Origin of the sequence: Candidatus Clostridium helianthi (assembly GCF_045310795.1) — a bacterium.
In the GTDB taxonomy this organism is placed as follows: Bacteria; Bacillota; Clostridia; order Clostridiales; family Clostridiaceae; genus Clostridium; species Clostridium helianthi.
Genome location: NZ_JBJIAB010000015.1, coordinates 1 through 114631 on the forward strand (window position 1 = coordinate 1; position 114631 = coordinate 114631).

At 29.4% G+C, this 114631-nt stretch carries 95 protein-coding genes, 1 tRNA gene and 1 riboswitch; of the genes, 24 read left to right on the top strand and 72 right to left on the bottom strand.

Annotated elements, in window-relative coordinates; translation table 11 throughout:
* Window positions 1-301 precede the first annotated feature (301 nt).
* The 5 genes from ftsH to ACJDTP_RS12855 all read right to left on the bottom strand — a co-directional run bounded on the left by ftsH (window position 302) and on the right by ACJDTP_RS12855 (window position 6120).
* Window positions 302-2185: an ATP-dependent zinc metalloprotease FtsH gene (ftsH, locus tag ACJDTP_RS12835; protein WP_023975483.1), complete on the bottom strand. Its 1884-nt coding sequence runs from the start codon at window positions 2183-2185 to the stop codon at window positions 302-304.
* A gap of 90 nt (window positions 2186-2275) precedes the next feature.
* On the bottom strand, window positions 2276-2959 hold the full coding sequence (locus ACJDTP_RS12840; RefSeq protein ID WP_023975484.1) for a zinc metallopeptidase: 684 nt from the start codon (window positions 2957-2959) through the stop codon (window positions 2276-2278).
* Between the two features lie 370 nt (window positions 2960-3329).
* Complete coding sequence (locus tag ACJDTP_RS12845; RefSeq protein ID WP_023975485.1) at window positions 3330-4217, bottom strand: fructose bisphosphate aldolase; 888 nt, start codon at window positions 4215-4217, stop codon at window positions 3330-3332.
* Between the two features lie 147 nt (window positions 4218-4364).
* The gene (locus tag ACJDTP_RS12850) at window positions 4365-5195 is read right to left on the bottom strand and encodes a formylglycine-generating enzyme family protein (protein WP_023975486.1); all 831 of its coding nucleotides are present in this window, start codon (window positions 5193-5195) and stop codon (window positions 4365-4367) included.
* A 283-nt stretch (window positions 5196-5478) separates the two neighbouring features.
* A complete protein-coding gene (locus ACJDTP_RS12855) occupies window positions 5479-6120 on the bottom strand; it encodes a glycoside hydrolase family 11 protein (RefSeq protein WP_406761424.1) in 642 nt (213 codons plus the stop codon).
* Between the two features lie 699 nt (window positions 6121-6819).
* On the opposite strand from ACJDTP_RS12855, the gene ACJDTP_RS12860 reads away from it, so the two are divergent.
* The 3 genes from ACJDTP_RS12860 to zupT all read left to right on the top strand — a co-directional run bounded on the left by ACJDTP_RS12860 (window position 6820) and on the right by zupT (window position 10284).
* The gene (locus tag ACJDTP_RS12860) at window positions 6820-7047 is read left to right on the top strand and encodes a FeoA family protein (protein ID WP_023975488.1); all 228 of its coding nucleotides are present in this window, start codon (window positions 6820-6822) and stop codon (window positions 7045-7047) included.
* A gap of 80 nt (window positions 7048-7127) precedes the next feature.
* Window positions 7128-9245 (top strand): ferrous iron transport protein B, encoded by a 2118-nt coding sequence (feoB, locus tag ACJDTP_RS12865; RefSeq protein WP_023975490.1) that lies wholly within the window; start codon window positions 7128-7130, stop codon window positions 9243-9245.
* A 235-nt stretch (window positions 9246-9480) separates the two neighbouring features.
* Window positions 9481-10284, top strand: coding sequence for a zinc transporter ZupT (zupT, locus tag ACJDTP_RS12870; protein ID WP_023975491.1), 804 nt, complete (start codon window positions 9481-9483; stop codon window positions 10282-10284).
* A 62-nt stretch (window positions 10285-10346) separates the two neighbouring features.
* On the opposite strand, the gene mntR is transcribed toward zupT, so the two are convergent.
* Complete coding sequence (mntR, locus tag ACJDTP_RS12875; protein ID WP_023975492.1) at window positions 10347-10820, bottom strand: transcriptional regulator MntR; 474 nt, start codon at window positions 10818-10820, stop codon at window positions 10347-10349.
* Window positions 10821-11138: 318 nt separating this feature from the next.
* Between mntR and ACJDTP_RS12880 the strand changes: the two genes are divergently transcribed.
* The gene (locus ACJDTP_RS12880) at window positions 11139-11456 is read left to right on the top strand and encodes a hypothetical protein (protein ID WP_023975493.1); all 318 of its coding nucleotides are present in this window, start codon (window positions 11139-11141) and stop codon (window positions 11454-11456) included.
* Window positions 11457-12018: 562 nt separating this feature from the next.
* On the opposite strand, the gene ACJDTP_RS12885 is transcribed toward ACJDTP_RS12880, so the two are convergent.
* From ACJDTP_RS12885 to ACJDTP_RS12895, 3 genes are all read right to left on the bottom strand, one after another.
* Complete coding sequence (locus ACJDTP_RS12885) at window positions 12019-12333, bottom strand: hypothetical protein (protein ID WP_406761425.1); 315 nt, start codon at window positions 12331-12333, stop codon at window positions 12019-12021.
* A 114-nt stretch (window positions 12334-12447) separates the two neighbouring features.
* Window positions 12448-12532, bottom strand: a tRNA-Ser gene (locus ACJDTP_RS12890).
* Between the two features lie 13 nt (window positions 12533-12545).
* The gene (locus tag ACJDTP_RS12895) at window positions 12546-12716 is read right to left on the bottom strand and encodes a Spo0E family sporulation regulatory protein-aspartic acid phosphatase (RefSeq protein WP_023975495.1); all 171 of its coding nucleotides are present in this window, start codon (window positions 12714-12716) and stop codon (window positions 12546-12548) included.
* A 291-nt stretch (window positions 12717-13007) separates the two neighbouring features.
* Between ACJDTP_RS12895 and ACJDTP_RS12900 the strand changes: the two genes are divergently transcribed.
* On the top strand, window positions 13008-13148 hold the full coding sequence (locus ACJDTP_RS12900; protein WP_155715502.1) for a hypothetical protein: 141 nt from the start codon (window positions 13008-13010) through the stop codon (window positions 13146-13148).
* Between the two features lie 206 nt (window positions 13149-13354).
* Here the strand turns inward: ACJDTP_RS12900 and ACJDTP_RS12905 are convergent, their stop codons facing one another.
* The 10 genes from ACJDTP_RS12905 to ACJDTP_RS12950 form a co-directional block, all read right to left on the bottom strand.
* Window positions 13355-13522, bottom strand: coding sequence for a hypothetical protein (locus tag ACJDTP_RS12905; protein ID WP_017209243.1), 168 nt, complete (start codon window positions 13520-13522; stop codon window positions 13355-13357).
* 278 nt (window positions 13523-13800) lie between these two features.
* On the bottom strand, window positions 13801-15522 hold the full coding sequence (locus ACJDTP_RS12910) for a methyl-accepting chemotaxis protein (protein WP_406761426.1): 1722 nt from the start codon (window positions 15520-15522) through the stop codon (window positions 13801-13803).
* 125 nt (window positions 15523-15647) lie between these two features.
* Window positions 15648-15731, bottom strand: a riboswitch (cyclic di-GMP riboswitch).
* Window positions 15732-16107: 376 nt separating this feature from the next.
* Window positions 16108-17709: an ABC-F family ATP-binding cassette domain-containing protein gene (locus tag ACJDTP_RS12915; RefSeq protein ID WP_406761427.1), complete on the bottom strand. Its 1602-nt coding sequence runs from the start codon at window positions 17707-17709 to the stop codon at window positions 16108-16110.
* 153 nt (window positions 17710-17862) lie between these two features.
* Window positions 17863-18138 carry a CD3324 family protein gene (locus tag ACJDTP_RS12920; protein ID WP_017209248.1) on the bottom strand — a complete coding sequence of 92 codons (276 nt, stop codon included), beginning with the start codon at window positions 18136-18138 and terminating at the stop codon, window positions 17863-17865.
* Window positions 18139-18412: 274 nt separating this feature from the next.
* Window positions 18413-19630 (bottom strand): HD-GYP domain-containing protein, encoded by a 1218-nt coding sequence (locus ACJDTP_RS12925; protein WP_406761428.1) that lies wholly within the window; start codon window positions 19628-19630, stop codon window positions 18413-18415.
* A 251-nt stretch (window positions 19631-19881) separates the two neighbouring features.
* On the bottom strand, window positions 19882-20061 hold the full coding sequence (locus ACJDTP_RS12930; protein WP_077840550.1) for a (2Fe-2S)-binding protein: 180 nt from the start codon (window positions 20059-20061) through the stop codon (window positions 19882-19884).
* A 157-nt stretch (window positions 20062-20218) separates the two neighbouring features.
* Window positions 20219-20839 (bottom strand): nitroreductase family protein, encoded by a 621-nt coding sequence (locus ACJDTP_RS12935; RefSeq protein WP_168980978.1) that lies wholly within the window; start codon window positions 20837-20839, stop codon window positions 20219-20221.
* Window positions 20840-20920: 81 nt separating this feature from the next.
* Window positions 20921-21622, bottom strand: a complete 702-nt coding sequence (locus ACJDTP_RS12940; RefSeq protein ID WP_077840548.1) for a pirin family protein — start codon at window positions 21620-21622, stop codon at window positions 20921-20923.
* Between the two features lie 255 nt (window positions 21623-21877).
* The gene (locus tag ACJDTP_RS12945) at window positions 21878-22324 is read right to left on the bottom strand and encodes a MarR family winged helix-turn-helix transcriptional regulator (RefSeq protein ID WP_168980980.1); all 447 of its coding nucleotides are present in this window, start codon (window positions 22322-22324) and stop codon (window positions 21878-21880) included.
* Window positions 22325-22563: 239 nt separating this feature from the next.
* Window positions 22564-24009, bottom strand: a complete 1446-nt coding sequence (locus ACJDTP_RS12950) for an FAD-dependent oxidoreductase (protein ID WP_406761429.1) — start codon at window positions 24007-24009, stop codon at window positions 22564-22566.
* 263 nt (window positions 24010-24272) lie between these two features.
* Between ACJDTP_RS12950 and ACJDTP_RS12955 the strand changes: the two genes are divergently transcribed.
* The gene (locus ACJDTP_RS12955) at window positions 24273-25451 is read left to right on the top strand and encodes an IS110 family RNA-guided transposase (protein WP_406761430.1); all 1179 of its coding nucleotides are present in this window, start codon (window positions 24273-24275) and stop codon (window positions 25449-25451) included.
* Between the two features lie 265 nt (window positions 25452-25716).
* On the opposite strand, the gene ACJDTP_RS12960 is transcribed toward ACJDTP_RS12955, so the two are convergent.
* Complete coding sequence (locus ACJDTP_RS12960) at window positions 25717-26220, bottom strand: GNAT family N-acetyltransferase (protein WP_168980982.1); 504 nt, start codon at window positions 26218-26220, stop codon at window positions 25717-25719.
* 350 nt (window positions 26221-26570) lie between these two features.
* Window positions 26571-27821, bottom strand: coding sequence for a DUF2334 domain-containing protein (locus ACJDTP_RS12965; RefSeq protein ID WP_406761431.1), 1251 nt, complete (start codon window positions 27819-27821; stop codon window positions 26571-26573).
* 184 nt (window positions 27822-28005) lie between these two features.
* Here ACJDTP_RS12965 and ACJDTP_RS12970 point away from each other — a divergent pair, with 184 nt between their 5' ends.
* Window positions 28006-28326 (top strand): hypothetical protein, encoded by a 321-nt coding sequence (locus tag ACJDTP_RS12970; protein WP_077840543.1) that lies wholly within the window; start codon window positions 28006-28008, stop codon window positions 28324-28326.
* A 341-nt stretch (window positions 28327-28667) separates the two neighbouring features.
* Here the strand turns inward: ACJDTP_RS12970 and ACJDTP_RS12975 are convergent, their stop codons facing one another.
* A complete protein-coding gene (locus ACJDTP_RS12975; protein ID WP_406761432.1) occupies window positions 28668-30005 on the bottom strand; it encodes an ATP-binding protein in 1338 nt (445 codons plus the stop codon).
* 352 nt (window positions 30006-30357) lie between these two features.
* Between ACJDTP_RS12975 and ACJDTP_RS12980 the strand changes: the two genes are divergently transcribed.
* Both ACJDTP_RS12980 and ACJDTP_RS12985 read left to right on the top strand, forming a co-directional pair.
* Window positions 30358-30759: a ferritin-like domain-containing protein gene (locus ACJDTP_RS12980; RefSeq protein ID WP_406761433.1), complete on the top strand. Its 402-nt coding sequence runs from the start codon at window positions 30358-30360 to the stop codon at window positions 30757-30759.
* A 515-nt stretch (window positions 30760-31274) separates the two neighbouring features.
* Window positions 31275-32321, top strand: coding sequence for a galactose ABC transporter substrate-binding protein (locus ACJDTP_RS12985; RefSeq protein WP_406761434.1), 1047 nt, complete (start codon window positions 31275-31277; stop codon window positions 32319-32321).
* Window positions 32322-32441: 120 nt separating this feature from the next.
* Here ACJDTP_RS12985 and ACJDTP_RS12990 read toward each other — a convergent pair whose 3' ends face one another.
* Window positions 32442-33716, bottom strand: a complete 1275-nt coding sequence (locus ACJDTP_RS12990) for a condensation domain-containing protein (protein WP_077841075.1) — start codon at window positions 33714-33716, stop codon at window positions 32442-32444.
* 196 nt (window positions 33717-33912) lie between these two features.
* Here ACJDTP_RS12990 and ACJDTP_RS12995 point away from each other — a divergent pair, with 196 nt between their 5' ends.
* Window positions 33913-34980 (top strand): galactose ABC transporter substrate-binding protein, encoded by a 1068-nt coding sequence (locus ACJDTP_RS12995; RefSeq protein WP_077841076.1) that lies wholly within the window; start codon window positions 33913-33915, stop codon window positions 34978-34980.
* A 97-nt stretch (window positions 34981-35077) separates the two neighbouring features.
* On the opposite strand, the gene ACJDTP_RS13000 is transcribed toward ACJDTP_RS12995, so the two are convergent.
* From ACJDTP_RS13000 to ACJDTP_RS13030, 7 genes are all read right to left on the bottom strand, one after another.
* Window positions 35078-37087 (bottom strand): PAS domain S-box protein, encoded by a 2010-nt coding sequence (locus tag ACJDTP_RS13000; RefSeq protein ID WP_406761435.1) that lies wholly within the window; start codon window positions 37085-37087, stop codon window positions 35078-35080.
* Between the two features lie 102 nt (window positions 37088-37189).
* Window positions 37190-38944, bottom strand: a complete 1755-nt coding sequence (locus ACJDTP_RS13005; protein WP_406761436.1) for a sensor domain-containing protein — start codon at window positions 38942-38944, stop codon at window positions 37190-37192.
* A complete protein-coding gene (locus ACJDTP_RS13010; RefSeq protein WP_406761437.1) occupies window positions 38934-40052 on the bottom strand; it encodes a GGDEF domain-containing protein in 1119 nt (372 codons plus the stop codon). The genes ACJDTP_RS13005 and ACJDTP_RS13010 overlap by 11 nt, the downstream gene beginning before the upstream one ends.
* Before the next feature lie 104 nt (window positions 40053-40156).
* Window positions 40157-40738 carry a TetR/AcrR family transcriptional regulator gene (locus tag ACJDTP_RS13015; protein WP_406761438.1) on the bottom strand — a complete coding sequence of 194 codons (582 nt, stop codon included), beginning with the start codon at window positions 40736-40738 and terminating at the stop codon, window positions 40157-40159.
* Window positions 40739-41099: 361 nt separating this feature from the next.
* Window positions 41100-43064 carry a PAS domain-containing hybrid sensor histidine kinase/response regulator gene (locus ACJDTP_RS13020; protein ID WP_406761439.1) on the bottom strand — a complete coding sequence of 655 codons (1965 nt, stop codon included), beginning with the start codon at window positions 43062-43064 and terminating at the stop codon, window positions 41100-41102.
* 46 nt (window positions 43065-43110) lie between these two features.
* Window positions 43111-46185, bottom strand: coding sequence for a PAS domain-containing hybrid sensor histidine kinase/response regulator (locus ACJDTP_RS13025; RefSeq protein WP_406761440.1), 3075 nt, complete (start codon window positions 46183-46185; stop codon window positions 43111-43113).
* Between the two features lie 274 nt (window positions 46186-46459).
* Window positions 46460-46669 carry an alpha/beta-type small acid-soluble spore protein gene (locus ACJDTP_RS13030; RefSeq protein WP_077842644.1) on the bottom strand — a complete coding sequence of 70 codons (210 nt, stop codon included), beginning with the start codon at window positions 46667-46669 and terminating at the stop codon, window positions 46460-46462.
* 562 nt (window positions 46670-47231) lie between these two features.
* On the opposite strand from ACJDTP_RS13030, the gene ACJDTP_RS13035 reads away from it, so the two are divergent.
* A complete protein-coding gene (locus ACJDTP_RS13035) occupies window positions 47232-48830 on the top strand; it encodes a ClC family H(+)/Cl(-) exchange transporter (protein WP_406761441.1) in 1599 nt (532 codons plus the stop codon).
* Window positions 48831-49000: 170 nt separating this feature from the next.
* On the opposite strand, the gene ACJDTP_RS13040 is transcribed toward ACJDTP_RS13035, so the two are convergent.
* The 3 genes from ACJDTP_RS13040 to ACJDTP_RS13050 all read right to left on the bottom strand — a co-directional run bounded on the left by ACJDTP_RS13040 (window position 49001) and on the right by ACJDTP_RS13050 (window position 51115).
* Window positions 49001-49717, bottom strand: coding sequence for a YetF domain-containing protein (locus ACJDTP_RS13040; RefSeq protein ID WP_161223262.1), 717 nt, complete (start codon window positions 49715-49717; stop codon window positions 49001-49003).
* A gap of 418 nt (window positions 49718-50135) precedes the next feature.
* Window positions 50136-50651, bottom strand: a complete 516-nt coding sequence (idi, locus tag ACJDTP_RS13045; RefSeq protein ID WP_406761442.1) for an isopentenyl-diphosphate Delta-isomerase — start codon at window positions 50649-50651, stop codon at window positions 50136-50138.
* A 110-nt stretch (window positions 50652-50761) separates the two neighbouring features.
* Window positions 50762-51115 carry a winged helix-turn-helix transcriptional regulator gene (locus ACJDTP_RS13050; protein ID WP_078116195.1) on the bottom strand — a complete coding sequence of 118 codons (354 nt, stop codon included), beginning with the start codon at window positions 51113-51115 and terminating at the stop codon, window positions 50762-50764.
* A gap of 158 nt (window positions 51116-51273) precedes the next feature.
* Between ACJDTP_RS13050 and ACJDTP_RS13055 the strand changes: the two genes are divergently transcribed.
* Window positions 51274-51828, top strand: a complete 555-nt coding sequence (locus ACJDTP_RS13055) for a nitroreductase family protein (protein WP_406761443.1) — start codon at window positions 51274-51276, stop codon at window positions 51826-51828.
* Between the two features lie 603 nt (window positions 51829-52431).
* Here the strand turns inward: ACJDTP_RS13055 and ACJDTP_RS13060 are convergent.
* The 7 genes from ACJDTP_RS13060 to ACJDTP_RS13090 all read right to left on the bottom strand — a co-directional run bounded on the left by ACJDTP_RS13060 (window position 52432) and on the right by ACJDTP_RS13090 (window position 59542).
* Window positions 52432-53001 (bottom strand): RBBP9/YdeN family alpha/beta hydrolase, encoded by a 570-nt coding sequence (locus tag ACJDTP_RS13060; RefSeq protein WP_406761444.1) that lies wholly within the window; start codon window positions 52999-53001, stop codon window positions 52432-52434.
* A 38-nt stretch (window positions 53002-53039) separates the two neighbouring features.
* Window positions 53040-53561, bottom strand: a complete 522-nt coding sequence (locus tag ACJDTP_RS13065; protein WP_406761445.1) for a cysteine hydrolase family protein — start codon at window positions 53559-53561, stop codon at window positions 53040-53042.
* Between the two features lie 25 nt (window positions 53562-53586).
* Window positions 53587-53847 carry a TfoX/Sxy family protein gene (locus ACJDTP_RS13070; protein ID WP_406761446.1) on the bottom strand — a complete coding sequence of 87 codons (261 nt, stop codon included), beginning with the start codon at window positions 53845-53847 and terminating at the stop codon, window positions 53587-53589.
* Between the two features lie 501 nt (window positions 53848-54348).
* Window positions 54349-56100: an ABC transporter ATP-binding protein gene (locus ACJDTP_RS13075; protein ID WP_406761447.1), complete on the bottom strand. Its 1752-nt coding sequence runs from the start codon at window positions 56098-56100 to the stop codon at window positions 54349-54351.
* Window positions 56097-57947 (bottom strand): ABC transporter ATP-binding protein, encoded by a 1851-nt coding sequence (locus tag ACJDTP_RS13080; protein WP_406761448.1) that lies wholly within the window; start codon window positions 57945-57947, stop codon window positions 56097-56099. Before ACJDTP_RS13080 ends, ACJDTP_RS13075 begins: the two co-directional genes overlap by 4 nt.
* 134 nt (window positions 57948-58081) lie before the next feature.
* Window positions 58082-59032, bottom strand: coding sequence for a helix-turn-helix domain-containing protein (locus ACJDTP_RS13085; protein ID WP_406761449.1), 951 nt, complete (start codon window positions 59030-59032; stop codon window positions 58082-58084).
* A 216-nt stretch (window positions 59033-59248) separates the two neighbouring features.
* Window positions 59249-59542 carry a DUF2325 domain-containing protein gene (locus ACJDTP_RS13090; RefSeq protein WP_077840804.1) on the bottom strand — a complete coding sequence of 98 codons (294 nt, stop codon included), beginning with the start codon at window positions 59540-59542 and terminating at the stop codon, window positions 59249-59251.
* A gap of 674 nt (window positions 59543-60216) precedes the next feature.
* Between ACJDTP_RS13090 and ACJDTP_RS13095 the strand changes: the two genes are divergently transcribed.
* Window positions 60217-60585 (top strand): metal-dependent transcriptional regulator, encoded by a 369-nt coding sequence (locus ACJDTP_RS13095; RefSeq protein WP_041897547.1) that lies wholly within the window; start codon window positions 60217-60219, stop codon window positions 60583-60585.
* 64 nt (window positions 60586-60649) lie between these two features.
* Here ACJDTP_RS13095 and ACJDTP_RS13100 read toward each other — a convergent pair whose 3' ends face one another.
* From ACJDTP_RS13100 to hisS, 3 genes are all read right to left on the bottom strand, one after another.
* Window positions 60650-62128 (bottom strand): Lsa family ABC-F type ribosomal protection protein, encoded by a 1479-nt coding sequence (locus ACJDTP_RS13100; protein WP_406761450.1) that lies wholly within the window; start codon window positions 62126-62128, stop codon window positions 60650-60652.
* Window positions 62129-63206: 1078 nt separating this feature from the next.
* On the bottom strand, window positions 63207-63362 hold the full coding sequence (locus ACJDTP_RS13105) for a zinc-ribbon domain-containing protein (protein WP_008425645.1): 156 nt from the start codon (window positions 63360-63362) through the stop codon (window positions 63207-63209).
* 419 nt (window positions 63363-63781) lie between these two features.
* Window positions 63782-65077: a histidine--tRNA ligase gene (gene hisS / locus ACJDTP_RS13110; RefSeq protein ID WP_406761451.1), complete on the bottom strand. Its 1296-nt coding sequence runs from the start codon at window positions 65075-65077 to the stop codon at window positions 63782-63784.
* Between the two features lie 474 nt (window positions 65078-65551).
* On the opposite strand from hisS, the gene ACJDTP_RS13115 reads away from it, so the two are divergent.
* A complete protein-coding gene (locus tag ACJDTP_RS13115) occupies window positions 65552-65713 on the top strand; it encodes a hypothetical protein (RefSeq protein ID WP_168981005.1) in 162 nt (53 codons plus the stop codon).
* Between the two features lie 459 nt (window positions 65714-66172).
* Here ACJDTP_RS13115 and ACJDTP_RS13120 read toward each other — a convergent pair.
* The 8 genes from ACJDTP_RS13120 to ACJDTP_RS13155 form a co-directional block, all read right to left on the bottom strand.
* A protein-coding gene (locus ACJDTP_RS13120; protein WP_406761452.1) for an IS3 family transposase occupies window positions 66173-67509 on the bottom strand; the annotation gives its coding sequence in 2 pieces (ribosomal slippage) (window positions 66173-67125 and window positions 67125-67509; 1338 coding nt in all).
* Between the two features lie 134 nt (window positions 67510-67643).
* Complete coding sequence (gene metH / locus ACJDTP_RS13125) at window positions 67644-71285, bottom strand: methionine synthase (protein ID WP_406761453.1); 3642 nt, start codon at window positions 71283-71285, stop codon at window positions 67644-67646.
* A 391-nt stretch (window positions 71286-71676) separates the two neighbouring features.
* Window positions 71677-73083 carry a DUF4179 domain-containing protein gene (locus ACJDTP_RS13130; RefSeq protein WP_406761454.1) on the bottom strand — a complete coding sequence of 469 codons (1407 nt, stop codon included), beginning with the start codon at window positions 73081-73083 and terminating at the stop codon, window positions 71677-71679.
* The gene (locus ACJDTP_RS13135) at window positions 73080-73613 is read right to left on the bottom strand and encodes an RNA polymerase sigma factor (RefSeq protein WP_271811464.1); all 534 of its coding nucleotides are present in this window, start codon (window positions 73611-73613) and stop codon (window positions 73080-73082) included. The genes ACJDTP_RS13130 and ACJDTP_RS13135 overlap by 4 nt, the downstream gene beginning before the upstream one ends.
* A 267-nt stretch (window positions 73614-73880) precedes the next feature.
* Complete coding sequence (locus tag ACJDTP_RS13140; RefSeq protein ID WP_406761455.1) at window positions 73881-75725, bottom strand: M56 family metallopeptidase; 1845 nt, start codon at window positions 75723-75725, stop codon at window positions 73881-73883.
* A gap of 3 nt (window positions 75726-75728) precedes the next feature.
* Window positions 75729-76103, bottom strand: a complete 375-nt coding sequence (locus ACJDTP_RS13145; protein ID WP_009170362.1) for a CopY/TcrY family copper transport repressor — start codon at window positions 76101-76103, stop codon at window positions 75729-75731.
* 403 nt (window positions 76104-76506) lie between these two features.
* On the bottom strand, window positions 76507-77472 hold the full coding sequence (locus tag ACJDTP_RS13150) for a tRNA dihydrouridine synthase (protein WP_406761456.1): 966 nt from the start codon (window positions 77470-77472) through the stop codon (window positions 76507-76509).
* Between the two features lie 21 nt (window positions 77473-77493).
* Complete coding sequence (locus ACJDTP_RS13155) at window positions 77494-78249, bottom strand: molecular chaperone DnaJ (protein WP_406761457.1); 756 nt, start codon at window positions 78247-78249, stop codon at window positions 77494-77496.
* Between the two features lie 245 nt (window positions 78250-78494).
* Here ACJDTP_RS13155 and ACJDTP_RS13160 point away from each other — a divergent pair, with 245 nt between their 5' ends.
* Window positions 78495-79037 carry a TetR/AcrR family transcriptional regulator gene (locus ACJDTP_RS13160; protein ID WP_406761458.1) on the top strand — a complete coding sequence of 181 codons (543 nt, stop codon included), beginning with the start codon at window positions 78495-78497 and terminating at the stop codon, window positions 79035-79037.
* 162 nt (window positions 79038-79199) lie between these two features.
* On the opposite strand, the gene ACJDTP_RS13165 is transcribed toward ACJDTP_RS13160, so the two are convergent.
* Together ACJDTP_RS13165 and ACJDTP_RS13170 are read right to left on the bottom strand one after the other, a co-directional pair.
* The gene (locus ACJDTP_RS13165; protein WP_406761459.1) at window positions 79200-82334 is read right to left on the bottom strand and encodes an MMPL family transporter; all 3135 of its coding nucleotides are present in this window, start codon (window positions 82332-82334) and stop codon (window positions 79200-79202) included.
* Between the two features lie 449 nt (window positions 82335-82783).
* Window positions 82784-83737, bottom strand: a complete 954-nt coding sequence (locus tag ACJDTP_RS13170; protein ID WP_103699260.1) for a flavodoxin family protein — start codon at window positions 83735-83737, stop codon at window positions 82784-82786.
* Between the two features lie 229 nt (window positions 83738-83966).
* Between ACJDTP_RS13170 and ACJDTP_RS13175 the strand changes: the two genes are divergently transcribed.
* Complete coding sequence (locus tag ACJDTP_RS13175) at window positions 83967-85223, top strand: PucR family transcriptional regulator (RefSeq protein ID WP_406761460.1); 1257 nt, start codon at window positions 83967-83969, stop codon at window positions 85221-85223.
* A gap of 92 nt (window positions 85224-85315) precedes the next feature.
* On the top strand, window positions 85316-85558 hold the full coding sequence (locus ACJDTP_RS13180) for a hypothetical protein (protein WP_077840497.1): 243 nt from the start codon (window positions 85316-85318) through the stop codon (window positions 85556-85558).
* Between the two features lie 216 nt (window positions 85559-85774).
* Here ACJDTP_RS13180 and ACJDTP_RS13185 read toward each other — a convergent pair whose 3' ends face one another.
* Window positions 85775-85987: an alpha/beta-type small acid-soluble spore protein gene (locus tag ACJDTP_RS13185; RefSeq protein WP_168981016.1), complete on the bottom strand. Its 213-nt coding sequence runs from the start codon at window positions 85985-85987 to the stop codon at window positions 85775-85777.
* 757 nt (window positions 85988-86744) lie between these two features.
* Here ACJDTP_RS13185 and ACJDTP_RS13190 point away from each other — a divergent pair.
* Window positions 86745-87650, top strand: a complete 906-nt coding sequence (locus tag ACJDTP_RS13190; protein ID WP_406761461.1) for a YIEGIA family protein — start codon at window positions 86745-86747, stop codon at window positions 87648-87650.
* Between the two features lie 15 nt (window positions 87651-87665).
* Window positions 87666-87872, top strand: coding sequence for a capping complex subunit for YIEGIA (locus tag ACJDTP_RS13195; protein WP_012059301.1), 207 nt, complete (start codon window positions 87666-87668; stop codon window positions 87870-87872).
* A 121-nt stretch (window positions 87873-87993) separates the two neighbouring features.
* Here the strand turns inward: ACJDTP_RS13195 and ACJDTP_RS13200 are convergent, their stop codons facing one another.
* The 14 genes from ACJDTP_RS13200 to udp all read right to left on the bottom strand — a co-directional run bounded on the left by ACJDTP_RS13200 (window position 87994) and on the right by udp (window position 104173).
* Complete coding sequence (locus ACJDTP_RS13200; RefSeq protein WP_406761462.1) at window positions 87994-88764, bottom strand: hypothetical protein; 771 nt, start codon at window positions 88762-88764, stop codon at window positions 87994-87996.
* Window positions 88765-88941: 177 nt separating this feature from the next.
* Entirely contained in the window at window positions 88942-89205 is a 264-nt protein-coding gene (locus ACJDTP_RS13205) for a glutaredoxin-like protein (RefSeq protein WP_012059304.1), read from the bottom strand.
* 975 nt (window positions 89206-90180) lie between these two features.
* Complete coding sequence (locus ACJDTP_RS13210) at window positions 90181-91449, bottom strand: APC family permease (RefSeq protein WP_406761463.1); 1269 nt, start codon at window positions 91447-91449, stop codon at window positions 90181-90183.
* 171 nt (window positions 91450-91620) lie between these two features.
* Window positions 91621-93330, bottom strand: coding sequence for a methyl-accepting chemotaxis protein (locus ACJDTP_RS13215; RefSeq protein ID WP_406761464.1), 1710 nt, complete (start codon window positions 93328-93330; stop codon window positions 91621-91623).
* Window positions 93331-94499: 1169 nt separating this feature from the next.
* Complete coding sequence (deoC, locus tag ACJDTP_RS13220) at window positions 94500-95150, bottom strand: deoxyribose-phosphate aldolase (protein WP_406761465.1); 651 nt, start codon at window positions 95148-95150, stop codon at window positions 94500-94502.
* A gap of 376 nt (window positions 95151-95526) precedes the next feature.
* Window positions 95527-96411 carry an ABC transporter permease gene (locus tag ACJDTP_RS13225; protein WP_041899276.1) on the bottom strand — a complete coding sequence of 295 codons (885 nt, stop codon included), beginning with the start codon at window positions 96409-96411 and terminating at the stop codon, window positions 95527-95529.
* Window positions 96401-97528: an ABC transporter permease gene (locus ACJDTP_RS13230; protein WP_406761466.1), complete on the bottom strand. Its 1128-nt coding sequence runs from the start codon at window positions 97526-97528 to the stop codon at window positions 96401-96403. Before ACJDTP_RS13230 ends, ACJDTP_RS13225 begins: the two co-directional genes overlap by 11 nt.
* Window positions 97503-99053 carry an ABC transporter ATP-binding protein gene (locus ACJDTP_RS13235; protein WP_406761467.1) on the bottom strand — a complete coding sequence of 517 codons (1551 nt, stop codon included), beginning with the start codon at window positions 99051-99053 and terminating at the stop codon, window positions 97503-97505. Before ACJDTP_RS13235 ends, ACJDTP_RS13230 begins: the two co-directional genes overlap by 26 nt.
* A 110-nt stretch (window positions 99054-99163) precedes the next feature.
* A complete protein-coding gene (locus tag ACJDTP_RS13240; RefSeq protein ID WP_271811422.1) occupies window positions 99164-100216 on the bottom strand; it encodes a BMP family ABC transporter substrate-binding protein in 1053 nt (350 codons plus the stop codon).
* Window positions 100217-100239: 23 nt separating this feature from the next.
* The gene (deoD, locus tag ACJDTP_RS13245) at window positions 100240-100953 is read right to left on the bottom strand and encodes a purine-nucleoside phosphorylase (protein ID WP_406761468.1); all 714 of its coding nucleotides are present in this window, start codon (window positions 100951-100953) and stop codon (window positions 100240-100242) included.
* A 25-nt stretch (window positions 100954-100978) separates the two neighbouring features.
* Window positions 100979-101662: a YczE/YyaS/YitT family protein gene (locus ACJDTP_RS13250; RefSeq protein ID WP_406761469.1), complete on the bottom strand. Its 684-nt coding sequence runs from the start codon at window positions 101660-101662 to the stop codon at window positions 100979-100981.
* A 24-nt stretch (window positions 101663-101686) separates the two neighbouring features.
* Window positions 101687-102877, bottom strand: coding sequence for a phosphopentomutase (locus ACJDTP_RS13255; protein ID WP_017212348.1), 1191 nt, complete (start codon window positions 102875-102877; stop codon window positions 101687-101689).
* A gap of 75 nt (window positions 102878-102952) precedes the next feature.
* Window positions 102953-103354, bottom strand: coding sequence for a cytidine deaminase (gene cdd, locus ACJDTP_RS13260; RefSeq protein WP_012059315.1), 402 nt, complete (start codon window positions 103352-103354; stop codon window positions 102953-102955).
* Between the two features lie 33 nt (window positions 103355-103387).
* Window positions 103388-104173, bottom strand: coding sequence for a uridine phosphorylase (gene udp, locus ACJDTP_RS13265; protein ID WP_077840971.1), 786 nt, complete (start codon window positions 104171-104173; stop codon window positions 103388-103390).
* 384 nt (window positions 104174-104557) lie between these two features.
* Here udp and ACJDTP_RS13270 point away from each other — a divergent pair, with 384 nt between their 5' ends.
* The 3 genes from ACJDTP_RS13270 to ACJDTP_RS13280 all read left to right on the top strand — a co-directional run bounded on the left by ACJDTP_RS13270 (window position 104558) and on the right by ACJDTP_RS13280 (window position 108104).
* The gene (locus tag ACJDTP_RS13270) at window positions 104558-105298 is read left to right on the top strand and encodes a GntR family transcriptional regulator (RefSeq protein WP_012059317.1); all 741 of its coding nucleotides are present in this window, start codon (window positions 104558-104560) and stop codon (window positions 105296-105298) included.
* A 2051-nt stretch (window positions 105299-107349) separates the two neighbouring features.
* The gene (locus ACJDTP_RS13275; RefSeq protein WP_026888879.1) at window positions 107350-107673 is read left to right on the top strand and encodes a hypothetical protein; all 324 of its coding nucleotides are present in this window, start codon (window positions 107350-107352) and stop codon (window positions 107671-107673) included.
* Window positions 107674-107723: 50 nt separating this feature from the next.
* A complete protein-coding gene (locus ACJDTP_RS13280; protein WP_406761470.1) occupies window positions 107724-108104 on the top strand; it encodes a hypothetical protein in 381 nt (126 codons plus the stop codon).
* 91 nt (window positions 108105-108195) lie between these two features.
* Here the strand turns inward: ACJDTP_RS13280 and ACJDTP_RS13285 are convergent, their stop codons facing one another.
* On the bottom strand, window positions 108196-109227 hold the full coding sequence (locus tag ACJDTP_RS13285; RefSeq protein WP_406761471.1) for a YeiH family protein: 1032 nt from the start codon (window positions 109225-109227) through the stop codon (window positions 108196-108198).
* A 142-nt stretch (window positions 109228-109369) separates the two neighbouring features.
* On the opposite strand from ACJDTP_RS13285, the gene ACJDTP_RS13290 reads away from it, so the two are divergent.
* Window positions 109370-110257, top strand: a complete 888-nt coding sequence (locus ACJDTP_RS13290) for a LysR substrate-binding domain-containing protein (protein ID WP_039773621.1) — start codon at window positions 109370-109372, stop codon at window positions 110255-110257.
* A gap of 88 nt (window positions 110258-110345) precedes the next feature.
* On the opposite strand, the gene ACJDTP_RS13295 is transcribed toward ACJDTP_RS13290, so the two are convergent.
* From ACJDTP_RS13295 to ACJDTP_RS13305, 3 genes are all read right to left on the bottom strand, one after another.
* On the bottom strand, window positions 110346-111365 hold the full coding sequence (locus ACJDTP_RS13295) for an aldo/keto reductase (protein WP_406761472.1): 1020 nt from the start codon (window positions 111363-111365) through the stop codon (window positions 110346-110348).
* A 483-nt stretch (window positions 111366-111848) separates the two neighbouring features.
* Window positions 111849-112796, bottom strand: a complete 948-nt coding sequence (locus ACJDTP_RS13300) for a galactose ABC transporter substrate-binding protein (protein ID WP_406761473.1) — start codon at window positions 112794-112796, stop codon at window positions 111849-111851.
* Between the two features lie 501 nt (window positions 112797-113297).
* Window positions 113298-113639, bottom strand: a complete 342-nt coding sequence (locus tag ACJDTP_RS13305; RefSeq protein ID WP_406761474.1) for a winged helix-turn-helix transcriptional regulator — start codon at window positions 113637-113639, stop codon at window positions 113298-113300.
* A 117-nt stretch (window positions 113640-113756) separates the two neighbouring features.
* Here ACJDTP_RS13305 and ACJDTP_RS13310 point away from each other — a divergent pair, with 117 nt between their 5' ends.
* Window positions 113757-114302 carry a flavodoxin family protein gene (locus ACJDTP_RS13310; protein ID WP_406761475.1) on the top strand — a complete coding sequence of 182 codons (546 nt, stop codon included), beginning with the start codon at window positions 113757-113759 and terminating at the stop codon, window positions 114300-114302.
* The last annotated feature ends 329 nt before the right edge of the window (window positions 114303-114631 follow it).

The window sequence follows — 114631 nt, forward strand, 5'->3', positions numbered from 1 at the left end:
ATATCCTTGGAATCTTTGATTCCTAAGAATATTTTCTCGAATAACTATTTGTAAAAATTAGTTATTCAACAACCTATTAAGAATATATATGGTTTAGAATATATATTCTAGTATTCTTCAGAATATAAATTCTAATATTCTGAAGAATATTTATTTTTTGAGACACATATATCTGTTACAATTCACAATGCACATTTCACAATTACGGCTAAAATTCTTGCAATATTTTTAAGATTATAATAAAGAATTATTTTTGCAATGTATATATTGTAAAAATTTTTATAATAAAACTTTCTAAGCTTTAAACGTTAACCGGCTCGTCTATTTGGATTGAGTTTAGAATTTTCATAAATTCATCACCCATTATGGTTTCTTTGAAAATAAGATGCGATGATATTTTGCCCAAAGCTTCCATATTAGCCTTTAGAAGATTTTTTGCCTTTTCGTAGGATTCATTGATTATATTCATAACCTCACGATCAACTTCAGCAGATATTTCATCTGAACAATTTCTTACTGGTCTGCCGTCAAGATATCTGTTTTGAATTGATTCAAGTCCTATCATACCAAATTTTTCTGACATTCCATACATTGTTACCATTTGTCTTGCAATACTAGTAGCTCTCTCAATATCATTTGAAGCACCTGTAGTTATTTCATTAAACACAAGATCTTCAGCTGCTCTTCCTGCAAGCAAAACAACTATCTGTTCTAGCAATTCATCTTTAGACATAAGGTACTTTTCTTCCTCTGGCATCTGCATAGTATATCCAAGTGCTCCCATTGTTCTTGGAACAATTGTAATCTTATGAACTGGCTGAGTCTTTTTCTGCAGCGCTGAAGCTAACGCATGTCCAACTTCGTGAAATGCAACAAGACTTTTCTCATTCTCAGTCATTACTCTATCCTTTTTCTCTTTACCTGCAATTATAGTTTCGACTGCCTCAAATAAGTCATCCTGCCTAACCTCATCTCTTCCCATTCTTACAGCTCTTAACGCAGCTTCATTAACCATGTTTGCAAGATCAGCCCCAACAGCACCAGCAGTAGCAAGTGCTATCTCTTTTAGATTAACACTTTCATCCATTATTATATTCTTGGAATGAACCTTTAATATATTCTCTCTTCCTTTAAGATCTGGTTTATCTACTATAACTCTACGATCAAAACGTCCAGGTCTTAATAGCGCCTTATCAAGGACTTCTGGTCTATTGGTTGCTGCAAGAATAACAACTCCCTTTGAAGAATCGAAGCCATCCATTTCAGCAAGTAACTGGTTTAATGTCTGCTCTCTTTCATCATTTCCACTTATATTACCGTCTCTACTCTTACCTATTGCATCAATTTCATCAATAAAAATAATGCATGGTGCTTGCTTTTCTGCCTGAGCAAACAAATCTCTGACTCTTGAAGCTCCAACACCTACAAACATCTCTACAAAACCTGACCCAGAAAGTGAGAAAAATGGAACTTTCGCTTCTCCTGCTACAGCTTTTGCAAGTAATGTCTTTCCTGTACCTGGAGGTCCTACTAAAAGTGCACCTTTAGGAAGCTTAGCGCCTATCTTCGTATATCTTTCAGGCTTGTGAAGAAAATCAACTATCTCCTTAAGAGATTCTTTAGCTTCTTCCTGACCTGCTACGTCTTTAAAATATACTCCTGTAGTCTTTTCAACATATACCTTCGCATTACTTTTTCCGACGGACATAAATCCACCTCCGCCTCCTCCAATTTTATTACTTAAAGACTTCATGAACCAATTACCTAACATATAAAATATAGCAAAAGGTATAATCCACGAAAGTATGAAACCGATAATTGGAGACTGAGTATTTTTTACGGGTGTAGTAAACTTTACATCTGCATTATATAGTTTGTCTACAAGTTGAGGATAGTCTAAGTTGCCAGTATAATATAATTTTTTATTTACAACTGAGGCATCCTCATCACTTTTTGGTGTTATAACAAGCTTGTCACTATAAATCTCAACTGATTCTACTTGTTTATTATTTACCATTGTGAGAAATTCACTATAATCAATTTGTTTATGATTTGACTGAGAAATCAAATTTATAACTATATTTATTACTAATGTAATTATAAGCGCTGCTGTAATGTATTGGGGTAAATCCTTTTTATCAGGCAATCCCTTTTTATTAGGCGTCCCTTTTCTATTTTTAAACATTAACTTTCCTCCTTTAATATTAGAAAATTACATTCTTAACTAAATATCCTGTATTGTATGGCTTTAATACGCTCAATGCATGATAATCTATTATTCTCTATCACCGCTTCCCATGAACAAAAATACAAGGTGAAGCAAATTTGCAACAGCAGTTATTGCAGAAGCAACATAAGTCATAGCTGCTGCATTTAGCACCTTTTTTGCAGGAGCCATTTCATTGAAACTAAGTATTCCTTGAGATTCTAATTCTGATATTGCTCTTTTACTTGCATTAAATTCTACTGGTAGAGTTACAAAATAAAATGCTACCGCACCAGTAAAAAACACTATACCTAGTTGTGCAAGCAAAGGAATTTGAAATATTAATCCAAAAATCGCCATATATGGGCCTGCCATAGAACCTACATTTGCAATTGGTACAAGCCCACTTCTTATAGAAAGTGGTGCATATTGTACTTTATGTTGTATTGCATGTCCAGTTTCATGAGCTGCAACACCTATGGCTGCAACAGAATTGCTGTAATATACTGATTCAGATAATCTCACTACCTTTTTTCCAGGATCATAGTGATCAGTTAAGCTGCCTGCTGTGGGAACTACAGCTACATCATAAAGTCCATTTCTATCAAGAATTCTCCTTGCAACATCTGCACCAGTAAATCCTCTAGCATTGCCATAATTGCTATACTTGTCAAAGGTTCCTTTTACTTTAAATTGACAATAAAGCGAAAAAGCCAATGCCGGTAAAACTAAAATAATATAATAAATGTCCATGTTTATCCCTCCAATATATTGATTTTATGGTTTTAATTAGACAAAAAAGACCTTTGATCTGATTCAGTAACAACTAAATCGTATCAAAGGTCTTGCTTTCCATTCGGAGTATAGAACCAGGCAGTTTTAATTGCCGGTTGTTGGCTCTATAGCTTATAAGCTACTCCCCTAAGTTATATGAAGTATATCATACCTTATTATATGGTGTCAATACATATTAATTCACAAATTTCTATTTTGTTTTAATTTTCACTACATTCCGACATTTTATAAATGCACTACTTATTTAGGCACTAGAGAAAGTATTCAATCATAAATAAATAGGCTCATAGTTTTATAACACTAATTAATCACAATATATACTATTGAATTATTTTATTGATGCATCATAGATTTCCTTAATTGATTTTGATATTGTCCCATTAAATTCTTCTTCAGCTTGCTGAGCAGTGAGACCTTGGGATAAAGCTCTTGAAAAACTGGCGATTAATCCATGATTGCGTCCGAGTCTTTCGTTTGCTTCTGCTTGACTATAACCACCTGATAAAGCTACTACTCTGACAACATGTGGCTCATCTATTAAATCAATGTAGAAATTATCTTTAGTTGGTATTGAAAGTTTAAGCATCACTTTTGTTTCTTTATCAAGTTTTGATAGCTGCTCTAAAATTTCAAGTTTCAAAAGTTTTTCAGATTCTTCCTTATCGGTACTATGGATGTCAACTTCTGGCTCAATAATAGGAACAAGACCTGCTTCTACAATCTGTTTACCAATTTCAAATTGCTGCTCAACTAACATTTTAATTCCTTTAGCATTTGCTTCCTTAATAACTGAGCGCATTTTTGTTCCAAAAATATTTTTTTCTACTGCATGCTTTAAAAGCTCATCTAAATTACTTATTGGTTTCATAAGCTGTACACCATTGTCAATTTCAGCTAAGCCTTTATCAACCTTTAAGAAAGGTACAATATTCTTTTTCTTCCAAAGATAATCAGGTGTATATTGATCATCAATAGTACGATACATTGTGTCTTCAAATAATATAGCACCCAAAATATATTCTGAAGTAAATGCCGGACTCTTTATTATGCGTTTTCTCATTTCATGCACTAAGTCAAACATTTCTTCTTCATTAGAATAACTGTCTTCCTTAATCCCATACTCAAGTAATGCTTTTGGAGTACTGCCACCACTTTGATCTAAAGCTGCAATAAACCCTTTACCTGTATGTATTCGGTTCATTTGATTTTCATTCATCTAATTCTCCTCCTTCTCTTTATCTTAGATTAGAATCATGTCCTACTTTTTATTATAGTGTCTTTCTCTATTAATTATGCGTTTGCTAATATCATAAATTTAAGTGTTTCTCTAACAATTATGATTTTTCTCTATGTTTCTTATTTTTTACTTACTACGACATACTCTAAAACCTTGATCTGGAGCCTTTCCGCTTGCATCATACTTACCTCTAAACGCTGCTTCTCCACAAGTAACATCACCAATCCAACCTCCGCCTTTAGTTACTTTCACAGACACACTGCTAATATCCAAACCTTTATACCAGTCCCAGCACCATTCCCTTACATTACCAGACATATCATATAGCCCTAATTCGTTCGGTTTCTTCATACCGATAGATTTTGTTTTGTTATTATTATTTTGTATTTCAGGCCAATTCCAATTTCCTGTTAAATACTTATCTCCAGCATTTCTACAATACCAAGCTACTTCATCCGCATTATTGCTTCCACTGTATATATAATTCTTGCTCATCTGACCTCCGCTTGCAGCATATTCCCATTCTTCCTCTGTTGGCAAGCGATAACCATTAGCTCCTTCATTAGTCGTTACTGTCCATTTTATATCATCATTATTATTCTTATTATCAGGATCCTTTTTATCCTTTTCTATTTTGTAATACGGCTTCAATCCCTCTTTTAAACTCCTTTTATTGCAGTACTCAATAGAATCATACCAACTCACCATTTCTACAGGTAAATTATTACCTGTAAATTGTGATGGATTACTTCCCATGATTTCACTCCACTCCTTTTGAGTGACTTCATACTTACCTATATAAAAATCTGATAACTTTATATTTTTTCCATAATAGTTCGACTTTGTATTTACAAAATCTCCACCTTTGACCAATACAAGATTATCACTTATTTCTTTTGAACAAGCACTTACAAAAACCATTATTATCATTAAAAGAAATATTAATAATTTTCTCATTAATATGCCTCCCTCAAATTCATATAAAATTTATGTGAAATAATATCTCAAAGTTAATTATCCTAACTGAATGTTTAGGGCCGTTCATCTTTCGAGAAACGACCCCTGAAATATTAAGGCTTATTAAGCAAGCCTTAAAGGTAATATTTAAGCAATATACAGGTAAGTATTTTCAATCTATAAATCCGCTAACTATAATTCTAATCAGCCTTAAAAATTAGTAAAAATTTTTTAATAATTTCAAATCGTTTAAGTATAAATCATCTCTATATTTGTAGACAATCTATTCCCATACTGTTACATTAGCACTTCCACTACTTTGATATCCTTCTGTTGCTATCATCTGATAAGCCCAACTAGAACCTAAAGCCATTCCTTTACTTCCCCATGCATCAGCATGATTTTTCATAGTAATGGTATTATTAGTACCAATTGATCTCTTAGATTGTCTAACACTCCAGAACTGTTGAAAAGTTGTAACTCCATCGATAGACGGTGCATTAGTTCTAGTAGCAGTATATATATCGTATGTGCCTCCATCACTAGTTACAGTACCCTTGTAATTTCCAGTTGGTCTATAAGTTCCCCAGTCATCAACAACGTAATATTCTATAAGTGAGTTCCTTGTCCAGCCATATAATGATAAATAACCATTACCTGAAGGTGCAAATTGACCAGCATTATAGTTTATTACCCTAGTGTATGATCCAGCATTCCAGCCTTTACCAACAACAAAGTTTCCGCAGTTACTCCAATTAACGCTATAATTACCGCCAGACCCATTAACAGCGTTTACTGTTCCACCACCGTCTGTCCAATTTTGCCAATAGTCTGTTGCTGCATATGCATTTACGTTTACAACAGAAATTGCAAGAGTGCAGAACATTAATGATGCTAAAAATAATTTTAATCCTCTTTTTTTCATTTCCATTTCCCCCTTTTGATTGTAACCTTTAAGTTACATTACACCATAAAATAGTTTTATTTTTTCTACTTTCCTGTATACTACTTGAATATTACCGTTTTTTTAATCACTCACTTTCATTTTTTATAATGTGCTGACATTTTCAGTATTTACCCCAATGATATTCTGTTAATAAGTTACTTAAGATTTGATAATAATAAAATTAATTTTCTGAAAGAACTTAGAGTTATTGGAATAATTTTAGAATTAGTTTGAATCGGTTACATAATTATTTTATTCAATTTACATTTAATAGGAAATATAATAAATTATGTATTTTATATAAATTTATATACACATTTCAGTTTATGGCTTACATAAATTACCACTATATGAGAAAAATTCATTAAAATCTAATATTTTAATACAGAAATATTCACATCAAAATTGAAATGAATTAGTAATGCTCTTAAAATTTTCATGTCACATTTTTTTATATCCAATCATAAATTGTATTAAAGTTAGTTGAGGGAAACAGTTTTAGGCTAATATAAATTTTTTGCTTGTATGAAATTATCCTTTATAAATTTTTTAAGATCTTATTGCAACTTTTACTGAGCGATTTTAAGTTAATATTTAGCTTAAGGAAAACTTCTTAACTTGAACTAAAACTTTTGGATTAAATTAAAAATAAGGTTTGTATTTTAAGGAGGCAATAATATGTTAAATCTTAATAACATTTCAGTAGGAAACTTTGTTAGAATTCAAGATCTTTCTGCAACAGGTATGCTTAGAGAAAGGATGCTTGCTCTTGGACTTACAAGAGGCGCAAAGGTTGAAGTAATAAGAAAAGGTCCTTCTGGAGACCCAACTGTTTATAATATCCGTGGTGCTATGATAGCTCTTAGAAGCGAAGAAGCTTCTTTAATACATGTCAATGAATGCTAATAATTCTGATATGTTTCAAGTCAAAGCAGCAGGTATAACCTGCTTTTTATATATAAATAATATTATTTTAGGAGGCCATAATGGGTTTAACTTTTGAATCAACAAAAAACAGCTCAATGACAGACATATTCAAAATAGAAAAAAAAGAAGGTCAATACATTATTGCACTTGCTGGTAATCCTAACACCGGAAAAAGTACTGTATTCAACTCCTTGACAGGACTTCATCAACATACTGGGAATTGGCCTGGCAAGACAGTAGTAAATGCACGAGGTGAATTCACTTATAACGATAGAGAAAATATATTGGTAGATCTTCCTGGAACTTATTCATTATTCGCATCATCTGTAGAGGAAGAAGTTGCGAGGGATTTTATTTGTTTTGGTAATTCAGATGCTGTAATAGTTGTTGCTGATGCAACTTGCTTAGAGCGAAATTTGAATCTTGTCTATCAAATCATGGAATTAACACAGAATGTAATTCTGTGCATTAACCTTATTGATGAAGCCAAAAAGAAAAACATAGCAATAGATGGAAAAGGAATTGAAAAGGAACTTGGAATTCCTGTAATTTTATGTGCAGCAAGAAGCGAGCAAGGTATAAGTGAGTTAAAAGAAGCAGTATATAAAGTTACTACAGGAAAACTTAAACCATCACCAAAAACTGTAATATATGATGATTATATAGAAGAAAAAATCAAATTTATTGAACCTCTAGTTAAGAAAAATATTACAAACACAAATTCCAGATGGCTTTCTCTTAGAATTATTGATGGTGATAAAAAATTACTAGATTCCATATCTAATAGCATAGACAACAGCTCATTAGAAGAAATACTTGATATTGTAAACGAATCAAATTCTCATGACAAAAATAGAAACATTAGGGATGATATTTCCAAAGAAATTTATAAACAAGCAGAAGAAATAAGAGATAAATATGTAACAGAAGATAAAACTAAAATAAACAGAGATAGAATAATTGATAATTACATTACTTCTAAGATATTTGGTATCCCACTAATGCTTTTGATTTTAGCTATAGTATTTTGGATTACAATAACTGGGGCTAATGTGCCTTCTGATATGATTGCTAATGTACTTTTTGGCTTTGAAGATAAGCTTACACTATGGTTTAATACTATGAATGCTCCAAGCTGGCTCCATGGAATACTTATTCTTGGTCTTTATAGGACCTTAGCATGGGTTGTATCTGTAATGCTTCCTCCTATGGCAATATTCTTTCCTATATTCACAATACTTGAAGATTTAGGGTATCTACCACGAGTAGCTTTCAATTTGGACCATTTATTTAAAAAGGCTTGTGCACATGGAAAGCAATGCTTAACAATGTGTATGGGATTTGGCTGTAATGCAGCTGGAATAATTTCATGCAGAATAATAGAATCTCCAAGAGAGAGACTAATAGCAATTCTGACAAATAATTTTGTTCCTTGTAATGGAAGATTTCCAACTTTAATAACTATAGCTACAGTTTTTCTAGTTGCAAAGGGTGGAAACGAGTTTAGTTTTTTACCAGCATTATCAATTACAGGATTGGTTATTGTAGGTATATCTATAACTTTATTGGTATCTTATGTGTTATCCAAGACAATATTAAAAGGAGTTCCTTCTACTTTTACTTTGGAGCTTCCGCCTTATAGAGTTCCTAAAATTGGACGAGTTTTATATACTTCAATAATTGATAGAACTATATTTGTACTTTGGAGAGCTGCTGTTGTGGCAGCTCCAGCTGGCGCAATAACCTGGGTACTTGCAAATATATATATTGGAGACCTAAGTATTATTGGGCATGTCTCTGCTTTTCTTAATCCTTTTGCAAACCTTCTAGGTCTTGATGGATTTATATTAATGGCATTCATACTTGGATTACCTGCAAATGAAATAGTACTTCCAATACTTATGATGTGCTATTTATCAACAGGTTCTATGGTCGAATTTGATAGTATTGATTCTTTAAGGCAAATATTATTAAGTCATGACTGGACTTATCTTACAGCTCTAAACACTATGTTATTTAGCTTACTACATTGGCCATGTGCAACAACTCTTTTAACTATAAAGAAGGAAACAGGTAGCTTAAAATGGACGGCAATTGCGGCTCTGCTTCCTACTTTCATTGCAATACTTGTATGCTTTATGACAAGCACAATATTCAGATTTTTAGGATTAGCTTAATATAATTACTTATATCAAGTCTAGAATCTAAAACAATATAGAACCTATATTAATAGATTCTTTTGCAAGTCTCTATGCATATAGGTTCTGTAAAAAAACATTTCTAACCTTTTTAGATTTATTTATTAAAAATTATTAAAGTACTTATACATTATTTCATTGTTTAGTATAATTTATACTATATTTACTTTTATCTAAATAATTTATGCTATTATTACATAAGAAGGAGGTACAAATGAATACTGTTTTATTTGCTTTTGGATTAACTCTTTTTGCCGGTCTATGCACTGGTATAGGAAGTGCAATTGCTTTCTTTACCAAGAAAACAAATACTAAGTTTCTATCTATAAGTCTTGGATTTTCTGCTGGGGTAATGATTTATGTTTCTATGATAGAGATATTCTTCAAAGCCAAAGATTCCCTTACTAATGAGCTCGGGTTAAAAATGGGTTCCTGGGTTACTGTAATTTCATTTTTTGGAGGTATTATTTTAATAGCGCTTATTGATAAACTGATTCCTAGCGGGGAAAATCCACATGATATATATAAAATTGAAGATATTAATGATAATAATAGGCATTCAGATACGAAACTCTTAAGAATGGGATTATTTACTGCATTAGCTGTTGGAATTCATAATTTTCCAGAAGGGTTAGCAACTTTTATCTCTGCACTACAGGAACCTTCTATCGCAATACCTATTGCTGTAGCTATAGCAATTCATAATATACCTGAAGGAATAGCAATATCAGTACCTGTTTATTACGCTACTGGTGATAGGAAAAAAGCATTCTTTTATTCATTCTTATCTGGTCTTTCAGAACCAATTGGCGCACTTGTGGGTTATTTAATATTGATGCCTTTCATTAACGATTTAATATTTGGTATACTCTTTGCCTCTGTTGCAGGAATAATGGTATTTATATCTTTAGATGAATTACTCCCTTCAGCAAGAGAATATGGTGAACATCACCTTTCAATATATGGTCTCGTTGCTGGTATGGCAGTTATGGCAATAAGCTTGTTATTGTTTATTTAAATATATATGGAACTTTATTAAATCTAGCAAGTACAGAGTAACCTTAAGATACTCTGTACTTATCAACTCTTGTTTTTCACATCCCTATATCTATTAAATTTTTCCATCAGATCAGGATATTTATAAAAAAAATTTATTAAATCAATCATTCCATATAAAACATTAGTGCTAATAGTATGTTCAATCTTTTCTGTTTCTTCCAATATATCATCAGATATGTTTAGCAATTTTAGAAATTCTTCGATTAAATCATGGCGTTTTAGTAAGTACTTTCCTATTTTAACTCCCTTGCTTCTAAGAATAATTACTCCATACTTCTCATATTTGATTAAATTTAAGTTTGCTAATTTTTGAATCATTTTAGTAACCGAAGAAGGTTGTACATTTAATGCGGCTGCGAGATCATTAACTCTTATAAAACCAGTTTTATTTGAAAGCCTATATATCATTTCCATATAATCCTCAGCTGATGGGGATAGCAGGCTTTTATTCTTTTTCATATACTCTCTAAAAGTAAAAAATTCATCTTCCATCATCACATTTCTGCCCTTCATATATTATCTGATATTTAAATTATATTATCAAAACTGATTAAATATATTAATTATTATAATAAACATTTCCACTTATAGAATGACTTTTTGAATCTTATTTATAAATTTATATTCAGGTGACCAATTATTATCCAAACTAATGAGTAATTGAATACTTTTTTATAAATTACGCATAACTAATGTTGGAATATATTAAAATCATTAATTCTATTGAGTAAATTGCTTAATTCGGCTTCTTCAAAGGAGCTTATTTCACTAATAAATTTTGCTTTAAATATATTATAGAAGGGGAAATATCTTATGAAAAAATCTACTATAGTGTTTTTTATATTTTTATTATTGTCATTTGCTAATTTACCCCAAAATGCCAGTGCTGCTCCCATAGTTCTAAATCAAGGTATTTATAATGTACGAGATACTAATCTACCAATAGGGTCTCCTGTGACGGCTAGAATTAATGACCCTAACGGCAGAGTTATTATTTTCGTCATTGATAATAATCAATACGTGAGAGAACTTACAAGGCTAGATTCTCAATCAAACGAACAAACTCTTAAACCTTTTAACTATGGCTATTCAGTTATAATTTTTGGGAATACTCCTGTTACTTTCTCCTAAAAAACTTTCTCAATTCATATACTTTAAATTTTTTACACAATAGCATCAATATAATTTCAAAACCAAAAGCAGCAGTTAAACTTTTTAATCTACTGCTTTTAAATGTATTTACTCAACAGTGAATTTTATATTTATTTTACCTACTCTTCTTATAAGTGAAATAGAGCATAAAAAAATCGCAGGCGACTGTGGAGCTGAAGATTTTTTTACGCATCTGCCTTTTCGAACGCATGTGAGAAAAATCTGCACATAAGAAATGGCAGCTATGCTGCATATAAGAACATTTTATGCAGGCGAATATGATTTATTTTTTTATTCTTTTATAGTAATTAACCCTAGTAAAATATACTACTATAAAGTTATCCACAAATTTAATTGCATTATAATTTCCTAAAGAATAAAAAAATGCAGTCAAGTTAATGACTGCATTTAATGGGATCTAAAGTAAAAATTGAAAATAGCTCAACTTTCACAACTATATTTTATCACATTTATTTATAAATTTTAAGCAATAAATAAAGCAGTAGAAAAATTTCTTCTAACTACTGCTTTTAGTTTTACTCTATTGAGCAATTGCCTTCATTAATGTTACAACATCATCTTCACCCGGTAACCAAGCCCCGTCTTTTTTAGTTAATCCTGTAATAATATCTTTCTTAAAAGAATTTTTTATATCATCTGTTAGAATGCTTTCATCTAAACCTGAATTTCCAAGGGCCATCATCATTCCGTCACAAAAGCTACTTCTAAATTCAGTATAATCTTCTTCCTTCATCCCTATCTTGTCCATATTAGTTTTATCATCTTTTAAAAGTAGATCTAAAAATATTTTAGCACTTTCTTCTGGATTTGCTTTCGTTCCGCAACCTACTAGCATTATTGTTACCATCATAACATCTAACAATAATGTAGAAATTCTTAACTAGAGCGCCTCACTTGCTTTACTCACTTTTTGCTCTAAGGATACATTACAAACTATAATATAAGTTGTTGGAAAATACAGGACTCGAACCTGTGGAGCTTTTACACTCACTAGCTTAGTAAGCCAGCCCATTAAACCACTCTGACAATTTTCCATATAAGAGAATATTATTTAATTGTTCTCCTCAGCAATTCATTGTACTCATTCAGTGCAAAGTTTAATCTTCTACATACACTAATCACCTCCCTATCTAATGAATTTCCTTCATCTCCCATAATTTTGCATAAGGCTTGTCTCATTCTACTAATCATCATCTCTTTTTCTTTTAAATATTCCAAATTTTTACCTTCTTTACTTTTTTATTAGTATAACCCTTAAATAGTAAAATTCATGTATCACTTGTTACATAAATATGTTGTAGGTAAAATATTCATATTATTTACATATATTCTATGTATAACCTCAGAACTTCAAATGTAATTACTTAATATGATGAACGCATGAAAATTATATATTTCTGGATTAATAATTCCACATCTGTTTTATAACCTAATTTTCTATTGTTCTCTGTGTATATTGTTTAACATTTCTTAAGTGTATCTAATATATTAAAAGTAAATGAGGTGTTTATGATGCCAAATAATGAAAATGAAATATTTTATATAGTTGGCGCCATACTTACTATATTAGTAAACGTGCCAGAGATTATAAGACAAATAAATATTAATTTAAAATTCAATGAATCTATAAAGCACCATAAAATACTATGATTAGTATGCAAAAAAAGCGCTTAGAATATTTCTAAACGCTTTTTCCTTCTAAAAGTCGATCCATATATAATTAGAATCTTATCTTAGTTAATTACAGAAACATTTATTTTACTAGCTATATTTAATAATAAAAAGCATTACCTCTAATTTAATGTAATACTACAAAGGTATATTTTCTTATTTACAATTAATAGATATCCTAGCAGCTATCTCTTTCTCGATGATATTGGGTAATTGTAATCTTGAGTAAAATGATATCTGCCTGGATTTTCTGGTTGATTTCCCGAATCTTTTTCTTCTTCAAATTCTGCTGCTATATCTTGTCTTAAATGTTTTTCATAATATACTTTTTCTTTGTCGGTTAAATTCTTCATACTTGTATCACCTCCATTTTTATTGTTTTCTTTTGTATGATTAATATACTCTAGTATAAAAACTGCAATAAAATAGACACTTACAAGTTATACGTAAGTGCCTAAATTATTTAGAATTAGCATTTAGAATATTGAATTACCCTAAAAAATAAATTAACTATAATCATTAGATTATTTAAATTTTATATTTAAATTGATTCCTTATCACATGTCTAGTTTATACATCTTCGATATATATCAGCGTTATTTTTCTTATAAATAAGTAATTTTTAAATAACTTATATTTTAAATTTAGCTATAATCCTTCTTAACTCTTCAGACATTTGAGATAGAAGTTTACTAGATGAAGCTATCTCCTCAACAGATGCTAATTGTTCCTCAGCAGCTGCCGATATTGTTTGAGTCTCATCAGCTATATTACTACTTATGTTTTTAATATTATTTACTGAATCAACAGATTCTTTAGTTCCAACAGTTACTTCAGTGATAGAATCTGATATTTCATGAATCTGACTAGATATTTCTATTATCATTTGAAGGATTTCCTTAAAACTTATTCCTGCAACATCAACGACATCTGCTCCTGTTTTAACTTCTTTTGAGTTTTCATTCATAACAGCAACTGCACTATTGGTTTTATTTTGTACATCATTAATAATTCCAGCTATTTCTTTAGTTGCCTCTTGTGATTGTTCTGCTAACTTTCTAATTTCTTCCGCTACTACACTAAAACCTTTCCCGGCTTCCCCAGCCCTTGCAGATTCTATTGCCGCATTTAATGCTAGAAGATTTGTTTGCTCTGATATACCTTGGATTGTATCAAGTATTTGTCCAATTTTCACTGATTTCTCTTCAAGCTCGCTTATAATATACGATGTTTCACTAGTCTTTTTCTCTATTATTTCCATTTGGTTCATTGCCTTCACTACAGCATCTTCACCAGCATTTGCTGATATTTTTGCCTTATCTGTTAACGATGAAACAGATTTTGTATTTTCAGATACTACATTTATCTTATTAGATATGTTTTCAACCACTTTGTTTGTACTATTAGCAAAAGAAAATTGCTCATCTGCTCCATGTGCCATTGTTGTTACTGCGGATGCAACTAAATTTGATGCATCTGCTGATTGCTCAGCACTTGCTGTAAGTTCTTCAGATGATAATACTAACTGTTCAGATGTATTACCTAATTGTTTTATTAGTTCAATAATGTTTTTAGTCATCTTATCTAAAGCATTAGTTACAACACCAAATTCACTCTTATCTTTAAGATTATCTTCTTTTATCTTTATAGAAAAATCACCTTTGGATAAAGCACCTATAAATACTACAAAATCATTTAATATCTTTGTGATGCGTTTTGTTATTAATATTCCTAATAAAATTATTAAGATTGAAGCTATAATCACAATGCTTAAAAATGTTACTGTTGCAATTTTTAAATTTGTTTTATCCTGAGAGTTTATTTTTTCAGCAATTTGTCTATTATGTTCTCCAAGCTCGACTAAATCAGCTAAGAAAGTATCAGCATATGATTCAACGTTCTTCTCATAGTATTCGTACGCTTCTTGATTTTTGTTTTCACCAGCTAAATCTAGTGCGACTTTTCTCCCCTCCCTATATTTAGCTAAATTACTATCAATCTTACTGATCTTATCAGCCTCAAAATCATCTAATTTCATTTTTTTATAAAGAGCCATATAGTTGTTAAACTCTTCAGCACGAGTATTTATATCTTTTGTTAAATTACTATTTTCATTTTTATCAGTAGTTACCATAATTCTAAAAATGTCAGCTGAAATAGCCCTTTCATGTACTCTAGACTCGCTAAGCCATTCACTAGATAGCAGTCTTTCACTATACATAACCTCCATGCTTTTACTAGACGTTTGTAAAAAATAGTAACCGGTTATCCCAACTGCAAATAATCCTACTAAAGAGCAGATTATAAGCATCGCTAATTTTCTACCTACCTTTAAATTATTAAGCCACGTCATTTTATTTTCCCCCTTATCTTCATACTAGAATATTAAATATAATTTCATTATTACAATATATTTATTAGAATGATTAATTAAAAATAAAAAACCAACAAAAACTTAATATATTTATGGATTACTAAGTTTTAATTGGTCGGTTGCACAACTAGCTCCAAATTCTCAAAGTGACCAGATATAGAGAATTTTTCATCGCTTCCAATTGTTCTATTTTTTTATAAATACACTCACCTAATATATAGAAATATTATCATATTCATGTAAAAAAATCAATATTACTTAACGTAAATTGTCGAATTTTATTCCATTAATTCCCCAATATACTATTCTTACTTGTTTACCATAGAAAATTTTTTAATTATGCGAAACCTCCCTAAACAATGATATCAATTCACTAGTTCTCCTTAAATTAATGCGCCTCAACTAATAAGTACTTTTCTAGGATTCAATAATAAAAAAATCCTATGAAGAATCAAAATTAATTTGACCTAGGATTTTTTCATAATTTTATTTACTAATAAATCACAAATAAATGCTATATATAAATAGGACCAACCTTAAAAATAGATACTAAACGCTCTATTTTTAAGGTTTCTTTTTATACATTCTCATAGACTTTTTCAGTAATATTATATTATTTATTAAAGCACACCACTCTTCACAATCCCATATATCTGTAGCAATATCTTTATAAAATTCCGGCTCATGACATACTAAAATCATACTTCCTTCATATTCTTTTAACGCACGCTTTAATTCATTTTTAGCATTAATATCTAGGTGATTTGTTGGTTCATCTAATACTAATACATTTGTATATTCATTAATAAGTTTGCATAATCTGACTTTAGCCTGCTCTCCTCCGCTTAATATATTAATGGGGCTATCTATATGCTGCCTTGTTAATCCACACCTAGCCAATTCTCTCCTTACCTCCGTTTGAGTTAGGTGAGGAAAATCACGCCAAACATCATATAAAACTGAATTAGTGCTATTCCATGCAATTTCCTGCTCAAAATATCCTATTTTTCTATGCTCACTTAAAGTAATTTCACCATTTATAGGTTTTAGCATTCCAAGTAAGGTTTTTAGCAGAGTTGTCTTCCCTAATCCATTAGCTCCTGTTACTGCAATTTTTTGTCCTCTTTTCATTTTTAAGTTTAAAGGTTTGCTTAAAGGTCTGTTATATCCGATAATCAAGTTGCTTACTTCAAGGATTATACTTTCTGGCATTTTTACAGTTTTAAAATTAAAATGAGGTTTTATAATTTCTTTTTTTATTTCTATTCTTTCAATCTTATTAAGTTTCTTTTCTCTTGATTTAGCTTGCTTTGAAGTTGAGGCTCTTGCTTTATTTTTTCTTATATAATCTTCAAGCTTTTCTATTTCATTTTGTTGTTCTTTATATTCAATCAATCTCTGTTCTTTTCGTATTTCGTATAGTTTAATAAAATAGTCATAATCCCCTTCATATCTTGTTAATACTTTGTGCTCAAGATGATAAACTACGTTTACCACATTATTTAAAAAAACATTATCATGCGATATTAATATAAATGCATTTTCATAATTTACTAAGTAATTTTTTAGCCATTCAATATGCTCTTCATCTAAATGATTAGTCGGCTCATCCAGTAATAAAATATCTGGCTTTTGCAAAAGTAATTTAGCGAGTAAAATCTTAGTTCTTTGCCCGCCACTTAAAGTTGAAACATCTTTATCTAAAAGGTCCTTAATTCCAAGACCTACTGCAGTTGCCTGTATTTTTGAATTAATACTGTAAAAATCATTTTTATCTAATATTTCTTGCATTATAGCAATTTTATTTAAAGATTTCTCCATATCCTTCTCACTCATATTTTGAAGATCAATATATAGGTTATTAATTTTACTTTCTATATTAAATAAATTATCGAATGCTTCTTTTAAGAAATTTAACGCATTAATTCCTTGTTTCAAATCAACCAATTGATCCATATAACCAATACTGAATTTATTATTCCATTCAATAGTGCCTTTATCTGGTAATATTTGATCAGTAATGATTTTCATAAAAGTCGACTTTCCTTCTCCATTAGCACCAACAAGGCCAATATGCTCTCCTTTTAATAACCTAAAAGATACATCGTTAAATAAAATCCTATCGCCAAATGAATGACTCATGTTTTCAATTGTTAAAATACTCATATTCTACATCTCCTTGTGTCCTCATAATAAATGATATCATCATGTAATATGAAGACCAAGTTTAAGAATAAATCTGTAATGTTTATAATCATGCTGAAAAAAGGCATATTCTCCATAGTAATGACTGTGAAAAATATGCCTTTTCTCTTATATTTAAGTAGAATTTTTTTGTTTCCTTATTATTCTTCTAATACTACCTTCAGTTAAAAAATACTGTTCAGCTAAAATTTTAACGGACATTCCAGATGAATACTTATTAAAAATTTCTTTATCTCGTGCACTAAGATATCTTTTAGTTTCAGTATTTTCTCCCCATGATTTTTTATTTTCATTTTTTCTTGGTATATAGATATATCCACCATCTGTATATTTTTGAATTAGTTCAATTATATTATATGGCAGTATATTTTGTGCTTTTTCATATTTCATAATTTCTTCGCTCCACTCTACATTTAATATCTAAATGAAGATGCAAAGACCTATTATAATATGAAAAACTTAATGTTGATATATTGGCTCCAGGCAAAAGTTTTTCACATATTATAATCTTTGCATGGAGCTAACTACTATTACTAAAAACATAATGAATTCACTTCCTTTTCATTCTATAATATTATATCACAATAACTTGTGTCAATTTTGACGCTTTGAGCCTCAAATGTAATTCGTATTCCTAAATCATAAGAAAATACTTCATTATAATTTAACTCAACTTACTAAAAACATAATCAATATCTTTAGTTATTTTAGTATCTATAAATCCATTTTCCATCATACTTTTTAGTATTTCCATTGCCTTTTCGTGGGATAATCCCTCTCTGTAGGGTCTTTCCTCAGTAAGTGCCTGATAGATATCAAGACAAGTCATAAGGCGTGAATTAAAATCTAATTCTTTTTCTGTCATACCACGAGGATATCCTTTTCCATTTAACTTTTCATGATGATTTGAAGCCCATTCAGTAATATCCTCAAATCCTTTTATTTCTTGAAGGGCTAATCTGGTATACTCCGGATGTTTCATTATAATTTTAAATTCCTCATCAGAAAGTTTATCAGGCTTGTCTAACACATCATTTGGGACTGCTAGTTTACCGATATCATGAAGATCTGCAGCAATAATTAGCTTCATCTTTTCTTCCTTCTCTAAGTTATAGAAATCTGCCATAATAGCCGCCTTCTCTGATAAGCCCTGAGAATGCCTTTGAGTATAGCTAGATTTAGAGTCAATAATCTTTGATAACACATTAGTTATACCATGAATCTCTTCAAATGATAATTCCAGACTATGCTTTGGAATTCTTTTTTCTAATGCTATACTAATAAAACCATTTTCCAAATTCATCCAGAACATTTTATCTTCAGTAACTTTAAAAAACGCTTTTACAATTCTTGATGAAAATGATACATTTTCTTGATTCCTTACAAATTCACAAACTTTATTTTGCATATCGTGATTATTATTCTGTAAATCAAAAGTCTTTTCTAAAGCATCTGCAATTGCTATAATTTGCGACATTAACGGAATCTCTTCTCCCCTTAAGTTAAAGAATCCTGTACCATCATACCTTTCATGATGATACTTAATTATGTTTTTCACATTAGTAAGCAATGGATAATTTTTAATATTTCTTTCGCCAATTGTACAATGTTCTTTTACACCTTCTAATAATGCTACATTTTTTAATTCTTTTGTGGCCAATTTTTCATGCAGACTATACTCACTTAAACCATTGTCATGAAGCATTGCAAGTGCAGCTACATCGTGTAGCTCTTCAGAACTTAGCCTCATTTCCTTAGCGATACTAATTGAAATATATGCAGTTCTTTTTCCATGGTTAGATGCCATTCCGAGAATATCCATCTCCACAAAGTCTAAAGCAAATGAAACAGCCATTAAAAACTCATTTAACCTAAATAACATAATTCTCCTCCTTATTACACTAACTTTATCTTTTGTATAAAAATATTTTATACTATTTCCGGTACTTTTACCACAAAATTAGTTTCCTTACCAATTATGATATCTATTGTTATATTTTTGTCCCAGTTTCACTATATTTTAAAAAAATATAAGACTACCTCCATAAGTATGCATTAAACACCTTATACAAGTAGTCTCACATTATATATAGCACTTTTTATTTCTATTGTGCTGTACGTAGTTATGAATTTCTATTTTCCTAATAATTCATCAACTAAAGCTCTATTCTTTTCCACACAATGGCCGCAGCCAGTTCCTACTTCAGTTTTTTCTTGTACTTCTTCAAATGATTTTGCACCATTAGCAATGGCATTCTTTATATCTTGTACCTTAACATTTTTGCATCCGCATACTACTTTATCATTGTCCACAATATCGTCTCCTTTAACTGTTTTTAGATTTAAATTTGAAACCTTTTAACAATTATTAGTTTTAACACTTGCATCTTTATTATTTATACTAATATTGAAATTCAAGACAAATATAGCTCAAAGTGCAATACGAATATCTTTGGTGTAAAAGCTTTGATTAATAAAATTTCACAAATTCAGCAGCGGGCTTTCTATATCCTCTAATTTTATTACTACTCTTGTCCATTTTACCCATAGTAATCATTAAAACTGGGACTTCATTCTCTGGTATATTTAATAACTTGCCGATCTTCTCCTTCTCAAAATATATCATTGGGCATGTATCCCAGCCTTTATTTTTAGCTAATAACATAAATAACATTGCTGACAATGATCCATTTCTTATAGCTTCATCATGCTTAAATTCTTCTCCCCAGCCTTCATAAAGACTATTAATAGTATTAAGCATGATTTCATAATCAGTTTTATCAATCATTCCAAGCATCATTGAGCCTTCATAAATTTTATCTGCTGATAAGTATGCGTTTTTATCCCCTGTAACAATTATAGTTGCCGAAGCAGTTTTTATTTTGTACTGTTTAAATGATGCATCATAAACTTTCTCCATAATCTCTTTATCTTCTACAACATAATACTTAGCATGTTGCAAATTAAAAGCAGAAGGTGCAAGTGAAAGTTCTCTAAATATATCATTAAAATCTTCTCTAGGTATTTTAATATTTTCAATAAATTTATTAGCTGATCTTCTTTCTCTTACAATTTTTAAAAAATCATTCATTTTAATCCCTTTCTTTATTCTTATTTTGTCTATGAAGTTCAACCAATCTCCCTCTGAAGATTAGTCGAACTTATACCATTTTTAATTTTCTTTCTTCATTTCTAAAATTAAAATATGAGATGTATCTTTAGCTTTGATTAAAATATCTTCCTCAACTATTTCCATTCCATCTCTATTATTTAACTCAATATCATTTATTATAGTGCCACCTTCTATTTGAACCAAATAGGCCTGTCTCCCTTCATTGACTTGAAAATTAATTTCTTTTCCTTTATCAAGTTCTAAAGAATAAACATTTGTATCTTGATTTATTTTTATTGGTGCATTTCCATTTCTACTTGAAACCATATGAAGCCATTTATTTTGTCTATCGCTCCACTCAAATCTATAATCTCCATAATTAGGCTTATAATCTTCCTTATCTGGGAATATCCATATCTGTAAAAATCTCAACTCATCTTTTCCTAAATTATGCTCACTATGATATACTCCTGTACCAGCACTCATATATTGAACATGACCGCGAGTTATTGTATTTTTATTTCCCATGCTGTCTCCATGTGTAAGCTCCCCGTTGACTACATATGATATTATTTCCATGTTTCTATGTGGATGAGTATCAAATCCGGTGTTAGATTCAACTAAATCATCATTTATAACCCTTAGAACTCCAAACTTTATATTATGTGGATTATAGTATTCTGCAAATGAAAAATGAAATTTGCTTCTTAACCATCCTAAATTACTACTGCCCATATTTCCGCTATCAATTCTTCTTAACATTTTTTATCCTCCTCCATTTTATCTAAATCCATCAAATTTTAAATCATATTCACAAAATTTACTTTATCAATAAGTAATAGATATGAGAGAATATTAAAAAAGTATTACTAACAAACTCGAAGAGTTTTATCTAATATTCCTACTTCCTCACTATTGTCTTTTAACTCTATTATAGAATATAACTAATAATTCAATACTAATTAGTTAATTACTAATTAGTACTATTTACTTAAAAATTAAGGTGTAAGTTTTACTTTATACACCTGATAATTTCTTTAACGTATTTATTAAACTCTTCTTCTCTTCAATATTTAAAGGGCTAAAAATTTCACTTAAATTATCTACATGCTTAGGAAAGAGTTCGCTCATAAGCTTTCTTCCTTTTTCAGAGATGCTTATTAAACTCGCACGTCTATCCTTAGGATCAGGACGTCTCTCAATCAAATCATCTTTAGCTAAGTTATCTATAACAACAGTCATATTGCCACCGGTTGAAAGAGTTTTTTCTAATATTTCGCTGACTCTTAAATCACCCTTATGATACAGTACTTCAAGTACTCCAAATTGTGAATAAGTTAATCCTCCTTCTTTTATAATTCTAAGTTCTCTTTTGTTAACACTTTGTATGCATCGGCTTAATGCTATAATAGCTTTTAAATTTAAATCATTTAATTCTCCATAAGTTACTTTCTTGTTATCCATGGCATAATATTATTACTAATTAGTAATAATGTCAAGAGTAATATATATCACAATTGAATTTCTAAATCATGACCTTAATTGAGTTCTTATGGTACTAGAGCTTTAAATGCAAATTTATTATTGCAACACATATAATAACTAGAAAAATAAATAAAGCCATATTGGTTTTATACAATACGGCTATCTAGTAATAATATTGTGTTTATGTAATAGCAATCCACACTTCAATAATTATATTATTACACTTCGTGAAGACATTTATTAGTAGGGCTTTCTATCCATATTCCCTCATAATTGTATCTTGAACCATGACAAGGACAGTCCCAAGTCAAATCATCAGCATTCCATTTAAGTTCGCAGCCTAAATGAGCGCACTTTGTTGATACTGTATATACTTTGCCTTCATTATCCTTATAGACACCAGCCTTTTGACCTTTATATTCTATAATGCCTCCATGACCATTTTCAATACTATTTAAGGTTTCCTCTGGAATATTTATCCTCTCCGCGATAAAATTTTTTGCAGTTATAGCAAGATCCTTTGCAGCATTTTTCATAGATGCTGACATGTCAAATCTCCTTGGTGAGAATATTTCAGAAAAGTCATTTTCTTTTTCAAGTATCATATCACTTATTATCATTGCAGCAACCATTGAAGTTGTCATTCCCCATTTTTTAAATCCTGTTTCAACATACATATTAGGAGTTTTAGATGAGTACTGACCAATATAAGGCACATTGTCTAAAGTAATACAATCTTGAGTTGACCAATGATATTTTTCTGTTGCGTTTGGATAAAATTCTTTAGCAACTTTTCTTAATTCCTCATATGCTCCACCTTCTTCATTTTCCCCTGTTCTTCTAGCTGCACCATCAAGTATTAATAGATTCTTATAGTTTCTAAATGAATATGTATTTTTATCAATACCTTTATACATTCCATTAACATCTTGCGCATTTTCTAAAGCTATAGCATATGCTCTTTCTTGATGCATTCTCATAAAATAATAACCTGGAGTATTTAAGAATGGATAATGCGATGCTACCACTATTTTATTTGCTTTAATTTTCATATCATTCTTTGTAACTACAGTATTATCTTCCGTAATATCAAGAGCTACTGTATTTTCATAAATAGTTAATTGTTCTGAAATTGGTCTTAAGAATTTTAGTGGATGAAACTGTGCTTGATTCTTAAATTTCAATGCTTTTTTAGCTTTTACAGGAATATTTACCTCATCTACAAGTTCTGCATCAATCCCTAATCTTTTCGCTGCATTATATTCATCTTCAAGATCTTTAATGTTATCAGAAGTATACAAGTATGAATCTTTATGCTCAAAATCACAATCAATTTTTTCTGCATCAATTATTTCCTTGTATCTCCTTATAGCAAGTTCATTGGCTCTTGCATATTGACTGGCGCCATCTTCACCAAATTCTTTAATTAATTTATCGTAAATTAATTCATGCTGAGATGTTATTTTAGCAGTTGTATTTTTAGTAACTCCTCCTGCTATACTTCTAGCATCAATTACAACAACATCTCTCCCACTTTTATTTAACATATATGCAGTGAGCAGTCCTGCCATTCCAGCACCTATTACAAGAATATCGCATTGAATATCTTGATTTAAAGTTTCTCTTTTTCTAAAATTAACCTCGGAACTCCATACACTTTCCATGTAAATCACCTTGTATAATGAACATGTAGTAAAAATTCATTATACTTTTCCTTTCTTAATAATTTTTACTATACTTAACATAAGACGCTGTGGATTAGTTTTTTCACCTATAGCTAGACTATTTCAATTGAGGATATAACCACAGCTTTATGCTTATTTGTTAATTAGTTAGATAACGCATGACGTTTTATATAGAGCAAGGATACATTTAGCATGAAGCTACGTGGAGCATAGCGGACTAAATTAAAAAAGGAGTTGTTCTTATGATTTATATTGGCATTGATGTAGCTAAAGCTAAACACGATTGCTGCATTATTGATTCAGATGGTGTTATTATTAATGATTCTTTACGTATATCCAATTCACGTGAAGGTTTTGAATTACTTTATTCTTCAATACTTTCCGCCCTACCTAACAAGGATATTTCTAACGTAAAAATAGGACTTGAATCAACAGGTCATTATAGCACTAATCTCCAAAACTATTTGTATGCTAAAGGCTTTCACCTATCCATTCTCAATCCTTTAGCTACAAATCTTTTCCGTAAGACTCAAACCCTTAGGAAAACTAAAACCGATAAAACGGATGCACTAGTTATTGCTAAAATGCTTTTCTCTGATGATACAAAATCCTATTCACCTGTATCATATCAAATTCAAGAGCTAAAGTCACTAACTAGACATAGATATCGCTTAATTGGTTATAGATCTAGGCTTAAACTATCAATTACTAGACTTATAGATATAATTTTTCCCGAATTACCAAAGTATGTTTGGTCTATTCATCAAGTCTCTGTTTATGCTCTCCTATCGGAGTTACCGAGCCCGAAGGAAATATCCAATTGTCATTTAACTAAATTGACAAACCTTCTGGCTAAATCCACTAAAGGCAAATATAGTAGAGCAAAAGCTATTGAAATAAAGGAAGTAGCTAGCAATTCTATCGGAACTAGCACACGTTCTTTATCTTTTGAACTTCAGCAAATTATTAGGTTAATTCGATCTGTTCAAGCTGAAATTGATGCTTTAGATAAGCAAATAAAGGATGTTGTTATAGAAATAGACTCTCCTTTAATAAGTATTCCTGGAATCTCTTATACACTAGCCTCAATAATTCTAGCTGAAATTGGAGATATAGATAGATTCACTGATCCAGCAAAGCTTTTAGCTTTTTCAGGACTTGATCCATCAACATATCAATCCGGAAAATATAATGCTACACATACACCTATGGTTAAACGTGGTTCTACCTACTTACGTTGGGCTATATTAACAGAATCTAGAACTGTTTCTATGCGTGATTCCACTTTTGGGGATTATCTTGCAAAGAAGCAAAGTGAAGGCAAGCATTACTATATTGCTATGAGCCATGTAGCAAAAAAACTAATACGTGTTATTTTTTATCTTTTAAAAACCAATACTTCATTTGTTTCACAAATTTAATTCCTTAATTTTCCAAGCAATGTGATTGCTTTATTTGTCATGCACTTTTTTATTGACTAAAAAATATAATTTTTTTATTAACTTATATTGACTTCATATAGTTAGTCTCACGCTTAGTATTCCATTTTTTTAGATACTATACACATATTCCTATTAATTCCTGCAATTAATCTTAAAACCTCAGAATTACGGAAAAAGAAGCATCAAAAATATACAAAATTCATGATGCTTCTATTATCCTTAAGGAACAGTACTACTTTTAAGATTATATTATTCTCTCAAACGCTATTCTTTTATTTCCGTCTTCTAAATAGATTATCCCACAATACTGGAATTTGTTTTTCTTAAGCAACTTTTGCATAGATATATTTTCTTCATGTGTATCTACTTTTATGCTATGTACCCCTTTACTTAAACAAAGCTCCACTACATTTTTAATAATTTCAGATGATAATCCTAATCCTTTATAAGTGTTATCTACAGCTATCCTATGAATAACTGCATATTGATTATTAGTAATCCATTGACCTTCATAAATAGAATCATATGTTTTTTCTCCATCAAAAGAAACTGCTGCTGTAGCAACAATATTATTGTCTTTTAACAAAATATAGCTATGTTTATTAGCAATATCATTTCTTATTGTTTCAGGATTAGGATAATTATTCTGCCATTGATTAATTCCTTGTTCTTTAAAATAATCTTGTGCTTGCTTAATAATGCTCATTATATAATTTATATCTGTTTCAACTGCTTTTCTAAATTCCATTTCTATTCTCCTCGTCTTTATACGAATAAATTTATATATTTCAATAAACAATCTATACTCTAATTAAGTTTATAAGTTCTAGTCCTAATTTCGTAACTTATTGAACTTTCAATTACCACTAGTTTATACCAATTTGGTTTAAACCTCAATTACATTTTCATAAGACTTAGCTAAATACTGCGCTATTCTTAAATACCCCTATAAAATCCTGGAATAAAAAAATAAGCGTAAACATTACTAAAAATCATTTAGTAATATTTGCACTTAGATAATACAAAACTATATTAAATTATTGCTCATTTAGCACCTATTTAATTTATTTGTTTGACTTTATTTTGAATTTTAAAATATTATCTCAACTTAAAATATTTGTGTAAATTAAAAAAACTATAGAATAATTCTTTGAATTCCTCCTTCTTACTACCTAGGTTTAAATCCGTAATTTTTGTAAAGTTACAACCTTTATAGCATAGTGCTTTTACTATTTGATGAAGAGGTGAATTTTCCAAGTAATTACTCATTGGATATCTATTTACACCACTTTTAAGGGTTATATATTCAAAGTCAATATATGGATGATAAAACAAACTAGCAAGTGTAGTTTCATCTAAATTGTTTATTCTATCAATCATTTTATCAATACCATCTTTTTCCTCTACATAGCCTAACGGTGTAGGTATATACAAAGTTGTATAATTTCTAGGGCTTTTAACTATTCTCTCTCCCCAAGCGCCTACAAATGGTTCATAAATAATATCAAAATATTGTTCAAATATGCTTTGTTGAAATGCAGTAGCTGCATAGTGGGGTGTCTCAAAAAACTTAACAGGTAATTCTAATCTCTTTGCAGTATTAATAGCCGCTTCAACTCTTCTTCTTATACTCTTTTCATCATTATTTCTTCCTTCATTAAACTCGGTACCAACTGCGCTTACTTCATCACCATACTGATGAGTATAACCATGCAACCCGATTACTCCATTTCTATTTAATAAATACTCCATTGTAAATAGAAAGTTAGCATTAGGCATACTATAATCTTTTGATATATCATTATCAATTCCATTTTGAGGATCAACGAACCTTGGTATCCATGCTATATGGAATGGTATACCAGCTAAAAACATGTAATCTGCAACTACTCTAAGCTTTTCTAAGTTATCAGAATCTAAATATCTCCCCCCTGCTGTTATGTCTTCAAATCGAATTAGAGCAACTCTTCCATAAACATTTTTGCAGTTCTTATAATTGCTTTTATCCCAGTAGAGTGAAATTGTACTCCTGATATAATCCCACTTAGATCTTATACTTAATATTTTGCACATATCAAATAACGATATGTACAATACATTATCAATTATAGTAAATTTATAATCATCAATGCAATAATCTATAGATATAGATGACTTCTCTTTAAACTTTATCTCTATTTTACTCTCCTTAATATTAATTTCGCCTCCTGTCTGATCAGCAAATTCCAACAGTGGCATAAAATAGCAGTTAATATTTTTATATATAGGACTATTAAACTTTATTGATCTACCTTCAAAATTTATCTTCAAATCATCTTCAACTAAAAACATTTTTTTATCATAAAACATTTTTCTTCACTTATTACAATATTGTTCCTCAAATATACGGTATGTTTACAAACTCATAATGCCACTCATCACTCATACAATCTTTTAACGATAATATAAAGAGAATATATTTTTTCTACCTTCACATAATAAATTTGATCTATTTAAATTTTATAACATTAGACTGGCGAAAGGGGTTCTTGAATTGAAGAAATTTATTTCAATACTTTCCATTTTTTTGTTTCTATCATTTAGTATTAATACTGCTACAGTAGCGGATATAAATCAACCACGAACTTTTAAAGAAGGATTTTATAACATACGAGATTTAGGCTTTATGGAAAATGTTTCTTACAGTGTCCAGAATTTATCTGAATATAGAGGATTTATGGTTGTATTTGATTCTGAACAGAAAATACAGCAAGCTATTTCATTAGATCCACGCTCTCAAAAGTTTCCACTTAAACCCATTAGAAATAGTGATAGAATTGTAATATTGGGTCAAGGCGCGTTAACTTTTTCTTAAATAAAAGTCTATTTCTCAATTATTATTTATAATTAAGAGTATATTTTCTTTGAATACTGTAAATAATTAAAATGCAATTTCATATAACAAAAAAGAGATAGCTTTATTATTATCTACCTAGTTTAAATGCTATCTCTATTTTTATTTATTTTTTTAGTTCAAATTACTATATCCAATACAATTACTTCTTATATGTATTATTAGAAATAAGAAACCTCTAATTTCCTAATATCTCCGTCTATAATTCTAAAGCATTCATATTATTTTTCAATATAATTATATGCAGATTAATGCCTACACCCCTAAAATATTACATAAAGTTCCATTTCTAATTTTATATCTTATATGAATTTATGAGATTCAAGCATTGAATTTTCAATATTTCTAGCTATTGGCAATTTGATAAAGAATGTTGTTCCTATACCTAATTCTGTTTCAAACCATATTTGCCCCTTATGAATATTAGTAATAGTATGATATGCCATAAATAATCCTAACCCAGTACCACCACTTCTTCTAAAAGAAAAAGGTTCAAATAAAGTTTCACTTAAATCTTCTGGTATTCCTCCTGCTGTATCTTTGATCTGAATTATCATGAAATCCTCATCTTTTTCTGTTAAAATCTTAATTTCTCCACCTTCATCCATTACTTGAACTGCATTATTTATAATATTTTCAATTGCTCTCTTTAAAAGCTTTTCAGACATATTTATGTGTTCTTCTAAATTATTTTTGAGTGATAATTTAATTTTTTTATGCTCACAAATAGGATCAAAGTAACCTATAATATTTTCTATTATAGGCATGACTTTTTGAGGTATAAGTTTTTCTGGTTTAAATATACTCAAAAGTTCAATAATCATATCATTCATCTCATCAGCTTGAGTTATTATCCTGCTTAAATAGTTATCAATCCTATATTTGTCAGAAGTTATCATTCCTAATTGACCTAATCCTCTTATTACTGATAATGGGTTTTTAAGATCATGAACAGCTGTTGCAATTAATTCACTTGTCGCTTGTAAATTTATATGCTCTGATGGAGATTTATCGTTACTATTATTTATATACGTAATTGTTGATTCAATTGAATTTACACAAGCTACTAATATATGAAGTCTTTCTGGTCTTGCATATTTAACTGGTACACTTATGTCCATTGCACCAATAATTTTATTATCATACTTTATAGGAACACCAATACATGCGCATCCACCATAAGCAATACCATAATGTTCCACTCCATAAACAAGAACTGGTTCTCCTATTGCCAATGCTGTACCCGCACCATTATTTCCTATATTCTCTTCTGACCAACTTGCTCCAATGCATAGCCCTGCCTTTCTACCTCCCAGTTCTTCCGGAGTACCTCTATAATCAATAATCCACCCATCTTTATCTGATAAAGCTACAATATGAGGTATTCCAGTCAGGCTCATGGATAAAGAATCCATATATAATTTTGAAACCTCAATAAGTTGTGAGTTTTCTTTTATCCTTTTATTTAAATCTTTATCTGATAAAAACTTAAATTTTATTTTTTCAGGCTTTATTCCTAATTCACTGCATCGTTTCCATGATTCTAATGTAATCTTTCTTGCAGTAGGATTACTATTTACAATTGATATAAAACTCTCCCACTCCTCTAAGCTATCATTTGTTTCTCGTAGACATTCCATTCCTACACCACCCTAATATTTGTTTTTGAATTTTAAATAACTACATTAATAATATTCGACATTTGGTCTAATATTCCTCTTTTTCCACCTTTATACCAAATATTATAATTTTTAATTGTATATAATTTATCTAAATAATAACTGAATATGTCTTTTCATTGATATTAAAGTAAATATGCATCTAAATTATTAACTACATTTTTTAATTAAGAGTAACTTGAAATATTATGGAAATATATATTTAATAGAGATAAAACCCTATTGACATTGATTTATTAAAATGTTAATCTAGTTTTATTCAATTAAATTACATTATATATTATTTTAATCAATTTTAATACGGAGGTTTATTATGGGTTTAATAGGTCTAACTAAAGGTACAGATTTAGAAGAAAAAATTAATGAAATGTGGAAGGCAGAAGCAATAGGTGCTGCAACTTATCAAGCTTTTGCAATAGTTGCTCAGGAAAAAGGTCTATCCCAATTAGCAGATGAACTAAAAAAGATTTCTGCTGATGAAGCTCGCCATGGCGGATTATATGCAGCACTAAATGGTCATACAAATGAAAATTTACGTGATGCTTTGAGTTCAATGTCTATTGGTGAAATCTCTGCAGGAGAAAAAATAAAAGAATTATCTAAAATTCTTGATAAATTAGGTCTGATAGAAGCAGCTCAAGCTGTATATACTGCTGGCGAAGATGAGTGTAGACATGGTGAAATTTTAAAAGAGCTAGTTAAAAAATATTTATAGTTGATGAAATAACATAAATCTAACTTATAATTGATTTATCTATATCCAGCACTATAAAAATATAAGTTTAATTCAAAATGCAAAAATGTAATAGCACTAAACTTGAGATTTTGGTTCGAACCTTAAGTTTAGTGCTATTATACACAATTGTTTATTAATTTTTATTAATACTCTCTAACAAATCTTTTTAATCCCATCCTTCTATCAAATCGTTTTTTCTGAAATTAATATAAACTAGGCTTTTCATTCATGACTACCTAACATTCTTAAAAATTATTTCAAAAATCTTATTCTCATTATTAATATCTATAATTATAGTCTTATATAGTTTTCGCACTGAAAATTTAAAATTTTAATTTAATTCTTATTGTTTTTATTAAGTCACTTTAATCTTTCTAAAGTCTAACTACAAGCATAGTTATAAATTTTCTTCCATATGTACAAGTTCGAATAAATTTTATAAATAAAGAAAGCCTATTAGTATATAGTTAAATTAAAACATATGGAGGATTGAAATGAATGTATTAAAAAAGCTTAAGTTATTTATTATAATTGTTTTATTATTATCAAATATAATTCCAAATAATACATATGCTTTACAAAACGGCAACAATCAACCTCAGCTTAAGGTAGCTGTATTTATAAATAATTTCGAAGACTTATTTCTTTATGAAGTAAAGAAAAATTTAGAAGATATCCAAACTGAAAATGCAGGTAAAGTTCAATTTACTTTTTTTGATGCAAAAGAAAATCAAAGTATTCAAAATGAGAGTATTGAAAATGCACTTAATCAAGACTTTAACCTTTTTGTAATACGTCCTGTTAGTAAAAACCTAAGCGATATCGAAGGTACTTTTAATAAAATACAACAAAAGAATATTCCATTAATTATCCTATACGAAAAAACTCCATCGATAGTAAACTTACTTAGACCTTACCGCAACAGATCTATTATCATTAATACAGATCTTGCTCAATCTGGTACTCTTGAAGGTAAAATTCTGGCCAATGCTTGGAATTCAAATAAAGTGGTTTTAGATAAAAATAAAGATAATATAATGCAATATGTTCTTATAAAAGGTCCATCTGATAGCAATATAACAGCTATAAGAAACAAATATTCAATTCAGGCAATAAATGAATCTGGAATAAAGACTCAGGAAATTTCATCGGTTACCTGTGATTTTCTAGAAGAATGCGCAAGAACTTCTGTAGAATCACTATTTTTAAATTATAGTAATAAAATTGAAGCAATAATTGCTAATAGTGATTCCATGGCAATAGGTGCTGTTAAAGGCCTTCAAAAATATGGATACAATAAAGGAGACCCCTCTAAGTATATTCCAGTTGTTGGAGTTGATGCCTTGCCAGAGGCACAAGGACTGATTGCAAAAGGATTTATGACCGGTACTGTTAAGCAAGATCCACGCGAACATGGAAATGCAATTTATTCTATAGGAATGAATTTAGTTGCTGGTGTTCCTCCTGTCAGCGGTACTAATTATAAATTTGATGAAACTGGAGTCGCAATTGAGCTGCCTTATTCTGAGTATGTTAAATAATAATAACTTCTTTAATCACAAATACATAAATCTTTATCATTTATGTATATAATTTAATATTATAAAATAATATTTTTATAAGTCCCTAATCTTTAGGGACTTATTTTTCATAAAATTTTACTAGTACACACTAGCTTGTAACTCGTTAACAAACTTATCTAAAAAGATATTTACTTTATCTTTGTCTGATTGAGTTCCGTATAAATTAACGCTAAGTGTTGCCACATTGTTAAATGTTGATATAGCTAACTGAAAATACGGATCATATTTGATTGAGCCTGTCATATAAGCTTCAATAATATTAGTCTCACCAAATGTAAGATGTTTTTCATCAATTATACCTATATTAGTAAAAGCAATTGGTGGATTCACAAATTTTTTCTCAACTATTCCGCTTGCAATCTTGTAAGGAAAAATATCAAAAACTTTTTCTAGCATAGCTATACTTTTAATACACGCTATATTAGATTTCTGTTTATTCATTTCTTTTTTTACTTTATAAAGTGTTTCTTCAAAAGTTTTACCAGTCTCATTACCTATATTACAGATAAGGTTTGTACATAAATTACAGAAGCCTTCTCCTCTGTGATTTGGAAGATATTTTCTTAAATCTACAGTGCAAGGTATAGTCACGCATCTTCCAAACAATTGAAATAGAACTCGTATATATACAGTAAGCATAATATCATTTACTGTAGCCTCGTGCTTTTTAGCATAAGCTTTAAGCATATTAAATTTTTCTTTATTAATAGTGCGAATTTCGATAAATGGATTACTAAGATCTCCATCTAAGTCAAATTTCACATCATCATAGGTAAATATATCAGCTTTACTAAACATGATTTTTACTTTCTCTGTAATTGATAAATTCTTAAGTATTTGTTTAATTTTACGATTTTTTCTTGGTATCGCTTGATAGTCTTGATTATTTTCTATATTTGAATAAATATTACTAAGCATATATAGATATTCTTTAAATCCTGCTGCATCACACAACATATGACTCATTAATATACATAATGTATCCTTTTCCTTCACTCTAATTAATTTTATGCTTAATTGTGGACCATTAAATGCATCTATTTGTTGATAAAGATACTGTTTGATGCATTCTTCGTTTCCATTTTGTATTTCTACAAATTCAATTATGTCACTTGCAGTATATCCTGCTTCTTCCCAATAAGGCTGCCTTTTGGATTCATTATATCTACATCTAATCAAAGGGAAAACATTAATAGAAATATCAATAGCCTTACTCAATCGTTCTAAATCAACTTTTCCAGAAAATTTTGCTATAAAATGGAGAGTATGATCATTAATCCTTTTAACTTTAAAAAGATATTGCAAAATATCCCATGCTTCAGCTTTATAATTTTTATAAGAATTATTTAGCATTTTACGCCTCCACTAAAAAACATATTTAGTATTATTTTACTACTCATATCTAATTATAACATGTTTGCTCATTGATATATCATCTGATTTTTACTGTATTTTTATTTTATAATCTTAGAATAAATTTTATATTTATACCAAACCTAATTATGAGTATTATGATTTAAAACAGTTACATGAGTTGGAGGATGATTTAATGAAGACATTTCTAAAAACAATAGTATTTATTCAAACTGTGTTAATTATATTCATACTAATAAATATAGCTCATGTTAATACATTTGCTAGTTCAAGTATAGATGTTAGCAATGGCAAAGTAGCTAATGTTGCAGTATTACTATATAGTTTTGATGATCCCTATATGTTAGAAATTAAAAAGAGTTTAGAGGACATTGAAAATCAAAATAAAGATAAAATTCACTTTACTTTTTATGATGGAAAAAATAATATGGCTATACAAAATGAAACAATAGATTCTCTTCGTAAGAGTAATATTGATTTATTTATATTAAAGCTAGTTGATACAAAAGAAGAAACCATAAAAAATATCATGCTTAATCTAAAAAATGTTCCAATTATTTTTATGGAAGTTACTCCAGAAGTTGTATCAAAAGTTTCCAAACTTTATAGCAAAGCTGTTTTTCTGTATTCAACTTCAAGCCACGAAGGTGTTTTGCAAGGTAAGATTCTTGTGGATAAATGGAATACTGATAAGAAATTTTTAGACAAAAATAATGATAATATTTTGCAATACATTTTGCTAAAAGGTGAAGTCAATAACCCATACGCTATTGAAAGAACAAATGATGCTATTTCAACAATTAATGGAGCAGGAATACAAACAGAACAGCTTGCTCTAGTAAATGCCAATTGGTTTAGAGAATTAGCTAAAACTTCAGTTGATAATCTATTTCTCAAATATGATGGTGGAATTGAAGCAATAATTGCTAATAATGATGCTATGGCTTTAGGCTCTATTGAGGCACTACAAAAATATGGATATAACAAAGGTGATAAAAACAAGAATATAGCCGTTGTTGGAATTGATGGTCTAGAGGAAGCCAAAAATTTAATAGACAAAGGATTAATGACTGGCACCCTTATTCAGGATACAAAAATGGTAACTGAGGCCTTTTATAATATTGGAATGAATTTAATTAAAAATGAGAACCCTATAGCAAATACACCTTACAAACTAGATAACAGAGTAATAACTATTCCAGAATCTTACAAGCCATACACAGGTCCTGTTAGCAGCGAATAAGAAGTCTCAATAAATTTAAAAATAGTGAGTTTACTTATAAAGCATACTCACTATTTTCTTAAATTAAATTCGTTGGTTAAACAACATTCTGCAAATATTATATAAATCTTAAGATAACATTCTTTAATGTATTCATATCAAATGGTTTAGAAATATAATCATCCATTCCGATCTCAATGCATCTTTCTCTGTCTCCATTCATAGAATAAGCTGTCATAGCTATTATATTAACATGTTCTTTTGTCTTTATTTCTTTTTCTCTAATTATTTTAGTAGTATCGTATCCATTTAATTCTGGCATTTGAATATCCATGAGTATTAAATCAAATGTATTTTCTTTTAGCTTTTCTAACGCCTGCTTCCCATCATATACATACTCATATTCATATCCCAATCTATTTAGCATTTCACAAGTTATCTTAATATTTATTTCGTTATCCTCAACTAATAATATCCTTTTATTTTTGCTTGAGGCTATCTGATCATCTTCTGCATTTAAATTATGATTATTTATATCTTCTGCATAATTCAATAAAAATTCTGCTGTAAAATAAAAGGTGCTTCCTTTATTTTCAATACTTTCAAACCATACGTCCCCATTCATTAGCTTTGCAATATCTTTTGAAATAGCAAGCCCTAGCCCAGTTCCATCATATTTTTTAGTATAAGTCATATCTTGTTGGACAAATTTTTTAAAGATATCATTTTTAAATTCTTCTTTAATCCCAATACCTGTATCTTTCACTGAAAATTCTAATGTTAGTTTATTATTTGTATTATTTAATTTCCTTACCTTAAACATTATTTGACCCATTTCAGTGAATTTAATAGCATTATTAATAAGATTTATAAGCACTTGATTTAATCTAATTTCATCTCCTATTAAATCAAAGTTTATATATGGATCAATATAGTAAAATACTTCTAAGCTTTTTTTACTGCATGCTATAGATAACTCTTTAGTAATCCTATCTAAGGTTTTTTTCATATTAAACGGCTTTAATGTAAGTTCAAATTTCCCTGACTCTATTTTAGAAATATCTAAGATGGTATTTAATATTCCGAGTAACAATCTTGATGAATTACTGAGCATGTCTAAATATTCTTTTTGATTATTATTAAGTTCAGTTACCTTCAATAAGTCTATAATTCCTATTATTCCATTCATAGGAGTTCTTATTTCATGGCTAATATTTGCAAGAAATTCACTTTTAGCTTTGTTTGCTTTATCCGCTTCTTCCTTTGCTTTTTCTAATTCCTGATAATTACTTCTTAGCTCCTCTTCTATTGCTATAAGTTCTTCATATAGAGCTGATATCTCTTCATATTTATCTCTTAACTCTTTTTCCACTTTTTTATTTTCTGTTATATCTCTAGTGATATTAGATGCTCCAATTAAATTTCCTTCAAAATCGTAAATAGGTGAAACTGTTATTGAAACATCGATTAACTGACCATTTTTCTTTCTTCTCTTAGATTCGAATCCTCTAATTTTTTCTTTATTTTTTATCTTGTTAATTATTTCATAGAAGTCATTAATTTTCTCATCAGGAATTATGATAGATATATGTTTTCCAATCACTTCTTCTTTTTTGTATCCATAAATCTTTTCAGCACCTATATTCCAACTTGTTATAATTCCGTCTAAAGTTTTTCCTATAATTGCATCCTCAGTATTTTCAACTAAAGAAGCAAGTCCCCTAATTTCCGCTTCATTTTTCATTCGGTTTGATATATCTCTTATTATGCTTAAAACAAATCTATCATCGTTAATTTCTATTCCTATTGATTTCACTTCTACAGGAAAACTAGTTCCATCACTTTTAAAGTGCATAGTTTCAAACTCAACATCACCTGATTTAGCTTTTTCAAATTGCATGATTGCAAGTTCAATTCTTTCCCTATTTCTTAACTCAAATATATTCTTTGAAAGTAGTTCTTCTTCGGTATAACCATAGGTATCCACTGCCTTTCTATTAACTTCCAATATATTGCCTTGGTTTGAAAATAAAATTATTATATCATTGGCATTACGTATAGCAGCTTCATATATTTGTAAATAATTATATTTCTTTTTATTAATATTTTCATTGGTTTCACTACTCATCTATCACCCCTCCTTAAATTTCGTAAATTAAAATAACAAACGAATAAGATTGCATAAAATATGATTGTCATCCGTATAGCATAAGCAGGCTTAATAGTTCATTTAATCATTTTTTAACATTTTCTCAAGTTCCTCTTCACAAACTGGTTTACTGAAATAATATCCCTGAATTATATTACACCCTAAATTTACCAATACATTAAGTTGCTCTTTGACTTCAACCCCTTCAGCTATAACCTTGTACTTCAAACTTTTCGATAAGCTCAAAATACACTCTATTACTGCTCTGTTCTTATCGTTCTCAATGTTATCAATAAAAGATTTATCTATTTTCAAAGTATTTATAGGTAAGATTGTTAAATAACTTAAAGATGAATATCCAGTTCCAAAGTCATCAATTGAAATATTTATGCCTTTTTTTATTAGTTCATGTAAATCAGCAATCTTCTCATCATCTAATTCAATTAAAGTACTTTCAGTTATTTCTATTTCAATTAAACTTAGAGGAATTTTGTTTTCTTCACAAGTTTTTATTATTTTGTCTTTAAAATCTCTTTCTTTTATTTGAACCGGTGAAACATTTATGCAGATATTATTAAATCCATATTTCCTCTCCTTAAGCTCTCTGATTTTACGACATGCTTTCTCAAATACCCAATCTCCTATATCTACAATTATTCCAATCCTTTCAGCTATTGGTATAAATTCAGCTGGAGATACAAAACCGAGCTTTTTACTATTCCATCTCAATAACGCTTCAAATGCAACTACCTTATTATCCAATGCATCAATTTGCGGTTGGTATACAATAGAAAATTCATTTTTCTTAATTGCTTCTTTTAATTCATTTTCAATTATTATTCTTCTTGTATATAACCTACTTAAAGCTTGTTCGAAAAAGGTATATGTGTTTTTTCCATCTGTCTTAGACTTATACATTGCTAGATCTGCAAATTTTAATAGATCATTCATATTATTACTATCTCTTGGGAATATTGCTATTCCCATGCTTGTTGTAATATACAGCTGGTTTTCATTAAGTTCGAATGGATTCTTGCAATATTTTAAAATTGTATTGCACATCTCTTTAACTTTTTCTATAGAATTAATTCTTTCTATAATTACAGTAAATTCATCTCCACCAACTCTGTACAACTTTCCATAGTCCTTTATACACACATGCAATAATTGTGAGAATACTTTTAACATAAGATCTCCATAGTCATGTCCTAGGGTATCGTTAATAGATTTAAAATTATCTAAATCTATGAAAACTATAGCGCCCTCCTGACTCAGTTTAATATTTTTATCTAAGACATTCTTTATATCCATTAAAAACATATCCCTATTAGGAAGCTTTGTAAGAGAATCATGATATAAATTGTCTGAAATTCCTTTTTCTCTTTCCTTTTCTTCAGTTATATCACTCACTACCCCAAACATGCGAGCTACACCTTCATTTTTCTCTTTTATGCCATTTCCCTTAAACAATACCCACTTCAATTTATTATCTTTAGTAATAATTCTAAACTCACTTATATAGGAGGTTACTTTATCTGCTACAAAAAAGTTTAAATCAGTCAATGCACTTTCTCTATCCTTGTTTATAGCTACCTTTTCAATACAATCAATTAAACTGTTAAAATTTTTCGAGCTATAGCCCGTAATTTTTTCCCATGCTTCAGAAATAAAGAAACCATCTTCCTTAATATTCCATTCCCAAACTGCTATATTAGCTTCATCTATTGCTTGTTTATATTTTTTTAATATTTCTTCATAATCGAAATCACTTTTTTCTATCTCCATAACAGATTTCTTTGCTCTCCTTAAAAATAAGTTCATTTGATTATCTTTCATGATTATAACCTTCTTTGTGGTCATTTAATTCCTTCATATACTCTACTATAAGATCATCTAAATGCTGACTTATAGTTAATCCATTGTCTATATCTACGTCTCCATCAAGTGTACAGCAAACTTCATTCAAAATTTCTCTTACAGAATTTATATTTTGATTTAACTCTGATAATTTGATTGTTTTTTCTTTAATATTCGTTGAATCAAATTCATACATACTTTCTTGATTTACAATTGTCCTATTTCTTCCACTAGCTTTAGCTTTATAGAGATTCTTATCTACTTTTGATAATAAATCATAAATATTTACATCTTCATCAGAAGCTTCATACACTCCAAAACTTGCTGTTATTTTTATCTCAATACCACCATAATTGAAAGATGTATTTTCTAACAATTTTCTTATCTTCTCGGCAACTTTATATGCATTCTTAGCCTCAGTATAATTTAATATTATAATAAACTCTTCTCCACCAAATCTACCTACCCAGTCTGACTTACCTCTGACAGATTTCAATATTAACTCTGAAAAATCAATGAGTATTTTATCACCTATAATGTGCCCGTATTGATCATTTACTTTTTTAAAGAAATCTATATCTGCCATTATTATCGATAAAGGCATTTTGCTAATTTTCATGTAGTTAATATCTACAGGGAGTCTCTCATTTATATATCTTCTATTATATAATCCTGTCAATTCATCTTTAATTACCTTTTCATTCATTGAGATAATCAACTCTTCCACAAAGTCAGAATCTTCAGTCATCTTATGAAATACGCTTCCGATATTAGTAATATCCTTTAATATTTCCACAATATATATCTTGCCATTTAATTCTACTGGTGTTGCTGTAATTAAGACAATTTTTTCTTTATCATATTCTATTTTTACAAATGTATCATTGTTGTTATATGCTCGCATAGAAATACAGTTTTCGCAAAACGTGTGTTTCTTCCATAATAAATAGCATGTACCATTTAACCCTTGTAGCTCATTGTCCTTAACAAGAGCCGCTTTTTTGTTTATTGGATCAACTATTCTTATAACATCATACAATTTTTTAAAGATAGATAGTCTTTCCTTCACTTGGTCTATTACTTCCATAAGATTCCCTCCCTTTTAAATCTAAAATTCTCTCAATTCCCCAAAAACTTATTTACTAAATTCATATGTACTTCTTAAAACCTCTTTTAGAATTGTTCTTCTCATTACATTAATTCAAAAAATATATCCCATAGCCTTGAAATAACTTTATCATTTATTCTTATATTTGATGTTATCATTTCATAAAGTAAATAATCCTCAAGCTTTTTACATTTAACCAAATAATTATTTATATTTTTAGTTATAAATTTATCATTATATTGAGGATTACCCATGATATCTAGAATAATTTTATTTTCTTCAGCTATATAGAATTTATATCTTTCTCGTATTACACTTGCTATCTCTTCTGGTGGAAACATGTGACATCTAAGAATAAACTTTCTTTTAGATATATCTGATATATAATACTCTATCTTCTTTTTTAATAGAGTATACAGCTTTTCCTTAAGAGGAATATTCTTGTCCATTGTCTCAATGCTCTGCATGTAATCAATATAGTCCTTATAAATATAATCATAAATATAAAAAAACAGATCCTGCTTCGACTTATAGTAAAAATATATCGTTGATGCTTTAACTCCAACTTCCTTGCAAATATCTCTAATATTAGTAGCCTCATATCCATTCTCCAGAAAAAGTCTAAAAGAAGTATAAAATATTTTATCTCTTGTTGAATTTTCCAAAATACTTACCTCCATTTACAATTTTGCTGAAAGTTTTTTAATAACTTTGCTATTATTCTCATAAATTACAAAATTATATATATAACGTTCGTTACATAAATCATATCACTGTATTTTTCTCCATTCAATTCATTTTGTATTCTATTTTTACTCATAATTCGACTCATTTTGAATGAAAACTATTTCTTTAGGAATATAATCATACCTATATTTCAATACATATATCTAACAATTATATTTTCTTTGAAGATTTGAGCCTAATTAATTAATTTTTACCTTGATTTATCATGGGTCAGATTGAATATAGATTTATAAAGAATAGAAAAAGCAGCACCAATTATTAGTGCTGCCTTATAATCTTCTATGTTCTTAAGTTGAATTCTATGATATTTAACAAGTTTTCAATTTCAAATGGTTTAGATATGTAATCGTCCATTTTTGCTTTTATGCATTTTTCTTTGTCTTCCCGCATAGCATATGCGGTTATTGCAATTATTGGTATATGTTTTCCTTCTAATTCTTCAACTCTTATCGCCTGTGTTGTTTCAAAACCATTTAATTCTGGCATCTGTATATCCATTAATATTAAATCAACTTTATTATTCTTTAATATATTTATAGCCTCATTCCCGTTATACGCTGAAATATATTTGTAACCGTTACTTTTAATTATATTTTCCATTACTTCTTGACTTATTAAGTTATCTTCAACATATAAAATAACTTTATCTTGGCGATCATTATATTGATTAAGCTTATCACTTTCAATGTTTTTTCTTTCCATAACTTGTTTTTTATCATTTGTTTTTTTAAATTCACATGTAAAAATAAATGTTGAGCCCTTACCCAAAGAACTTTCAAAATTTATTTCTCCATTCATCAAATTAGCAAACTGTTTTGAAATTGATAACCCCAATCCCGTTCCTATGTACTTTTTCATTGATGATATATTTCCTTGAGTAAAATTATTAAATATTTTATCTTTAAACTCATCATCTATACCAATCCCTGAGTCTTTGATCGTAAATTGAATTTTTTCACTAGTATTATCTTCTGAAATCATACTTACTCTAAATGATATATATCCTTCATCTGTAAACTTTACTGCATTACTAATTAGATTAGATAATATCTCTTTTAACCTCAGCTCATCGCCGATAACTTCAAAATCTATGTTAGGATCTAAGTAATAACTTACTTCTAATCCCTTCGAATTTCCAGTGACTAAAAGACTATTATAAATACTATTTACAGTCTCTTTTAAATTAAACGGCTCGCTATTAATCCTAAACGTACCTGATTCTATTTTCGAGATATCTAATAAGTTATTAATAAGTCTAAGCATAGTATTGGCTGAATCATTTAATATTCTAATATATTTTTCTTGCTTTTCATTAATATCTTCTAACTTTAGTAATTGTATAGCTGCTGTAATTCCATTCATTGGAGTTCTTATTTCATGGCTTATATTAGCCAAAAAAATTGATTTTGCTTTATTAGCTTCTTCTGCTTTCTGTTTTAGCAATTCTAATTGTTCACATTTTTCTCGTAGATCCTTTTCTATTATCTTCCTGTCTGTAATATCTTTATACGTTGCTACTACTCCTGAAAAAAGATTATTATCATCGTAAATTGGAGATGCGGACATTAATACATTAACTAAGTTTCCATCCTTGTCCAATCTGACAGTTTCATAATCTTTAATTACCTTTCCTTTGTTAACCATATCTATTAATTTTTGTGGTTCACTTAATTTATCTTTTGGAATTAGCTGCCTCATACCATTTCCTATTATTTCAGCTTCTTTAAAGCCAAACTTTATCTCTGCTCCTTTACTCCAACGCGATATATTCATGTCTTTATCAAAAACTACAAACGGATCGTCAAGTATATCTAACGATATTGAAAATATCTTTGAATCTTTAAATAACTCCTCCATATCGGAAATATCTCTTATAATGCTAACAGCCATATCTCTTGATTTCTTATTACTATAAACAGATCTTACTTCAACCGGGAATCTTGTCCCATCTTTTTTGTAATGATAACTTTTAAACTTTATTCCCCTATCTAAAGCCCTATTTAATTGATCTTGGGTGAATTCTCTGCTATCTTCATTTCTAAGAGTAAAGATATTCAAATTTACAAGTTCATCAAAAGAATAGCCATACGTTTCAATAGCTTTTTTATTTCCATAAAGTATTTTTCCGCTCCTGCTTACTACAAGAATAATATCCAGTGCATTATCTATATAATCTTTTCCTTCTATGAACAACTTTTCATTTGATAATATATCTTTGCTTTTTTCTAATACTGAGTTAACCATAATTTACACCATCCCCTTATTATTTTTATAACACACTCTTTTATTCTCATAAATAAATTTCGAAGATGTTATAAATTTCTTCAACATTAAATGGTTTTGAAATGCAATGATCAATTCCTAGATTCATAAGTATCTCTCTATTTTCCATAATGGTATATGAAGACATTCCGATTATAGGAATATTTTTTCCTTCCACTCTTGATATTCTCATTTTCTTAATTTTTTCAAAATCTTCTAATTCATCTAGTTTCATATCTATCAATATTAAGTCCACATAATTACGCTTTAGGATTTTCAAAGCCTCACTTATATTATACGCATGAATATATTTACAGCCTTTTCTCTCCACTATACTCTCCATAACTTCTTTGTCAATTGAATTAGTTTCGATGCAAAGTATGGATTTATTTATCCATAAATTATTTATCTTATCATCTCCACTAATCTTATTATCGTTCATTACCTCCATATTCTTTTCATAATAATCACTTTTTTTAAAACTACATGTAAACATAAATGTAGAACCTTCTCCTAATGTGCTTTCAAAGCTTATATTTCCATTCATCATCATAGCAAGCTGCTTAGATATAGATAATCCAAGACCAGTTCCTGTATACTTTTTATTTACAGATATATCACCTTGACTAAATATGCCAAAAATTTTACTCTTAAATCTTTCGTCTATTCCTATCCCCGTATCTGCTATTGTAAATTTAATTTTTACATAGTCATTATCTGACAATACTTTCGTTACCCTAAAGGATATATATCCTTTTTCCGTAAATTTTACCGCATTACTGATTAAATTATCTAATATTTGTTTTAACTTTAGTTCATCTCCAATTACTATAAATTCTGCATCTGGATCGAAATAATATCTTATCTCTAATCCTTTAGAATTGCCTGATTCTAAGAGACTTGTGTAAATATCATCTGTTATTTTTTTCAAAGCAAATTTATCATCATTTAATTTATGTATACCGGCCTCTATTTTTGAAATATCTAAAATATTATTTATAATTGTTAATAGTTTATTTCCAGAATTTTTTAGCAGTATTATATACTTACTTTGCTCCTCACTCATAGGTGTTTTTTCAAGAAGCTGAATTGTTCCAAAAATACCATTCATCGGAGTCCGTATTTCATGGCTCATATTGTCTAAGAATAATGACTTTATTTTATTAGCAATTTCAGCTTCTTCCTTTAATAATTCTAACTGCCTATATTTTTCAACAATGATTTTTTCTTTTTCAGCTAGATCTGTAATATCATGATAACAAGCTAAAGCCATAATTAAATTTCCACTTGTGTCATATATAGGAGTAGAATTTACTCTAATAGTTAGCTCTTTATCTAAGCGCCTAATTATAACTGTTCTATTTCTTATTTTTTCACCTCGTAATGCGCATTTTAAAGACAAATTCTCTACATGGATTTCATTTCCTGATGTATCAAAAGCTTGCTTGGTTGCGTTAAAATCTTCCACATTCTTTACAGCATAAAAATCAGAAAGAAAACTTCTTCCTTCAGCATTCATCAAAATTATTTTACCTTCCTTATCTGCAATGTAAATTGCATCAGAAATGTTTTCAATGACAGCTTCTAATTGCTTTTTTTGCATCTTTATAATAACATTACTATTAATTTGTTCAGTAATATTTCGAGTACATAATAGCGCTTTTGCTATATCTCCACCTTCATCATATAAAGGACTGCCACTTACATTAAAATGATATTCTAATCCGTTTCTCTTAAGTGTCATTCTATATCCTTTAACCTTTTCACCTCGTAAAACTCGATAGCTAGGCATATTTTCTGGACTTATTATATTATCATTGGAATCGTAGAATTTTACTTTTAACAAATTCTCACTAATTTTATTTACTAGTCCAATATTACAAAAAAAGTCTTTTGCGCTAGAATTTAGAATGTTAATATCACCTTCTTTGTCAATCGTAAACAATCCATCAGACATATTTCTAATTATAGCTTCTAATTTGTTCTTTTGCTCTTCTATAATTTTTGCTTGTACAGATTCCGTTATGTCGTCAATTAATAAAACATATCTTTCAAAGTTTCCTTTTCTATCAAATATAGGCTTGCCACTAATAATAACATGTTTCTCGAAATTTCTAGCTCCTATTATTACTCTATAGTTATTTATTTCCTTTCCTTTTTCTATATAACTAAGCTTGCTTTCTTCAAATTCAATTTTATTTTTATTTACATCAAAAATCATTATTTCATCTTTTATATCATTTATATTGCTTATTTTATTTGTTTGAAATAATTCCGAAATAACTTTGCTTATCTTAATTAACCTTCCACTCTTATCAAAGATGCTTATATGCTCATCTGCTAAATCCATTATAGCCTCAATTTTTTTATCCCTTCTCTCAATTTCAGCAGCTTGAGCTTCAATAACAATTTTATTTCTTATGTTATCTGTTACATCAATACGATTCTCAATATAATATTTTACTTTTCCGTTTTCATATATTGGTACTATTGATGAATCAAAATATGTTACTCCTGTTCCATGTCTATCACTCATAAAATCTTTTACATAGCACGTCTCTCCATTACTTATAACATTTGTCCATTTTTCACTTATTTTATTTTCGTTAAAATCTTTAACTATTTCTCCTATTGTTTTACCAATGCAATTCTCTTTCCTATTAAATGGTTCATCCAGATAGTTAATATATTTTTCATTAGCTTTTAACAAAGTTATATCTGGCGCAGAATAAATTGCAATTCCATATTTATTATCCAAACATAACTGTTCTGCATATAGAAACTTATTTTCAATACGTGAATTCTCTTTTTCGTCGAAAAAATATAATATATTCGTTTTGCCGTGATCTATATTCTTAGAAATAATCACTTCTCTTGGTTCAAGTGACTTAGTGAATATGTAGACACTCATTTCATCACTAATACTTTCAAATTTATCAAAAAAATTAGATTTCAATGTTTTACTAAGTTCTTTATATGATTTTCCTAATAGTTCTTCCTTGTAATACCCTGTCAAATCAACAAATTCTTCAGTCACTTTAATTACTATCTCGTTCGAAATAGTAATAGATGGTTTTGGATTGTTCTTACTATTAAGTGGCATTGATTCTTCCTCCGTAAATATAAACTCTTATAGCATGTATGGAATTTCCATAATGCATATAAAATATAAATTCTTCAAATAGAATACATTTAATTTATTATATCATCTATACTATTATTAATAAAATAATAACAATAACCCATTTAACACGTTAATAACTCTGAAATCACAAAAAAGCCAGTAGAACAATTAATTATGTAAATAGTTCTACTAGCTTTTCGTAATCTTATTAAATTTCTAAAGAGTTATTTTCAAGATCTTAGTCTTATAGTTATTACTTAAGGCCTTGTTCGTAATCTTCGATCATATGTTTTACCATATAACCACCAACATATCCATTTTGTCTTGAAGAAAGGTTTCCTTTATCAATGTTTTCATAATTATTTAATCCAACTTCTGAAGCAACCTCAGCTTTTAATCTGTTTAATCCTGCCTTTGCTTCTGGTACTAATGTTCTATTTCTTCCACTGTTATTTGATGACATATACATCAACCTCCCTTAATTAATATAAATTTTGTTTGGCATTAATATATTAACCATTATGACAAATTATAATCTATTAAAATACTAGCAAAAATAGTACTGATAGCTTGTATTAAATATTTTTCCCTATTGAAGAATTAAATTGATATTTATAACTTAGACTTATGCAATAATCCACCGAAATCATAAATATTTTGATTCCGAAAAGCTATGAAAATATCGCTGGAGGGTCTAAGCAGCAGGTTATATCCAATTTAGCATGCTCCACCTTTCAGTTTGACAAGCTAAATTGGAACAACCTACAGCTAAGGCCCTTTAACAGCTCATTTTCAAATGTTTTCTTCCCAAATATATTTATAATTTCTAGTGAATATATGAACTCAAAATTTTAGCAACTTTGCAAATATGTTCGTCTAATATGTCAAATTCTTGTTTGGAAAATCTATAAATAAGGTTTTCCTATTAACATATTAGTATATATATGCTAACATAATATACGTTGTAGTATTAAATACTTTAATACTATATACTTTTGAGACATGACAATATTGGAGGCATAATAATGGAATTAAAACATAAAACAAATACCTATAAAACTTTATTTCATTGGCATAGTTTTAGATTAAGACTTGTTGTTGAAGGTATTGGGATAGGTATTACTGCTGGCCTATTGATTGTACTATATCGATATGCACTTGAAAAAGCAGGAATTCTTTTAAATTATATTTATAAAAGTATATCATCAAATTATATACTTGCACTTCCATGGATTTTAGCACTAATAGTTATAGGCTATATTGTTGGATTGATGGTTAAATATGAGCCAATGATCAGTGGAAGCGGTATACCTCAGGTAGAAGGAGTTTTGCTTAGAGAACTTGATATGACATGGTGGAAAGTTATACTTGGAAAATTTTTAGGCGGAGTTCTTTCCATAGGTTCTGGTCTCTCATTAGGAAGAGAAGGTCCATCTGTTCAATTAGGAGCTGCAGTTGGACAAGGCTTTAGTGAAGTATTTAGGCGAATAAAGATTGAAGAAAAATACCTTATTACAAGTGGCGCTAGTGCTGGATTAGCTGCTGCATTTAATGCACCTTTAGCAGGAGCAATGTTTGCATTAGAAGAAGTTCATAAAAACTTTTCACCTTTAGTTTTACTTTCTGCTCTATCTTCTGCATTATCAGCTGATTTTATAGCTAGTGAATTCTTTGGATTAAAACCTGTTTTTGACTTTAAGAAATTAGATTCAATACCTCTGAAATTTTATTTTTATATAATATTATTGGGTATTATTTTAGGACTCCTAGGTGTTCTTTTTAATAAACTCCTTTTAAAAACTCAAAGTCTATATATAAAACAAAGATGGCTTAAAAAAGAATTTCGAGTAATAATACCTCTATTAATTTCAGTTTTCCTAGGACTTTTATTGCCACAAGTTTTAGGTGGCGGACATGAACTTATAAGCTCACTTATTACTGAAAAATCACCCTTGATGATTTTAATCATTATCCTTATAGTAAAGTTTTTATTTACAATGGCAAGTTTCGGATCAGGAGCCCCTGGCGGAATTTTTCTTCCGTTACTTACTATTGGAGCTTTAATAGGTAATATATATGGGATAATATTAGTACATTTTGCACATGTTAATGATATTTATATCTCTCAGTTTGTAATTCTTGCAATGGCGGGGTATTTCACAGCTGTAGTAAAATCACCTTTAACTGGAATTATATTAATTACTGAGATGACAGGTTCTTTTGATCATTTGCTTTCTTTAGCTGTAGTCTCTATTGCTGCATATATAGTTGCTGATATTTTAGCATCAAAACCTGTTTATGAAGCATTGCTCGAAAAATTTCTGCAAAATATAGGTGAACATATTTCTATAGGTAACAAAAAGAATAAATCTATATTAGAATTCCCAGTATGTATGGGATCAAATTTAGATAGCAAGCAGATTAAAGAAGTAAAATGGCCCTCTTATTGCTTGCTAGTTGCAGTTAAACGTGGTGAAGATGAGATAATACCTAAGGGAGACACTACTATTTTACCTGGTGACTATCTAATTGTACTTACAAACGAGGATAAAGTTACTAAAATAAGTGATACCTTAATAACCATGACTGAATGTAACGAAATACAAAAGTCCATTAATCAATAAAATTTATTTTTAATCTACACTATGTTTTATTGAGAAGTTCAAGTTAATAAGAGGTTATTCTTTTTAAAACTAATTATTAAATAATATTAACAATGTCGTCTTATTTAAATCAAAACACAATAAGTTGAGGTTTTTAAATATAAAAATCTCAACTTATTTTATTCCCAAAATTATTCAATTCCGCATTGCCCATGGTTTTCATTCTTATTTCGCTTTGATACATGAAGCTTTTCATTAGCATATATCCCTGCATAAAATACATCATTAATCTTTTCAATATTTTGCTTTTTTAACTCCTTATGAAGCCAATCCTCATTGACTCCAGCACTTTTTAAATTTTCTCTTATTATTTCTCCATCAATTATTACGTCTTTCATAAGTCCTTCATTTGTAGTTTTAATTTTCATTTGAGATGGAGTTAGAGGTTTTTTATCGGCTTTGGGGAGCACAGATAATTCTCCATCAGTTTCCATTATCGCAAATTCCACATCTGCTAAACTGAATGCATTCTTTTCTCTCATCTTCATCATTAATTCATTTACTGTTAACTTCATATTTTTCATATTTTCCTCAACAATATTTCCATTTTCAACTACAGTTACTGGTTCTGAATTAGCTAGCTTTCTTATTTTAAAACTTTTAGTATCTAGATATGCACTTCCAATACTTAATGTTGATATAACTATTAGTGCTATAATTGATGATAAAAATGTACTTTCTGATCCTATCATAGCATTTGCAACTAATGATCCCATTGACATACCTACAATGAAATCAAAAAGTGTCATGTGAGAAATAATTTTCCTTCCCATGATCCTTGCTAATATCAGTGCTAGTGCATAAACAGCAATACTTCTCAAAATTACATTAACTATAGAATAGTCCATTTTTATTTCCTCCTAACAATAGTCTAAATATGATTCATTTGCATTCTTATAGAAGCTTTGTAATCCATAGTAATACTAAGTTAGTATGTGTTAAAAAATAGAATCTATCACTTAAAAATCCTCTTTAAAATTAACATTTAAGGTTTGATACTAGCTTAATCTTTAATCTGTAAATTGTATTGATATAATATTTTTCTTTAATATGAAAAAAAGTAATTTAAAAGACTTTTATTAAACTCTTTTAAATGACAACAAAAAAAGGACATCCAAGATGATTTTTAATCATTTTGAGACATCCTCTTTACTTATAATTAATTAACTGTTGCACTTTTCTACACTCTCTAGATTAACTTTAAAATATATGCTTAGATATTTTAAACTATTAATTTCTAAATCTTTATTTAGATCAAATTCTTACTTATTTAAATATTTTGTTTTCTGCCTTATTAACTAAGTATCTAAACCAATAAGTATATAATTCTGGCTTTTCTATAACATCCTTTTTAACCTCATTAATATCAACCCACTTAAAATCATCTACTTCATCTTTATTTACAATCACTTCTCCATCATATTTCCCGATAAATACATGATCATATTCATTTTCAAAAAGATCATATTCAAGTTTTACTTTATAAATAAAACTAAATACTTCTTCAAGTTCACATGTAAATCCCATTTCTTCCCTAAGCCTTCTATAAATCGCATCATATAAACTTTCACCGTATCTTGGATGACTACAGCACGTATTTGTCCAGAGGCCAGGCGAATGATATTTTTCCAAATTCCTTTTCTGTAATAACAATTGATTTTTGGAATTAAATACTAATATAGAAAAAGCTCTATGCAATGTTCCTTTGAGGTGAGCCTCCATTTTTTCAATCGAACCTATTTCTTTATCAAACTCATCTACAGCTATTATATATTCTGCCATTTAATTTCCCCTTCCATTTAAACTAATATAATCAAAACTTACATCATTAAAATAATTGTATTCGCAATATAGGTAAAAAAGCATCTTCCATTAACCAATATATGAATTTGCTATAATAAGCTAACACTATTGTCTTCATTTATTAATTTTTTATAGCCTTTTCCCCATTCACACATTGCACTTAGAATTGGCTTCATGCTTTCTCCAATGCATGTAAGTCCATATTCTACTCTTGGTGGTGATTCTGGATAAACTTCTCTGTAAATTATCCCATCTCTTTCTAATTCTCTTAACTGCATTGTCAATGTTTTCTGAGTAATATTAGTTAATAATCTTTGTAATTCATTGAATCTAATAGTTCCTCTCGACAAATGCCAAAGAATTGCTATTTTCCACTTCCCGCTAAGTATATTTATAGTTAAATTCATAGGGCAATCCGACTCTAAATCAATTGATTTTGACATTAATTTATTCTCCTAACACATTTTTGTAACAATCTATCTTCTATTCAATTACCTTAATGGTATCATTTTTGATATCACATATCAAATTTGTGCGTACTTTTATGATAATTCTATTAATGCTATTATTTTATAAAACCAATAAGGAAGGAAGATATTATATGAATGAAGTTTTGAAAACTATAAGAAATAGAAGAAGTGTAAGAACATATTTACCTACACAAATAACACAAGAAGATTTGGATTTAATTATCGAATCTGGGATATATGCGCCTTCTGGTCATAATGATCAGCCATGGCATTTTACTGTTATTCAAAACAAAGAAATATTAAAACATATCAATGATAAATCAAAAGAGTTAATGGCTCAATCAGAAATCACCTGGATTAAAAATATGGGGGCAAATCCCAAGGTTAATTTAATATACGATGCTCCAACCTTAATAATTGTATCTGGTAATAAAAATGCACTTTCTCCAAAAGTTGATTGCTCCGCAGCAATACAAAATATGCTTTTAGCAGCAGAAAGCTTAAACATTGGCTCTGTTTGGATTGGCCTCATAACATTTTTCTTAAAATCAGAAGATGAAGCCAAAAAACTCGGTATTCCAGAAGGATATGAAGCCTATTATGGTGTTGCTCTAGGATACAAGTCATTAAACAAAGAATTAATTGCTCCTAAGAGAAAATTAAATGTAGTGAATTATATACGATAATGGTTAAATCATTCCATAAATATCTGTATTTATAGATAACCCACCTAATACCTGAACTTATGCATATAACTCACCGAAATCATAAATATTTTGATTCCGAAAAGCTATGAAAATATCGCTGAAGGTTCTAAACAGCAGGTTGTATCCACTTTAGCATGCTCCAACTTTCCTAGGGAAGCTCGACTCATTACATTCGCTGAGGAAGTTCGAGAACCCAAAATAAAATTTTGGACTCTCACTTCACAAGCTAAATTGGAACAACCTACAGCTAAGAACCTTTAACAGCTCATTTTCAAATGTTTTCTTCACAAATATATTTATGATTTCTAGTAAAGATATGATCTTAAAATTCTAGCAATTTTGTAAATCTGTTCATCTAATAAGTCGAATTCTTAAATTGGATATCTATAGATTTTTACATAAAAAGCCATACTAAAAATAATTCCTAATATAATCTGTTATTATTCAGCGAAATATATTATTTCTTCAAATATTATCTTTCACAATATCCTTAATCGCAACATATTTTTTAAATATTATATCCTTCGATTATTGAATTATAAGTGTTTTAACTATGATCATTACCTCTAAATAACGTATATTCTATGCGTCAATTAATTTCTTAATTTCATTTAATAAAACAGGAAATTTAGTATACCCATCACGAGCGATAAAATGCTTTCCTGACTCAAGAATAATAAGATTTGCGTCTAACTCTTCTGCTAGTTTTTGTGTTGCCTCTGTTGGCACAATGTCATCATCTGTTGCAGTAATAACTATTCTCTTTGGAATTAAAGTTTTTATTTTAGCAACATTAAGTGGACTATCTACAAATTCTTGAATACCTTCTGTTTGTTCATCCATAGGATTTTTATTTATGAAACCTGCGACAAGTATTGCACCTTTTATTCTTACGTTTTTTTCTAGAATATAGCGCAGTACTGTAATACATCCAAGGCTGTGACCAATTAATATCGTATCTTCATCAATATCCATAATACATTTATGAAGATGATTAAGCCAAGGTTCAAGATGTGGATCTCCTGAATCAGGCATATCCGGAACATTAACCTTAATGGAGCTATCTTTAAACTGTTCTTTCAACCATGGAAACCACTCGGATTTACTGGAAGATGTATAACCATGAATAACATATATATTAGTGGATTTCATTTTATAATTTCTCCTTGTAAAAAATATTTACACCTTATTTAATTCATTCTTCTAATAGTTTCATCCATCGAAATATATTCTGCATATCTTCCATTCCATATAAATTCATTGTAGTATTCATATGTTTGTTCTCCTGACATGAATTTATTGTCAATAGTTGTATTTGCATAAGCAGGGACTATCATATTGAAGCCATGCTCAAATCCACATTTTATAGTAGCGTCAACACATAGATCTGTTTGAATTCCTACAATTATTATATCTTTTTCGTCTTTATCCATTAAATATTCTAATAAGCCTGTCCCTTTAAAAGCACTATTTACTTTTTTATCAAATATTTTTTCGTCATTAATTGGTTGAAATTTCTCATATACTTCAAAGCCGTCAGTTCCTTTTGTTAACTCACTCCCAGGTCCATCATCATGACGTATATATATTACTTCAATATCATTTTTCCTTGCTTCACTAATTATTTTTTCTACATTCGATACAAATGCATTAAAGTTATATAATTTTTCGTTTGTTATTAATTTTTGTGTATCAACTACTAATAAAACCATTTTTTTATTCTCCTTTTATAAATTACTACTTTCCTTTATTCCAATTATAAAAATCTTTTAAATCTTCTTTACGTTTCTGTGATAGCTCTGTTTTTTTAATACCATCAATAGCACCTTCCAGTGCCAGCAATCTGTGGATGCATGCCGAAGGATCATTTTCTTGTATCTTAAGCCATGCCTGCTCTGCTCCAGTTGCTTTTAATTCATCATAAGTAAATATTCCTACTTCGTTTAACTGCCTTTCCACTTCTTTGCCGATATTAGGTAGCTTTGATAATTCTCCCATGATAAAACTTCCTCTCAAATCTGATTAATAAAAATCAAATACATTTTAAAGAAACCTAGATAATTTTTTCTATTTTTAAGTATATCAAAAAGCTTAACATATTTCATCTGATTTTATAACCGGCCTCACATATTTTTTGAATCTGCTTTTTTGAACCACATTAGAAAAATTTAGAAACTAAATATATTTTCTCTTAAGATGTAACCTTCTAGTTCCTTCTTTCGTAATTTATACACTCACCACAATATCTGCTGATTTCACTTCAATATAGACTCCTAGAGAATAAAAAAGAAAGAGAATCTTACCTGTTATAGCTTGATTCCCCTTCATTACTTAAGTAAATTATCAATTTATCCTGTACCTAGTTCCATAACATCATCCCATGTATTAGAATATAAATTCTAATATTCTTAAGAATGTATATTGTTTAGAATATTACCATATTTATGATTTCGGTAAACTATCACGAATATCTATATAAATTACTACCTTAAAAGAATTTTATTTTATCTTCCACTTTGAACTTTCCTGCTGCAATTCTACCATCTTTGCATAAATTCCATTTTGTTTTAATAATTCTGATGGTGTTCCTTGCTCTGCTACATATCCATCGTTTAATACAACTATCTTATCTGCGCCTGATATTGTTCGCATTCTATGAGCAATAACAAGTACTGTTTTATCTTTAATAAGGTTTGAAATTGCCTCTTGTATCTTTGTCTCATTTTCCACATCAAGAGAGGCTGTTGCTTCATCTAATAAAATTACAGGAGCATTTTTTAACAAGGCTCTTGCAATAGAAATTCTTTGGCGCTCTCCTCCTGATAAAGTTGAACCATTTTCTCCTATCACCGTATTATATCCATCTGGCATCCTTTTTATAAAATCATCGCAGCATGCCGCCTTAGCTGCCGCTATTACTTCTTTGTCTGTTGCATTACGTTTCCCCAAACGAATATTATTCATAATTGTATCATTGAAAAGTATGACATCTTGAAACACTATAGAATAATTTTTAAGAAGTACTTCTGGATCCACAGAATTTATATTTACTCCACCAAGAGTTATGCTCCCTTCAGTAACATCCCAAAATCTTGCTGCTAACTTTGCTGCTGTACTTTTTCCGCCTCCTGATAAACCTACTAAAGCAGTTATTTGTCCCTGCTTCGCAGTAAAAGATACATCTTTTAAGACTTTCTCATTATTTTTATTATCATATGAAAATGCTACATGATTGAAAATTATATCATACCCATTTGTTTTGCATATCTCTGATCCAAGTTGAACTGGATGATCTTGCATCTTCTTCATTCTTTCTATTTTAAGGCTTGATGAAAATATATCTGCAAGATTCATTAAGGAATCGCAAATTGGATCATAAAATCTTGAAGCAGCAATCAAAAATACTAAATATATAAATAAATCCGTCTTTCCTTTTGCAAGAAGAGTTCCACCTATTAAAATTACTGTGGCAAAGCCAACTTTTAGAAGCATCTGTCCGCTAACCACCATAATTCCTGTAGTAAGCTCATTTCTAACTTGTATCTTTTCAGCATTATCTATAATATTATCTAACTTTAAAAGATATTCTTTTTCTTGATTATAAGCTTTTAAATCCTTTATAGTCTCTAAACATTCCTGTATTCCATCAGCAACTTTTCGTTTCGCAGCGATGTTTTTTATGCTAAATTTATTTTGCAGTTTCTTCGAGCAAATGACGATTAAAAACGATATAGGCGCTACCCACAAAAGTGCAATTCCAATACGCCAATCAAAAATCAACATTCCTATTCCAACAAGTATTGTAGATACAATAGCACCAATAAACTGCGGTATTGCATGAGAGAATACATGCTCTAAATCTGTACAATCTACCATAATTGAATTTGTTAAATCAGATAAGTCTCTCCTTCCAAAAAAAGATAGAGGAAGCTTTCTTAATCTTTCAGCTAAATTTATTCTTCTGTTAGCACTTTCACCATAAACTGCAATAAATGAAGATTTGTATTGCATCCAATTTACAGCAAACAATATAACTAATGTTATAAGAATCATTATAATATATTTGGACAGTTGTAAATTAATGTTTATACCATCTGTAATTGGAGCTAACATATCTCTAATAACCATAACAACTAGCCCCACTGGAATCATCAAAGCGATATCTGCCAGTGTACTAAAAAGTATTCCTTGTAGCAAATCTTTTGCGCCTTGCTTGGTCAATGCAAATTTATCACATAGAATATTAATCATATAAGAACCTCCTTATCATTACCTTTACCTAACCTCTTGCTTTTCTTAAAAGAGCTATCGTTATTCTCATCTAATTTCTTTGTTACTTTCCATGAAATAGATCTGCAGTACTCTTTCCACATATTAGCATATATACCATTCTCTTTTAATAATTCTTCATGCTTTCCTTGTTCTTTTATCCTTCCATCTGACATAACTAATATTTTATCAGCTCCACATATAGTAGATAATCTATGAGCTATCATAAGTACTGTTTTTCCTTTAGTAAGTTTTTCGAAAGCCTTTTGTATTTGACTCTCATTCTCAGGATCTGCAAATGCTGTAGCCTCGTCTAATATTACAATCGGTGAATCTTTTAATATAGCCCTAGCCAAAGCTATTCTCTGACACTCTCCACCAGATAAATATATTCCTTTTCCACCAATTACCGTATTAATGCCTTCCGGAAATTTTTCTATAATATCTGTACATTGTGCTTGTCTAACTGCTTCAAGCACCTCATCTATGGTTGCTTTTGGTTTGGCTATTCTAATATTTTCTAAGATACTTGCTTTTAAGAGCCTTGTATTTTGAAATACAAAAGAAACTTTGTCCATTAAATCCTTTTTTAAAACATCACGAACATCAACACCATCTATTTTAACATTCCCATTATTAACATCGAAAAATCTTGGTATTAAGCCTGCTACCGTACTTTTTCCACCACCTGATGCCCCTACTAATGCTATAGTTTCACCTTCATTAATAGTAAAACTTATATCATCTACTGTAGGCGACGTATTTCCTGGATAAGTGAACGTAACATGTTCAAATGAAACTCTTCTTCCATTTATTTTTCGTGGATCTTCTGACTCTTTTAACGGCTTTTCATATAAAATGGCATCAATCCTTTTAACTGCCTCCTTCGCCACCATAATGTTTTCCATTATCTTCATTATCTTGGTTAGCATATTAACACTTACTGGGGTAAACAATACATAAAATATAAAATCAAGTAAAAAACCTTTATAATCTGATGTATTTTTAATAACGAGAATTCCAACTGGTATTAAAAATGCAAAGGCTCCATTAACAGCTACAGTAAATATAGTCATAGGAATCTGACATTCAGTGGCATAACTAGATGCAAATTTACTATATCTATTAATTGAATCATGGAAACTCTTAAAAGAAAATACAGTTTGTTGAAATACTTTTACTACTGGAATTCCTCTAATATATTCCACAGCTTCATTGGACATTTCCTCAAGAGCATTTTGATATTTTTCTATAGAATCTGCTTTTTCTCCCCCCATTAATTTTTTCAAGCAAAGAACACCTATTACTGTAGGAATTAGGCAAACTGCTCCAAGTCTCCAATCAAAAATAAACAGTAAAACAAATATTGCAATTGGTGATACTATCGCTCCTGCTAAATCTGGAAGCTGATGTGCTAAAAATGTCTCTGTTAAACCTGCATTATCATCAATAACCTTTCGAAGCTTCCCTGTATTGTTACTTGAAAAAAAGCCTAATGGAAGTTTTACTATATGATGAATAGCCTTAATTCTCATGTTCCTTGCAATCCTAAATGCAGAAACATGTGAACACATAAGTGCTATAAAATATATAAGCATACTTATTACAGCTAGAAATACAGCGCACCATCCATAAAATGAAAGTTCCATAACATTAGGTGCTTTCGGAAGTAACGTAATAATCTCTCTTGCTACAAACCATAAACAGACAAATGGTCCTAATGCTAAAACAGCACTTATAGCGGACAGAATAAATGCCAGCAAAGTTAAAAATTTATACTTTCCAGCGAACTCCATCATTCTGGAAAGTCCTTCTTTCTTTTTAATCATTTAAATTCCCCTTTTCTACTATATAATTTCTTCAAAATAACATGGTTATAATACGCACTATTTTACAATTTACTGTAAATCAGCACTCCTTTATAAAATAGTGATTTAGATTATTATTTCTGTACCATTTAAATCTATAAAGTTAAATTTTCAAATGCATCCATATCTCCTTTTCTATATTCTGTTGGATTCACCCCAATTGCTTCCTTAAAAGCTGCTGCAAATTTGCTTTGGTTTTCATATCCAACTGTTGCTGATATATTCATAACAGTTTCATCAGTTTTTCTAAGCAAAGATGCAGCATATTCTATTCGATACTCCTTTATATATTTTGCAATGCTTTTACCATAAATAGCTTTAAAGCAACTGCTAAGCCCTGATTGACTTATATTATATTTTTCTGCCAACTGCTTAAGTGTAAGATTATTCGATAGATTTTTAATAAGCTCATCATGAACATTTTTCACAATTTCAGTTTGTGCTTTTAAATAGTATTTATTTTTAGTTTCATTCTCATTGGCACAGTTCTCATTTAAAAGCAAAATAAGTTCTAACACTTTAATCTTTAAATAGCTTTCTATAACTGCTTCTGGCAAATCAGGTAAACTAAACAAATCAAGAAAAATTCTTTCTATCTTCCCCCCTACCCAATTAATGCAGTTTCCAACCTTTACAAAATATTTTTCTGAAGAAAACAACCTCTTCTGAAAAGTCTTTATGTCAATCAGGGCGCCTTTTAAAATTTCAGGTAAACACTTAGAAAGTTCATCAATATAAATGTATATGGAAATCCCCTTATATTCTGCCATTGGAAAAGTATTAACTGGAGGATACTTTCCCATAAGCCCTGCATACAAATCGCCACTTCCCATATAAACACATACACCTCCCTCAAATTCACATTGAATACGTCCTTCATGGCAATATCCGATTTCAATCATTTCCCCATTTATTTTTGGCATGACTTGTTCATTTGCGAATAATGATAACTCTTTACACTTAAACTCTTCATAGTTTAGTACAATTCCAGGAAATATTTCATGCATGCAAATGCTACCACACCCTGGGATATCTATTCTCTCCAAAGTAATTCACCTCTTATCTTTATAATTTAAAGAATTCAGCTCAGTTAGTCTCAACTAACTATACTGAATTATACTATATTCCATTTTTTTCTTACAAGCCCAAAACATTATATTTAGCTCCAAAACATAATTGAATTTTATAAAAAAAGAAATATTGTACGGCTACTTAAAATAGTTGTACAATATTTCTCAATTCCTTTAAATAAATTTTAAACTTTAATTATTAATATTAGAACACTTGTATTCTAGTATTTTTTTTAAGGCAGTTCCACTGCTCTGATGACATCGTATTAATTCAGCTTCATTTGTATCAGTATTAGATAACACGCATTGTATCATTTTATGAGATACAGTATTTGTGAACAATACAAGTAGGTCAGGCTTTCCAATTTGCTTTTTCAAATTACTTTGCATTTGAGTAAAGACCTTTGCTTTACAATTATAATTCTTACATATTTTTTTGTATTCACAAACCATTCTATCATGGCCACCAATTATAACAATACTCATTTCTCTTCTCCACCTCTCTTATATAACTATAGAATAATATTTTTAAGCGAATTTACTTTTTAGAAATTCACAGATATAATTTCATTTAACTATTATGTTTTATTTGATGATATATATTGCAATTCACAACACACACTTCACAATTCGCAATTACGGCTAAAATTCGTGCAATATTTTTAGAATTATCATGAAGAATTATTTTTGCAACGTATATATTTAAAAATCATAAAATTCATATATTTTATGATTACTTAATATTCTATTTATAGTTAGTCTTAACTAACTCAATATTATATTTATATAGTGCCCCTATTTCACGATAACATGCATGATAAAATCATCACAAAAATTCAAAACAATTACACTACTGGATAATAAAACAGCTTCAGTTAGTCTTAACTAACTAATATCAGTTTAATATATTCTAGTAAGATTGTCCAGTGCATTAATTACTTTTCTCATAAAATTACAGATGATATATATCCTGTGATGCGTATTATATCTTAAGTCCGCTGCCTTTTCTAAAAATACCTGCATATTTTATATTCTCATCACAATGATTTTCATATATGCTATTCTTCCTCTAAATTTGATGTTAAATATGCATTATGATATACTTACTTCATTAAAATTTAAATTTCATTACATAGATTTTATTGAAAGAGGGTCTTTATATGGCTATAAATGAATCAGTCGAAAACTATTTAGAAACAATTTTAATTTTAAGCCAAAAATCACATGCAGTTCGTTCTATTGATGTTGCTACAGAGCTTAATTTTAAAAAATCCAGTGTAAGCGTTGCTATGAAAAATCTTCGCGAAAAAGAATATATATCTATAACAGATGATGGAAATATAGTTCTTACTGACGCGGGTAAAGAAATAGCAAATATGGTCTATGAAAAGCATACTTTTCTTTCTAACTGGTTAAAATCTATTGGTGTAGATGAGAAAATTGCTGTTGAAGATGCATGTAGAATTGAACATGTTATAAGCAATGAGAGTTTTGAGGCTATGAAGAAATATGTAAATAAAAATACTTAAATAATAGATAAGCAAAAAGTGGAGAGCCCTTGCTCCCCACTTTAATAAATTTAAATTGATTTAATTAAAGCTCCACAATCTTTGTTGCAACATTTTTACAAAACTCACTGTCATGCTCTACAAATAATAGTGTTGGTGAATATTCAAGTAACAACTCTTCTATCTGCATACGAGAGATAACATCAATGAAATTAAGGGGTTCATCCCAAATATGCAAGTGAGCTTTTTCACAAAGACTTTTTGCAATCAGTACTTTTTTCTTTTGCCCACCACTAAAGGATGATATATCCTTCTCAAATTGCTCTCTTGAAAAATCTAGCTTTCTCAAAATTGCTTTAAAAAGACTTTCATCAATGCTGTTTTCAAGAGCATAGTTAGTCAAATTTCCCTTAAGATAAGATGTATCCTGTGATACGTATGATATTTTTAGTCCGCTGCCTTTTCTAAAAGTACCTGTATATTTTATATTCTCATCACAAATAAGCTTGATAATACTTGATTTTCCACTTCCGTTTTTACCCTTAAGTGATATTCTTTCACCTTGTTCAATACTAAAGCCTATATCTTTACAAACCATTGTGTCTCCATAAAATATTGACACATTTTCGAGTTCCAAAAGCTTATTTTTATGATAGGCAAGCTGAGAGATTTTCAAGCTGTCCGAACTTTCAATATTTTTTAAAAGCTTAGCTTTTTCTTCAATTGAAGCCTCCCGTCTATTTTCAATTGATTTGGAATGCTTCATCATTTTAGCAGCTTTATGACCAACATATCCTTTATCAATCTTAGAGGCAGAGTTAGTTGTTCCTTTTTTTGATTTTTCCACTTCACTTGACCAACTACTAGTTCGCTTAGCAGATTCTGATAAACGATTAATGTCTCTCCTAAGTTTTTCGTTTTCTGCTAACTCATATCCATCCTGTCTCTTTTTATTTTCCCACCAACTTGAGAAATCACCTTTCTGTATTTCTATATTGGTCTTATTTATTGAGAGAATATGATCAATACAATTGTCTAGAAAGGCCCTATCATGTGAAATTAAAATAAATCCTTTCTTTTTTCTTAAATAATTACTAAGTTTTTTTCTAGCCTCAGCATCCAAATGATTTGTAGGTTCATCAATAAGCAAAAACGAATTTTCCTTCAAAAACATAGCTGCTAACAATGCCTTGGTCTGCTCTCCTTTTGATAGAGTGTAAAATTGTCTGTATAGAACATCGTCGTCTATATCTAGCATCGATAGTTCTTTCGTTATTTCCCAATCCATTGAATTTGGGCTAATTTCCTTTATAATATCTATTGTAAAATTTTCTTGTTCTTCTACCTCATATGGAAAGTATTCAAAATTTACGTTGGTTGATATATTTCCAGTATATTCGTATTTTCCAAGTAAAAGATTAAAAAAAGTAGTCTTTCCTCGTCCATTCCTTCCCGTAAATCCCAATTTCCAATCAGTATCAATCTGGAAACTAACATTTTCAAAAATAGTATCATAATTACCATCATAAGAGAAGGTAAGGTTTGTAACATTTATTAAAGACATGCATTTGTCCTCCTTTGTAATTAGTTTATTATTAATCTAAAATAACAAAGTCGGAAAATTAGGCGACTGCTTCTACTTCATATAAATATAAACGTCGCTTGAAGTATCCGGCTTTATATGAAGATTGTCATGTGTTAGGTTTGTATCTTTATTTTCCATGATACTTTTCACCTCCTTATATCGTAGTTTAGAAAAAAATAAGAGCTGCAAGAAATTATTATCCTTACAGCTCATAAATACACATAGTTTAGCTAATTTATATAGCATAACATAAAAGTATATATTAAGAGAAAATAGAATAACTTTCTTGCATATGTACAACAAAATAAACAGAGTCCACTCATTCACTCCGCTATTATATTGCACTTTAAAAATTAGCAAGAAAATTTAATCATCATTTCACCTCAAATTTCAAATTTAATGATATTGTACCACCATAAATAAAAAAAATCAACTTAAGATATTCCTACGTTGATTTTTTATAAGTTCAAGGATTTCTCAAAAATACAAAGTAAATTTCTTGTTCTATTATCGCTTTAGATTAACCATTTTTTGGAAAGTAGCTTTTTAGGGATTAACCACTCAAGAACCCTCACATTATAAAAACCTCTATAGCAAAAATTCTTTACTATAAACTTTAAAATGTAGCAACTATTTTATCATTTTTCTCACCTGTTTATATATATATATGTTACAATTCACAATTACATCTATAATTCTTGTAATATTTTTAGAATTATGATGAAGAATTATTTTTGCAATATACATATTTTTTAATATTTTCAGACTATAGAACAAAATTGCAGACTACTTTGGATCTGGAGATTTCTTACATATCAACCTCTGATAGGCGAATACATTTTCTTTTTTATTCTCCTCTAAAACATGATCTTCTAAATCAGCCTTTTCCATAATTTATACCTACAAGGGATACAATGCCACTGATTTAATTGTAATTTCCTGCGAAAATTAAACTATTTTTATTATACTTTTCTGAATACGTCTGCCTTCATGGGCACTTCATAAAGAATCAAAAAAGAGTTACAAGAAAATCTTATAACTCCTAAAATAATCAAAACTATCTTCTATTATTTTGTTGCTTTCTAGCTCTTCTACAATCAGGACATCTAACTGGTTCGTTGTCAAATCCTTTTTCTTTGTAGAATTCTTGTTCTCCAGTTGTGAAAACAAATTCATTTCCACAATCTTTACATACTAAAGTTTTATCTTGCATATTCAATTCCTCCTTCTAAAATTAAAGATTAATATCGATTCATATAATTCTCTAAAAGGAGAAATCCATACTATCTATAAAAAACCTTTTTCTTTTTCTTACAAAATTTATTATAACAGCTTTAATTTTAAATAGCAACCTTTTATTTCATTAATTGCTTATTTTTTTATATTTGTAATTTATGAATGGTTAAATTATAAAAAAAGATTGTAAGATAACTCTTAATATAAACATCAAAACTAGCACTTTAAACATTCATAAATCTACTGTAGTATACACTACATTTCACTTAAAGTATAGTGTTTTTATATGGAAACAGTGCGAAAGATTAAATTTATTTATCATTGTCTAAATTCTCTCAATTTGCTTTTTTATTTTTTGAAAGAAGTGTTTCCTATTTTTCATATGCGATGCAAAAGTTACAGTCTCTCAATATCAACAATTTTTTCTTCACCACTAATCATATCTTTTATTTTAACTTGTTTGCTTATTACTTCATCTTCACCTATTAATATCACTTTCTGTATCCCTAATTTATTTGCATAGTTAAGTTTTTTCTTTAATTTATCATCTTCAAGATATATTTCTACATATTTTTCTTTATCAATTAATTTTTTATATATCTCAGTGCAATATTCAAGCGTATCACCAATTGGTATTATTAAATATTCCATTGATTTTTCTATCTTGTAGCTATTAAGAAATCCTATTTCTTTTAATACAAAAAATAATCTCGTAATACCGATGGATATACCTACTCCAGGTAATACTTTATCTGTGTAATTTTGTGCTAAGTTATCATATCTTCCACCTGAACATATAGAGCCATATTTTTCATTCTCCATTAAAAATGTTTCAAATACTGTCCCTGTATAATAATCAAGCCCTCTTATTATTTTTAAGTTAATTGCATATTCATTATCTTCTACACCAAAAAGCTTAAGCATTTTTTTAACTGCTTCAAGTTCTTCCAAACCTTTTTGAAACTCCTCTGAATTGAAATTTAACTTCTTTAGTTGTTCTAATATACTTTCATTACTTCCATCTAAATTTATGATTTTATTAATAACATCTGCCTTTTCCACTCCAATTAATTCATTTAATGATTTCTTAAACTCCTCCTCTCCTATTTTATCGTATTTATCAATTAATATTAGGACTTCAGTTACATTACCAATCTCTAAATTATTTAAAATAGCAGATAATATTTTTCTATTACTTATTTGAAATTTATATTTTTTTAGACCGATAGCCTTAAATCCTTTAGAAACCATACTGATTACAAATGCATCATTATTAATACTAAGCTTGTTATTACCTATGATATCAATGTCACACTGATAAAATTCCCTGTATCTTCCTCTCTGATTTCTTTCACCTCTATATACCTTTCCGATTTGATATCTTTTAAATGGAAATGTTAATTCATTAAAATACTGTGATGAATATCTTGCAAACGGCACTGTCAAATCAAATCTCAAAGATAAATCATTACTTCCCTTATTGAATCTATAAACTTGTTTTTCTGTCTCTCCTGCACTTTTAGCTAATAGTACCTCAGACTTTTCAATGACTGGAGTATCAATTTCCAAAAATCCATTTTCTTCATATAATTTAGTTATTTTTCTTACTATGTCTTTAAATATTTGTTGCTCCTTAGGCAATAATTCCATAAATCCTGGTAATATACTTGGTTGTATTTTATTATTCTTCATAATCTTAATCTCCTTTTAAATATTAATTTTTATATTTTACAAATAAATTGTTTTATATTTTGCTTTAAATGACAAAAAGCCATGCAGGCATATATCCTACATGGCTTAACAAATTATTACTGACATTTAATTTATCATCACCAGCAGATACAAGCCTACGAATTATAGACTTGTATCTGCCGCTTTAACAGACCAAGTCTTACTGGTGATGATGTATGAAGTTTATTTTTTTCATATTAAATGCTTTCATAATACTTTCTCCTAAATTTTAATTTCTATCATTATACAATATGCTAATCTTATTTTCAATAGTAATTTTACCGTTTCCAACTACTTTTTAATACTATAATAATCATTCAAAGTGATAAACTTCCTGTCATAAACTAAAGAAATCAAGACAAAATATATTTGTTAGGTAAATTAAGTTTATCTAAATTTTACTAGTTTATAAAAAGTGAAAGGAGAACATAAATTATGGTTAGAAATGCATACGACGTTAAAGGTCTAAAGATATTAAATTCAGATGATTCAGTACAAAATTCTGTTAGTAGCGTTTACTCTGGCAGTGCTAAAAAGTCTGCTTCTAAAAAAGGCAATATGACAAGTTCTTCAGATTCATCAGATAGTTCAAAGTAAAACTAATTGTATTAAGGTGCAAGCATATATATCCAGCTTTAAAACTAAATTTATGTGGTAACTTACCGAAATCATAAATTGGATACCTATAATTTAAATAAAATTCCAATCCATAAAAATGGCCCATATAAGCTTCATTAAGATAATATATAAACTATCAAATGAAGTTTATATTGGTTATATATATAATGTGAGTTTAATGTGCTTACTGAATAAGATTTTGGTCATATAATAAAACAACTTATAAGATCTCACTTTCAAATTTAGAATAATTGGCAACCATATGATAATATTTACTTCATGTAGAATTTTAAAATAAGTTATACTTATGTACATGCTTGAAAAAGCAGTTTAACATGTCATCTCATGCTGACACACTAAACTGCTGTTATAAAATAAAAATCTATATAGTTTTATTTTTCTAAAATATATCCTTTGTCAAGGACAGTTTAAAAAAGCCTAAGCAACATTAAGAAGATGATTTCTGTATTGAACAGGAGTCATCTTTTTTAAATTCCACTGGCATCTATAATTATTATGATAAATCATATAATCATCAATTTCTTTAACTAATTTTTCGAAAGTCTCACAATCTTTTAAATATGTTTCATCTTTTAAATGCCCAAAGAACGATTCTTGAGGGGAGTTGTCCCAGCAGTTTCCGCGTCTAGACATAGACTGTCCTATCTTATTTTCTTTGAGTTTATTCTGAAAAATTGGGCTTGTATAATGAGCTCCTTGATCTGAATGAATAAACACATCCTTATTAAGCTTAATTTTACTTGATCTTAAAAGTATATCGATTGTATTTGTTACAATGTCTATTTTTAAGCTCTTTGAAACATTGTATGCTAATACTTCGTTTGTTGAAGCATCTAAAATGGTCGATAAATAAGCCTTTTGACCATTCTTAAAAAATAGATATGATATATCAGTTAACAGTACTTTTCCTGGTATACCTTGTTTAAAATTTCTATTTAATAAATTTGGTAAGACCCTATGTTCCTTAGTTGCTTTCATCATTCTTCTATAAGGATTTGCTTTTCTGTGAGGACATACAAGGTTATATTTTTTCATAATTCTTCTAATACGCTTAAGATTATAATTTATACTAAACTCATTTTGTAACGTCATTTTAATTTGCTTAGCACCTTTACTACGTTTTTTAAAGTTATATGCAGCTAGTATATTTGTATAGCTTTCTATATCTTTAGAGTCTTGTCTACTACGTGTAGATATTGACTTTGGTAAAAAATAATTATAATAACCGGAGCGTGAAACGCCTGCTAATTCACACAAGAATTTAATTTTGTTTTTTAGTTTGTATTTTTCTATAGTTTCTTGGATAATTATAAATTTTTCTTTAGCCAACAAGTTTATTTGCTTTTTCTCATCCCCCTTTCTAGCATTTCTAACTTTTTTAAAAGCTCATTTTCAGCTTGCAAAAGCTTAACTTTAGCTTCAAGTTTCTCGTATTTCTGTTGCAGCGATAAATCTTTTTCGGTTGGTCTGCCTGTATTAAATTTTCTGGTATCTTGCAATTGAGCAACTCCATTTCTACGAAATGCGGAGCGCCATCTTTTGCCTGATGAATGAACCCGCTCTATACCTATAATATTTATATCAAAGCCATCTTTCTCAAAAATTTGCCTAGGTAATTCTCCGTTTTGATTTTCGATTATAAATATGCGCTTAAATTCATCAGTGTATGTAATTCCTTTATTACTAACATTTTTCACATATATATTTTTTGATAATAGCATTACTTCTTCATCTGTAAATATCTTTTTGCTCATCCTAATTTTCTCCTAGTATTATTTATTCTATTATACATAAAAGTACCCTATAAGATAGGCTTTTATTAAATCGTCTATCTTATAGGGTATATTTTATTCAATTAAACTGTCTTCTGACTTTTATCAAAAGAATCCTAATCTATAATTGTATACATAAGCTTTTTAAGCTCACCTTTATCTCTGCCATTCCTTTGAGCATAATCATCAAACTGATCATGATTTATTTTATTAATGTCAAAGTATTTAGCATCTTTATTTCCAAAGTAAAGACCACAGGTGCTTGCAGTTGGTGACATCATATAGCTTTCAGTAAGTTTTACATTAAGCTCTCCTTCTTTATCGAGTAAGTTAAATAATTTAACTTTTTCTGAATGATCTCTGAGGGAAGGATAACCAATTGCAGGCCTTATTCCTCTATATTTACCTTTAAATATTTCTTCGATGGATAAATTCTCATCTGGCGAATATGCCCAGTATTCTTTTCTCACTTTTTCATGAACATATTCTGCAAAAGCTTCTGCAAGCCTATCTGCAAGTAAAATAACCATTGTTGCACCATAATCATCGCCAGAGGCTTTAAGCTTATCTGCATATTCTTTTGCACCTATTCCTCCTGTTGTTATGAATGCACCTATATAATCCTTTATCCCAGTATCTTTAGGAGCTATGAAATCAGATAAGCACATATATGTATTATCTTTTTTCTCTTCTTCCTGCCTTAAAAGATTAAAGTTAATCACTTCAGAATCATTATAAACTTCAATATTATCCCCTGCAGAATTAGCTTCGAATAGACCAAAGGCTGCATTTGCTTTTAAAATATTTTCACGCTCCATTTTATCAAGCATTTTTTCAGCATCAGCTAATAATTTCTTAGCCTCTTCACCGTATTTTGCATCTTCAAGGATTTGTGGATATGTCATTCCCATATCCCAAGCAATGAAGAAAAAGCTCCAATCTATATATTTTCTTAATTTCCCTATAGGAAAATCAATAAATTTCTTTATCCCTAACATTTTAGGCTTCTCGATTTGCTCTTTATCCCATTCTTTCTTGAAATTATTTTCCCTTGCATAATCTAAAGTGACAAATTTTCTAGGTACTTTGTTAAATGTTTCTCTTAAAGTTTCATATTCTGATTCTATCTTATTAAGATATTCTGCTTTTTTATCCTTATTTAAAAGAAGTTTAGCAGCTTCAACAGCTTTTGACGCATCAGTTGTATGAATTACTCCACCAGAATACTTAGGTGCAATTTTAATTGCTGTATGAGCCTTTGATGTTGTAGCTCCGCCTACCATTAGTGGAATTTTAAAGCCTTGCTTTTCCATCTCTTCTGCCACATTTGACATTTCTTCTAAGGATGGTGTTATAAGGCCGCTTAAAGCAATAATATCTGCATTTTCTTTCTTAGCTGTTTCTAAAATAACTTCTGTAGGCACCATTACTCCAAGGTCAATAACTTCAAAGTTATTACACGAAAGAACTACTGACACAATATTTTTACCTATATCGTGAACATCACCTTTTACAGTCGCAAAAACTACTTTTCCAGCACTAATGCTTCCACTGCTGCTTTTCTCTTCTTCAAGATATGGCATCAAGACTTCAACAGCTTTTTTCATTACTCTTGCGCTTTTAACAACTTGAGGTAAAAACATCTTACCCTCACCAAAAAGCTTACCTACTTCATTCATTCCATCCATAAGAGGTCCTTCTATTACTTCTAAGGATTTGCTATATTCTAATCTTACCTCTTCTACGTCTTCTTTAATATATTTATCTATACCTTTTACAAGGGCAGTCTTTAATCTCTCTTTGACATCTTCATTTCTCCAAGCTTCCTTATTTTCTTCCGCTTTATTATCCACTTTATTATAGGTTGCTGCAAATTCTAAAAGCTCATCTGCTGCATTTTCACTTTTATTGAAAATAACTGCTTCCACTTTTTCAAGTAAAGCTTTATCAATTTCATCATAAATTTGTATCATTCCAGGGTTTACGATCCCCATATCCATACCATTCTTTATGGCATGATATAAAAATACTGAATGCATAGCTTCTCTTATTACATTATTACCTCTAAATGCAAATGAAAGATTACTTACACCACCGCTTACTTTTGCATAAGGTAAATTTTCTTTTATCCATTTAGTTGCATTAATAAAATCTACTGCATAATTATTATGTTCTTCTATTCCTGTAGCAATTGTTAAAATATTAGGGTCAAATACTATATTTTCTGGAGGGAAATTAACTTCATTTACTAAAATATCATAAGCTCTTTTACAAATACTTATCTTCTTCTCATAAGAATCTGCCTGACCATTTTCATCAAAGGCCATAACTACAACAGCTGCTCCAAAATCTCTTATAATAGACGCCTGTCTCTTAAATTCTTCTTCCCCTACCTTAAGGCTTATTGAATTTACTATTGGCTTTCCTTGAATAGCTTTAAGTCCAGTTACAAGCACCTCAAACTTAGAAGAATCTATCATTACTGGAACCTTTGAAATTTCAGGCTCACTTGCTAAAAGCTTTAAGAATTTATCCATCTCTTCTTTTGCATCTAAGAGAGCATCATCAAAGTTAATATCAACTATTTGTGCTCCATTTTCAACTTGGTCTTTAGCTATAGATAAAGCTTCTTCATAATTCTTTTCTCTAATTAATCTTGCAAATTTTGCTGAACCTGCTACGTTTGTTCTTTCACCAATATTAATAAAGTTATTTTCCTTATTTGCCCTAAGAGCTTCTAAACCACAATAAACTGTTTCAGTTTCAATGTCTGGTATCTTTCTAGGTGGAATATCTTTTATAGCTTCACCTACTGCTTTTATATGATCTGGAGTTGTACCACAGCAACCTCCTACAATGTTAAGGCATCCATCCTCTGCTAAACTTTTTATTAAAGCTGCAGTTTCTTCTGGCTTTTCATCATATTCCCCAAAAGAATTTGGAAGTCCTGCATTAGGGTAAACACTTATGTATCTATTTTGAGTTCTTGAAAGATATTTTACAAATGGTATCAAATCTTTTGCTCCAAATGAACAATTAAGTCCTATTGCAATTATACTTTCATCTACCATAGTATTTGCAAAAGCTTCTAAAGTCTGACCTGAAAGAATTCTTCCACTTTTATCTGCAATAGTACCAGATATTATTACAGGTAAGTCCTTGCCTTTTTCTAAAAATGCAGACTTTGCTCCCATAAGTGCTGCTCTTGCATTTAATGCATCAAAAATTGTTTCTATAAGAATTAAATCTACTCCTCCATCTATAAGTCCTAAAACTTGTTCTTTGTAGGCTTCAACTAGCTCATCAAAACTTATATTTCTATAACCTGGATTTTCAACATCGGGTGATAAAGATGCAGTTTTATTTGTAGGTCCAAGTGATCCTGCTACAAAACGAGGTTTATCTGGATTTTCTGCTGTAAATTTATCTGCAGCAGCTCTAGCAAGCTTTGCACCTTCAAAATTAAGTTCATATATTTTATCTTCCATTTCGTAGTCTTTTTGAGATATACTCGTACTATTAAATGTGTTAGTTTCAATTATATCTGCACCAGACTCCAAATAGGCTTCATGAATTTCTCTTATTATATTAGGATTAGTGAGATTTAAAATATCATTATTTCCCTTTTGATTACAAGAGATGTTTAAATTTCCCCTATAATCTTTTTCCTCTAATTTATAATTCTGAATACAAGTCCCCATAGCCCCATCTAGTACTAGTATTCTTTTTTCTAATAACTCTTTAATTTGTAAATTCATCAAGTTTCCTCCCCAAATTGTTTTATGTATAGTCTAATAGGTTTTTATTAATATCAAAAAATTTATGTAATTCTCTTTTATCCTTAAGTAAGCCCTAAAATACACACTAATAAAAATAAACCTATATTTTCTTATATCAATTTTAAATGATTTACCATAAAGAGTCCAATTATTTTAATATTTTATTAAAATAAAATAGGTATTATCTATGGTAATCCTAAATGCTTTATCTCAAAAAAATGAAGGTGCCTCTTCTATAAGGCTAAGATGCACCTTCAAAAATATAGTTGCAATGCACAATGCGCATTTCGCAATTTACTATTACAGCTAAAATTCTAGCAATATTTTTAGAATTATCATAAAGAATTATTTTTTCAATATATATAATTTACTATTTAATTTTTATTGTGAATTTTTCATCACCATAAACTTCGATAGATTTTGATTTATCTACAGTTTTAACAGAATAGTCTCCATCTTTAATTTCTTTATCACAAGTAATTGTATACTCATCAGTATCTGCATTATAAGTAGTAGCTTCTTTTTGCTCTTCAAAATTATAATTATCACTAAATGAAATTATATTTTCACCAGTTTTATTATCTACTATTTCAACTGGGGCTGCATTGACTCCATATCTTGATTTATAATAAATTTTTGTTTTTCCATCTTCAGTATTCACTTTAGTAATAGTCATATATTCTTTTCCATCACTGGAATATAACTTTGTTTCTCCTTTTAAATTTAGTTTTTCAGTAATATTATTTTCAGTTTCATGGCTATCATTATTTTTATATTTCCATGGTATAAATGTTAGGTAATCAGTATCATCATAAATTTCTTTAAAACCATTACTGAAATACATTATATAATTTCCATCTTTATCTTTATCACCTACTGCTCCTTCTGACTTGTTTTTAATATATCTTCCTTTATTATCAAATACAGCAAAAGATAATCTATTAGCATTTTCTTCATCATCCATACGTGTTCCTTGTATCACTGTATTTAGTGGTGTTGTAATAATTTTGTTTATATGATATCCACTAACTATATTGCTTAAATCTATGTCACACTCCTTTTCATTCACTTTCCCATTAACCTTTTCACTACTTACAGGAATATTAAAGTTCCAAGTTCCTTTAATAGGATTATCTAATCCTATTTCATCTATATCTAGATTTAATACAAATTTATCTGGTATATCTACATATCCACCCAAAAAATGTTCATTTTGAAACTCCTTAGGCATTGAATTACGCTTTGACACATTGTACTCTATAGAACCCGCAAAGGTTTTATTATCATTCATAAGCTTTCCAGTTCCACCTGCACTAAAAGTAGTTTCCTTGCCATTTATTCTTAATTTTGCTCCTGGAAATCTTGGAGTATCTTGTATTTCCTTTTCACTTTCAATAGTATAGAATATTGATAATTGAACTTCATCGTAAACCACTTTATCAATAGTCATCTTTAAGCCGCTACTTTCCTTAGTTATGTTTAAATCCGAAGCATACTCATCATAATTTTCATAAGTTTTGTTGGTAAACATTTTAAATATATTCCCTATAATAGGAATATTGCTTGCATATGTTGGCATAGCCATTCCAAGTAATAGTGTTACCCCTATACAGCTTACCAAAATGCAGCAAGCTTTCTTTATAGTAAATCTTTTCTTATTTATCTTGTTAAGTGTGCTATCAATCTTTTGGTTAATATCATTTGGTACACAGTTAATTTCATCCTTTAGCTTTTTTCTTATTTTATCATCAAATAAATCATCATTTAATTCTATCATATCTCCACCTCACCAATTATTTCTCTAAGTTTTGTTCTTGCCCTTGTGAGTCTAGACCTAACTGTTCCATCTGAAATCTTCAGCAATTTTGCAATATCTTTAGTACTCATATCCTCAAAATAAAATAGTACTGTTGTCACTCTTAACTCTTCGCTTAATGAATTTATTGCCTTTGTCAGATCAATGTTTTCATAACTATCATTATAGATCTCTGTATCGCTATTTTCAGATAAATAAGTAACTTTCTTACCTTTTCTTAATATTTGTGTACATTCATTAATTAAAATTTTAATCAACCAAGTTCTAAAGTACTCATCTTGTTTTAGAGAATTTATCTTTTGAAATGATTTTATTATTGTATTTTGAATGGCATCTTCAATATCTTCTTTATCCTTTAAAATGCCTCTTGCTACTCTGTAAATATTTAATCTATTTTCATCTATAAGAGCTAAAAAAGCTTCTTTATCGCCTTTCTTCGCTTTAGATACTGTTGACTTTTTCCTATAATCAAAAAATGATATCAACTCCATCTTTTTCCTCCTTAATTTATACTACCTAGCTAAGTATTACAATTATTAGATGGGGCAGAAAACAAAAATGTTCCCGTAAATTTTAAAAAACCAATAAATCTTTTTCATAATACTCTATTACTCTTCCGTTCCTGTAACTTTTCCATAAATTCTAATAATATGATACTACATTTTTCCATTGTAAATAGTAAGAAATTTTTACATAAAAAATATCCATTCTATACGAACAACTATTTTTTTATATATTTTTAATATTATTCTGTTTTATTATTTAGCTTGCTTCAAAACATAGTACCAAGGAGTTGCTCCTCTTTCTATATAATCACCATTTTTCCATTCAAAGAACATATACTTTGAACCGTTTATTTCTTTTATTATATATTTAGAAGCAGTTTTATCGCTAGTATTTAAAACTAAGTCTTTTGTCCAAGTTATATTTTTATTCTCTATTTTACCATTTTCATCAAAGATTAAATTATTTAAATATAAATCTCCATTCCATGATTTTTTCTCAGGATTAAAGTTATTTATATCCTCCACAAAGTCAACGCTATCCCATTTTCCAATTACTTCAGGATCATTAATAAAAGGATAGTCAACTTTATCAGATCTTGTTTCAACTTCATTACCAGATATATTAGTATTGAGTGATGGAGTAGAACTAACTTTTTTCAATACGTAGTAGCAAGGTTTCTCTCCTCTAATTGTATAATCCCCGCTCTTCCATTGAAAGAACATATAAGTTGAACCATCAATATCTTTGATTACATAACTACTGTCAGTTTTATCAACATCATTAAGAATGTGATCCTTAGTCCATGTAAATACAGTTCTTGCTACCTTTCCATCCTCTGTAAAATTTAACTCTTTAACAAATAAATCACCTTTAAATTTCTTATCATTTATATTGAAATCTTCTATGTTTTCAACAAAATCTACACTTTGCCACTCACCTATTATATTAGGATCATTAACAAAAGCATAATCAATTTTATCTACATTTACTGCATTACTTGCTCCATTTATATTTGCAGATGCCTTTGCATCAGTAAGTGCAATACCGCTAATTACAAGCAAAGATGCAACTGCCATTGCAGAAAATCTATAGGCCTTTTTATTAAAAACTTTTATCATAACAATTCTCCTTTTTACTTCAGATTTATTATTTACTATGGAAGTTGCCCCAACTAAATTAACTGACTTTGAAAAATATTCTATCAAATTTATTATTGTAAATCCATATTCGGCAACTTCTTCATCTTCCGTATAAGAAAGTGCAAGTGAATCACAGCATATTTCCATATCCTCTTTCATCTTTCTAAGACCATAATGAATAATTGGATTAAACCAATAAATAGTCTTTAAAAAAATTATTATCCAGTTAATAACTATATCTTTACGTTTAAAGTGAGATAATTCATGAAGAAATACATATCTTAATTTATCAACAGATATTATCTTATGAATATCTGTTGGAATTAGAATTATTGGATTAAAGTAACCTAGTAGCGCTGGTGTCTTTACGCTAGAAGTCTCGACTAGCAGTATATCTCTTTTAATTTTCATTTTATTTTGGCAGTATTTTAAAACATCTAAAAATTCGCTGTTATTTTGTATGGACTCTCTGCTTATCTTATTTCTCAGTTTTTTATATGCAAACAGAATATATGAGAGTATAAACACTGTGCCCATAAGCCATATAAAACTCAATATAGTTAAACCTGATAAACTATACCCATTAATTTCGTTATTGCTAAAATCAATGGAATTTATAGTTCCTAGGATAACATCATGATTAGACATAGAACTAGCTTGGCTGCTCCCCTTTTCTAACATACTTCCAAAATGTACTTCCTTATTAGGAATTAATAACAATATATTTTTTCCTAATTTATTTATAAGATTAAACATGCTTAAAGTGCTCTCAGGAAGCTTAAATATGGTTAAACGTAGTATTACTAAAAACCATAATGCATACTGAAACTTTATACCTATTCTCTCTTTGTAAAATTTCCTAAAAACTAAAATTAAACAAATCAATATGCTGCCAGTGATAGATGTTTGAAATATTATTTTAAATAGCTGATCAAGATAATTAAAATACTCGTACATACACTACTTATTCCTCTCGTCTAATATCCTTTTAAGATCATCTATATCTTCTTTGCTTAAATCACTTTCTTTTATAAAACTTACTAGCATATTCTTAATAGCTCCATTATAAACTTTACTTAAAAATGTTTGATTCTCTGCACGTATGCATTCATTTTCATTTACAATTGGATAATATAAGTATTTTCTGCCTTCTTCTTTAAATCCAAGTGCATTTTTGCTAACTAATCTGCTTATTAATGTCTTTATTGTTTTAGGCTTCCAATCTTTTGTATCTTCTAATGCCTCAATAATTTGATTTGATGTACGTGGTGAATCTGTCCAGACAATTTTCATAACTTCCCATTCTGCCTCAGATATCTTAGGTATTTCTCCCATAACTTTCACTCCTCTTTTTTGTATTACAATTGTAATCTATAATTAGAATACAACTGTAATCCTTAATTGTCAATATATGTTTTTGAATAAATTTCAGATTAAATATCAATACTACATACGTATCTATTTTAGAATATCTTTTAATTTTCTGCCCAATTAAATAAGACCTGATTTCAATATTACTATTAAAATCAGGTCTTATTTTTTATTTGTTAAAAAAGAAAGATGCGTAAAAAAATCTACACCTATGAAAAGAGTGCGAAGCACAATGCGGAACTTAACTGAAAAGTGCGCGAAGCACATACGGAACTTAAATAAAAAGAGTGCGAAGTACAATATGAAACCTAAATGAAAAGACTACTAATCCCAATGTAGAATTTAACCACAGTAGCCTGCGACTTTTTTATTGCTTATTATAAAACAATCCAGCTTCTTTTATAATTTCTTGCTCTGTGAATAAACTTTGTACAGCTTCAGTATAATCGCTTAACTTTTGTGCACTTCTTATTTTTTTAGCGTATTCTTTATTATCTGAAAATATGTAAATCATATATCCAAATAGTTCTTTCATTCTATTTATTGCATATATATCTTCCGGAAACACCTCTATATATCTATTTAAAATTTCATCATGGAAATCTTTTAATATATTTTTGTTTATATTAATATCATTTTTTATTATGTTAATCAACCCTGGATTAGCAAGTATGCCTCTTCCTAGCATTACGGTATTTATTTCAGGAAAATCCGCTACTAATTTATTATAATCATTAATTGTGAAAATATCTCCATTGTAGCATATTGGGTTATTGCTTAGAGCTAGTGCATCTCTAAATACATTTAAATTAGGCTTGTTTCCATAAAAGTCTTTTTGTGTTCTAGGATGAATAATTAACTCTTCCAAAGGATATTTATTGTAAATTTTTATTAACTCATAAAATTCTTCGGGATTATCTTTTCCTATTCTAGTTTTTATAGAAATCTTAATATCATCCATCTTGAATATTTTATCTAGAAATGAATCTAGTTCTTCCCTTTTTGCCAAAAATCCCGAGCCCCTATTCTTTGAAACAACAGTCCTTGCAGGGCATCCTAAATTTAAGTTAACTTCGCTATAACCTAATTGTTGTAACTTTCTAGAAGTATTAATAAAGCCTTCTGCATCGTTAGTAAGTATTTGAGGTACTATGTTCATGCCTTTATTATTTTCAGGTAGGACATCTACAAGCTCCTTAGTCTTAAGACTTCTACTTTCATTTGGGACGATAAAAGGTGTAAAGTATTTATCCACGTTTCCAAAAAACTTTTCATAAGAATTTCTATATATATATTCAGTAATTCCCTCCATGGGCGCTAAATAGTATCTCATTTAATAACTCCTTTATGTATCCTAAAAAACAAAGCCTTTTAATACATCATTTATTGTTTGTAAAACTTTTAATAATAACTTTAAGATGTATGGTAAGAAAAATGATGCTAATAATACTGCACCAGCCAAAATTAATATATTATAATTTATCGCTTGTCCCATTTTAACCTGATATAAGTGTATGGCTCCCACAGATATAGATCCAACGATTAATAATTTAGTTGCTATCCATGAAATTATGTTTATAACCTGTAATACTGCTATTATTACTGATAATACAACTATAAATGGGAACGCTAATATCTTAAATGGCAGCATAATCAAGTTAAATGCCTTTTTAGTATCATTTTGCGATTTCTTTTCGGCTGCTCTTTGTTTTCTTCCTTTTTCCTCTTTATCATCGTTTAAGCTATTTTTTCTCTCTTTATTTCTTGAAGTTTCTTTTCTCTTTAGATTATTACTTTTCCCTCCAGAACCCTTTGCTTTACTTCTAGAATTACGCCTACTTTTAGAAGCTTCATCTTCATTACTATAATCTTTTTCTTTTTGTATTTCTTTTGGATTTATAGCTACTGTTAAATTTTCTTTAAACGATTGATTTTCCTCTAAACTGATTAAAGCTTCATAAGCCTCATCAAATATCTTTAAGAATTGATTAAGTCTTTTTTCATTGACCACTTCTTTTTTCATTTTATCTACTTGCATTTCATAGGCTTTTTTTATCTCTTCCTTCGATGCATTCTTTTCTACGCCTAATAATTTATGGTAATCTGTCATTACTTCTCTCCATTTCTTTAAATTAGGATAATCCTATTTTAATTTTAACCTTAGTACTCCTTAAAGTATTATACTTAAAATTATAATCAATTTAAAGCACTGACTTTATACAATTCTATTACAATTATCTATTTCAATTAGGATTTATTAATACTTTTTGCAATTATAGCCAAACTACTTAATATATGATGAGTAACTTACTTAATATTAGCTAATCATAACTGCTTACTTGGAGGTCTTTTATTATGGAGCAAAATAAAGTGGATAGACGTATACGAAAGACTAAGAAAGTTTTAATAGAAGCCTTAACAAAACTTATGTCTGAAAAAAAAATAAATAAGATTACTGTTAAAGAACTTACTGCCCTGGCTGATGTTAACAGATCAACTTTCTATCTTTATTACAATGATATATATGATATGTTAGAAAAAATTGAGACAGGATTATTCAATGATTTTATTGAGGCTTATGACAAATTTTCAGAAGAAACAGCCTCCTATGATAATTTATTATCATTTTTAACTTATTTACTTGAATTCATAAAAACCAATGCAGATATGTTTAAAATATTACTTGGACATGATGGAGATTATGCTTTTATAGAAAAATTTAAGAACTTTATAAAATATGCTAATTTACCAGTAAACAGTTCATTTTCTAAGACAAAAGCCTATTATTACATCCCTTATACAATCTCAGGGTTTATTGGAGTTGTGCAACAGTGGCTTAATGATGATATGAATGTTCCACCTAAAGATTTAGCTGCTATTATAATAGAAATGTTCTAACTTAATATTATCTTTAGAATCTCTCTATTCCAACCCTCTAAGTATACCTATATCATCTATATCTATATCTATATCTATATCTATATCTATATAGTATATACTTGTTGTAATGCAAAAAATAAAGGTGCCACAATTTTTTCGGCACCTTTATTTTGATTAAATCTACATTTCTTCTATATAATTATTATTTTTCATTGCTTGTGCAATTTCTTTCATTTTAGTATTCGATTTTTTTGAAATATCTTCTGATAGTGACATAAGCGCTGGTATTGCTATTGGAAGTAAAACAAAAGCTAATAAGAACAATCCTATGACAACAGCTATTGCAAGTTCCATTAATATAACAATATTCGAAGGATATAAAGTAGCGAAAGTTCCAGCTAGAATAATAGCTGCTGACATTACTACTCCACCTATTTTTCTTGATGCTAAAACTATAGCTTCTTTTGCAGAAATATTTGGATATTCCTTAAAGCGCATCATCAAGAATATACTATAATCAACACCAAGTGCAGCTATCATTATAAATGAGAAGAAAGGAACATTCCAAGACAACCCTTCTGCTGCACTACTAAATAACATTTTTGATATAAAGGCTGTTGATGATAAAGCTGCATAATAAGCCACTCCAAGTGAACCTACTATATAAACTGGAATCCAAAATGATCTTATTACGATAACTAGTAATATAAATATAGCTCCTAATACTATTATTTGAGTAAAAGTTATATCATGTGTTGCAACATTACTTAAATCATTAGAATTAGCTGTTGCCCCTGCAACCCCATATTTTACATTAGCAAGCTTTGTACCACTGAGGTTATTTTGAACTACAGTACTTATATTATCTATAAGATTAATTGAAGAATCAGAATATGGCTCTGAATCTAAAGTTATAGTTAACTTCGCTATTTTTCTATCTTTAGACATATATGCATCAAACATTTTACTTATATCTGAATTATTAAAAGCTTCATCTGGTATATAAAAACTTTTTGTATTAGTAAGCTGATTTAAAAAATCGTTACTCTTATCAATTCCATTTGATATACTCGACAATCCATTACTGCTTCCGTTTAATCCATCCTTTAGTTTTGTCATTCCTCCACTAAGATTATTTAATCCATTGTATAATGAATCTTGTCCTGTTTTAATTTTATCAGCACCATTTCTTAGTTGTGACATACTTGAAATAACTTGTTCTTGTCCAGCACTACCTTGTTTTAATCCATTAGAAAGTGCTTTAGCACCATTTTCAAGTTCACTAATACCTTTTGCAAACTCTGAATCTGAACTTGTACTAGCAATAACTGTTTTTAAACCATCATTGACCTGATTTAAGCCTGAAGTAAGTTTATCGTAGTTATTGTTAGCAGTATTCATAGCTGAAGTAATACTATCTAATGAAGAACCTAATTTATTAATCATCTCTTTAAGTGCTGCTACATCTGGATCATTTGGTAATTTCGCATCAACTTTTGAGATGCTTCCCTGCATCATCGATGAAATCTGCTTTAATTGACTTATAGATGTCTCTAATGATTTATATCCATCTCCAAGTGTGCTATATCCATTATTTATTTCTGTGATTTTGCTTGAAATATTACTAAGTCCACCATTTATTTGAGCTAAGCCAGATTTAAGCTGCCCTATACCTGATGCTAGATTATCTGCACCATTTGCTCCTTGTGCAATTCCATCATTGATTTTTACCAATCCATTAGTTATTGCATCCATTCCACCTTCAAGATTACCAGTACCTTCAGATAGATTTTTAACGGATGAAAAATCTGGAGCTGATAGGCTATTATCCATCTTGTTTAATCCATCCTTAACCTTTCCAATTCCATCATTTGCACTAGATAATCCATTCACTACAGTATCTGTCTGCTTATTTGTATAAAAATTATCTATTATAGTTCCCATAGGCTGAGTTGGTCCTGATACTTCTTTTATTCCCTTTACTCCTTTAAGCTTTTCAGTAAGATTATCTATAACCGCTAAATCTTCATTATTATCTAAAGGCTCATCACTTTCTAAAACAACAGTAGTCTGCATAACCTTTCCTGCACTAAACTTGTCTGTAATAATATTAAAGCCTTTTACCGATTCATTTGAATCACTTAAATCTTTAATATTATCAAAGGATAATTTATTTGCATTAAATGTTATTACAGGAGTGAGTATTGCTGCAACAACTAACAAAGAAACTACTGGATGCTTTACTGACATTGAAGTTATTCTTCCCCATAAACCACTTTCTTTATGACCACTTGCTTGTTTAGAAGGCCAAAACAACTTACGTCCTAATAATTTCATAGCTATAGGAGTAAAAGTAAACATTTCTATTAAAAGAATAGCTATGCCTATAGCAACAGCATTAGCTGATCTATATATAGAAAATTGTACAAAAGTTAAACTTGCAAAAGCCATTAAAACTGTTAAGCCGCTATATAATATCGTCTTACCTGAAGTTTTATAGCTGTTTATAATAGCTTCATCTATAGTTAGCCCATTAGATAACTCTTCTTTAAATCTATTAAGTAAGAGTATATGATAATCTGTTCCAATTCCAAAAAGTACTAAACATATGAACATTTGAGTAAAACTTGTAATAGGAAAATTAAATTTATTAACTAGCACACCTATAATCCCCATTGATGATACATAGGATAACCCTACTGCTAGAAGCGTTACTAAAGGTGTAACAACTGAACGGAACATAAGCACTAGCACAACTAATATAAATCCTACAGTTATTAAAGCACTTTTATCAACACTCTTTCCGACTTCATTTTGATAATCATTATTTATGGCAAGCGAGCCTGTGATATAATGATTTACCTTAACATCTTTGATTTCATTATTAAAATCTTTTATTACAGCATTACTATCTCTTTCACCTTTATCAAAGGAAATTGATACGAGTACAGTTGTATTATCTTTTGATATCATTTGATCTTTTGCTTCAGGCTTACTGAATGGATCTATAATATCATTTATCTGCAATTTTTCTTTATTTTCATTTAATTTATCTATACCTTGTTCAATATCATTCATATCACCATCTGATAGTTCCTTATCGCTGTTAAATACTAATAGCAATGAATCTCCCTTAGAATCACCCATTTTATTTATCATTTCTTGAGCAACTACAGATGGTGAGTTTTCGCTTATGGTCGCTCCACCCTTTTGACTTAGTACCGCATTAAAATTTGGTTGATTAATTACGAATACTATTGTAGCTATAATCCATATAAGCAATATACTAAAACGATGCTTTAATATTTTTCTCATAAATTCATCCTCCGTTAATAGTCATTGTTTTGTCGACATGTGTTTATTATATTTTGATGGATTCCTCATTTCAATCATCAATATTATAAAAGCTTGTTGGATATAAGACACATTAATAAAAACTGTCGAATAACTTATGAAGGACTATGTATAATAATTTAAGTAATTTATGAAAAGAATAGAATCAATAATATTGAATATCCTGTTTAGGAAAATTTATATGATAAATTTCTACTTAAAACCTAATATATTTTTTTCAAAAATGTGACTATATTTTCTCTTAATCAGCATTCTTTATAATTTATGTAAGCAGACCACACTATACTCGTACTTGACTTTAATTCAGCTTTCTACGAAATAAAAAAATGAACAACGCCATTAAATGACATCATTCATTTTCTAATACTATAACCTTTTTAAAATATATATCTCTAGTAATACGGCATTAATTATTTATTAATTTCAATTGTAGGAAATTTTAATTCCTTATATTTTGCAAATTTTTCTTTAACAACTGCCAAATTCTCGTCTGTATAGAAACCGCCCTGTGTATGCATAATTTCCTTTACATGATGTCCTCTACCTTCAACAGATGTACGATCACGAATTAATCCATCTTCTTGGATAACAAATTTCCATTTTCCTTCTTCTGTCTTCTCTAAGTTTCCACCAGCACCGCAAACTTGACATTCAACTGGATAATGTAGCCCGTCCCATTGCACTTCTCCAAGAATTAATGCATTTGAATGGCAATGTGGGCACCATCCCATACCTTCATCTCCAAGCCAAGTTCTTTCTTCTACTGGAGTATTTAATGATTTCATTATATTTTCACCCATTTTATGAGCACGTTCTATCATATCATCGTGTAATAAGCATTGTTTTGGTGCCGGAACTCTTGTTGCTAAATACATATCAACTACTTTAAAATCATTTGTAAAACATGTAGCCTGCATGCTTTCAAGTGCCATTGACTGCCAAGAACGAGTAGATCCCCCAACTGCAATTAAACCTGCAACTCTATCCTTATGTTCAATTGCGCCAATAAATTCTAAGAATGCTGATTCATATGCTAGATTTCTATGCATAAATTTTGAAAATGTTGCTGTTGGCATTAAGTCATATGTTGGTGCAGTTGCAATTATAGCATCTACATTTAGCATCACTTTCATAATTTCTTCCTTATCATCTTTTTTACTTAACGTACATCCAACATTTTTTCCATTACTCATTCCATGTGTACAAGCTGTACATCCTGAACATTCCATAATATTATAATCTCTTAAATTAATCATTTTAACATCTGCACCTTGTTCCTGACATGCAAGTAATGCTTCCTTTAATAAGATTTCTGAATTTGAATCTTTTCTTCCTGCTGTAATACCTAATACTGTAAAACTCATTAATACTTCTCCTTTAATAGCTCAATATTTTGTTAAAATTAGTTTATACTTTTGCATTTTCTAATTATAATTTAATAAGATAATTAGTTTTGAATTGCAAAAACAAACGATTTATCATAATTTTAGCATTATAGAAAATGTCATTCATCAAAAATAAGTCTTAAAATAATGCTCTTAAGTTTATAATGTTTAGACATTTTTTCAATTTAAGCGAAATAAGGAGAATTTAATGGAAAAGGAATACGATTTATATAAGAAAAGATATGAACTTTATGATAGTTTATTTGTTCAAAATAATATTGATGATATTCTTAGCATAGCTGAAAACTTTTTAGGAAATCCTATTTTTATTTTAGATACAAGCTATCGACTCATCACTCGTTCTCATCTAGCTAAGTGTGAAAATTCAAGCATCGAAACCCATAATGGTGAAGATTATTTATTGTCAGGTATTATTAGTTTAATGAAAGAAAATAAATGTATGGACACTATTTACAAAACAAATAATTCATTTTTTCATTATTCCGATGAAAATTTAATATTTTGCTCTATTAAAGTTAATGGAATTTCAATAGGATATATAAGTGTTCTTCAACGTAATCGTGATTTTGAAGATGAAGATTTAGAACTTACAAATATATTATCCAATTTGCTTTCTATTCAAATACAAAAAGATAATCTATTTATAAGTAACTCAGGTCTAGATGAAGAATATTATTTGATGGATTTATTGGTTAATGATATAGATAATTTAGAATATGCCAGTGAACGATTAAAATATAGTAGCTTTACTTTAAGCAAATACAATTTAATCCTTTCAATACCCTTCAAGCAGAAATATGAGGATTATAGACATAACTTTGGATTAAGAGACTTAATTCAAAGACTTAAAGGTATACTTGGAAATTGTATTTCAACCTATTATAAAGATACAATTATTTTTCTTATTAGCAGTGATAATGAACAAATTATAAGTGAGTACATAAAAGAAAATCTATTAGAATTTTTAAAACTAAACAATTTAAGATGTGGAGCTAGTATTAATTTTAATAATTTATTGGATATAAAAGATTACTTTAAGCAATCAATATGCGCTTTAAAGCTATCATTATATATGAAAATCCATAGTGATATAAGTTATTTTGAAGATTACATTGAATATTATCTTATTCATATATCTGCAAGTTCAAAAGAAAATAATGATTTACCTAGAATTGATATAACAACCTTAGTTAACCCTCTAATAAAAAAGCTTATTAAATACGACGAGAAGAATAAAACTGAATTATTTACAACTCTGAAAACCTACTTAGAATGTAATAGAAATGCTAACCATACATCAAATAAATTAAATATACATAGAAGCACATTATTTTATCGCTTTAATAAGATTCAAAGCTTACTTGATATTTCCTTGGAAGACAGTAATAACTTATTTAAATTAGAGTTATCAATTAAGATTTTAAATTATAATAAATTTTCTTAAGCTTTACCTAAATATTATGTAACAACTTTTAATACTGCCTAATATATTGTTAGTATAACAAATGATTTTGATTAACAAAGGAGAAATGGGCTATGAAAAAGTGTTGCAAAAAATCTTGCAAGCCTTGCTATAATAACAATTACGGATATGGTAATTATGGTATGAATTATGGAAATTACGGTATGAACTATGGTAATTGCGGAGGAAACTGTGGTTTAAACTTTGGAAATTGTGGCATGAACTACGGCAACTATGGAATGAATTACGGTAATTACGGTGGATATTACGGAAACGGCTTTAATGCTTGGAATTTATGGCCATTTTTATTTCTTTAAAATATATTAATAATTATTTTATCCTCAATATTATTAGTACGCTCATAAGTATATTCAATCTAAATTCTGTATTAATTTAAATGAAGGCAAGTATATTATAGTAAAAAATAGACCTAAAAGATTTATTAATTAAATCTTTTAGGTCTTGTTGTTTAAGATATAAAATTTCGCTTTATATCTTAAACAACTATTTTTATTCTCTTAGTCTTATGCTTATTACTTAAGACCTTGTTCGTAACTTTCGATCATATGTTTTACCATATATCCGCCAACATATCCATTTTGTCTTGAAGAAAGGTTTCCTTTATCCATATTTTCATAATCGTTTAATCCGACTTCTGAAGCAACCTCAGTTTTTAATCTGTTTAATCCTTGTTTTGCTTCTGGTACTAATGTTCTATTTCTTCCACTATTATTATTTGATGACATATGCATCTACCTCCCTTAATTAATATAAATTTTGCTTGGCAGTAATATATTAACCAGTATGATAAATTATAACCTATAAAAATACTAGTAAAAGTAGCATCGATAGCTTGTATTACATACTTTTCCTTATTGAAGAATTATATTTCATTTAAGTCCATAATCTCCTATTAGTTCACCCTCTAAATATTAATTTTTTAATAGATGTTTATGATCATATTTTTTATCCTAATATAGAGATATTTCCATACCAATTAGAATCTTCAGGCATATTTTCATAGATTTTTCGAACAAAGTATTTATGATTTCTTCGGTAAGTTACCAAATAAATTTGAAACTTATATAGATAAACAATTTAAGAATTCGACTTATTAGATGAACAGATTTACAAAATTGCTAGAATTTTAAACTCATATCTTTACTAGAAATCATAAATATATTTGTGAAGAAAACATTTGAAAATGAGCTGTTAAAGGTTCTTAGCTGTAGGTTGTTCCAATTTAGCTTGTCAAACTGAAAGTTGGAGCATGCTAAATTGGATACAACCTGCTGCTTAGAACCTTCAGCGATATTTTCATAGCTTTTCGGAACAAAATATTTATGATTTCGGTGAGTTATATGCATAAGTTCATGTATTAGTTGGGTTATCTATATAGATTTCAAATTTCAAGATAACTGTATATTTTTTATATATAATGCAGAAAATTAATATATAAAATTGGTTATTTATATTCTAACTACTAAATATTCGGAGGATCATATGGAAAAAGAAATGCTTTCTCAGTATTATATATTTTTAATCTTAATACCAATACTATGTGGTACTGCCGCTAGATACATTACATTAGTCGTTGATTACAGGCAGTATCCCAGCTATCCAAATGGATATTTAATTCATTTAGTAACTGGGTTTATATCTTCTGGAATAGGCGCTATTGCGATTCCAGCTATTCTTGAAAGGAACTTTGAAGCAATAACCTTTCTAGTTCTTGCCACTGAACAGTTTAGAGAAGTGCGAAGAATAGAAAAAGAAAGCCTTCAAGATCTTGATAATGTGGAACATGTTTTTAGAGGAGAAGCTTACATTGACGGTATTGCAAAAACTTTTGAAGCGAGAAATTATTTATCATTGTTAGTTTCCTTTTTAACTAGCTTAACCATGCATATTATGCCTCATAATATTATTCTAATAAATATATTAAGTGGTATTTTAGCTGGAGGCATAATTTTTTATATACTCAAAAATTTTTCAAAAGGCAAATCTATTGGAGATATTGCTCAAGTAAAGCTAGCTAAGATAACTGTAAAAAATTCCGAACTATATGTAGATGATATTTTTGTTACAAATCATTTAGGTACAGATAGAGCAAGAAATTTAGTTAAAGATGGTGGCATGGCAGCAATAATTTATCCTAATGAAAGACACTTTAACAGAATAATTGATCATCACGGTCAAAGGCAGGCTATAATATTTGAAGCTTGCAGAATGTTAGGACTAAAAAGATACCACTATACTAAATGTGACTACGAAACAGGAAGAGTGGCTGTTATGCTAGTTCCAATAATTTATAATGAAGGCTCTTTTATAGAAACAATAAAGAAAACACCTCTTTTAGAGAGTATAAAAAAGAGCTCTAGTTTAATGAAATCTAATCTTAATAAATAGAAAGGCAGGAATACCATGGGTACAGATTTTTATAATACTGGTTATGAAATAATAGCATATATAACCCTATCTAAAGATAGGGCACAAAATGGAAACCCCTTAATTTTAGTTGCCCAAACTCAAGAGGAGCAAAAGCAGTTAACTGATGATATTTCAAAGGCTTTAAGAGCGGAAGTAGTTCAACTTACTTGCGGCGATTATATGATTATTAGCAAAAACTAAATAAACTTAGAGGCAGTTTAAAAGTAATTTATATTAAAACTGATATTTGAATACCTAATGCTGACAGTAGTCATTATGCTTCAACATTTAGAAATATATAATTCACAGACACACAATTCTATTAGAGACATTTTGGATCTATTGGGAATTTTATATTCAATCCCGCTAAATAAAAATTCACTGGGATAGGTGTTGCATAATTATTATTTGGAAAATATAATCCTGGATCTCCTTCTAACCTATTTAATGCCAATAATATAGTATAATTAAGTTCTGTTATATTTACTTGATATTTCACAAAAGTAGCAATAGCATTACCATTAGATATAATGAATGTTAATTTATAATTAAATTCTGCTGAATTCTGTGATTGAGACTCGTTAGCTCCTTCACTTTCATCTGACTTATTACCCATTTCATCCTTTTGAGATTCCTTAGTTTTTTCATTCATTTCTGAATCATATTGATTTTCTTCCTTATCTTCTTCACATATATTTTGAAGGCATTGATGTATTAGTAAATCAATCTTTTCATCTGGGTGGATTGGTTTTGTTTTGTCATACTCAATAACACCCATTTGAACTTGATTAATAAATAGACCAATTATAAATGTTGTAATGCTAATCTCAACATTAGTTTCAAGTGCTTCACCTAAACTGCCTGTAGGACCATTATTTGAGGCACTTGTAGTAATAAATACATATATTTTATTAACACTTCTATAAATCAATTCACCGTCTAATACCAATACATTGTCATTTTCTAAATATTCCGCACATGGTGGAATGACTGCATCTGCAAATGGATTAGGATTGCATTGTGATTTCTTTTGTTTATTTGTTTTTTTACTACCTCTACATTTTCTATCTTTCTTACATTTACACTTCTTCATATGTATCCCTAATTACAATTAATATAATAATATAATATGAACACTATTAAATTATGCTCACTAAAAGCCCTATAAAATTAATTTATAAAAACTTTATTTATTAATAATGAAATCCTATTTTTTTATCCATTTGACTAGAATACAATCAAAAAAATCCTCTACTATGTATAAACTCCTCTATCTATTTTTCATACATTCTTCTATTGCGTAATTTTTATCAAGTGTTATAACTCCATTATCCAAGATAAAACAAGGTATCCCTATTCTCTTTTCATCTTTAACATCATCAAATAGTGAATTTTCATCACGAATTGCAACAAATTCCTTTAACGCTTTTATATCTTGGCAAAAATCTCTATAATCAAAGCTAATATTTTTCTCTTTTAGTTCCTCTATAGCCTTTAATGTAGATGGACACACATTACTTCCATAAATCTTCATAATAAAACATCCTTTCATTTGTATATTTTGCTTTCTTAAAATATTTTTACTGTGGTTCATAATTCTTCATATAGATAAACCAACTATAATCTATACTTATGCGTAACCTCGCCGAAATGAATAACATACTTTTGTTCCAGTTTCTAGGTGATTCTGATGGGTGATTCTAAGGCTATAAAGTTGCACCAAAGTGCTAGCCTCAAAGAACAAGCTTTGAACTAGCACATTTGGAACAACTTATAGCCAAAGAATCACATCCATCAAAATTACCAATGAAACATTCCACAAAAGTATATTACTCATTTCTAGTTAGAGGATATTTCATAGGCTAAGTATACTTAATGATTGTGTTATCCATATGGTTCCTCAATGAGAGTCAACTTATATAGATATCAGCCAAAACCTAATATTTATTAAGGTAATAGCTAAAGAATTTAATCCCAATACTTCAATAATTATTCTTTTCAAAATAATTATATTTATACTTTTTAATACCATAAATCAAATTTGAAGTATCAAAAAGCTTGTGAATAATGTCAACTTGTATTTTACCAATTTAAAACATCAGCAGAATACTATAACTCTAATTATCAGATGTACATATTTACAAAGCTACTAAGACTTTAAGTTCGTATCTTCACTAGAAATCATAAATATATTTGTAACCACAAGGGTCATAATATGGGGAAAACATTTGAAAACGAGCTGTTAAAGGTTCTTAAGCAGAGAACCCAAATCTTTGATTTGGTGAGAATCGCTTACTCAGCGAACGAACGTGAGTCGAGTTTCTGCTAATGGTTGTTCCAGTTTAGCTTGTCAAACTGAAAGTTGGAGCATGCTAAACTGGATACAACCTGCTGCCTAGAACCTTCAGCGACATTTTCATAGCTTTTCGGAACCAAAATATTTATGATTTCGGTAAGCTACCACATAACCCTGGTTTTAGTTAGGTTAGCTATATTATAAACAGCTAATTTAGCTTTCTTTTAAAAATCTTTTTTTTAATTTTTGCTGAAATTGTGGCATGCTCTTATACATGCTCATTAGGCTTACTACAACCAACAGTGTCCATCCTATTAATGATGAAAATGCTAATAATATAATTAATATTATAATAAGCAATATTATTGATACTTTTAAAATGATGCCATCTATACATTTGAGACTAGCAATAAGTCCAAGAAGTGCATTACATATAAAGAATGTATTTGCAATTCCTACTGTCCATTCTACAGTAATATAATTGTAGTGAATGAGGACAATAAGTATGCAATGAAATATAGTTAATACTAATAAAGCTCTTTTAGGAGATCTTTCTTCCTCTTTCTTTCTTAAAAAAGCAGGAAGCATGCCATTTTCTGCTCTTGCAGCCATTTGTCTTGTAACAGCACCTAATATCATTATCAATGTGGCATAACACAATCCTGCTGCTACAATTCCCATAACAATATAAGATAAGTTACCGAATAAAGGAATAAGAATTAAACTTACATTGATGTCTGTTTCTTTTGTAATAATTTGATTTCCTACACTATTTTGCAGAGCAAAAGTAGTTAATAAATATATAAAAATAACAGCTGATAAACTTATTTTCATAGCACGCATAAGAGTTTTCTCTGGATTCATGACCTCTTCAACATAACTTCCAATTACTTCCCACCCTATAATTGCCCAAAATAATAGCAAAAGCGTAGAGCCAAGAGTTGTAATTGGTGGCATACTACTAGGAAAAGTTACATTATCCTGATTTAAAAGATTAAAAACACTGCCTATAATAAGAATAAGTCCAGTAAGTGAAGAAAGTATTAAAGTAACTTTTCCCATTGCAGTTATTCCCATTAGAAGTACGACTATATTAAGAAATAATAATATAAAAATTACAAGGGTCCTATAATTATTTGCTCCCGGAAACATATTACAAATAAATCCAGAAGCCGTATATAAAACAGCCACAGGCCCAAAGCAGACAGCTGCTGTCAAATAATTCGAAGATAATTCCCTAAAATTTTGTCCAAGCTTCTCACCTATTACCACATTCACCCCTTCATTACTCAAAGTTAATATACTCATTTTTGTAAATATGTAAGCAAATATAATACCCATAAGCATAGTTATTATCCATGCAATAATCGCTTTATCTCCAATCATATGAATCGCAATAGGTGGTAATAGTACAATACCTGAACCTAAAATTGGACCTATCATCAGCCCACTTATAGAAATAGTGTTTAGTTTTTTATTCATTTTTCCCCTCCTTGGTGTTGATTATCTTATTATAAGAGGGGTTAATTCATTTGTAAAATTGAAATTTTAAATGCAGCATATCAATAATTTTGATGATTAAAGATTTTCTATTTAACAAAACAATCCAAGTAATCTTATTTATCTAAGATTCACTTGGATTGTTAAACCTATTTATATTTTGAAATTTAAAACTAATTCAGTTAATTTTTCTGCTGTTTCTGCTTGATCTTGAGCTACTCTAGCAACCTGTTCTATTGCTTTATTAGTTTCATCTATACCTACTTTAATTTCCTCCGAACTGTTTTTAGTATCTTTCATATTTTCAGCAATAGTTTGTACAACTTCAGAAATCTCTTCTGTAGATGCATTTAACTCCTGTGACATTGATGCAATATTTTGTGATAAATCACTAATATATGCAGCATCATTTTCATATTTATTTCCTGTCTCAATCAGTAAATCATAATCTTTTTTAACATTCTGATTAACAAAATGTAGTACCTCCTTTGAATTACCTGATAGATTATTAAAGGCAGCCTGAACATTTGAAACTACATTTTGAATATTCTTAACATAATCTGCTGATTGCTCAGCAAGTATCCTTACTTCATTTGCAACCACTGCAAATCCTTTTCCTTGTTCTCCAGCCCTTGCAGCTTCAATATTTGCATTCAAGGCTAATAAATTTGTCTGTTCTGCTATTGATGCTATTGATTGTGCAATTATACCTATTTCACTAACTACTTTTCCTTGCTCTATTGCATTAAGTATATTATTTTGCTTTTCTTCATACAATTCATCTGTAGCTTTCATAGAGTTAATTCCAGTTTCCTTTACTTCAGTAGCTCTTTCCTTAATTTCGATAGACTGATGACTACTTTCAGTTGAATTCGAAGCCAGCTGGGTTATTCCAGAATTAACTTCTTCCATTGTTGAAGCTAACTCCTCTGTAATTGAATTTATACCTTGTATATTTTCTACTATTCCAGATGTATTCTTATCTATGCTTTCAAAATTGCTTGATAATTCTTCTAATGTAGCAGATAATTCTTCACTAGATGCTGTTACGCCCTGAGCCTGAATCACAATATTTTCAATCACTGATTTGATTTTTTCTTTTGCATTATTTAATGCTCTAATTAACAATCCTAATTCATCATTATTTTCACTTTCTATTGAATATGTTAAATCTCCATTTCCTAAAGCTTCTGCAAATAATAAAACTTTTTTAATTATCATAGATATATATATTGATAATCCTGTCCCTATAGCAATCGCCAAAATAATCCCTACTATTAGAATTGCATGCATTATATTAGTTGTTTTGCGATAATTTTCTTTTGCACTGCTATAAGCTTCATCTGCTTGTTTTTGGTTTATTTCAACCAAGTTATCAAGATGTTTTGATATAATTTCTGTAGTTTGGTTAATTTCAGATAATTTAATTTTTGCTTCTGAATAATTCCCATTTTTAAGTAACTCAAAAAGATTGTCTTTTTCAGTTGCAAACTTATCTCCTAAAATAGAATTAAGATCATCAAACTCTTTCTTCTCATCATTTGACATGCTGCTATTACCAAAAGCTTCAACTACAGCTGAATTTTTAGTTTTGATTTGATTAAGTTGTTGTAGCGCTGTTTGTACCTTGGAATTATCCTGTTCTAGAACTACATCATTAACAATTTTAATTTCAATTAAAAAATTCTCTTTAACCGAATGTATTTCATCAATACTTTTTAAATCATCAGAATATATTTGTTCTATACTGCTCTCAGTATTTGATAGACCAAACTTTCCGAAGAAACCAGTTATACCAATTAGTATAACCATACTCATAAAGCCAATTAATAATTTTGTTTTTATGGATACATTCTTTATCATCAGTATACCATCTCCCTTTATAATAAAAAATTAAAGTTTATAATAATTTGCAGATTATTCTAAACATTTACTAGTTTATATTTTATCAAAAATTGTTAAAATATAATAGCATTTCGACATAAATTTTTCTAGTTATGACAGTTTTATATTTTTTTATTTATATAAATTTTATTATCATACTACTAATTTAGATTATAAATATTTAGTTTTTAACCATATATACCTATACATTTCCTTTTTATACAAAGTGCGCGTCATAGAGTGTAGTTATGCACTGTTTTATTTTTTTCCAATTAAATTAAATAGGCTAGTTATTCATTTGCATAACTAACCTTAAATTTTACTCATTTATAGAATTTATATTAATCCTCTCTCCAAATTTTGTTAGCGTGTTTTTTATTTTGAAGGAGTGAAAGTTTCTATAACAGCAGTTTCCTTATCTTCTGTTATTGCACCTCCACATCTTTTTTAAATGCATATCTCTTGTTCGATTTAATTATAGGAAATTATTGTTACAGTTCTGTAACAGAGATTTATCAATAATGTTACAGATTATATAAATAAATCTAAAAATTATAATCTCTTCATTTTAATTCACATTAATCCTGATATAGTCTTATCTCACTACATTAGTTTAAAATATCATAATTCTCTGCAAAAATTATACTACTAGCACTTTATACAAATTAATCAATACGAAACCTGGCTAATTCAAGCCTTATGTTATATAAATATTAAATTCATAGCCTTCTAAAAAACATTTCCTATAGTAAAACCAAATTTCTCAAAAACTTAAATTTGCTTCATTCTCTTTTTAAAATGCATCTATTTACGCACCTTTTTATATTGTTACATTTTTTTATTGGTTCATTTTTAAATTGTTTTATGTTTTAATTTATAAATTCTTATATTGTTAAATTCCTATATTCTTATATTCTTTTATTCTTAACTTCGTATATTCTTAAGAATATACATTTTACCTGAACCTATGATGTTAGTATAGTTTTATGGGCACATTCTTTTAATTAAATTATTTTCCTTACTAAATCTTCTTTCATTTGCGAGTAATATAAATAATAGAACCATGAATTATTTTTTGTCTCATGGTTCTATCCAGCTACTTATCACAATTTATCATTTTATCATTTATTTATCTTACAGCCTAAAAATTATTTGCTCTCATTAACAATTGCAATACTGTTACTTGATCCTATTCTGCTTGCTCCTGCACTTATCATCTCCATAGCAGCTTTGAAGTCTCTAACTCCACCTGATGCCTTTACGCTTAAATCTGGTCCAACAGTTTTTCTCATTAAAGCAATATCTTCCTTAGTTGCTCCGCCAGTAGAAAATCCTGTTGATGTTTTAACAAAATCAGCCTTAGCTTCTTTAGCTATTTCGCAAACCTTAACTTTCTCCTCATCAGTTAATAAACATGTTTCAATAATAACTTTAACTAGTGCTTTTCCTTTAGCTGCATTTACTACAGCTTCTATATCTTCTTTAAGTAAACTATAATTTTTATCTTTTAATGCTCCAACATTTATAACCATATCTATTTCGCTCGCACCATTTTCAATAGCTTGAGATGTTTCAAATGCTTTCGCTTCTTTTGTCATAGCTCCAAGTGGAAATCCTACTACAACACAAGTCTTTACTTCACTTCCTGCAAGTTCAGTACTTACTAATTTTGCATAACATCCATTTACGCAAACTGAAGCAAAATTGTATTCTTTAGCTTCTCTGCATAATTTTTTTACATCCTCTACTGTCGCTTCTGGTTTTAATATTGTATGATCTATATATTTAGCAATATTCATATTTCATTACCCCTTCCTTAACTTGTCACTTATATCTTTTCAGTATCATTAATCAAGACATTCTCTTTAATTTATTAAAAATATTATTTATAAAGCACCATATCAGAAAGCAGAAACATTTTTATAACCTCAAGTGTCATAATATGCAACGGGCATTGAAAATAAGCTGTTAAAAGTTCTTAATTGTAGATTGTTCCATTAACGCTTGTGAAGTGAGAGTCCAAAATTTTCTTTTGGGTTCTCGAACTTCCTCAGCAAATGTAATGAGTCGAGCTTCCCTAGGGAATTGGGAGCAAGCATAGCGGTGCAACCTGCAATTTAGCACTTTCAGCGAAATTTTCACAGTCCTGCGAAGTAACAATGTTTCTTCTTTCTATTAACGAGTACCTTTTTCGTAAGGAACTCCATCAGCTTTTGGTGCAACTGATTTTCCAACAAAAAGAATTAATACTACAATTGTTAGAATGTATGGCAGCATTGCAAGTATTTGCGAAGGAATAGCAAAGTTTCCGCCACCTAATACAACTGTTAATGCCTGAGCAAATCCAAATAATAAGCAAGCCCCATATGCACCATGTGGAGTCCATTTACCAAAAATAACTGCTGCTAATGCAATAAATCCTTGACCGCTAATTGCTGTTGGAGTAAATTGTGCTATTATTGCAAGTGTCATAGATGCTCCGCCAAATCCTGCAAGTATTCCAGAAATCATAACACACACGTAACGAGTTGCAGTTACACTTATTCCAAGAGTATCTGCAGCTGCTGGATGCTCTCCTACTGCACGAATACGTAATCCCCATTTAGTTTTATATAAAATAAACCAAATGACTACTGTAATTATAAGTGCTATAAAAACTGTAATATCTACACCAAATACTTTAGGTAATTTAGTAGCTACTGGTTTAGTCATAGTAGCTCCTTCAAATAATAACCTACATGTAAATAAAGAGAAACCTGCACCCAATAAATTTATAGCAATACCTGATATTGTCTGATCCGCATTGAATGTTATTGAAGCAACTGCATGTAATAAAGCCATTATTCCCCCTGCAATTCCTGCAGCTAAAAATCCAAGCCATGCATTTCCAGAATAATACCCTACTGCCGCACCAGTAAATGCACCTATAGTCATCATACCTTCAATTCCGATATTTACAACTCCAGAACGCTCAGAAACAACTCCACCTAATGCTCCAAATATTAACGGCGCTGAATACATTAGTGTAATACCTATTAATAGTGCAATGCTATTTAACATTCTTCTCACCTCTCTTTAAAAGTCTGTCAGCTAAAGCAGGTACAATCTTAGTTAATGCTACGAAAAATACAATAGTACCTATCATTATATTTATTATTTCCGATGGTGCACCTATAGCAGATTGTACAGATTGACCTCCATATAGTAATCCACCATATAACAATCCGCCAAATATACAACCAATAGGTGAACTTCCTGCAATTAATGCAACTGATAATCCGTTAAATCCGTTATTTTCAAAAGCAGCCATAGTTGATAACTTATGAGGTGCTGTGCCTGTAATAGCTAGTGCTCCAGCAAGACCTGATAATGCACCTGCAATTACCATTGATTGAACTATATTACGATTAACATTTATTCCAGCAAATTCTGCTGCATCTTTATTTAATCCAACTGCACGTAATTCATAGCCTTTTGCTGATTTATATAACAAAATTGATATAACTACAGCCATTATAATAGCAACGATAATTCCAATATTAACATCTGTTTTTAACAAAACTTCTGATAACCACTTGTGATGAGAAAGAAATTCCATTCCAGCATCAGAAGTCTTCCAATTACCAAGTATAGTGGTAAATCCAGATTCATTAATCATATAAGTACTTGTTGAATCTGGTTGGTGAAATACATCTGTAGATACAACGAAATTAGATAAATATAATGCAATCCAATTCAGCATTATACTGGTTATAACTTCATGTATTCCGAATTTCGCCTTAAGAATTCCGACAATACCACCAAACACTGCTCCAGCAGCTACACCAGCTAAAATTACTAAAGGAATTTCTAATACTGCTGGTAAATTTAATTTAATTCCAACTATAGTTGATGCAATAGTCCCTATTATATATTGGCCCTCTGCTCCAATATTAAATAATCCTGTTTTAAAGGCAAATGCAACACTTAAACCAGTTAAAATAATAGGCGTAGCCTTAATAATTGTATTAGATATATATTTAGGTTTTGAAAAAATTCCATTAAAAAGTGCGCTAAAAGCATCTATTGAGTTATATCCTGCAATACCAAGAACTATTGCAGAAACTACAAAACCAAAAAATATTGCAATGAATGTTGAAGTAACTGGTTTTTTAAGAATTTTTACTACTATCTTCACTATGTTTACCTCCCGCCATTAGCAAGCCTATTGTATTTTCATCAACTTCACCTTGTTTAAAAGTCCCTACAATAGTTCCTTCAGAAATTACAGCTATAGTATCAGAAACATTCATAACTTCATCAAGTTCTAATGAAATTAAAAGAACAGCTTTTCCTTTATCTCTTTCTCTTATTAATGTTTTATGAACATATTCAATTGCTCCTACATCAAGTCCACGAGTTGGCTGCACTGCAATTAATAAGTCTGGATCATTATATACTTCTCTTGCAATTATAACTTTTTGCTGATTTCCTCCTGATAGCCCTCTGATAGGTAATGATTCACAGTTATCAGGCCTTATATCATACTGATTTATAAGCTCCTTAGTATGGGCCATAATTTTATCTTTAACCAATAATCCATTCTTACAATATGGTTCACTTTTATATTTTTCTATTACCATATTTTCAGCAACACTAAAATCTAATACAAGTCCACGTTTTTGCCTGTCTTCATGTATTGTTGAAACTTTATTTTTGATAACGTTTTCCACGGTAGTATTTTGTATCTCTACTCCATTTATTTTAATGGTACCTTTTTCGGATTTAGCAAGACAAGTTATAGCTTCAATTAATTCTTTTTGTCCATTGCCGTCAATTCCTGCAATACCAACGATTTCACCTTTACGTACTTTAAGTGATAAATCTTTAACTGCATCTAACTTTCTTTCATCTTTTACAGTTAAATTATCTATTTCAAAAACAACCTCATCTGGTGTTGCAGCTTCTTTGTCAACGATTAACTTGACTGCATGACCTACCATCATTGTTGCAAGATCTTCTCTTGTTACTTCCTTAACATTTACTGTATCGATATATTTTCCTCTACGTATTATTGTACAAACATCAGAAGACTCCTTTATTTCTTTTAATTTATGTGTAATTATAATTATTGTTTTTCCATCAGCAATAAGGTTATGCATGATGCCTATTAAATCTTGAATTTCTTGTGGAGTAAGAACCGCTGTCGGCTCGTCCAATATTAATAAATCAGCTCCACGATATAAAGCTTTTAATATCTCAATACGCTGCTGCATACCTACTGAAATATCTTCAATTTTTGCATCTGGATCTACATCTAATCCATACTTTTTAACAATGTTTAATATTTCTTCTCGGGCTTTTTTCATGTCTAATATTCCACATTTTTTTGTAATTTCACTACCCAGCACTATATTTTGTGTTACTGTAAAATTTTCAACTAACATAAAGTGTTGATGAACCATTCCTATTCCATTTTCAATAGCTATATTAGGATTTTTAATATTTATCTTTTCACCATTAAGATATATTTCACCTTGATCAGCTTGATACAATCCATAAAGGATATTCATAAGGGTACTTTTGCCTGCACCATTTTCTCCTAGTAGTGCATGAATTGTACCTTTTTTAATATCAAGGTTGATATTATCTAAAGCACAGAACGAGCCAAACGTTTTTGTAATCCCACGCATTTGTACTGCATATTGTTTGCTAATTTCCATACCTAATCCTCCTCTATTATATAAGGCTTTGCCGGCAAACCGTTAAGTTACCAGCAAAGCCTACCTCCACTACTGTCTTAATAGTTATTATCTACTTTAAGTTTAAATTATTATTTTTTTAAAAAGTCATTGTAAGTTTGTTCATTGTAAGGTGGAACTATTGTACCATTTTTAATCTTGTCTTGAACTTCCATAGTTGCTTTATATACTGCTGGATCCATATTTTTGTTTTCAGTTGGAATTCCTACAGCATTTTCCTTTAATCCATAAGTATAAGTTTTACCACCAATTTTGTTTCCACTCATAGCTTCTTTAGAAACATTTTCAACTGCAACGCTTGCAAGTTTTAATGCTGATGTTAATACATTATCAGGAGCTAAATATGCTTGATCACGGTCAACACCTATTGCAAATTTATTTGCTTCTTTAGCTGCTTCAATTACACCTACACCAACTCCACCTGCTGCATGGAATACGATATCGCATCCAGAAGAAAACATCTTGTTTGCAATTGCTTTACCTTTTGATGCGTCAGAGAAACTTTCAGCATATTGAACATCTACAGTAATATCTTTACCTAATTCTTTTGCTGCATATTGAACACCAGCTTGGTATCCATATTGGAATTGATCTATAATTCCACTTTTTATACCACCAACAAATCCAACTTTACCTGTTTTTGTTGTCTTAGCAGCTGCATAACCTACCATAAATGAAGGTTCTTGTGCATTAAACATAACTCCTGTAACATTAGCTGGAGTATCATCTCCATATGAATTATCAACTATAGCATAACTAACATCTGGATTTGCTTTGGCCGCCTTTGTTATTGCATCTGACATTGCAAAACCAATACCCCAAACTAATTTATTACCAGCATCAACAGCTTTATCTAGGTTTGTAGCATAATCTGATTCTTGCTTAGATTCAAGATAGCTTGCTTTCCCTCCAGCATTATTCTTTTCAAAATTTTGCAATCCTTCCCATGAAGATTGATTGAAAGATTGGTCATTTACACCACCTGTATCAGTTACCATTGCAACTTTAAATTCCTTATTACCACCAGTAGTTCCTTTATCAGTTGTCTTGTTTCCACTTGATCCGCAACCAGCCATAGTTCCCATAATCATTGTTGTCATTAATAATGCAATTACTTTTTTCATGATACTTCCTCCTATAAACTTTATTATTTTGCTATTTCAAGAGCAATTTTCATCATTTCTGTAAAACTTAATTGTCTATCTTCTGCTGAAAGTGATTCTCCTGTTAATACTGAATCTGAAATTGTAAGTAAACATAACGCATTCTTTCCTGCTTCTGCAGCATTCATATAAAGTGCAGCTGCTTCCATTTCTATTGCTAAGACTCCCATGCTCTTCCACTTTTCTGTTGCTGTTTTATCAGCACTATAAAAAGTATCAGAAGATAATATGTTTCCTACAACAACATTTATATTATTTTCTTTTGCTGCTTCAACTGCACTGCTAACTAAATCAAAACTTGCAATTGGAGCAAAAGTTCCTGGCAGACTATATTGGTGTGCATAGTTAGAATTAGTAGATGCACCTAAACCGATTACAACATCACGTAGGTGTAATTTTTCAGATATACTTCCTGCTGTTCCAATTCTAATAATATTATCTACATCATAAAAATTAAATAATTCATAGCTATAAATACCTATAGATGGCATTCCCATGCCGCCTCCCATAACTGAGACGCGTTTTCCTTTATAAGTTCCAGTATATCCAAGCATATTTCTTACTGTATTAAATTGAGTAACATCTTCAAGAAAGTTTTCTGCAATAAATTTAGCTCTTAAAGGATCTCCTGGCATTAATACTGTTTTTGCTATTTCTCCTAGCTTTGCCCCATTATGGGGAGTTGGTACATTTGTCATAATTCTGTCCTCCAAAATCTTGTTTTTAATATTGTAAAATGTTCTTTTCACCTATTTTAATCTTCATTAGAACTGACTTTTTAAATAGCTCTGATGCAAATTGTATACAAGGCCCTCCTATTAGGGCTGCAATTAACGTTACAGCCCCTGCTTTTCCTCCTAGTATAAAACCAATTATAAGTGATGTAACATCACAAATTATCTTTGCCGTTCTATATTGAGATTTCATTTTGTCTTTTAATATCATAGCTAAACTTGTAAAAGGATCTAATCCAATATTTATTGCTATAAAGATTCCTAATCCTGTAAACAGCATTAAGGATCCACATACAGAACTTAATATTCTCCACTCTAAAACATTAGGCAAATTCATATATTCATAAAACTTTGAACCTATTCCAACGAAGGTTCCCATTGGAATAGTATATATAAATGTTCCTATATTTATATACTTTCTATTGATTAATAACGATAATATTATTATTGCGTAATTTACCACATTTGTTGTCATTCCAAGTTCACTTTGTGGAAGACCAATTGCACTGCGAACTCCATCATATAGAATTGCAACTGCATCATTTCCAAGCATTGCAGCTGAATTAAATGCAATTCCAAATCCTACAAGAGCAACTCCAACTAACGCTATTAAAATATTTATAAGAAGAACTTTAAGCGATTTTTCCTTTAGCGTCTTAACTGTACTTATCATTAGTTAAATATCCTTCCTGCAGTGCTATACTAACTTGCTTAGTACTGATTCACCAATTGTATTCTCAGGCATCTTTACTCCAAAGTTTTCTGCTATTGTAGCACCAATTGCTGCAAAACTATCGCTTGTTTCCATTAATCCACTTTCTGTCATAGATGGCGAATAAGCTAAGAAAGGAACATGTTCACGTGTATGATCAGTACCTTTATAAGTTGGATCATTACCATGGTCTGCTGTAATTATTAATAAATCATCTTCTTTTAATTTATCTAATACTTTTCCTAAATTAACATCAAACTTTTCTAATTCTTCAGCATAACCTACTGGGTTTCTTCTGTGTCCCCATAAAGCATCAAAGTCTACTAAGTTAACAAAGCACGATCCTTTAAATTCTTTATCCATTATTTCTAAAGTTTGTTCCATTCCATGAACAGAACTTTTTGATTTATTTGATTCTGTTATACCTTCACCATCAAATATATCGTTTATTTTTCCAACAGATATTGAAGCAAATCCATTATCTTTTAATGCATTCAATGCAGTTGCTCCATATGGTTTTAAAGCATAATCATGTCTATTACTTGTACGTTTGAACTCACCTTTTTTCATTCCTAAATATGGTCTTGCAATAACTCTTCCAACTTTCCATTCATCTTTAAGAGTTAATTCTCTTGCAATTTCACAGCAACGATAAAGTTCATCTAAACCGAAAGTTTCTTCATGACCACATATTTGTAAAACAGAATCAGCTGAAGTATACACGATCATATCTCCTGTTTTTATTTGATGTTCACCAAGTTCATCTAATATTTCTGTTCCACTAGCACTTTTATTTCCAACTATTTTGTGACCTGTTCTTTTTTCAAGTTCATCTAATAATTCTTGTGGAAAACCTGTATCAGTAAATGTTTGGAATGGTGTTTCTATTTTTAACCCCATCATTTCCCAGTGACCAGTCATTGTATCTTTTCCAACACTTGCTTCCCTCATCTTCATAAAATGAGCTAAAGGTTTTTCAACTGCTTCAACATGTTTGATTGGATGTAAATTAGCTAGCCCTAACTTTTGTAAGTTTGGAATCTTAAATTCATCTACCGACTCTGATATATGCCCAAGTGTATCTACACCAACATCACCATACTCTTTTGAATCACTCATTTCTCCAATTCCAAGTGAATCTATTACTATTGTGAAAATTCTATTATATTTCTTCATAACTCCATCCTTTCAAAACTAATTAAGTTTATATTTCATTTTATATTTAATACTTATTCCAAAAGTAAAATTTTATTATTTTAGATCTTCCTCTGTAAAGGACATTGGTAATAATTCTTCGATATCAGTAATTTTTTCAGTCTTTTTATTAGATAAAACTATTGGAGTATGTTTTTCTAATAATTCAACTAAAACTTGCCTGCATGCACCACAAGGAGTTGCTAGAGTATTTCCATCACTTACAATGGCAATTGCTTTTACATCCTCTTTACGATAACCATTTGAATATGCTTGAAAGATTGCATTTCTCTCTGCACAATTTGTTAAACCATAAGATGCATTTTCAATGTTTGCTCCTATAAAGTACTTATTATCTTTAGTAACAACACAAGAACCAACCTTATAATTTGAATAAGGAGAATATGCATTTTCCATAGCTTTAAAAGCTCTTTCTAAAATATCTTCATACTCTTTCATTTCATATTCCTTTCCGAAAGATCAAACACTTTCTTATTTATTTTCTCTCTCTTTGTCAGCTTTTATTAATTTTCTAATTCCTTCAATTGCAACTTCTATAGCTGTTTCTGTATCATGCACTTGCAAATTTTCAAGTCCTGCCTTTTCACGTTCTTGATTTGCAACAACTAAAAATACTGAACCTACTCTTACTTTTAAATAGCTTCCTACTACAAATAAAGCTGCTGATTCCATTTCAGAAGCAAGGCATCCACATCTTAGCCATGCATCCCACTTGTTTAAAAGATCATAACTTACTGGTTTAGTTTCTGGCGAATGTTGACCATAAAATGAATCCTTACATTGAACTACTCCAACATGATAATTTTTATTTAAATCTTTAGACGCTTGCACAAGTAGGCTTGCAACATCAAAGTTTGCAATAGCTGGAAATTCAATTGGCGCATATTCTTTACTAGTACCTTCTGCTCTAATTGCACCAGTAGCAATAACTACATCTCCACCTTTAACATTTATGTCCATTCCTCCACATGTACCAACTCTTACGAAAGTATCTGCTCCGCAATTTACTAATTCTTCTAATGCTATAGCAGCTGATGGTCCACCAATTCCTGTTGAAGTAACACTTACTTTTACACCATCTAAAAATCCAGTGTAAGTAACATACTCTCTATTATCAGCAATTAATTTTGGATCATCAAAGTATGCAGCAATCTTTTTACATCTCTTTGGATCCCCTGGTAATATTACGTATTTACCTACATCTCCTTCTCTCACATCTATATGATATTGTTTCCCAGAACCTTGTGAATAATTCATTATAATACCTCCATTTATTTCACGATTCGCTTTCAGAATACGGTTTCAACATTACGTTAAAAAATGTTGGACATCCTTAATACTTGTCTATTAAGTTGTATTATTGTTTGTACTCAAAGAATAGCATGTCTGTTATTTCATGTCAAGCATTTTATTCATGATAAATTCCGAAAATTCATTCAATTTCAAAACTATGTCAAAAGCCTGTTAGTACAAGCTTTTAGAAGGACAGGCTATGCACAAAATAACTCCAATAATTTAATTGCCAATATTGTTTAATTGACGTTATAATTAAGTATAAAACAAATATTTCAGTTGAAAATTTGTAATTCAATATGTATACTTGTCTAGACAGGGTTATATCTGTAGAAAGGTGATATTTTTATGAATGATGAATTTGATATAGTTGAAAAGCCAAAAGAATTAAGATACGTAAGTGTATATAATCAACTTTTTAAAATGATAAATGAAGGTACTTTTCCAGAAGGAAGTAGATTACCCTCTGAACCTGAACTATCTAAATTAATTGGTGTTAGTAGAACTACGCTAAGACAGGCACTTGCACTACTACAAGACGATGGATTAGTAAATAATATAAGAGGTAAGGGAAATTTTATAGTAAAATCTAAACCTAAAAAAGATCTTGGTTTAGAAACAATGGGACACCCCGTATACAAGTGCATAAATGATGTCATTGATGAAGTTAAAATTCAATTAAGAATAGAGCCATCTACTGACTATTTTAATCAAATTCTTGTAAAGAAAACTGCTGCTGTAGTATTAATAGATAGATGGTATAAATCTGAAGGTCAAGCTATAGCTTATACGTTTACTTTGCTGCCAATTGAAACTATTTCAAAATTTAATCTTGATTTAAACAATGAGGATATGATTTTAGAATTTCTAGAAAGAGATATTTACGAAATATCTAGTGATATATTAGTTGAAATAAAGTATTCAACTTCTGGAAACTTTGCTGCTAAAACGTATCCAATTTCGCCAGAAAATCAATTTCATCTTATACAGGAAACTCTTTATAAAGATTCAGAATTTCCTATTGCTTCAAATAAACATTATTTACCGATAAAAACAAGTTCAATTAAGTTTCATCCTAAAAAACAATAGGTTAATTATAGATACCCCAAATTTATGTGGTAACTTACCGAAATCATAAATATTTTGATTCCGAAAAACTATGAAAATATCGCTGAAGGTTCTAAGCGGCAGGTTGCATCCACTTTAGCATGCTCCAACTTTCCTAGGGAAGCTCGACTCATTACATTCCCTGAGGAAGTTCGACAACCCAAAATAAAATTTTGGACTCTCACTTCACAAGCTAAAATGGAACAGCCTACAGCTAAGAACCTTTAACAGCTCATTTTCAAATGTTTTCTCCACAAATATATTTATGATTTCTAGTGACGATATAAACTTTGTAAATGTATTCATATAGATAACCCAACTAAGACCTGAACTTATGCATATAACTCGCCGAAATGAATAACATACTTTTGTTCCAGTTTCTAGGTAATTATGATGGGTGATTCTAAGGCGATAAAGTTGCACCCAAAGTGCTAGCCTCAAAGAACAAGCGCTCACAGAGAAAGTTCGAAGAACGAAATATAAAATTTCGATTCTCACTTTTTGAACTAGCACATTTGGAACAACTTATAGCCAAAGAATCACATCCATCAAAATTACCAATGAAACATTCCACAAAAATATATTACCCATTTCTAGTTGGGATATATTTCATAGTATAAATCTAACTTATAATTGGCTTATCTATATAGATGTCCAACTTTAAAACTAGACTTATGTGATAACTTACCGAAATCATAAATATTTTGATTCCGAAAAGCTATGAAAATATCGATGAAGGTTGTAAGCAGCAGGTTGTAGCCACTTTAGCATGCTCCAACTTTCAGTTTGACAAGCTAAAATGGAACAACCTACAGCTAAGAACCTTTAACAGCTCATTTTCAAATGTTTTCTTCACAAATATATTTATGATTTCTTGTGAAGATATGAGCTTAAAGTTTTAGCAACTTTGTAAATATGTTCATCTAATAAGTCTAAGTTATATATTGTTTATCTATATAGATAAACAATATATAACTTAGACTTATGCAATAACCTACCGAAAGTTAAAACATTATTATTTCACAGGACTATGAAAATTTCGCTGAAAGTGCTAAATTGCAGGTTGCACCAACTAATGCTTGCTCCCAATTTCCTAGGGAAGCTCGACTCATTACATTCGCTGAGGAAGTTCGAGAACCCAAAAGAAAATTTTGGACTCTCACTTCACAAGCATTAGTTGAACAACCTACAATTAAGATCTTTTAACAGCTCATTTTCAATGCCTGCTGCATAAAAATGTTTCTGCTTTCTAATATGGTATTTTGCCGCAAAGTATAAATCAAATCCTTAAATTGTTCATCTATATTATGAATAGTATTATTTACAATAAGAATAAAATTAATATAATTCTTGTTATTTAGTTGCTTGCATTGGAAATCATTCAGTATGTATGTTGAAATAATGAACTCATCTTAAAATTCTAGTAAATTGAGTACTTAACAAAGATTAAATCGTGCGAACTTAATTGTAATATAATAATTATAAAATAATATTTGTTTTGTAATTATTGTATGTTAATCTCTCAGGCCATATGCTTCAGGAATTAAAATAAGAATGATTTACTAAAATTAATAAATCATTCTAAGTTTGTCGTGAAATTTATTTAATAAGGAGAAATAATATTTCAACTACACTATATTATATATTATAGAATAAGCGCTTAAATCGTGTTATAAATCGAAAAATTTATTTTGAGCATATTAATGTTCCCTATAGAAATTTAAAGAAATAGGTGAATAGGTTTAATGTTGTTGCAATAAAATATATAAGTAAAATTATACTAAATGGTTCAAAGTAACGAAAAACATTCATAAAATCGAGAACTATAGGGTTCCATATTGATAACAATACATATCTACTGTTTCAACTTCCTGAATACCAGCGATATTGAAATTTTATAAGTTTGAATATCATTGTGGAGCCCTATATTATGTGTGATATTTTGTAAATTATGTTATAATAAGTGTTGTTAAAAAATTGTAATCTAATGAACAATAGTTAATTATTTCGTGTTTATAGAATGGAGAGTATATATGGGAATACAAGTATTAATAGCATGTATTGCAACTATTGCAGTTGTTATATTTCAAGTAGTTTTTACTATGTGGGAATCTAATCCTTATAAAAAGATTTATTATAAACTTCTTTTAGAATTGAGTAAATCTCCTAATGATCCTGAATTGAAGGAAAGAGCTATAGAAGCGGGAAATCAATATTATAGTAGAATAAAATCTTACTCAATAGGAAGTTTTAGAGGTGCTGTAGCTTCTGCAAGGGTGAAGACGTTAATAGGTCCAATAGATGAAAAGATATTATTTGAAGATATGACCAGAATAGCTAAGGTAGATGGGAATTAATATAAAATATTAATTTATGAATTAGCAAAAAAGATATGTGGAGGTTTCATATGAATATATTAACATTGACTTGCAACATAGGTATTCCTGTAATAATGATTTTCGTAGGGCATTTATATCAATGCAATTTATATAAAAAAATAGGCAATATATTGGATTTAATTATGCCTATGGCAATGCTTTTTACTGGCTTTTCAGATGATAAAAAGACTTCTTTTTCTAAAGATTCAGAAACATTAGCTTTGACTAATAAAAAATGTGGTTTAATATGGAGTATTTCAGGAGCATGCACATTGATACTTGCTATAATATTTCTAATATTAAATTATTCTATAAGCACTGCCCTATTAGAATTTGAATGTTTAATATTGGTTGCAGTATTTGCCACTGTAGAATATATTTTAAAAAGAAATTTTCACAGAAACTTATAAACAATGTTCTTATATTGAGTATCACAGGTGGGAAGTCCCACCTATAATTTTTATAATGCTACTTTTCAACACCATATTAAAGAATAGCATTTTATAAAAATATTGTGATAAGTGAAATTGCTAAAACTATTTGGATTAAGGCAATTGCTAAGGCATAAAGTGCAGCTTTCTTTCCTATTTTTATAAGCTGTCTAAAATTCACTCTCATCCCTATTCCAGCAAGAGCAATTACTTCAAAGTTGCTACTTATTAATTTAAATATATTAGAAATATTCATTGGAAAGACTCCAGCAGTAAATGCTAAGCACATAAGGAAAAAGGCCAATACATACCAAGGTATTTTTATTTTTGAATTTAATTTTCCGCTTTCTACTCTACCAGATTTATTTTTCATTTTTCCTAATATTAACACAACAACAACTAAAAATATTATTCTTACTATTTTAAATATTGTAGATAAATCCTTAACTTGTTCATTTACTAGACTTGCACTACCAACAACTTGTCCTACAGATTGAAGTATTCCTCCTATTAAAGCGGAGGTTTTTATTGTTTCTAATGAAAATATCACTTTAGCTATAAATGGAAGAACAAGCATCAATACTGTTCCTGTAACATTTACTATAGTTATTGCTATGCCTTTTTCACTATCCCCTGCTCCTATTACTGGTGCAGTAGCTGCTATAGCTGAAGATCCACAAACTGCATTTCCACTTGCCATTAAAAAACTAAAGTTCTCTGAGAATTTAAGCTTTTTCCCAATTAAGATTACAAGTGCTATAGTAATACTCATTTGAAATACTATAAATGATATTCCTGAAAAACCTAATTTTAATATAGTTTGAATTCCCAATGTTCCGCCTAACAGAACTATAGAATATGACAATAGTTCACTTTCTGCGAATTTTGATCCCTTTTCATATATTTTTCTATTGCAAAATGTATTTCCTGCTGCCATCCCAATGAATATTGCTAGAGATGCTGCCCCTATGCTAGGTACATAATTACTTAAATACTTTGCGATAAATGCGATTATTGTACATATTATAACTCCTGGTAAAACTTCTAAAACCTTATACATTCCTCTTGATAATTTCCTATCTTTAATTATATTTAAACTCATTCATATCACCTTCTAAAATATTTATCTGAATATGAAGTACTTCTTTTTCTATTTTTAGTATATTAGGTGTATAATCATAAGTAAAATATATATATTATATAATAATGATTAAGAATATTAATGGTTAAGAAAGGATGATCCCATGCTTGATGAATTAAAAACTTTTATAGCAGTTGTTGAATATAAAAACTTTACAAAAGCTGCTGAATCCATTAATCTCTCACAACCTAGTGTAAGTTTGCATATTAAGCACCTTGAGGAGTATTTTAATACAACTTTAATTCAACGTTCAATAAAGCAGAAAAATATAAATATAACTCAATCTGGATATTTACTCTATGAGCGTTCAAAACAAATGATTAAGCTACTAAATGATACAAAAAACGATCTATTAGGTTATGGGGATGTTGTAAAAGGTCAACTGCATATAGGGGCTAGTTTTACTATAGGAGAATACTTACTACCAGCCTTTTTAGGAAAATTTGCAAAAGCCTATCCTGAGTTAGAATTAGAAGTGACAATTGAAAACACACATAACATATGTGAAAAAGTTAAGAATTTTCAAGTTGACATTGCTCTAGTTGAAGGTACTGTTCCTCCTTCCCACTTTACTATTGAAAAATTTTATACTGACAAAATGGAAGTTGCTGTTCCGTACAATCACTACTTAGTTAATAACTATTTTTCAGCTGAGGATCTGCAAAATCAGACTTGGATTAGTAGAGAGATAGGCTCTGGTACTAGGCAATATTTGAATCTCTTCTTATCAAATAATAATATTAATGCTAAAAATATCATTGTTTTTGGAAGCAATTACTCTGTAAAAGAAGCTGTTAAAAACAATTTAGGAATAACTTTTATTTCTTCACTTGTAATTGAGAATTCTTTAAAAAATAATGAAATTTCCACCTTAAAAACCAAACAAACTTACACTCGCCCATTTTCATATGTAATGCAAAAAGGTATAATACCCTCAAAAGGAACATTGGTCTTTATAGATATGCTAAAAAGCTATGTAGAAAATCTATAAAAATAGAAAAATAAATAGAGTCCACTTTCTTTAAATCAGAAATGTACTCTATTTATTCTCAATATTCACTATAGATATATTTTATTACTTAACCTATATTTTTTAGAAAGGTTTTATAATCCTCATAGTTTCTTTTTAAAAGATTTGGAGTATCAAGGCCGTAAGGGCAATGAGCCTTACAGTTACCACACTCTATACAATCTTCAATCTTTTTCATTTTAGCTTGGCCTTCCTCTGAAAGATGCCCCTCAGTTGGAGATCTACGAAGAAGTAAGGACATTCTTGCACAATTATTAATTTCTATTCCTGCTGGACATGGCATGCAATATCCGCAACCACGACAAAACTCACCTACAAGCTCTTTTCTCTCATTTTCAATAAATTCTTTAATTTCCTCTGTCATTGCAGGAGGATTGTCTATATATGATATAAATTCATCTAATTCATTTTCTCTTTGAACTCCCCAGATAGGTAAAGTATTATCAAATTGATAAAGGTATGCGTAAGCTGCATCACTTCTTGTTATAAGCCCACCTGATAATGCCTTCATGCAGATATAGCCAACATTCTTCTCTTTACATAAATTTACTAGATCCTCATCCTTTTTATCAGCAAGATAGCTAAATGGGAACTGTAATGTATCATAAAGACCTGATTCAACAGCTTCTATAGCTACTGGTAATCTATGATTTGTAATTCCTATGAAACGAATCTTTCCTTGTTTTTTTGCTTCTAGCATAGCCTCATATAGACCTGTCCCATCATTAGGTTTAGGACAGAAACTTGGATTATGGAACTGATAAATATCTATATAATCTGTTTTAAGCATAGCAAGACTCTTTTCTAAATCACTCCAAAAACCTTCAACAGTAGTTGATGGTGTTTTCGTTGCAATAATTATTTTATCCCTAACATCACTTAAAGCAAGACCAATTTTATACTCGCTGTCAGTGTAACTTCTTGCTGAGTCAAAAAAATTAATCCCATTATCGTAAGCTTTCCTCAACAATTTTACTGCTTCTTCGTTAGAGACACGCTGAACAGGGAGAGCACCAAATCCATTTCTATTTACTACTATCCCAGTTCTTCCTAGCGTAACATTTACCATATTATCATCGCCTTTCTCGCAATTCCATAAATATATTGGTTATATTAACCTATTTACTTGATATTATATCACCTAATGTTAACTTCAAGTCAAGAATAAAACCTAAGTAAATGTCTAAGTTAAAATAATGTATACCTATTTCAATTTCACCTTTAGTAAAAATATGTTTTTCTATAATCCCATCTTTTATAAGATTTGTTATCAAATCTAAATTAAATTTGATATTGAATGATAATTTATCTTTAGAAATCTGTGTGTACAATACTACTTAAAGAAGCTAGTCTTAAGTAATGCAAAAACTTTTACTTATGTAATTATTTCATTAGAATGACAAAAGGGAAAAAACAAATTTATAATTATTGGAAATTAATTATTATTGAAACATTGGCCCGATATATGGCTCATATGGAAGTAAAACTGCCACTCCTGTTTCATCTGATTTATAGGATACCCCTTCAAGAGGATTTCTATCTTTAACTAAATTCATTCTACGGTATATATTGTATTAGTCATATCAGCCGTTTCTTGTGAAGCAGTACCCAACATAAAGCCTTTTGAAACTAGTTCTTTAGCTTCAGATACTCCATCTAGACCAACAACTATGATCGACTGAGATTTATTTCCAGTATTGTAGCCATATTTTTGCAACGCTTGAACAGCGCCAATTGCCATAGAGTCATCATTTGAAATTATCGCTTCTATTTTGTTACCAAATCTCAAAAACAATGCATCAACGGCGTCTTTAGCAGACGCTGCATCCCAATTCAAAATAGGCGATGCAAGTTGTTCGGTTTTTATAAAAGCTTCGTTAATAGTTGAAACAGAGTATGCTGACCTATCAATGGAGGTTTTATTAAGTTTTTCACCAACGAGTAATACGTATTGTAATGCGTCATCTTTATTTTTATCAATTAATTGTTTATGATTTTTCCAAGCATCAACAATCATTTTCCCTTGTAAAGTACCGCCTTGTGCTGAATCTGTTCCTACATAAAAAGCTTTTTTATATGATTTAATTGCCTCCATTGAAAATGGCACTCTATTAAAAACTACTACTGGGATGTTAAATTGTGAAATCCTGTTAATCATTTCTCGTATTTCAAGTAGATTAACCATATCTAATAATATAAGATCAATACCCTTGTGAAGTGCATTTTCAATATCTGTGTTTTGTGTTGATTGATTAAAATTGGCATTATAAAAAGAGAATGAAACTTCTCCTGGATTATTCTTTTGAATATCTTCAAAATTTTTGCGAAGGAGTACAATGTAATCATCATTAAGATCTCTTGTAAATAAGCCTACTCTAACAGGAGAGCCTTGACGATAGTTTGTGCTGGCATTTGTAGTCATATATGAGTTATTTCCAAGCATTATAACCAATATAATTGCAAGTAAAGCTATACTTACTATTCTCTTAAATGCTTCCATTTAAATCCTCCTTGCCATTTATTATATAATTTTATTATGTCTTTATAAAAAAAAGTTTATGCTAAATAAATATTTTATTTTTAAAACAAAACAACTGCTACATAAAATTTAAAAAGTAATGCATATCTAAACTCTTTGTATTCTTCATCCCTTTTATCTAGTTATTCTGGTAGTCTTATTCCTGTTAAATCTATGTTTTTAAGTTCTACACTATATCAGATAAAATTCAATATTTTAGCATTAAACGTATGTTTTAATGAATAAATTTAATTGCCCTATTAACTTTTATTGTATTACTTATTTTAAACATAAAAAAAATAGTAGCCCATCACCGCAAATCTTAGCTACTATTTTTTTAAATCTACATTATAACATAGTTTTTAAAATTTATACTATTATTCTTTTGCTTATTGTATTGATCTATTAGAATGCATTCTGTTTCAATCCATATGCCTTCACTATTGCCCTTATGCATCAGAAAATTATACATCAAATAAATGCCTATATACGATTTTCCCCACCCCAAGCACACATCAAATCTAAAATAGGAATCAGTGATTTTCCGCGTTCAGACAAACTATATTCAACCTTTGGTGGAATCTGAGGATATTCTTCACGTATTATTAATTGTGCATCCTCCATTTCTTTAAGCGTTTTACTTAAAGTTTTGCAAGAGATTGTTCCAATGGCTCTTTGTAGCTCATTAAACCTCATAACTTCTTTATATTCAGCAAGCCAATACATAATAATCATTTTATATTTACCATTTATAATGGATAATGTATATCCAAAATCAGTATCTTTTATATCTACACCAGTTAAAAAACAGTCTTCTATAGACATCTTTACACTTCCCTCCAGGTTAGTACATTACCTTTATGTGCGTACTTTACTAACACAAAATTCTAAATTATACTTTGATTGTTGTCAATAGCATTAATTTTGAAAGGGTGGTTAATTATGAAAAAAAATATTTTAGTGTTGATTGGTAGTGCAAGAGTTGGTGGTAATAGTTATCTATTATCTGAAGCATTTATTAAAGGAGCAATACAATCAGGTCATGAAGTAGTCAAATATGAAGTTGGAAAGAAAAATATAAAAGGATGTATTGCCTGTGATACTTGCTTCAGTAAAGGAACTCCTTGCTCATTTGATGATGACTTTAACGCTATCGCTCCTGAAATAGAAAAAGCAGATGTGATTGTTTTTGCAACTCCATTATATTGGTATACATTCCCTTCTAATCTCAAGGGAGTAATAGATAAATTGTATTCATTTATCATTGGAAAAAAGAAAATAAACATTAAAGAAAGCATGCTTATAGTTTGCGGAGAAGAAAAGGATGAATCTGCATTTGATGGTATTATCAGCACATATAAGCGAATCAATGCTTACCAACAATGGACAGATGTTGGAACGCTAGTTGTTCCAGGCGTATTAAATAGAGGAGATGTCTTATCTACTAATTATATCGTTCAAGCAGAAATGATGGGTAGAAATATATAGAAATTTGATAATAGTAATGTTAAAAAGCATACCTTTTAACCATTGATATAATCAGCTTTAAAATTCAAAAGGTTTTATAGTTTCCTAGACAAAAATAAACGGAGTATATATAGATAATTTCTAATCATCTTAATATACTCCTCTTCATGCATTCTATTTTAGTATTGCGAAGTAAAAAAATCGCAAATTCAATCTCTGAATAATACGATTTTACAATTTGCTATTTAATTTTATTGATTCATAATTTACAAAAAGAACTAAATCGCTAAAAGCGACGGCTTGGTTTAGTGATTAAATAAAATTTTATATGGAAAAAATAAGAAGTGAAG

Bases quoted from the DNA above. Each gene is read 5' to 3' on its own strand.
- ACJDTP_RS13115 (WP_168981005.1), top strand. From the start codon at position 65,552: ATGGTTAGAAATGCATACGACGTTAAAGGTCTAAAGATATTAAATTCA.
- ACJDTP_RS13055 (WP_406761443.1), top strand. From the start codon at position 51,274: ATGAATGAAGTTTTGAAAACTATAAGAAATAGAAGAAGTGTAAGAACA.
- ACJDTP_RS13145 (WP_009170362.1), bottom strand. From the start codon at position 76,103: ATGGGAGAAATACCTAAGATATCTGAGGCAGAATGGGAAGTTATGAAA.
- ACJDTP_RS12960 (WP_168980982.1), bottom strand. From the start codon at position 26,220: ATGGAATTTAGAAAAGCAGTTGAAACAGATATAAATTATATAATGAGC.
- ACJDTP_RS12990 (WP_077841075.1), bottom strand. From the start codon at position 33,716: ATGCTAAATAATTCTTATAAAAATTATAAAGCTGAAGCATGGGATATT.
- ACJDTP_RS12955 (WP_406761430.1), top strand. From the start codon at position 24,273: ATGATTTATATTGGCATTGATGTAGCTAAAGCTAAACACGATTGCTGC.
- ACJDTP_RS12940 (WP_077840548.1), bottom strand. From the start codon at position 21,622: ATGTTAAGAAGAATTGATAGCGGAAATATGGGCAGTAGTAATTTAGGA.
- ACJDTP_RS12900 (WP_155715502.1), top strand. From the start codon at position 13,008: ATGATGCCAAATAATGAAAATGAAATATTTTATATAGTTGGCGCCATA.
- ACJDTP_RS13060 (WP_406761444.1), bottom strand. From the start codon at position 53,001: ATGAAATCCACTAATATATATGTTATTCATGGTTATACATCTTCCAGT.
- ACJDTP_RS12840 (WP_023975484.1), bottom strand. From the start codon at position 2,959: ATGGACATTTATTATATTATTTTAGTTTTACCGGCATTGGCTTTTTCG.
- ACJDTP_RS13065 (WP_406761445.1), bottom strand. From the start codon at position 53,561: ATGGTTTTATTAGTAGTTGATACACAAAAATTAATAACAAACGAAAAA.
- ACJDTP_RS13170 (WP_103699260.1), bottom strand. From the start codon at position 83,737: ATGAGTTTTACAGTATTAGGTATTACAGCAGGAAGAAAAGATTCAAAT.
- ACJDTP_RS12935 (WP_168980978.1), bottom strand. From the start codon at position 20,839: ATGAATGATTTTTTAAAAATTGTAAGAGAAAGAAGATCAGCTAATAAA.
- udp (WP_077840971.1), bottom strand. From the start codon at position 104,173: ATGAATTATTCACAAGGTTCTGGGAAACAATATCATATAGATGTGAGA.
- ACJDTP_RS12920 (WP_017209248.1), bottom strand. From the start codon at position 18,138: ATGAAATATGAAAAAGCACAAAATATACTGCCATATAATATAATTGAA.
- metH (WP_406761453.1), bottom strand. From the start codon at position 71,285: ATGAATTTACAAATTAAAGAGTTATTAGAAAAAAGAATACTAGTACTA.
- ACJDTP_RS13040 (WP_161223262.1), bottom strand. From the start codon at position 49,717: ATGGACTATTCTATAGTTAATGTAATTTTGAGAAGTATTGCTGTTTAT.
- ACJDTP_RS13250 (WP_406761469.1), bottom strand. From the start codon at position 101,662: ATGATAAGTACAGTTAAGACGCTAAAGGAAAAATCGCTTAAAGTTCTT.
- ACJDTP_RS13035 (WP_406761441.1), top strand. From the start codon at position 47,232: ATGGAATTAAAACATAAAACAAATACCTATAAAACTTTATTTCATTGG.
- ACJDTP_RS13010 (WP_406761437.1), bottom strand. From the start codon at position 40,052: ATGGAAGTAATAGACCAAGTGAAGGAAAGACTATCTATCTTTAAAAAA.
- ACJDTP_RS13030 (WP_077842644.1), bottom strand. From the start codon at position 46,669: ATGTCATCAAATAACAGTGGAAGAAATAGAACATTAGTACCAGAAGCA.
- ACJDTP_RS13160 (WP_406761458.1), top strand. From the start codon at position 78,495: ATGGAGCAAAATAAAGTGGATAGACGTATACGAAAGACTAAGAAAGTT.
- ACJDTP_RS13300 (WP_406761473.1), bottom strand. From the start codon at position 112,796: ATGGAAGCATTTAAGAGAATAGTAAGTATAGCTTTACTTGCAATTATA.
- ACJDTP_RS12965 (WP_406761431.1), bottom strand. From the start codon at position 27,821: ATGTTTTATGATAAAAAAATGTTTTTAGTTGAAGATGATTTGAAGATA.
- ACJDTP_RS13200 (WP_406761462.1), bottom strand. From the start codon at position 88,764: ATGAAGAAGTGTAAATGTAAGAAAGATAGAAAATGTAGAGGTAGTAAA.
- ACJDTP_RS12975 (WP_406761432.1), bottom strand. From the start codon at position 30,005: ATGGAATGTCTACGAGAAACAAATGATAGCTTAGAGGAGTGGGAGAGT.
- ACJDTP_RS12950 (WP_406761429.1), bottom strand. From the start codon at position 24,009: ATGGAAAGTGTATGGAGTTCCGAGGTTAATTTTAGAAAAAGAGAAACT.
- ACJDTP_RS12845 (WP_023975485.1), bottom strand. From the start codon at position 4,217: ATGAATGAAAATCAAATGAACCGAATACATACAGGTAAAGGGTTTATT.
- ACJDTP_RS13215 (WP_406761464.1), bottom strand. From the start codon at position 93,330: ATGATAAAGAATGTATCCATAAAAACAAAATTATTAATTGGCTTTATG.
- ACJDTP_RS13180 (WP_077840497.1), top strand. From the start codon at position 85,316: ATGAAAAAGTGTTGCAAAAAATCTTGCAAGCCTTGCTATAATAACAAT.
- ACJDTP_RS13140 (WP_406761455.1), bottom strand. From the start codon at position 75,725: ATGTACGAGTATTTTAATTATCTTGATCAGCTATTTAAAATAATATTT.
- ACJDTP_RS13235 (WP_406761467.1), bottom strand. From the start codon at position 99,053: ATGGAAATTAGCAAACAATATGCAGTACAAATGCGTGGGATTACAAAA.
- ACJDTP_RS13175 (WP_406761460.1), top strand. From the start codon at position 83,967: ATGGAAAAGGAATACGATTTATATAAGAAAAGATATGAACTTTATGAT.
- ACJDTP_RS13310 (WP_406761475.1), top strand. From the start codon at position 113,757: ATGAAAAAAAATATTTTAGTGTTGATTGGTAGTGCAAGAGTTGGTGGT.
- cdd (WP_012059315.1), bottom strand. From the start codon at position 103,354: ATGAAAGAGTATGAAGATATTTTAGAAAGAGCTTTTAAAGCTATGGAA.
- ACJDTP_RS12910 (WP_406761426.1), bottom strand. From the start codon at position 15,522: ATGACGTGGCTTAATAATTTAAAGGTAGGTAGAAAATTAGCGATGCTT.
- ACJDTP_RS12995 (WP_077841076.1), top strand. From the start codon at position 33,913: ATGAAGACATTTCTAAAAACAATAGTATTTATTCAAACTGTGTTAATT.
- ACJDTP_RS13285 (WP_406761471.1), bottom strand. From the start codon at position 109,227: ATGAGTTTAAATATAATTAAAGATAGGAAATTATCAAGAGGAATGTAT.
- ACJDTP_RS13290 (WP_039773621.1), top strand. From the start codon at position 109,370: ATGCTTGATGAATTAAAAACTTTTATAGCAGTTGTTGAATATAAAAAC.
- ACJDTP_RS13005 (WP_406761436.1), bottom strand. From the start codon at position 38,944: ATGAAAGATAATCAAATGAACTTATTTTTAAGGAGAGCAAAGAAATCT.
- ACJDTP_RS13155 (WP_406761457.1), bottom strand. From the start codon at position 78,249: ATGACAGATTACCATAAATTATTAGGCGTAGAAAAGAATGCATCGAAG.
- ACJDTP_RS13100 (WP_406761450.1), bottom strand. From the start codon at position 62,128: ATGTCTTTAATAAATGTTACAAACCTTACCTTCTCTTATGATGGTAAT.
- ACJDTP_RS13025 (WP_406761440.1), bottom strand. From the start codon at position 46,185: ATGCCACTTAATAGTAAGAACAATCCAAAACCATCTATTACTATTTCG.
- ACJDTP_RS12905 (WP_017209243.1), bottom strand. From the start codon at position 13,522: ATGAAGAATTTAACCGACAAAGAAAAAGTATATTATGAAAAACATTTA.
- ACJDTP_RS13105 (WP_008425645.1), bottom strand. From the start codon at position 63,362: ATGCAAGATAAAACTTTAGTATGTAAAGATTGTGGAAATGAATTTGTT.
- ACJDTP_RS13305 (WP_406761474.1), bottom strand. From the start codon at position 113,639: ATGTCTATAGAAGACTGTTTTTTAACTGGTGTAGATATAAAAGATACT.
- ACJDTP_RS13195 (WP_012059301.1), top strand. From the start codon at position 87,666: ATGGGTACAGATTTTTATAATACTGGTTATGAAATAATAGCATATATA.
- ACJDTP_RS13295 (WP_406761472.1), bottom strand. From the start codon at position 111,365: ATGGTAAATGTTACGCTAGGAAGAACTGGGATAGTAGTAAATAGAAAT.
- ACJDTP_RS13275 (WP_026888879.1), top strand. From the start codon at position 107,350: ATGGGAATACAAGTATTAATAGCATGTATTGCAACTATTGCAGTTGTT.
- ACJDTP_RS12915 (WP_406761427.1), bottom strand. From the start codon at position 17,709: ATGAGTATTTTAACAATTGAAAACATGAGTCATTCATTTGGCGATAGG.
- ACJDTP_RS13270 (WP_012059317.1), top strand. From the start codon at position 104,558: ATGAATGATGAATTTGATATAGTTGAAAAGCCAAAAGAATTAAGATAC.
- ACJDTP_RS13080 (WP_406761448.1), bottom strand. From the start codon at position 57,947: ATGATTAAAAAGAAAGAAGGACTTTCCAGAATGATGGAGTTCGCTGGA.
- ACJDTP_RS12880 (WP_023975493.1), top strand. From the start codon at position 11,139: ATGAAAAAATCTACTATAGTGTTTTTTATATTTTTATTATTGTCATTT.
- ACJDTP_RS13070 (WP_406761446.1), bottom strand. From the start codon at position 53,847: ATGGGAGAATTATCAAAGCTACCTAATATCGGCAAAGAAGTGGAAAGG.
- ACJDTP_RS13090 (WP_077840804.1), bottom strand. From the start codon at position 59,542: ATGAGTATTGTTATAATTGGTGGCCATGATAGAATGGTTTGTGAATAC.
- deoC (WP_406761465.1), bottom strand. From the start codon at position 95,150: ATGAATATTGCTAAATATATAGATCATACAATATTAAAACCAGAAGCG.
- ACJDTP_RS13255 (WP_017212348.1), bottom strand. From the start codon at position 102,877: ATGAAGAAATATAATAGAATTTTCACAATAGTAATAGATTCACTTGGA.
- ACJDTP_RS13130 (WP_406761454.1), bottom strand. From the start codon at position 73,083: ATGATAGAATTAAATGATGATTTATTTGATGATAAAATAAGAAAAAAG.
- ACJDTP_RS12885 (WP_406761425.1), bottom strand. From the start codon at position 12,333: ATGCTAGTAGGTTGCGGAACGAAAGCAAATCCAGAAGAAAGTGCTAAA.
- feoB (WP_023975490.1), top strand. From the start codon at position 7,128: ATGGGTTTAACTTTTGAATCAACAAAAAACAGCTCAATGACAGACATA.
- ACJDTP_RS13185 (WP_168981016.1), bottom strand. From the start codon at position 85,987: ATGTCATCAAATAATAATAGTGGAAGAAATAGAACATTAGTACCAGAA.
- ACJDTP_RS13135 (WP_271811464.1), bottom strand. From the start codon at position 73,613: ATGGAGTTGATATCATTTTTTGATTATAGGAAAAAGTCAACAGTATCT.
- zupT (WP_023975491.1), top strand. From the start codon at position 9,481: ATGAATACTGTTTTATTTGCTTTTGGATTAACTCTTTTTGCCGGTCTA.
- ACJDTP_RS12980 (WP_406761433.1), top strand. From the start codon at position 30,358: ATGGGTTTAATAGGTCTAACTAAAGGTACAGATTTAGAAGAAAAAATT.
- ACJDTP_RS13225 (WP_041899276.1), bottom strand. From the start codon at position 96,411: ATGTTAAATAGCATTGCACTATTAATAGGTATTACACTAATGTATTCA.
- ftsH (WP_023975483.1), bottom strand. From the start codon at position 2,185: ATGTTTAAAAATAGAAAAGGGACGCCTAATAAAAAGGGATTGCCTGAT.
- ACJDTP_RS13150 (WP_406761456.1), bottom strand. From the start codon at position 77,472: ATGAGATACTATTTAGCGCCCATGGAGGGAATTACTGAATATATATAT.
- ACJDTP_RS13095 (WP_041897547.1), top strand. From the start codon at position 60,217: ATGGCTATAAATGAATCAGTCGAAAACTATTTAGAAACAATTTTAATT.
- ACJDTP_RS13210 (WP_406761463.1), bottom strand. From the start codon at position 91,449: ATGAATAAAAAACTAAACACTATTTCTATAAGTGGGCTGATGATAGGT.
- ACJDTP_RS13205 (WP_012059304.1), bottom strand. From the start codon at position 89,205: ATGAAGATTTATGGAAGTAATGTGTGTCCATCTACATTAAAGGCTATA.
- ACJDTP_RS12945 (WP_168980980.1), bottom strand. From the start codon at position 22,324: ATGGATAACAAGAAAGTAACTTATGGAGAATTAAATGATTTAAATTTA.
- ACJDTP_RS13050 (WP_078116195.1), bottom strand. From the start codon at position 51,115: ATGTCAAAATCAATTGATTTAGAGTCGGATTGCCCTATGAATTTAACT.
- ACJDTP_RS13280 (WP_406761470.1), top strand. From the start codon at position 107,724: ATGAATATATTAACATTGACTTGCAACATAGGTATTCCTGTAATAATG.
- ACJDTP_RS13075 (WP_406761447.1), bottom strand. From the start codon at position 56,100: ATGATTAATATTCTATGTGATAAATTTGCATTGACCAAGCAAGGCGCA.
- ACJDTP_RS12985 (WP_406761434.1), top strand. From the start codon at position 31,275: ATGAATGTATTAAAAAAGCTTAAGTTATTTATTATAATTGTTTTATTA.
- ACJDTP_RS12860 (WP_023975488.1), top strand. From the start codon at position 6,820: ATGTTAAATCTTAATAACATTTCAGTAGGAAACTTTGTTAGAATTCAA.
- hisS (WP_406761451.1), bottom strand. From the start codon at position 65,077: ATGAAGAATAATAAAATACAACCAAGTATATTACCAGGATTTATGGAA.
- ACJDTP_RS12850 (WP_023975486.1), bottom strand. From the start codon at position 5,195: ATGAGAAAATTATTAATATTTCTTTTAATGATAATAATGGTTTTTGTA.
- ACJDTP_RS13190 (WP_406761461.1), top strand. From the start codon at position 86,745: ATGGAAAAAGAAATGCTTTCTCAGTATTATATATTTTTAATCTTAATA.
- deoD (WP_406761468.1), bottom strand. From the start codon at position 100,953: ATGACAAATGTACCAACTCCCCATAATGGGGCAAAGCTAGGAGAAATA.
- ACJDTP_RS13020 (WP_406761439.1), bottom strand. From the start codon at position 43,064: ATGGTTAACTCAGTATTAGAAAAAAGCAAAGATATATTATCAAATGAA.
- ACJDTP_RS12925 (WP_406761428.1), bottom strand. From the start codon at position 19,630: ATGTTATTTAGGTTAAATGAGTTTTTAATGGCTGTTTCATTTGCTTTA.
- ACJDTP_RS13000 (WP_406761435.1), bottom strand. From the start codon at position 37,087: ATGAGTAGTGAAACCAATGAAAATATTAATAAAAAGAAATATAATTAT.
- ACJDTP_RS13165 (WP_406761459.1), bottom strand. From the start codon at position 82,334: ATGAGAAAAATATTAAAGCATCGTTTTAGTATATTGCTTATATGGATT.
- idi (WP_406761442.1), bottom strand. From the start codon at position 50,651: ATGGCAGAATATATAATAGCTGTAGATGAGTTTGATAAAGAAATAGGT.
- ACJDTP_RS13240 (WP_271811422.1), bottom strand. From the start codon at position 100,216: ATGAAAAAAGTAATTGCATTATTAATGACAACAATGATTATGGGAACT.
- ACJDTP_RS12855 (WP_406761424.1), bottom strand. From the start codon at position 6,120: ATGAAAAAAAGAGGATTAAAATTATTTTTAGCATCATTAATGTTCTGC.
- mntR (WP_023975492.1), bottom strand. From the start codon at position 10,820: ATGATGGAAGATGAATTTTTTACTTTTAGAGAGTATATGAAAAAGAAT.